Below are 113,679 nucleotides of genomic sequence, written 5' to 3'. Positions count from 1 at the left end.
ATGAGCGATCTCGATGAGGCGCGCCGGCTGGGCTATGCCTTCGACCGGGAGGAGCATGAGGCGGAAATCCGCTGCGTCGCCGCTGCGATCCACGCCGAGGGACTGAGCTTCACCGGTGGCATTTCCGTCACCGGCCCGGCCTATCGCGTGACGATGGAGCAGCTCGAAGGCTGGGCGCCATCTGTCCGGCGCATCGCCGCGGTCATCAGCGAGGAGGCGGCGCTGAAGCTCGGTCCTGGCCGTTAATCAGCCCCGCCAATTCGGTTTACCGTAAATTAGGAAATTCGGGTGGACGGACTGGAACCGGGAAGATAGCGTCCCATATATCGTGGGCGTGGCGACCGATCCCCCAGGCCGGTTTGCAGCCCGGATTGTATCGCTGACAGGGCGCGAAACGTGTAAAAATCCTTCCCGGTTCGAACAGGCGTGGATTCGCGAAACCAATGTTATAGGGTCGGGTGCAACGTTACAGATTCGCGGGCACGCCGGCGCCGATCAGCCGGATGCAAGCGCAAGGATCAGGCTCCGCCGCATACCAGCGACGGGCGGCAAGAGCGGAAACTGGAAAAATGGGTGATCTCAGTCGCGACATGACATCTCTGGCATTGCCGACCGGGGCACAGCTCCCGTCGGAACTGACGCGCGAGGACGATCTGCGCGAGGCCTTCTGCCAGGTCATGGATGCCTATGGTTTCGACGGCTATGTGGTGATGAACGTGCCGGGCAAGGAGACCCGCGCGCTCTCAGAAGTCATAGTCATGACCAACTGGTCGAAACGCTTCCTGCGTGCTTACGATTCCGCCTGCATCATGCAGGGCAGCCCGGTGATCGAGCGGTTGCGCCGTTCGACCGTGCCCTTCACCTACGACGCGCGCATCGACAATTGCAGCCGCGACGACGGCAAGACGACGGCCGCCACCGAACTCTTCGAGCGGGAAGGGTTGAGCCGCGGCCTCTATATCCCGGTCCACGACGTTAACGGTCACCGCGGCGCTATCGGCTTCGGCGGCAGCCGTGCGCCGGTCACGGCGCAGGAGATGAGCGAACTGACCTTCCTTGCCGGCTATCTTTTCGGCCGCCTCTGCGAGATCGGCAGCCGGCGCGGCCGCAAGGCAGGGCTTCTGTCGCGCCGGGAGATCGAATGCCTCAACTGGGCCGCCGCCGGCAAGACGACGACCGAGATGGCCCGCATCCTCGATCTTTCCGAATATACGGTGAACCACTATCTGAGCCGCGCGACGCGCAAGCTCGATTCCGTCAATCGCGTGCAGACCATCGCCAAGGCGTTGCGTGCCGGGTTGATCAATTGAACGGCGTGGCCGGCTCCGGGCTGTACGGCATGGGTGGGTTTCGGCCCGCGCCGGGGTGGATGTTTTCCACGGGGATATCCCCCATGTGGATGTCTGCGTGAAGCGATGGCCTTTTGTTCGCAACAAGATTATAGCAGTGTCCCGACGCAGGACGCATGGGCCTGCGAGCCACTGTCGGACGGCAGTGTTGGAGTCTGTGAATGCCTGAGACGATAATGGGCGAAACGATCGAGAGAGACGGACCGCGTGGAGGCGACTTCGCCGCGGAGATCGCCGGTTTGCAAACGCAATTCGACCTGTTGCGCTACATGCGCCGCGTCAGCCAGGCCTTCGGCTTCAAGAGCTTCATGATCTGCCATGTTCGCGGTTTCGATGGTGATAAGCTGTCCGCCAGTGCGCTTCTGTCGAATATGCCGGCGGAGCTTGTCAGCAAATACGACAGCCTGGCGATGGCGCATTACAGCGTCGGCGTGCGCCGGCTCAAGGAAACCACCACCCCCTTCTGCATCACCGTCGAGGATTGGGAACGCGAGAACGAAAGTTCCGCCGACATGGTGAGCTATCTCGCCATGCTGCGCGAGTACGGCATCACCCAGGCGAATTATTTCCCCGTCCATGACGCCGACGGCCGGCGGGCGACGGTGATCTGGATGGGCGGCGAGAGCGACCTCACGATGGCGACGATGATGGAATTGCAGATGATCGCAATCCACGTGTTCAACCGCCTGATGGAAATCGCGTCCCTGCTCAAGGAGAACGCGGTGACGCTCTCCGAACGCGAGATCCAGTGTCTGAACTGGACCGCGGCCGGCAAGACCAGTGCCGAGATCGCCGGTATCCTCGGCCTCTCCGAACATACGGTCAATCACTACCTCAACCACGTGACCAAGAAGCTCGATGCCGTCAACCGCACGCAGGCGGTCGTCAAGGCGATCAAGAAGGGCTACATCAGCTGAAGCGCGTCGCGATCTTTCAGATCAGCTCCTTGCGGTACTGCTCGCACACTTTTGCGCGACATGCTTTAGCTCTTATGCCGGCATCCCTTGTTTTTCAGGGGTTCGCGCGGCATGCATCCGGTATTTTAGACAAACTTTAATACTTGCGATGCACTCTTTCGCCGATGAAATGACTTCATCGGGAAGACGCCGATCCGGCGCGCCCTCTTTTTCTCCCGCAGTTACATCGTGACGAGCCGAGGCGTATTTCGTTGGTCTCCGGCGCCGCGCCATCGAGGACCCGAGATGCTGTTCAAGACTGCCACATCCCGCAATATCTTCTCCATCGTCGCGACCGGGCTTCTTGCGACCGTCGTGACGGCGGGCACGCTGTTTTCCATCTCCTATTCCGAAGTGGAGCGCCGCAGCATCGCCGAGATGAACGACGCCGCGCAACTGACCGCAGCCGATATTCAGTCGGATATCGCCGAAGGCCTGCAACTCGTCCATGCCCTGCAAAGCACCTTCTCCGCGATGGAACTGACCGGCGCGGCAAACCGCACGGTGGCTGATGCCATCATGAAGAAGATGCTGGAGGACAATACCTTTGCGCTCGGCGTCTGGAGCGGCTGGGAGCCGAATGCCTTCGACGGCAAGGATGCCGAATTCGCAAACAAGCCCAATCACGATGCGACCGGCCGTTACGTACCCTACTGGGTCCGCTCCGGCGGCCAGATCATCGTCACGCCGCTGGTCGATTACGACAAGGCCGGCGTTGGCGATTACTACCAGCTGCCCCTCAAGGCACAGAAGCCCGTCGTCATCGAGCCCTACAGCTATGCCATCGACGGCAAGGACGTTATGATGACCACGCTTTCCGCGCCGGTCACCATCGACGGCAAGCAGCTCGGCATCGTCGGCATCGATCTGGCGCTCGATACGCTGGCGGCAAAGCTGTCGGGCATGAAGCCGCTCGGCGAAGGCCACGTCGCGCTGGTTTCCCAGACCGGCGCCTTCCTCGCCCATGTCGATCCCGGCAATCTCGGCAAGACGCTGAAGGACAGCAATGTCGATGGCGCCGCCTGGCAGCGGATGATCGACAAGCCCGGTACCGCCGTGGAAACGACGGATGCGGATGGCACCACGACCCTCTCTGTTGCTGTTCCGGTGCAACTTCTGCCCGAAACCGCCTGGTATGCCATCGTCACCGTGCCGAAGGCGACGGTCTTTGCCTACCTCACCCACATGGCCTGGATCGCGGTCGCGATCATCGGTGCCGCCTCCGTGCTGCTCGTGCTGCTCGGCGTGCTGATCTCCAGCCGCTTCCGTCGCCGGCTTGAAGCTGTGATCGCGGCGACGGCCGAAATCGCCCGCGGCAACACCGCCATCACCATCGCCGATGTTGAAAGCAAGGACGAGATCGGCGGCCTTGCCCGCTCGCTTGCCGTGCTGCGCGATGCGACCATTGCCAAGCAGCGCCTCGAATCGGAGGCCGAAATCTCGCGCACCGCAGGCGAGGAGGAACGTCAGCGCCGCGCGGACGATGTCGCCCGCAACGAGCAGGACATGCGCTTTGCCGTCGAAGAACTCGGCACCGGCTTGCAGCGCCTGTCGGAGGGGGACATGACGGTGCGCCTGCTGCGCCCCTTCATCGGCTCGCTCGACGGCCTGCGCGAGGATTTCAACCGCTCTATGAACACGCTGCAGGAAGCGCTGCGCTCGGTCGGCAACAATGCCCAGGGCATCCGCGCCGGCTCCGCCGAAATCCGCGCCTCCGCCGACGATCTTGCCCGCCGCACCGAGCAGCAGGCGGCCTCCGTCGAGGAAACCGCAGCCGCGCTCGACGAGATCACCGCGTCGGTGCGCGATTCCACCACCCGCGCGGAAGAGGCCGGCCAGCTGGTCGCGACCGCCCGCTCCGGCGCGCAGGCTTCGAGCAATATCGTGCGCAACGCCATCGACGCCGTCGGCCAGATCGAAAGCTCCTCGCGCGAAATCTCCAATATCATCAGCGTGATCGACGACATCGCCTTCCAGACCAACCTGCTTGCGCTCAATGCAGGTGTGGAAGCGGCACGCGCCGGTGAAGCCGGCAAGGGTTTCGCGGTCGTGGCGCAGGAGGTGCGCGAGCTTGCCCAGCGTTCGGCGCAGGCCGCCAAGGAGATCAAGACGCTGATTTCCAAATCGGGCGAGCAGGTCCGCATCGGTGTCGAGCTTGTCGGCCAGACCGGCAGCGCGCTCGATGTCATCGTGCGTGAGGTCGATGAGATCAACCTGCGCGTTTCCTCGATCGTCGAGGCCGCCCGCGAACAGTCGATCGGCCTCAACGACATCAACCGCGCCGTCAACGTCATGGATCAGGGCACCCAGAAAAACGCCGCGATGGTCGAGGAATCAACCGCCGCCAGCCATAACCTGGCGGCCGAGGCGGCGGCTCTCGGCGAACTGCTCTCCAAGTTCAATCTCGGCGAGGTCGTGGCGCAGAAGGCCTATGGCACCGGCCAGCCGGCCGCCCGTAAGTCCGCTCCGCGTCCCGAGCCCGTGCGAGCGATGCCGGTCGCGGCCAAGATCAGGTCCGCCTCGGTGACGACCCCGGCCACCAGCTCACCGGCCCGCGCGCTCGGCCAGAAGCTCGCCGGTGCGTTTGGAGGTGCCCCGGTCGCGACATCGGATGATGGCTGGGACGAGTTCTGATTCTCTAAAGTGGAGCCACGGCAATCGCGGATCTGCTTGTTGCCTCTCGCATTTCACACTCTCTCTCTCTCGTCATCCTCGGCCTCGTGCCGAGGATCTTCCAGCCTCTCCGAGAAAATCGAGGGATCAGCAGATGCTCGGGACAGGCCCGAGCATGACGAAGGAGGGGGCGTGGCATGCCGCCGATTGCGGCACATGCCTCGGCGCTGCGTAAAAAAACATCACGACCGCTCCCGGAGAAAACGCGAAATCCCCTGCCTTTCCAAGGTTTTCGAAACTGGCACGCTTCCTGCTTGTCTTTATCTGCAAGTCCAGAGGGGACTTACAAAAAGGACAGCGCCCGCGAAGGTCGCGCCCCGTTCCCCGCCTGCGGTGATCCCGGATGGACGGACACCGCAGGCGGGGAACGGCTTTTTACCGCACCCCCCGCGACTTTTCCGCGCCGGTCATTGGCGAAACGCCGCTCGTCGATTATCTAGGATGAACCGCACAGGACTGTGCGGCCGATGGTGCATGACAGGAAAGCGTTTAGACGATGGCAGACGTGACCAAGGAACAGGTTCTGGAAAAGCTGAGAAGCGTTCGCGGACCGGATATGGATGGCAATATCGTCGATATGGGCCTCGTCTCCGATGTCTTCATCTCCGATTCCAAGGTCTATTTTTCGATCACCGTGCCGGCCGAGCGCGCCAAGGAGCTTGATCCGCTGCGCGCCGCTGCCGAGCGCGTCGTCAAGGAAATGCCGGGCGTCAAGGGTGCCATGGTGGCGCTGACGGCCGACAAGAAAGCTTCGCCCGGCTCCGCCCCCGTGCGCCGCCCGCCGCAGCCAGGCGCCGGCGATCACGCCGGCCACGATCATGCCGGCCACAGCCATGGTCCGGCCGCCGGCCAGCGTCCGCCGCAGGCGAAGCCCGGCATTCCCGGCGTCGGCGCGATCATCGCCGTCGCCTCCGGCAAGGGCGGCGTCGGCAAGTCGACGACATCCGTCAACCTCGCTTTGGCGCTGAAGGCGAACGGCCTGCGCGTCGGCATTCTCGATGCCGATATCTACGGCCCCTCCATGCCGCGCCTGTTGAAGATTTCCGGCCGGCCGCAGCAGCTCGAAGGGCGACTGATCAAGCCGATGGAAAATTACGGCCTGAAGGTCATGTCCATGGGCTTCCTCGTCGATGAGGAAGTGGCGATGATCTGGCGCGGGCCGATGATCCAGTCGGCGCTGTTGCAGATGCTGCGCGAAGTCGCCTGGGGCGATCTCGACGTGCTGGTGGTCGATATGCCGCCGGGCACCGGTGATGCCCAGCTCACCATGGCCCAGCAGGTGCCGCTCGCCGGCGCCGTCATCGTCTCCACCCCGCAGGATCTGGCCCTGATCGATGCCCGCAAGGGGCTTGCCATGTTCCGCAAGGTCGAGGTGCCGGTGCTCGGCATCGTCGAGAACATGAGCTATTTCATCGCCCCGGATACCGGCAATCGCTACGACATCTTCGGCCATGGCGGTGCCCGCAAGGAGGCCGAGCGTATCGGCGTTCCCTTCCTCGGCGAAGTGCCGCTGACCATGGGCATCCGCGAAACCTCCGACGCCGGCACCCCGGTCGTGCAATCCGAGCCGGATGGCGATGTGGCGAAAATCTATCGCGAAATCGCCCGCCGCGTCTGGGATCAGGTTTCGGCCCGCCAGTCGGAAGGCGCCCGCGGCATGCCGAACATCGTCTTCGAATAGCCGCATTCGCGCCACAATCGGCGCCGGTGCGGGGCCGTGGACAATCCACGTTCTGTTGACATCTGCTGCGTTGCCCAATTAAGTCTTTGGGCGGAATAGCGGCGGGTTGCCACATTCCTCATTGATTTTGAGAAGGCCTTGCGCCATATGGCTGCCCGCATCGCTCCGATCGATGGTCTTGCCTCATCGCCGGTGCGATCATGTTCGTGGTGAAAGAGTGTCTATCGTCCCCGACGAAAGTTTTTTGATGAACGTGCTGCCCGCAGCTGCTTCCATCTTGCGCTCGCATCCGCGGGCTCGCCTTGCCGTCGCCTTCATAAGGGACGCGCGATGATCAAAGCCTATAGCGCCAATGGCGAGGCCGTTGCGATCAGCGCGGCAACGCCGCCAGCCGCCTTGCCCGACGGAACCGTCTGGATCGACCTGCTGCGCCCGAACAAGGAAGAGGACCAACTGATCGAGGCTTTCCTCGGCATCGAGATCCCGACCCGCGAGGACCTGAAGGACATCGAGCCGTCGAGCCGGCTCTACACCGCCGACAATGCCGTGTTCATGACCGCGTCGCTCGTCTGCCGCGCCGATAGCGACCAGCCCGAGATCACCGACGTCGCCTTCGTGTTGGCGAAGAACATGCTGGTGACGGTGCGCTATGCCGAGCCGCGCTCCTTCGATCTCTTCAGCGCCGCCATGCATCGTATTCCCGGCGGCTGCAGCAACGGCACCGTGCTGGTCTCCCGGCTGTTCGAAACCATCGTCGACCGCACCGCCGAAATCCTGGAAATGGCCGTTTCGCGGGTGGATGGCCTCTCCCTGCAGGTCTTCGACGCCCAGCGCACGGGAAAACGCCGCCCGCCGCATTATCTCGAAGCGCGCCTGATGGATGTCGCCGCCCATCACCGGCTGGTCGCCAAGACGCGTGACAGCCTCGCGTCGCTTGCGCGTGTTCTGACCTTCCTCTATGCCCTGCCGGCCGTGCAGGAGAGCAAGGAAACCAAGGAACTCTGCCGGACGATCTCGCTCGATATTCAGTCGCTGTCCGAGCACACCTCGTTCATCTCCGGCAACATCACCTTCCTGCTCGATGCCTCGCTGGGGCTGATCAATGTCGAGCAGAACGCCATCATCAAGATTTTCTCGATCGCATCCGTGGTCTTCCTGCCGCCGACGCTGGTCGCCTCGCTCTACGGCATGAATTTCAAGTTCATGCCGGAACTGGACTGGACCTTCGGCTATCCGCTCGCGCTCGGCGCGATGGTGGTTTCGGCGATCATCCCGTTCTACTTTTTCCGCTGGAAAGGCTGGCTCTGAGGAGCCTGGAGAATTCGAATGTCCCATGCCCATCACAAGAAGGATGCGCCGCAGAGTATGCGCCAGCTTTTGGCGCTGTCGCTCGGCTCCGTCGGCGTGGTCTATGGCGACATCGGCACCAGCCCGCTTTACGCCTTCCGTGAAGCGCTGCGCCCGGTCGCGGCAGACGGCGTCAGCCGCATCGAGGTGATCGGCCTGATCTCGCTGATGATCTGGACGCTGACGATCATCGTCACCCTGAAATACGTGCTGTTCCTGCTGCGCGCCGACAACAACGGCGAAGGCGGCACCCTGTCGCTGCTCGCCCTTCTCATGAAGTTCTCGACCGGCAAGACCGGTTGGCTGTTCTTCCTCGGCATCGCCGGTGCGGCGCTCTTCATCGGCGATGCGATCATTGCGCCGGCGCTTTCTGTTCTTTCGGCGGTGGAAGGTCTGAAGCTCGTCACGCCGGCCCTGTCCGATTACGTGGTGCCGATCTCGGTTGTCATTCTCTTGATGCTGTTTGCGGTCCAGTCGCGCGGCACGGCGGCGGTGTCGAAATTCTTCGGCCCGATCATGGCGATCTGGTTTCTTGTGCTGGCCGTCGTCGGTCTCAGCCATATCGCCGATGACTACGGCATTCTCGCCGCCTTCAACCCTTACTATGCCGTCTATTTCCTGCTGCATGCGGGCTTCGTCGGTTTCGTGGTCCTCGGCGCGGTGTTCCTCACGGTCACCGGCGCGGAAGCGCTTTACGCCGACCTCGGCCATTTCGGCCGCCGGCCGATCCAATGGGCCTGGATCTGTTTCGTCTTTCCGGCGCTGGCGCTGAATTATCTGGGGCAGGGCGCGCTGGTGCTGAAGCACCCGGAAGCGATGTCCGATCCCTTCTACCTGATGTTCCCGGAATGGGCGCTGCTGCCGATCGTGCTTCTGGCGACTTGCTCGACCATCATCGCCAGCCAGGCGGTGATCACCGGCGCCTTCTCACTGACCCGTCAGGCGATCCACCTCGGCTTCCTGCCGCGCATGGCGATCTTCCACACCTCGGAAACCCAGACCGGCCAGATCTATCTGCCGAACGTCAACGTGCTCCTGATGTTCGGCGTCATGCTGCTCGTCTTCCTGTTCGAATCCTCCGAATCGCTGGCGACCGCCTATGGCATCTCCGTCACCGGCGCCATGCTGGTGGACACGGTGCTGGCCTTCGTCTTCGTGCGCATGCGCTGGCGCTGGCCGCTTTATGCGGCCTGTGCGGTGATCCTGCCGCTCGCCTTCCTCGAAACCATCTTCCTCGGCGCCAACCTGCTCAAGATCCACGACGGCGGTTACGTGCCGGTGCTGATCGCCGCGGCCATCGTCCTTGTCATGTGGACCTGGCGGCGCGGCACCAAGATCCTGCACGACAAGACACGCCATACCGACATTCCGCTCGCCTCCTTCGTCAAGTCGATCGAGCGCAAGAGCGAGCATGCGCCGGTGGCGGTGCCCGGCACCGCGATTTTTCTCACCAGCGACCCGGAATCGACGCCTGCGGCGCTTCTGCACAACATCAAGCACAATCACGTGCTGCATCAGCAGAATTTCATCCTGACGATCCGCACGGCCAATACCCCGACGGTGCCGAAGGATCACCGCGTCAGCGCCTCCAGCCTGTCGGAACGCTTCAGTCTCTTGGAGATGAACTTCGGCTACATGGAAACCCAGAACGTATCCCAGGCGCTGGGCCTGTTCCGCAAGACCGGCCTGAAGTTCGACATCATGTCGACCTCCTTCTATCTCGGCCGCCGCAAGCTGGTGCCGGATGCGCAATCCGGCATGCCGCACTGGCAGGACCGGCTGTTCATCGCGCTGGCCAACGCCGCCATCGACCCCTCCGATTACTTCCGCCTGCCGACCAACCGCGTGGTCGAGTTGGGGTCGCACGTTATTATTTGAGGTCGGGAAAACGCTCCTCCCCAGCCCTCCCCCTTGTGGGCAGGGTTGGGGAGGGGGCTTTCCTTGCAAAACCGCCAATCCCCGCCTTCGCGTTAACCAAGCATCAAGGTTAATAGCTGATTATCAGCCGATCGAAGCGAGACCGCTTCATAGATTTACACCATCGCGAACCCTGGCGTTCCGGCAGCGTGCCGGGCGAACGGTCGCGTCTTGCCTGCGCGTGGAGTACGGTTGGTGCGTCAGAGTAAAAAGTTTCGTCGTCCGGGCGTAAACCGGCGTTTCGCAAGCCCGCTGCTCCTGGGTCTCGGTCTCTTCGTCGCCTTCCCGTCGTTTTCCGGCCATGCCGATCTCGCGACCTTCCTCTCCGGCATCAACCGCGGGGGCGAACGCTGGCGCATGTATATGACCCGCTCGCCCGCCGGCTCGCTGCACGATGTCGAGATGGTCTTCAACGACCCGGTCACGACCGGCGCGATCGCCGATGGCGCCGGCATCGCCCTGCCGGACGGCGAGAAGGTGGCGTTTTCCACGGCGGACAAGGGCACCGATCCGCTGACCGACGAAGAGCGCGTCAACCGCAAGGACAAGAAGGGCCGCATCGTCGCCGTCGCCCCGGTGACGCCGCCCAAGGATTTCACCGCCGGCTCGATCCTCCAGCGCACCAGCTTTCTGATGCGGCCAGAACTCGACGGCGACCGCATGATTTTCGCCAAGCCGACGATCAAGGGCAAGGAGATCGAGATCGCCACCGCCTTCTACAAGAAGAAGGCGCCGCAGGCCGACACCACCCTGTCGCCGATGATCGCCAGCCTCGTCACCAACGACAAGGCAGACGTGCTCGCCACCGCCTATGCCCCGGTAAAGCCGGATTACGCCCGCGAATCCCCGTTCGATTCCATTCTGCGCGAAGACAATGCCGGCGGCCGCTTCATCCCGGAGATCGCGCCGGAAGATCACGCCTGGGCCGCCAATCCGCTGCCGCCGGAGGTCTTCACCGAAGCCGAGCAGCGGTGCCTGACGGACGGCATCTATTTCGAATCCCGCGGAGAATCGGTAAAGGGCCAGGCTGCCGTCGCCCAGGTCATCCTCAACCGCGTCCGTAACCCCGCCTATCCGAAAACGGTCTGCGGCGTCGTCTATCAGAACAAGGGATGGTACAACCGCTGCCAGTTTTCCTTCGCCTGCGACCGTATTCCAGACATCGTCTGGTCGCCGCGCAACTGGCGCACGGCCAAGGAGGTCGCGCTCGCCGTCACCGCCGGCAAGATCTGGCTGCCGGAAGTCGGCTCCGCCACCCATTACCACGCGACCTACGTTAAGCCGGACTGGGGTCCGACGATGAAGCGGGTGGCCAAGATCGGCAAGCATATCTTCTACCGCACCTATGGCGGCGGCTGGAGCTGAACCGGCAGCAGCCTCGCTGCAGACACGACGATTCCACCGGTGCGGGCCGCGAAAGCCGCCCACCGGCTGTGACAGATTCCGCACAGGACCGGCGGAATAGCTTTAAATCATTGATTTAAAACAATAATATTGTCTCTCCACAATGCCCTTGCATGCCTTGACTAGCAGGGCACCTAAAACTATGTTGCGGCCGACTTCAGAACGGGCCGACGGTGGCTTCAAATCCGGCCTTTGTATGGCAATGCTGACGGTTTATGACTGTCACGGTCGATAAAGGAGGGTGCCACATGACGGACGACCGGAAAGAGGGTCTGGAAGAGCGGCGCAAGCGGCTTCAATCCGAACTGTCGGCAAAGCTCGGGAACGACCCGAAAGAAGCCGCCATCGAGGAGAGGGCTGCGGAAAACCGCAAGGGCTATCAGGTCGCTGTCAAGCTTTCGAGCGAATTTGTGGCGGCGATCATCGTTGGCGCGCTTCTGGGCTATCTTTTGGATCATTTTGCAGGTACAGGGCCGTGGGGGATGATCGTACTCCTCCTTCTTGGTTTCTGTGCCGGCGTGCTGAACGTTCTGCGTTCGGCGGGCATGGTGGCAGCGCCCCATCCCGCGGATCAGCCGGGCAGGGGCGGCAAGGATAAGGGCGACGGCGCTTAAGCGCTGTCGCAGTAGGAAAAAGTCCGCTTCCGAGCGGTCAAAACGAGAGAGAGCGGCTGTGGCAGGCGATAAGGTAGATCCGACCCACCAGTTTATGATCAACAAGATCGTTCCGATCGAAATCGGTGGCTACGATTTTTCGTTCACCAACGCTTCCCTGTTCATGGTCGCGACGCTCGTCGTTGCTGTCTGCTTCCTCTATTTCACGACGTCGAGCCGTGCCGTCGTTCCGGGCCGCCTGCAGTCGGTCTCCGAAATGTCCTATGAATTCATCGCCTCGATGCTGCGCGAAGGCGCCGGCTCCCACGGCATGAAGTTCTTCCCGATGGTGTTTTCGCTGTTCATGTTCATCCTGACGGCAAACATGCTCGGCATGGTTCCCTATTTCTTCACCATCACCAGCCAGATCATCGTGACCTTCGCGCTCGCGCTGTTCGTCATCGGCACGGTGCTGGTCTATGGTTTCTACAAGCATGGCTTCGGCTTCCTGAACGTTTTCGTTCCGAGCGGCGTTCCCGGCATCCTCTTGCCGCTGGTCGTCTCCATCGAAATCATTTCCTTCCTGTCGCGCCCCATCAGCCTTTCGGTTCGTCTCTTTGCGAACATGCTGGCCGGCCACATCACCCTGAAAGTGTTCGCGGGCTTCGTTGCCTCGCTTGGAACGCTGGGTGCGCTCGGCATCGGCGGCGCCGTCCTGCCCCTGATCATGACCGTCGCCCTGACGGGTCTCGAATTCCTCGTCGCCTTCCTCCAGGCCTACGTCTTCGCGGTACTGACCTGCATGTACCTCAACGACGCGGTCCATCCGGGTGGCCACTAAGGAATAAAGTCACGGAGCCCGGCCGGCATTGCCCGGCCAGGGTGCCAAATCCAGCCGCAACACCATTCGAAGGAGTTTAACATGGAAGCGGAAGCAGCAAAGTTCATCGGTGCAGGTCTCGCTTGCCTCGGTATGGCCGGCACGGCTCTCGGCCTCGGCAACATCTTCGGCAGCTACCTGTCGGGCGCTCTGCGCAACCCTTCGGCCGCTGACAGCCAGTTCGGCCGCCTCGTATTCGGCTTCGCCGTTACGGAAGCTCTGGGCATCTTCTCGCTGCTCGTAGCCCTGCTGCTCCTTTTCGCCGTCTAATATCGGCTTTAAGGCTGGGCCGCGGACAAAATCCGCGGCCCGCAATTCATTTGAGTGCACCTGGAGGTGAGCATGTTTGTGACGGCGGCCTATGCCCAGTCAACCACCACCGAAGGCGCAGAAACCACCCATGACGCCGCTGCCGGCGAGGTGCACACCGAAACGGGTGTGGCGCATGAAGGCGGTCACGGCTCTGGCGTGTTCCCGCCCTTCGACCAATCGACATTCGCATCGCAGCTGCTCTGGCTCGCGATTACCTTCGGTCTTTTCTATGTCCTGATGTCGAAGGTCATCCTTCCGCGCATCGGTGCCATTCTGGAAGCCCGCTCCGGCACGATCGCTCGCGATCTTGACGATGCGTCGCGCGCCAAGGCCGAAGCCGACGCGGCCATCGCCGCCTACGAACAGGATCTGGCCGTCGCCCGTTCCAAGGGCAATGCCATCGCCGGCGAAGCCCGCGAAGCTGCCAAGGCTAAGGCCAATGCAGACCGCGCCGCTGTCGAAGCAGACCTCAACGGCAAGATTGCCGCCGCCGAAGTCCGAATCGCCGACATCAAGGCGAAGGCTCTGGCCGATGTTGGCTCCATCGCCGAAGAAACCGCCGCCGCCGTCGTCGATCAGCTGATCGGTGGCAAGGCAACCAAGGCCGAGATCGCTGCTGCGGTCAAGGCAACGGCAAAGTAAGGAGCGCCATCATGGATATGACGTCACTGGCGACATTCTGGGCCACCGTTGGCCTGGTGCTCTTCCTCGTGCTGATCGCCTACCTCAAGGTTCCGGCGATGCTCGGTAAGTCGCTCGACGCGCGCGCCGGCCGCATCACCAACGAACTGGCCGAAGCCAAGCGTCTGCGTGAAGAAGCCCAGGCGCTGCTGGTCGAATACCAGCAGAAGCGCAAGGAAGCCGAAGCGGAAGCCGCCAATATCGTTGCTGCTGCCGAGCGCGAAGCCGCTGCCCTGACCGCGGAAGCCAAGGTGAAGACGGAAGAATTCGTCGCCCGCCGCACCAGCCTTTCGGAGCAGAAAATCCGCCAGGCCGAGACCGACGCGATCAACGCAGTTCGTGCAACCGCCGTCGATATCGCCATTGCTGCAGCCGAGCAGGTCATCTCGTCCAAGTCGGATGCGACGATCCAGAGCACGCTGTTTGCCAAGGCGGTCAGCGACGTGAAGACGCGCCTCAACTAAGCGCCTTCGCAATCGAAATTCGAAAGCCGGCCCTAGGCCGGCTTTTTTGCGTTCCGGGGGAATTCACCCTGAGTGCCAAAGCCGAAGCGGCACTCTTCCCTTTTCCCCAGCGGGGGGAAGGTGGCGCAAAGGGTCGGATGAGGGGGAATTCTCCGTTCATTGGACATTGGCTGTGGATCGCGACATTTCCTGAAGATTGCCGGCGCGAGCACCGTGAAAAACCCGCTCTCCCCGCAAGGAGGAGGGGCGGGTAGGAGGCTTTCGGCGAGAGACGGAAATACACCCGCGCGAAGCGCGCACGAACCATACGCCCCGCACTCTTCAGAAAACTTGGGAGTCGTGCTCTTGGGGAAAATCGGGAAACCCGTCAGTTCTCGTTGGTTGCCTGCGCCGGTGCCATGGTAACGCAGGCCTGCTCGAATTCCTTCATCGTCTCCGGGGAGTTGTCACCCGGCAAGACGGCATCGGTGGCGATGTCGGCTGCAGTTTGCGAAGACTGGCCGTCATAAATGTAGGATTCGATGTAATAGGCGAGGCCGCCCTTCCAGACCTTGCGGCCGTCGATATCCTGGCAGGGGTAGGCGGTCTGCAGGTCGGATTGCAGCGCATCGGCCGTCGGTTCCGTCGGCGGCGTTTCCGCCGTTGCCATCAATGCCGTCAGCAGCACTGTGAAGATCACGAGCTTGGTCCTTCCTGCGAATCGCTCTTCTGCGATCCCGCCGCCACTCTATAATCGATCGCCGCGCGTCCTTGTTACCGGGGTGACGCCCATCCCGAAGAAAATCTCCCCGGCGTCACCCGCCGGCCACAGGAACAGGCATCCCACGGCCGATGAAGGGCAATGCACGCAGCTTTGTTTCGTTCCTCTTCGGGTCAATAACAAAATGGTGAGGGAGAAAGCAGCGCGCAAGCGCGCATTCGGTGACGGGGAAACCGGCAGTCTCAGGCAGCCCGAACCATCCTCACCGCTCAAAAGCCGTCGAATCCAGCGATGTCCTGCTCGACCGTAGCGGTGTCATCGTCCTTCCGCAGCGGACGAAAACTCATGCGGTGCAGGGCGCAAGGACCATCCTGCGTGATCGCCTTGCGGTGACGCGCGGTGGCATAGCCGGCATGGACGGCAAAGCCGTAGGCCGGAAAGACGAGATCGGCCCGCGCCATCATCCGGTCGCGCGTGACCTTTGCGACGATCGAGGCGGCGGCAATCGAGACGGAGCGCGCATCGCCCTTGACGACGGCCTTGCTGGCGCAGGAGAGACTTGGCGGAACGTCGCGCCCATCGGCCAGCACGCAAGCCGGTTTTAGCGCCAGGCCGGCAACCGCGCGCCGCATCGCATCGAGGCTCGCCTTGCGGATATCCGTGCGGTCGATCCGCCCGGCGCCGGACGAGGCGACGGAGACGATCGCATTGGCAAGGATGACCTCGTACAGCTCTTCCCGCCTGATGGCGGAGAGCTGCTTGCTGTCGTTCAGACCCTCCGGGATATTGTCGGGATCAAGGATCACGGCAGCAGCAACGACCGGGCCCGCCAGCGGCCCGCGGCCAGCCTCGTCCGTGCCCGCCACCGGCCAGAACCCCTCGCGCCGAGCGCTGAGTTCGATCGAAAAATCAGGCCCCCCGGCACCATCGAAAAGAAAAGGGGAATCGGGCAATGCGCTTCGTGACATGGGCGGACCGTCGCACAGAAGCCCGATTCCCTGCAAGTCCCCCGGCCGGATGCGGATACGGCCGGGGGAGCGCCATTCCCGTCACAGGGACAACGGGAACGGCATGAACAGCCGCCGGCGACCGAGGCCGGCGCATTTGCAACCGCAGGCAGGTGCGGCGCTTGCCTGCCCTTGGCCTATGCTCCGGCCCGGATGCGAACGCAGAACCGGTCGCATCCTTGCGGGGGTCACAGCAGCGACAGCTGGACCCCCGTGCCGAGCGGCGGCACGAAGAGATCGCAGTTGAGCGGCCGCCGCGTCAGGTTCAGTTCCAGCCGCTTGACGGCCATTTCGAAGCGACGGCCAATCTGCCAGGCATAGGGACCGGCGCCCTTCATGCGCTTGCCGAACTCCGCGTCATAGTCCTTGCCGCCGCGCATGGAGCGCACCAGCGCCATGACATGGCGATAGCGGTCCGGGTAGTTGCGCAGCAGCCAGTCGCGAAACAGCGGGCTTACCTCCAGCGGCAGCCGTAGCAGCACATAGCTGGCTGCCGCAGCGCCAGCCGTCTTGCCTGAATCGAGCACCCGCTCGATCTCGTGGTCGTTGAGGGCGGGGATGACCGGCGCCATCATGATCGTCGTAGGGATGCCGGCTTCCGACAGCGTCTTGATCGCCTCCAGCCGCTTGCCCGGCGTCGAGGCACGCGGCTCCATCAGCCGGGCCAGCTTGCGGTCAAGCGTCGTCACCGAAAGCCCGACCTTGGCGAGGCCCTTTTCGGCCATGGGCGCGAGGATATCGATATCGCGCGTCACCATCGCCGACTTGGTGACGATCATGACCGGATGATTGCAGGCCTGAAGCACCTCCAGCACCTGGCGCATGATGCGCCATTCCTTCTCGATCGGCTGGTAGGGGTCGGTATTGGTGCCGATGGCGATCGGCCGCACCTTGTAGCCGGGCTTGGCAAGTTCGCGCTCCAGAAGTCGCGCCGCGTCGGGCTTGGCAAACAGCTTGGCTTCGAAATCGAGCCCAGGCGAGAGGCCCATATAGGCATGGGTCGGGCGGGCGAAGCAGTAGATGCAGCCGTGCTCGCAGCCGCGGTAGGGGTTCACCGAGCGGTCGAAGGGAATGTCCGGGCTGTCGTTGCGGCTGATGACCGAGCGCGGCTTTTCGATCTGCACTTCCGTCTTGAAAGGCGGCAGGTCCTCCAGCGAGTTCCAGCCATCGTCCTCCGCTTCCCGCGATACCGGCTCGAAGCGGCCGCCGATGTTCAGCCCCGCGCCACGACCGCGCCGACGATCGACATCGATGCGCAGGGTCGTATCGGCGAGTAATGCTTCGGCCATGTCAGCCGAATGGGCGGGCGCAAACGCACCCTGCCTGAGGTCAGACAGATCGGTCATTGGGTAACTCCGCGAAACCAAAAGGTGCCATTTCCTGCGGCGGTTTCTGATTATTTTCCTAACGCACAAATGAGAACAATGCAAGAACAAAAACCTGTGCGACCTTTTCAGATGCGACCGGACAAGCTTGAAATTCGTGATTAATGGAAAGTAAACAGGGACTTGGCTGCCGTCCTGTAGCAATTGCTGCTGCGATGCGGTAGGAGGAACGATGCTGTCGATCGTCATCGAAACCCGCAACAACGAGGCAGAGCTTGCCCAAAGCCTGTCGGCGCTCGTTTCCGGCGCCGTAGAGGGACTGGTGCGCGATGTAACCGTGCTGGATCACGGCTCAACGGACGGTTCTTCGCGCGTGGCGGATGCGGCCGGCTGCCGTTTCTTGACCGTGTGGAATCTGGCCGAGGTCATTGGCGCGGCGCGCAGCGAGTGGCTGTTGTTTCTGGAGCCCGGCGCGCGGCCGGCGGGACGGTGGATCGACGATGTCGCGGAGTATATCGCTTTCAATAACGCGCCCGCCCGTTTCTCGACAGCGCGAGCCTATCGCAAGCCGTTGCTGAAGCGGCTTTTCAGCCGGCCATCGGTGTTGGAAAACGGCTTTCTCGTGCCGCGGCAGCAAGCGGCGGCGGCTGGAAAGCGGGGCGGCACGGCGGAGATTGCCGGAGCGCTTTCGGCCCGCCGGCTTTCAGCGGAGATCATTCCCGCCTGGGTGGTTTCCGCCGCGCGCGAGCGGCGCTGACGGCCAAGAAAAGAGCGGGTTCTTGCGAGCCCGCTCCAACTTAATAAAAATTGCTGCCTGAAAATGGCTTGTCGCGTCGTCCGCGTCGTATGGCCACCGTTGCCGCGGAGGGTGTCTCATCCGCTGCCGTTTCTGTGTCTTTTATAGGGCTAAACAGGACGCTCCGCTGTTCCAAAGGGAACAGGGCAATCACAAGGTTTTGATGAGGTCAGCCACGCTTCAGGTGTTCGTCCAGCCGCGGCATAATCTCGATGAAATTGCAGGGCATATGGCGATAATCGAGCTGCTGTTTCAGGATGCCATCCCAGGCATCGCGGCAGGCGCCGGGCGAGCCGGGCAGCACGAAAACGAAGGTGGCATTGATCAGCCCGCCCGTCGCCCGCGACTGGATGGTCGAGGTGCCGATCTTGTCGTAGGAGATGCGGTGGAAGACTTCTGAGAAGCCGTCCATGCGCTTTTCGAACAGCGGCTCCAATGCTTCCGGCGTGACATCGCGTCCGGTAAAACCCGTGCCGCCGGTTGTGATGACGACATCGACGGCAGCGTCTTTCGACCAAGCGAGAACGGTCTTTGCGATTGCCGCCTTGTCGTCGGCCACGATGGCGCGGTCGGCGAGCCGGTGGCCGGCCTCCGTGATCCGGGCCACAAGCGTATCGCCGGAGCGGTCGTCCGCCAGCGTGCGCGTATCGGAAACGGTAAGCACGGCGATGCCCACCGGGATGAATGGCCGCTGTTCGTCAAGCCGCGCCATCGGCGTCTCCTTGAATGCTGAAGCAGGAAAGAACGTACCAGTCGGGATGCTGTTTCGAAAGGGCGGCTGCGGCCCGGTCGCGCGCGGCCATGTCGGCAAACAGGCCGAAACAGGTGGCGCCTGACCCTGACATGCGGGCGAAAAGTGCGCCGCTGTCGGAAAGCGCCTGCGAGACGGTGGCGATCACCGGCTCCAGTTGGCGGGCCGGGGGTTCCAGGTCGTTGCGCATGGCGGAAAGGGCGACCAGCCATTGCTGGGCCGGGGGATTTCCTCCGGGTAGTGCGAGAGGCGGATTGGTCTTGGTCGTCAGCGCCCTGAAGATCGCCGGCGTCGAGACGGGCACGCGCGGATTGACGAGCAGCATCGGGAACGCGGGGAAATTGGCAAGCGTCTCGGTGTCCTCGCCGATGCCGCGCGCGACGAGCGGCTTGCCGCGCAGGCATATCGGCACATCCGCCCCCAGTTCGACGGCAAGGACGGCGAGTGCCGCTTCGAAGGCGGGATCGGAGAGGGGAGCATCCCACAGCGCCATCAGCCCGTGCAGGGTGGCAGCCGCATCCGCCGAGCCGCCGCCGATGCCGGAGGTGACCGGCAGGTTCTTTTCGAGATGAAGATGCACCGGTGCGGCGGCAAGGCCCCGTTGCGCGAGCAGGCGGCGCAGGCCGTCACGTGCCTTGATGACGAGGTTGCCGGCTGCAACTGCACCATCCGCCGGGATATCGGCGGCGAAGGGGCCGGAAACGGTGAAGCGATCGATCTCTGCGCGGGAAAATCCGATCCGGTCTCCCCGGTCGGCGAAGGTGACGATGCTTTCGAGCAGATGATAGCCATCCGGTTTCTGGCCGATGACATGCAGCGCCAGATTGATCTTGGCCGGCGCTATCAGCACCCGTTCGAAGCTGTCTTTCATGGAGGTCATGCAAAAGCCTGCAGAGAAACCGGAGTTGGGGTCTGAAAACCCGGCTATTCGGGGCAGTTAAGGAGGTTGCGGCGGCTCCCCTTCTCCCCCGCGGGAAGAAGGGAAAACCCAGTCGCTCTTTCCATATGCGATAGCCCTTCCCGCAAGGGGGGGAGGGGGAGCGGCGAAACCACCACCCCGCCATGGCGGAAACCCTCCGCCGGTCAACTCTTCTTGCCGGCCGTATCCACCGGGTCGGGTTTCTTCGGCTGGGTTTCCTCGGCATCGGCCGCATTCGGCACCGGCAAGGGCGGCAGGCCCTTTTCGATCTTGGCTTTGATCTTCGGAATTTCCGCCTCTTCCGGCTTCAGCTCCAGCGCCTGGTTCCACTGGAACACGGCTTCGAGCTTGCGGCCGACGCGCCAGTAGGCATCGCCGAGATGGTCGTTGATCGTCGGATCGCCGGCCAGCAGTTCGGCCGCCCGGTCAAGCTCCACAACGGCGTCGTCGAAGCGGTTCATGCGGAAATAGGCCCAGCCGAGCGAATCGATGATGTAGCCGTCGTCCGGCTTCAGCTCGACGGCCTTGCGGATCATCTCCAAGCCCTTGTCGAGATTGATGTTCATGTCGATCCACGAATAGCCGAGATAGTTCAGCACCTGCGGCTGGTCCGGGTTTAGTTCCAGCGCCTTGGTGAAGTTCGGCTCGGCCTTGGCCCATTCCTTCAGCCGCTCATAGGCGATGCCGCGCTGGAAGAAGATCGACCAGCTGTTCTTCTGCGGCAAGGGACCGAGCACATCGACGGCGCGGTCGTAAATCTCGGCCATCGTGCGGTAATCCTTGGCATCCGAAAGCACGCTGCCAAGAGCGACATAGCTGCGGATGTCCTTGGGATCGAGGTCGATCAGGCCACGCAGATGCTTCTCGGCGTCGTCGATCTTGCCGATGGAGGCAAGCGCTAAGCCCAGCTGCATCTCCGAGAGACGGCGCATCGGCGAGCCTTCCGGCACGCTCTTGTAGAAGGCGATCGCCTGCTCGGGCTTCTTCAGGTTTTCGGCTACGCCGCCGAGCATCACCAGGATATCGGCGCTATCGGGATCGAGCGCGCGGGCCGATTGCAGGTAAAGCGAGACGATGTCTTCTGCGCCGTCACGGTTCAGCGCAGCACCGATGGTGAAGAGCACGGAGGCCGCCCCTTGCGCGGCATTGCGCACCTGCTGCTCTTGCGGCTGGCCATTTTCGATGCTGGTGCGCAGGGCGCTGAGCGGCGCATAGTTGTTGAGGAAGTTTTCGCCGACGGAGACCGCGTCGAGCGCCTTCTGCTTGTTGCCGTCGCGGGCTTCGAGACGGGCAAGCGCGGTCACGGCGCGCAGGAAGGTGTCGGGAGCGGCACCGCCGCCATTGCGGTCGAGGATCGCGTCGTTGAACTTGGCGCGGGCCGTTGCCTTGTCGCCGGCCGCAAGCGCAATCGCGCCCTGATGATAGTTCTTGAAGATCGCGAACCATTCCGGGCCTTTCATGGCCTGGATGGAGGCAATCGCATCCTTCGGGTTGCCGGAACCGGCCTTGGCCCAGCCGACCAGCAGGCCGTTCAGCAGACGGTCGAGATCGTTCGGCCCCTTGTAATTCAGGAGCTTTTCGGACTTGCGATATTCTTTCTTGCGGATGGCCTCGACGGCGCGGGCAACGGTGGTGATGCGCTCGACCGAGCTGTCGCCCTTCAGTTCCTCGGCGATCTTCACGCCGTCCTGAAATTGGCCGTTCATCAGGAGCGTGATCATCAGCCGCTGCTTGACATCGACATTGTCCGGCTGGAATTCGAGCGCGGTGCGATAGAGCCTGGTCGCGACATCGAGGTCGCGGTCGACATCGGCGGTGCGGGCGGCGAGGAATGCGCCGGAGAAGCTGTTGATGGAGTTGATGTCGAAGGGCTTCGTCTCGCTGGCGGCGGCAGCCGGCTTATCCTCGGCAAAGCTCAGGGGCGCGCTGACAAGGGAGGCAAGCGCCAGAAGCGCAGCGCCGCTGAGGAGGCGAAGAATATGTGTCTGCCGCATGACAAGCCTTTCGTTGCGGAGCGTCCCGATGGTCGCTGCCGGTAAGCGCGGAATCAATTCCCAAAATAGTAGCGCATAACTTGTGCGACCGGAATCGGCCTCACGCAGTTCCTGCGGCCATCATCAAGCCATGCCTGACGGCGCCGCCTGCGATGTGGGGACGTGTCGATTCACGTCCTCCCGTATTCGATCCTGCGGGAACAGCATGGCTTTTTTGGCGCAACGCAGCAACATTCTCGTTGGCAGCGTGGCATGCGGCTGCCCGGTCAGCTCACCCGCTCGATGCAGAAATCGATGACTTCCAGCAACGCGGCCTTCCACGGCGATTGCGGCAGCGGCGCCAGCGCATCGCGGGCGATGGTGCCGTAATGCTGAGCGCGCGCGATGGTATCGGTCAGGCCGTTGTAGCGGGTGATCAGGCCCATCGCCTTTTCGAGGTTGCGGTCGTCGCTCTCACCGTTCTCGATCGCATCGCGCCAGAAGCTGCGCTCCTCTGGCGTGCCGCGCCGATAGGAGAGGATGACCGGCAGCGTGATCTTGCCTTCACGGAAATCGTCGCCGACATTCTTGCCGAGATCGGCGGCCTTGCCGCCATAGTCGAGCACGTCGTCCACCAGCTGGAAGGCGAGGCCGAGGTTCATGCCGTAGGATTTCAGCGCATTGCGGGTCGCCTTGTCCGTGCCGGCGACAATCGGGCCGACTTCGGCGGCGGCGGCAAACAGGGCTGCCGTCTTGGCGCGGATGACCGAGAGATAATCGTCTTCCGTCGTTTCCATGTTCTTGGCGACGGACAGCTGCAGCACTTCGCCCTCGGCGATGACCGAGGCTGCGGTCGAGAGCACGTCGAGCGCTTCGAGCGACCCGACATCGACCATCATGCGGAAGGCCTGTCCGAGCAGGAAATCGCCGACGAGCACGCTCGCTTGGTTGCCCCAGATGGTGCGGGCGGTGGATTTACCGCGGCGCAGATCGCTTTCATCGACGACGTCGTCATGCAGCAGCGTCGCCGTGTGCATGAATTCGACTGATGTCGCGAGCTTCACATGGGCATCGCCGGTAAAGCCGAACATGGCGGCGGAGGCGAGCGTCAGCATCGGCCGCAACCGCTTGCCGCCGGAGGAGATCAAGTGGTTGGCCACTTCCGGGATCATCTGCACGTCGGACCCGGCCTTGGAAAGAATGAGTTGGTTCACCCGCTCCATATCGGCTTTGGTCAGGTCGACGAGCGGCTTGACCGATGCCTGTTTGTTTTTGCCGTCTTCCAGCGGTATCACTACGCCCAACGCGAGGCACTCCTGTTCAATTTCAGTTCCGGACAATAGAAAGGGGGGCTTGCGGCGGCAAGTGGGGAATCAGCCATCCCAAGCAAAATTCGCCGCGAATTTCAGGCATTCCATTCGTAAGGCAGCCATCCCGCATGAAAGAACTGATCCGCACCAACGACGCCGTCCTTCTCTCCTTTGCCGAAAGCCTGATGAAGGACGCCGGCATCGCCTGCCTGATCGCCGATCAGGGCATGAGCATTCTGGAGGGTTCGCTCGGCCTTTTGCCGCGGCGCTTTCTGGTGGCGGAGGATGACGCGGACAAGGCGCGGCGGATTCTGATCGATGCCGGGCTGGAAGCGGAATTGCGGGGGTAGGGCAGGTGCGGTTTTCTCTTCTTCCGAGCGCACCGCGTCACCTCGCCGCAAACACCGAAGCATGCGGTTCCACCCCATGACAACGTCCCAATCCATCGACAGCTTCCATCGCGGCCGTTTCCATGTGGTGCAACCCTTGGGGCACGGCCATCGCTCCGGCATGGATGCGATGCTACTCGCCTCTCTCGTTGCGGATGAACGCCCGATCCGTGTCGTCGACCTCGGCGCCGGTGCCGGTGCCGCTGGCATGGCCGTCGCCTCTCGCCTCGACAATGCAACGGTAACGCTGGTCGAGCGCTCGCCGACCATGGCGGATTTCGCCCGTCAGAGCCTCGCGCTCCCCGAAAATGCCCGTTTCGCCTCCCGCGTCGCCGTCATCGAGGCCGATGTCGCCTGGAAGGGCCGTGAGCGCGCCGCCGCCGGCCTCACGGACGACAGCTTCGACCACGTCATCATGAACCCGCCCTTCAACGACGCTTCCGACCGGCGCACGCCCGATCCGCTGAAGGCCGAAGCCCATGCCATGAACGAGGGCCTGTTCGAAACCTGGCTCCGCACGGCCGGCGCGATCATGCGCCCCGGCGGCCAGCTTTCCCTCATCGCCCGGCCCGAATCGATCGCCGAGATCATCGCCGCCTGCGGCCGCCGCTTCGGCGGGCTGGAGATCACGCCGCTGCATCCGCGGCCGGGCGAAAATGCCGTCCGCATCCTCGTGACCGCGATCAAGCAGAGCCGGGCGCGGCTCGTGTTCCGGGCACCGCTGATCATGCACGAGGACGATGCCCATCGTTTCACGTCATACGTCGATGACCTCAACAACGGCCGCGCGGCCTATGCCCGCAAAACCGTTTCCGCCCGGCGGTAGCGGAATTTTGATGAGGGGCCATTGCGTTCGCCCCGCCAGTGCATACATCCACGATACATTTATGAACGCAGTGGAGTTTACATGGCCGGATTTTTCAGAAAGCTGATGCCGAAGCGGTTTCGCAGACACGGTGTCACCATCCCTGTGGTCCGCCTGCACGGAACGATCATGGCCGGCGGCGGCCAGTTCCGCCCGCCACTCAATCTCGCCTCCGCAGCCCCGGTTCTGGAAAGGGCCTTCGCCGTCAAGGACGCGCCGGCCGTCGCCATCTCCGTCAATTCTCCTGGCGGCTCGCCGGTACAGTCGCGGCTGATCTTCCAGCGCATCCGCGATCTGGCGGAAGAGAAGAAGAAGCGCGTGATCATCTTCGTCGAGGATGTCGCGGCCTCCGGCGGTTATATGATCGCCCTTGCCGGCGACGAGATCATCGCCGATCCGACCTCGATCGTGGGTTCCATCGGTGTCGTCTCCGGTGGCTTCGGCTTCCCCGAACTTCTGAAGAAGATCGGCGTCGAGCGCCGCGTCTATACGGCCGGCGAAAACAAGGTGATGCTCGATCCTTTCCAGCCGGAGAAGGAAAAGGACATCGACTATTTGAAGACCCTGCAGCAGCAGATCCACGCCGTCTTCATCGATATGGTCAAGGCCCGTCGCGGCCATCTGCTCGCCGATCACGCCGAGATTTTCTCCGGCCTGTTCTGGACGGGTGGCAGGGCGCAGGAACTCGGCCTGATCGACAGTCTGGGCGACATGCGCGGCGAACTGAAGAAGCGCTACGGCGAAAAGACCGAACTGCAACTGATCTCGCCGGCCCGCGGCCTCTTCGGCCGCCGCCAGCCCGGTGCTGCCATCGCCGGCGCCGTTGCCGAGCGTTTCGCAGCCTCGACGGTGTCGGGCCTTGCCGAGATTGCCGAGGAAAAGGCATTATGGGGCCGGTACGGACTTTGATAGAAAAAGGGAAAGGCTCCGGGGGACACGCATGCCGCAACTTATCCTGCTTCTGATCGTCGTCGGCATCGCGTGGTTCGGCTACCGCAAGTTCGTCAAAGACGCCGAAAAGCTCGCCCGCCAGCGCGAACAGGTACGCCGCGAAAAGGAAACTGGCACGCAAGGCACGCTGGTCAAGGACCCGGTGACGGGGGAGTATAGGCTGAAGAAGCCGGAGTAGGTTTCAGTTTCAGGAAGCCCTTGGCTGCCATTGCCTGCCCGAAAGCAAGCCACTCGTCTCTTGACCCCTCCGGCCCGTCGTGGCACCAGACAGCCAGAAAATTCCAAGCTGGACATCCGATCATGACTGCTGCCGCCCTGCCGGACCATATGAACCCGAAGCGCTCTTTTCAGGCGCTGATCCTGACGCTGCATGCGTATTGGGCGGACAAGGGTTGCGCCGTGCTGCAGCCCTACGACATGGAAGTCGGCGCCGGCACCTTCCACCCGGCAACGACGTTGCGCGCGCTCGGCCCCAAGCCCTGGCGCGCAGCCTACGTCCAGCCCTCGCGCCGCCCGACGGACGGTCGCTATGGCGAGAACCCGAACCGCCTGCAGCACTACTACCAGTATCAGGTCATCCTGAAGCCGAACCCGTCGAACCTGCAGGAGCTTTATCTCGGTTCGCTGGAAGCGATCGGCCTCGACCCGTTGCTGCACGATATCCGCTTCGTCGAGGACGACTGGGAAAGCCCGACGCTCGGCGCCTGGGGTCTTGGCTGGGAATGCTGGTGCGATGGTATGGAAGTGTCGCAGTTCACCTATTTCCAGCAGGTCTGCGGCATCGAATGCTCGCCGGTTTCTGGTGAATTGACCTATGGTCTGGAACGCCTCGCCATGTATGTGCAGGGCGTCGACAATGTCTATGATCTGAACTTCAACGGCCGTGAAGGCGACGAGAAGATCAGCTATGGCGATGTTTTCCTGCAGGCCGAGCAGGAATATTCACGCCACAATTTTGAATATGCCAACACGGCGATGCTGCACCAGCATTTCATCGATGCGGAGAAGGAGTGCATCGCGCTGCTCGCGGCCGGTGCGCCCGGCGACAAGGCCAACCAGCGACTGCACAAGTGCGTGTTCCCGGCCTACGACCAGTGCATCAAGGCCAGCCACGTCTTCAATCTTCTCGATGCCCGTGGTGTGATTTCGGTAACGGAGCGGCAGAGCTATATCCTGCGCGTGCGCACGCTCGCCAAGGCCTGCGGCGAAGCCTTCCTGCTGACGGATGCCGGCGGCGCGAACCTTGTGCGCGACGCCGCGTAATCATGTCCTGAAATGACGCCTCGCCCGCAAAGGGCGAGCGCGTTCACGCATCCCTGTCGCGAACGGGCCGGTTGGCGTGGGCCGCCATCGGCCGCGCCCGCTGCCGGCGCTCGACGCGCAGCGCGATGAAATGGGTTGCCGCCATCAGCGCCAGAGCGCCCGTCGTCATCAACGTCAGAATGGTCATTTCAGCCTCGCTTATATCGGCCTCTTAGGGGCCGTGAACCCGCTTTCATGGCAGGAACAGGCGGTCGTCATCGACCGCAAACGCAAGTTACCAACACGGTTAGGATAGAGATTTCTAGCGTTTCCGCTATCGCTGGAATTCGCTAGTGTCAGAGCGTGTCGCTCATGCTGCCGCCGATTTCCCAGACCGGCTTCAGGGTGGGGTAGGTGCCTGTCGGCATCTGGCCAGCATAGGTCTGCAGCGCGCGGCGAACGCCGGCCGGGCGTTCCGGGGTGGCCATGTTCGCATAGGCGACGAAAAGGGCCGAAAAAGCGATGACGTTGATGAGGGTGGTAAGCGGTTTCATGGTCGTTGGCTTCGTTTGAAAGGACCGGATCATCCGGTTCGTTGAAGCCAATCTCGGTCAGGACGCGGTTTTTCGCGGTTCCCCATGAAACAGGAAAATCAACATCTTGCGCCGCTGCGATCATGCTGTTCCCGCAGGAACAAGAAAGCCGCCGCCCCCATGGAAAAACGGCTCACGGCGATGGTCGCCGAATACCCTTTTGCCGCTTTATGCTCTAAGGTCGCGCAAAACCTGAACGAGAGGATGTTTCGATGATTGGGCTGGTGATCGGCGCTGTGGTGATCCTGTATCTGATTTTCATCTATAACGGGCTGGTCAAGGCCCGGCAGGTGAAGGAAGAGGCATGGTCCGGCATCGATGTGCAGTTGAAGCGCCGCGCCGACCTGATCCCCAACCTGATCGAAACGGTCAAAGGCTATGCAGCCCATGAAAAGGGCACGCTGGAGCAGATCGTCGAGCTGAGGAACAAGGCGCAGGCCGTGCCGCAAGGCGATGTCGCCGGCCGCGCCCAGGCGGAAGGTCTGCTGAGCCAGGCGCTCGGCAAGATATTCGCGCTTGCCGAAGCCTATCCCGATCTCAAGGCCAACCAGAATTTCTCCGAATTGCAGCAGTCGCTCGAAACCATCGAGGAAGAAATCCAGATGTCGCGCCGCTATTACAACGGCGCCGCCCGCGATCTGAACGTCAAGGTCGAGAGTTTCCCCTCGAACCTGATCGCCGGCCCCTTCGGTTTTGCCAAGGCGCCGTTCTTCGAAATCACCAACGAGGCCGACCGCGCGGTTCCCTCCGTAAAGTTTTGAGCCGTTCTTAAAGCGCCGATGGCTTGCAATCGAGGCGTTGCCTGCCGATAAGAACGGCGCGACCTTGCACCCAAGAGATTTCAGCATGAGCAAAGACCAGAAACTGACCGTCGTCCCGCCGTCCCATCCGCTGAAGGGACGCGTCAGCCCGCCCGGCTCCAAGTCGATCACCAACCGCGCTTTGCTGCTCGCCGGCCTTGCCAAGGGCACGAGCCGCCTCACCGGCGCGCTGAAAAGCGACGACACCCGCTATATGGCCGAAGCCCTGCGCGCCATGGGCGTCGAGATATCGGAGCCCGACGACACCACCTTCGTCGTCACCAGCACCGGCAAGCTTCTGCCCCCGGCAAAGTCGCTCTTCCTCGGCAATGCCGGCACCGCGACCCGCTTCCTGACGGCGGCTGCAGCACTTGTCGAAGGCGAAGTCATCGTCGATGGCGACGAGCACATGCGCAAGCGCCCGATCGCGCCGCTGGTCAAGGCGCTGACGGCGCTCGGCGTCGATATCCGCTCCGAAACCGGCTGCCCGCCGGTGGTCGTTCGTGGCACTGGCGATTTCGGGGCCGACCGGGTCGAGATCGACGCCGGCCTTTCCAGCCAATATGTCTCGGCGCTGCTGATGGCCGCCGCCGGCGCCAGCCGCCCGATCGATATCGTGCTGGCCGGCGACGATATCGGCGCCCGCGGCTATATCGATCTGACGGTCGCCGCCATCCGGGCCTTCGGTGCCGAAGTCACCCAGCCGAGCCCGTCGGTCTGGCAGGTGCAGCCGACCGGCTACACCGCGACCGACTACCTGATCGAGCCCGATGCCTCGGCCGCCACCTATCTCTGGGCGGCGGAAGTGCTGACCGGTGGCGAGATCGATCTCGGCGTCAAGGCGACCGCCTTCTCCCAGCCGGATGCCAAGGCTTACGACGTCATCGCCAGCTTCCCGCATATGCCTGATGTCATCGACGGCTCGCAGATGCAGGATGCGATTCCGACGCTTGCCGTGCTCGCCGCCTTCAACGAAACGCCGGTGCGCTTCGTCGGCATCGCCAATCTGCGCGTCAAGGAATGCGACCGTATCCGGGCGCTGTCGACCGGCCTCACAAACATCCGCGCCGGCCTCGCCACAGAGGAGGGCGACGACCTGATCGTCGCCGCCGATCCGAGCCTTGCCGGGCAGCTTCTGCCGGCCGATATCGATACCTTCGCCGATCACCGCATCGCCATGAGCTTTGCGCTGGCGGGGCTGAAGATCCGGGGCATCACCATCCTCGACCCGGCCTGTGTCGCCAAGACCTATCCGCGCTACTGGGATGAGCTTTCGTCCCTCGGTGTGGCGCTGGAAGGCGACCGCCCGGATATCTGAGTAAAAAATCGCCGCCGGAGGGAAAGGCTTGATGAACCGACTGATCGAGGCATTCGGCATGATGCTTTTCCTGCTGGCCGCGCTCATCGCGTCCAGCGCCTTGGCCGAGGAGGTGATCACCTCCTACCTCTCGGCGATCACTCTGGAAAAGAGCGGCAGCCTCGCCGTCGTCGAGACGATCAAGGCGAATGTCGAGGGCAGCCGCATCAAGCGCGGCATCTATCGCGATTTCCCGCTGACCTTCGTTGACGAGGATGGCCGCAGCCACAAGGTCGGTTTCAAGCTCCTGACCGTCACCCGCGACGGCCAGAGCGAGCCCTACCGCACGGAATCCATTCCGAACGGCATCCGCATCTATACCGGCGATGCCGACGTGCTGCTCCCGCCCGGCGAGCACGTCTTCGAGATCGGCTACGAGACCGACCGGCAGATCCGCTATTTCCCTGACCATGAGGAGCTTTACTGGAACGTCACCGGCACCCAGTGGGCTTTCCCCATTGAAGAAGCGGCGGCGACCGTGACCCTGCCCGATGGCGTGCGGGCTGAGGCGCTTGATGTCTTCACCGGCGGTTACGGCTCCCGCGACAAGAATGCGACGGCGGTGGAGGAAGGCCCCGAGGTGGTGTTCACCACCAACCGCCGCCTGCAGCCTGAGGAAGGCCTGACCATCGCCATCAAGCTGCCTAAGGGCAGCATTGATCCACCCTCGGCTTCTGCGGAAAAGCTCTGGTGGCTGAAGGACAACATCGCCCCGGTGCTGGCGATCTCCGGCCTCGTTATCGTCGTGCTCTATTATGCCCGCATGTGGCTGAAGGTCGGGCGCGATCCCGCCCGCGGCGTCATCGTGCCGCGTTGGGATGCGCCGGACGATATCTCGCCGGCCCTGGTCAATTACATCGACAACAAGGGCTTTTCCGGCCATGGCTGGACGGCGCTCTCGGCCGCCGCCCTCAATCTTGCCGTTCAGGGCTATGTGGTGCTCGACGACCTGAAATCGTCCCTGACCATCGGCGCCACGGGAAAAACGCCGCCGGCAAAGCTGCCGACCGGTGAGGCCGTGCTGATGCAGGCGGTGACGGCCAAGGGCGGCAAACTCACCATCGACAAGGCCAACGGCAAGACCGTGCAGAAGGTCGGCGCCGATTTCCGCAGCGCCATGGAGAAGGAACATCGCAACCGCTACTACCTCGCTAACACGCTCTATGTGGTCGGCGGCATCGCCCTTTCCGTGCTTTTCCTCGGGGCGATCTTCATCCTCGGCGATCTCGACGAGAGCAATATCGCCGTCGTCCTGGTGCCGGCCATCGGCTCCGTCGTCGTGTCGATCGTCGCCATCGGCTTCGTACAGAATTTCCGCCAAGTGCGCGGCCTGTTTGCCCGCGCCCGCACCATCCTGTTCTTTGCCTTCTTCGGCTTTGTGCTCTGCTCCAGCGCCATTGGCCTTGCTCCGATCGTTTTCGATGCGGCGGTCGGGAGCCACCAACTGCCGCTGTTGATCGCCGTCTGCGGCATCATCATCGCCAATCTCCTGTTCTATTATCTGATGGGCGCCCCGACCCCGCTCGGCGCCCGGATGATGGACGGCATCGATGGCCTGCGCCAATATCTGACGCTCGCCGAAAAAGAGCGGATGAACATGGCCGGCGCCCCGGAAATGTCGCCGCGCCATTTCGAAAAGCTTCTGCCTTACGCCGTGGCGCTCGGCGTCGAAAAGCCCTGGGCGGAAACCTTTGACCGCTGGCTGCTCGCCGCCGCCGCCGGTGCCGCCGCTTACCAGCCCGCCTGGTATCACGGCGACATCTTCTCGGCCGGCTCCTTCGGCGATCGCATGGGCGGCTTTGCGGGCTCGATGGCCAGCACCATGACCGCCTCCTTGCCCCCGCCGCCGAAGAGCAGTTCGTCCGGCTTTTCCTCGGGCGGCGGCTTCTCCGGCGGTGGGGGCGGCGGTGGCGGCGGTGGCGGCTGGTAACGCCGCTTAACCGCGTGACTTTTCATCCACGGCTTGCTAAGTCCGCCGCACAATCCGAACAATCGCAAAGTGCCCGCCATGCCCGATCTTCTGCTTGAACTCCGCTCTGAGGAAATCCCGGCTCGTCTGCAGCGCAAGGCTGCCGGCGACCTGAAGAAGCTGCTCACCGATGCGCTGGTCGAAGCGGGCCTCACCTATGAGGGCGCACGCGAATACTGGACGCCGCGCCGGCTGACACTCGATATTCGCGGCCTCAACACCCGCTCCAGCGATGTGCGCGAGGACATCAAGGGGCCGGCAACGTCGGCGCCCGAACAGGCGATCCAGGGTTTCCTGCGCAAGGCGGGTCTTGCCTCGATTTCCGAGGCGCATGTTCACTCCGATCCGAAGAAGGGCGATTTCTACGTCGCCCATGTTGTCAAACCCGGCCGCCCGACCGAAGAGATCGTCGCCGAGGTGATGCCAGGCATCATCAGAAATTTCCCCTGGCCGAAGCCGATGCGCTCGGGTGCCGCTTCGGCAAAACCCGGCTCGCTGCGCTGGGTGCGCCCGCTGCAATCGATCGTCTGCCTGTTCGGGCCGGAGCATGAGGAAACCCAGGTCATCCCCTTCGAGGTCGATGGCATTGTTGCCGGCAACGTCACTTATGGCCACCGCTTCCACGCACCGGAAGCCTTCACCGTGCGCCGTTTTGCCGATTACATCGAGAAGCTGGAAAAGGCCAAGGTCGTGCTCGATGCCGAGCGGCGTAAGCAGATCATCGCATCCGATGCTGCCAATATCGCCTTTGCCAGCGGCCTTGAACTGGTCGAGGACGAAGGCCTGCTGGAAGAAGTCTCCGGCCTGGTCGAATGGCCGCAAGTGCTGATGGGCACCTTCGAGGAGGATTATCTGGCGATCCCTTCGGAAATCATCCGTCTGACGATCAAGACCAACCAGAAGTGCTTCGTCACCCGCATTCAGGGCGAGGAAGGCCTGTCGAACAAGTTTATCCTCGTTTCCAATATCGAGGCGAAGGACGGCGGCGCCGAGATCATCCACGGCAACGGCAAGGTCGTGCGCGCCCGCCTGTCGGATGCCAAGCATTTCTGGACCCGCGACCAGGGCAACCTGCCGGACCTCCAGACGCTGGAAGCCTCCGCCGCGAAATTCGATCTCGACCTCACGAAGCCGCTCGACCAGCGCATGGCCAAGCTCGACGCGCTGAACGTGACGTTCCATGCCAAGCTCGGCACGCAGGGCGAGCGCGTCGCCCGCATCCAAAAGCTGGCTGCCGAACTCGCCAAGGTCACCGGCGCCGATCCGGCATTGGTCGATCGCGCTGTCGTGCTCGCCAAGGCCGACTTGCGCACCGAAGCCGTCGGCGAATTCCCCGAGTTGCAGGGCGTCATGGGCCGCAAATACGCTACCCTGCAGGGCGAAAACCCCTCCGTCGCCACGGCCATCGAAGATCACTGGAAGCCGAACGGCCCCTCCGACCGTGTGCCGGACGACAAGGTCGCCATCACCGTCGCGCTCGCCGACAAGCTCGATACGCTCGTCGGCTTCTGGGCCATCGACGAAAAGCCGACCGGCTCCAAGGACCCCTATGCGCTCCGCCGCGCTGCGCTTGGCGTCATCCGCATGATGCTGGAGCGGAAGGTGCGTCTGCCGCTCGCGACCGTCGTCTCCGATCCCGATCTCCTCGCCTTCTTCCATGATCGCCTCAAAGTCTACCTCCGCGATCTCGGCGCTCGCCATGATCTGATCGACGCCGTGCTGACGCCGGATGCCGATGACCTTTTGATGGTCGCCCGCCGCGTCGAGGCGCTGACGGCGTTCATCACCTCGGAAGACGGCCTGAACCTGCTCGCCGGCACCAAGCGCGCCACGCAGCTTCTCGCCGCCGAGGAGAAGAAGGGCACGGCGGTTGCCGAGACGGTCGATCCGTCGCTGTTCAAGCTCGATGCCGAAAAGGCGCTCTATGTGGCCGTGACCGAAGCGGCAAGCGAAGCCCGTCAGGCGATCGCCGGCGAGGATTTCCGTGTCGCCATGGAAGCGCTGTCGAAGCTCCGCGGCCCGGTCGATCAGTTCTTCGCCGACGTGCTCGTCAATGACGAGGACCCGGCCGTGCGTGCAAACCGTCTGGCCCTGCTCGGCCAGATCCGCGCCGCCACCGGCACCGTTGCCGATTTCTCCAAGATCGCCGGCTGACCGCGATGACGGGGGCGAAAATCCTCGTCAGCGCCTGCCTGATGGGCCATGCCGTCCGCTATGACGGCAAGGCCAAGCCACTGATCCACCCCGCGCTCGACCGCTGGCGCGAGGAGGGACGGCTCGTCACCATCTGCCCGGAAATGTCCGCCGGCATGCCGGTGCCGCGCCCACCCGCCGAAATCGCCGGGGCATGCAATGGCGTCGATGTTCTGCAAGGCCGCGCCGCGGTTGTGGAAATCACCGGCGGCGATGTCACGCAGGCGTTTATCGATGCTGCGCAGAATGCGCTGGAGTTGGCCCTGCGGCAGGATTGCCGCTACGCGCTACTGATCGATGGCAGCCCGTCCTGCGGCTCCGGTTTCATCTATGATGGCAGCTTTTCCGGCAACAGGCGGACGGGCGAGGGCGTCACCGCCGCCCTTCTCAGGCAAAACGGTATCGAAGTCTTTTCCGACAGGGATATCGGTCAGCTCGTCCAGCGTCTTGGTGAGTGACGTCTGTCTTCAGTCGATGCCCTTGTAGCGCAGCGCAATGTTCGTGACCGTCAGGAACACGCCCCAGGCCAGAACGAAGCTTCCGAACGAAAGCCCGGCGGATTTCAATCGCGATTGCTGGCCCTGGCTGCGGAAGAAGAAGTAATTCGACAGCAGCAGCCAGCATTGCGCTGCGAAAAGCAGCGCTACCACGGTCAGGTTTTCCGTATGCGATATCATCACCATCGTCAGCGATGTGATCATCGCGAAGGGCGCGGAGATATAGCATTGCTGGTTGAAGGGGATCTGTAACGACAGCCGCGTCACCGGGCCGGGCGTGATCAGGTCGTAGATCAGCGCCGAGGTGATCGGGAAGATCGAATAGATGACGACGCGGAAGAAGATCAGGTTCAGCCATGAGGCAGAGATATATTGGCCGGTTGCGGTCTGCCCGGCGCTGGCGAGTTCCGCCTGCGAAACCGGGGCGATGAAAGCCGCGATCACGATCGACAGGAACAGGAAGATCGACGGCTTCATGCCGCTGTCGAACGAGACGTTCTCGTCGCGCAACGTCTCCGCGCGGGCATAGGCCATCATGTGATTGGGCTGGAAGATCACGCGAAGCAGCGTGTAAGGATAAAAGATCAGCCACATCAGAAGCTCGAAAATCAACTTCTCGATGGACTTGCCAATATTGAAGACGTCCATGAATGATCCTGCCGGCGAGGGAAGAGTATCGCGGGGCTATGTTGCATCGCTTGCGAGGCGCAGCAAGATCGGCTGGAAGGCAGAGGAGGGGAAGACTTGGGTGAACCGGTCAAAAAATTGCGCCCCTGCTTCTCTTCAGGGGCGCAATTTCCGCCTTGGAGGCGATGCCCGTACTGCTCATTCGCAGGCGAGGGCAGGGACCACTTGATAGTGCGTCATTTTAAACGAAGTTGGTAATTTTCGAGATCAATTTCGTGTGATCGGGCTTCTTCGACCGTTGCAGCGGCAAGATCGGCTGCCGAATCAGCACTTAACGACGCGGTCTTGGCGACAGGATCGACGCCGGGCGTCAGCGAGATCGAGGCGGACGCTTCGGCGGCTGCCGGGATCGGATCGATCACCACGGCGGCGGCTTCGCCCTTGGCGAGCTTGGCGGCTTCCGCTGCCTTGATCACATCCTCGGATGCCTTGGTCACGAACAGCACCGGCGAGCCGCCGAGCCAGGCTTCCGTGCGCAAAAGCCGCATTTCGCCGTCGATTTCCTTCATTTCCACCCGCTCGGTGCCGTCGCCGATATCGGGCACGACGTAACTTGTCGATTTCTTCACGACCGGAGGTGGGCAATGTCCGCAGGGCATCTCGGTGACGCTGACGACATGGGCATCGCCTGTCGCGATCGCCTCGATGGACGAGGCATGGGTCGAGGCAGCGGCAAGGCCGATCAGGCTGAACAAAAGAACGCGCATGGACGGTCTCCCTACAAGATAGGGGACCATAGGCCGCTTACCGTTACCGTCCCGTCAGGAGAACTGGTAAAGATTCAATGAACGCTCATTGGCCCTGTTCGCGGGCGACGGCCCGCCAACCGATATCGCGGCGGCAAAAGCCGTTTTCCCAGCGTACCTTGTCGACGGCGTCATAAGCCGCCGTCTGCGCTGCACCGGTGCTCTCGCCCATGGCGGTGACGTTCAGCACCCGGCCGCCGGTCGCGACCAGCGTGCCGTCCTTCAAGGCTGTGCCGGCATGGAAGACTTTGGCGCTTGCGGTGTCTGCCGGCAGCGCCTCGATCGGCGTGTTCTTGTCATAGCTGCCCGGATAGCCCTTCGATGCCATCACAACGGTCAGTGCCACCACGTCGCGCCACACGGCATCGAGCCTGTCGAGGCCTCCGGTCGCGGTGGCGTAGAGCAGCGGCAGGAGATCGCTTTCCAGCCGCATCATCAGCACCTGGCATTCCGGATCGCCGAAACGGACATTGTATTCGATCAGTTCCGGCCCCTTGGCGGTGATCATCAGGCCGGCAAAGAGCACGCCCTGGAAGGGATGGCCGCTATCGGCCATGCCGCGGATCGTCGGCTCGATGATCTCCTTCATCGTGCGCGCCACCATCTCATCGGTCATGACCGGGGCAGGGGAGTAGGCGCCCATGCCGCCGGTGTTCGGTCCAGTATCGCCGTCGCCGACGCGCTTGTGGTCCTGCGCCGAGGCGAGCGGCAGCGCATTCACACCGTCGCAGAGGCAGAAGAAGCTCGCCTCCTCGCCATCGAGATAGGCCTCGACCACGACTTCCGCCCCGGCCGCGCCAAACGTACCGGAAAAGCAGGCGTCGATGGCGTCCAGCGCTTCGTCGAGCGTCATGGCAACGGTCACGCCCTTGCCGGCGGCAAGGCCGTCGGCCTTGATGACGATCGGCGCACCCTGTTCGCGCACATAGGCCTTGGCCGGCTCGGCAGCGGAAAAGCGCTGATAGGCGCCGGTCGGGATGTCGTACTTGGCGCAGATATCCTTGGTGAAACCCTTGGAGCCTTCGAGCTGGGCGGCCGCAGCCGAAGGGCCGAAGACGGCGATGCCTGCGGCCCGCAACTTGTCGGCCAGACCGGCGACGAGCGGCGCTTCCGGGCCGACGACGACGAAATCGATGCTCTCATCCTTGCAGAAGGCGAGGACGGCATCGTGATCGTCGGTATCGACCGGAACGATGGTCGCTTCTTCGGCTATGCCGGGGTTGCCGGGTGCGGCGTAAAGCTTCGTCATCAGCGGCGATTGGGCGAGTTTCCAGGCCAGCGCATGCTCGCGTCCGCCAGAACCGATCAACAGAACCTTCATCGCCATCTCCCGCGCTATCGATGTCCGTGCGGTTAAGGCGAGGGGTGCGGAAGGTCAAGGGGAAAGCGGCCGAATGAGGCCAAAGCGGGCGGCCGCAAAGGGTTTTACAGGGGTTGATGCCGACTCAGAGCAGGCTGTCCACGCCGATATGCCGGTCGCGGCCGCTCACCAGCTGGCGTTGGCCGCTCTTGCCGGCAAGCGCCGCCGTGCGCTTCAGCGACCAGATGCCGAGGTCTTCCAGCGTCAGCGGCTTGGAGATCAGGTAGCCCTGGTAGTTGTCGCAGCCGGCGGCGGAGAGAATGGCCATCTTCGCGTCCGTATCGACGCCTTCACCGATCACCTGCATGTTCTGCGCGTGGCAGAGGGCGATGACGGCCTTGAGGGCCGGCAGCATTTCCTCGCGGGCGAGGTTTTCCACCAGCGCCCGGTCGAGCTTGATGGTGTCGGCGGTATATTCGATGATCTGCTGCATCGAGGTGTAGCCAGCGCCGAAATCGTCGATCGAGATGCGGAAGCCGCGGGCGCGCAACGCCTCGATGTTCTGCCGCAACTGGTCTCCCAGCGTCACGGCATAGGTTTCCGTCAGCTCGATCTCGATAGCGCCGGCCCGTACACCGTGGCGCTCCAGACATTCGTTGAAATGCCCTGCAATGGATTTCGAGTGCAGCTCGGCCGAGGAGATGTTGATGGCGAGCGTGGTGCCGGTGCCGAACAGCCCCTGCAGCGCCGCGTAGTCGCCCATGGCGCGATCGATGACCCAGCAGTCGATCTTGGTGAACTGGCCGGAGCTTTCGGCGATCGGCACGAATTCGTCGGGCCGGACATTGCCGAGCGTCGGCGAAACCCAGCGCAAAAGCGCCTCGCAGCCCACCACCTTGCCGTGCCCGTCAACGATAGGCATGTAGACGAGATGGAACTGCTCGTCCGGGTCCACCACCCGCAACTCTTCCTGGATGAGGCGCACCCGGTCGCGCTTGACCTGTAGCGCACGGGAAAAGCGGGAAGAGCGGTTCTTGCCGGTGGTTTTGGCCTGATACATGGCGGCATCGGCATTGGAAATGAGTTCGGCGAGATTGGCGGCGTCATCGGGGCAGATCGCGACGCCGATGCTGGCCGTCACCGGATATTGCTTGCCGCGCACCTTAAAGCCGCCGTCGAAGAGGCGCAGGATGGCGTCGCAGGTCTCGCGTACCGTGCCGTCGCCGGGCGCAGATTGCAGCAGCACCGCGAATTCGTCGCCCGAAAGCCGCGCGAGCACGCCCGGCGGCAGGCCGCGGCGGTCAACGATGTCATCGACGCTTTCGCGCAGCTGTGCCGCCAGCTTGCGCAGCAGCTCGTCGCCCACGTCGTGACCGTGCTTGTCGTTGACGAACTTGAAGTGGTCGATATCGATGAACAGCAGGCTGCAATGACGGCCGCCTTCGACCGTCTCCTGCACGATGGTCGCCGCCAGGCTGTTGAAATGGGCGCGATTGCTGATGCCCGTCAGCGCATCGGTCCAGGAGGCATGCTGCACCAGCTTCAGCGCGCGCGACGACTGGTCGTGCAACTGCTTGATATTGCCGGTGAGGCGGCCGATTTCGCCGGCCGAACCCGTGTCGAGGATGCCTTCGCTGCGGCCGGTCATCACGGCGGTCACCTGCCGGTCGAGCGCGGAGATCGGATTGGTGATGAAGCGGGTGATCAGCCAGGCCATGAGGCTCACGCAGATCACGCTCATCGCCAGCGCGCCGAGGCCAAGCAGCAACTTCAGCCGGTCGAGCCCGGCGCCGCCGTGGAAAGCGACATCGTCGAGGGTGAGAAACAGCGAAGGCGCCAGCCGCACCCCGGCCGCCAGCCTGTCGTGCCAGACCGAAGACGTCATCGTTACGAGTTCGGTGCGGGCGCCATATTCGAGTTCGAGGTTACGCTTCATCGCCAGGAACTGGGCGGGCTCGACGGCGACCTGGATCAGCAGCGCATTGTCCCGGCCTGTCGGCAGCGGCCGCGCCAGCGTCGTGCGATCGACGAATTCCGAATAGACGATCAGCGGCCGCATGTCCGGTCCCTGCAGGAACGCCCAGTCGCGCAGCTTGGCGTTGCGGATCAGTTGCTTGGCGAGGTTCAGCTGCGCCTTGCCGAGTTCGGCGAAGGGATCGTCGCTGTTTTCAAAATAATAGAGCGGCGTCAGGTTCGGGTCGATAATGGTGAAGGAGGTGAATTTCTTCTGGTCGTCGGAGAGCGAGCGCACCGTCTGCTGAAGACGAAGGCCGAGCGCGTTGTTGCGGTAGCTCTCATCCGTTTCCTCCAGGAAAAGGCGGATCGCGTTGCCTTCGAGGATCGAATAAAGCAAGCTGCGGCTCTGGCTCATGTCGTTGCGATAGAGCGCCGCGAGATGATCGAGCTGCTGGGAAAGCCGGGCCTGTTCCAGGTTTTTGATCGAATGGCTTTCGGTGAGATAGACCGCGACGGCCGCGAGCAGATAGCCGGCAAGCACGACCGGGAAAATCAACAGAAATGCGCGTTTGCCGAGGGTCACTGGAAATTCGCCATGGAACTGATGATGCGGCGGCGGGTCTGGATCGACTGGATGCTCAGTTCCTCCTGATACTGGCTCTTTGCCAGGATATCGGCCGGCGTATAGATTTCGGGATTGTCGCGGGTTTCCTGCGGAATGAGCTTCAGCGCCTCCGTGCTTGCGGTCGGCATGGCAAGGCTCTCGGCATTTTCTGCAGCACTTGCGGGCGAGCCAAGATAGTCGAGGAATTTCAGCGCCAGCGCCTTGCGCGGCGAATGGGCGGTCACCGACATGCAGTCGAGCCAGGACAGCGTGCCTTCCTTCGGCACGGCATAGCGCCACACGCCGGGCGTTCCCGCCTTGGTGTTCAGCACATGCTGATCTCCGCTATAGGCGAGCGCCATGTAGATGTTGCGGCCGATCTCCGGGTTCTGGATGGCGGTGATGATGTAGTCGTAGGTCAGCACGAAGGGGGCCTGTTTCTTCATCACCTCGAAGGCGGCTTTCAGCGTGTCGTTGTCATTGGCGTTGATCGATTTGCCGAGCAGCGCCAGCGGCGCGACGAAGGCCTCGTTGTGATCGTCATACATGGCGATGTGCTTGCGAAGCTCAGGCTTCGGCGCCATCAGGTCTTTCCACGAGGTAGGCGTTTCCTTCACCATGTCGGAGCGGTAGACGATGCCCATCGTGCCCCAGAGATAGGGAAGCCCGTAACCGGCGCAGCGCAGCCGCCATTGCGGCCCATAGTCCTTGAGAACGGGGAGATTGGTTTCCTTCAGCGGCTCCAGCACGCCGCGATTGCCGAAGAGCAGTGCCGCGTTTTCGCCGACGACGGCAAGGTCGATGTTGCTGGCGGGGTCGGAGAGGATTTCATCGCGCGCATCGCCGCTGTCGTAATAGGTCTGGCGGACCTCGATGCCGGTTTCCTGTTTGAACCTGTCGAGAATGTCCTGATCAATATAGGATTCCCAGATCAGCAGGTTGACGGTATCGGCTTTCGCCGCCGTCCCGCCGAAGGCGGTGCAGATCAAAATCGAGGCGGCAATCGTTCTGTTCGTCATGGCCCGTCCCTGGCAGCCTTGTCATCGACTTTAGGGAGTAAAGTTTGATGAATGCTTACGGCTGGGTGCATTTTTGCCGTCGCGGTTGTAGTGCGAATTTCAGGTAAGGCTTGAATATGTTGTCTTTTTCAGCGAGGGCTCGCCTTGGCGCGCGGCCGGTGCCACATATAGGCGAAGCTTGGGAGGATGCCGTGACCTATCTGCTTTTGAAAGCCCTTCATATCATCGCCGTCATCACCTGGATGGGTGGCATGGTGCTGTTGTCCGTGGCCTCGCTTTGGCTCGCCAAGGCGCCTCTTCCGCGCGGGGAGCGGGAAAATTCGGTGATATCCGCAGTGCGCAGTTGGGATAGGAAGGTGACCAACCCGGCGCTCGGCTTCGTCTGGCTGTTCGGGCTCACCATCGCCTGGCTTGGCGACTGGTATTCGGATGCCTGGCTGCATGCAAAGTTCGTGGTGGTGATCGTTCTTTCCGCCTTGCACGGAAATCTGACGGCATCCTTCCGCCGGATGGAAAAAGACCCGGCACGTCCGGTGCCGGGTCATCTGCCCTATGCGGCGGCGATCACGTTCGCGGGCCTGCTGATTATCGTGCTGCTGGTGGTGGTGAAGCCGTTTTGAGGGCTTCGTCGCCCCCTCTCGCCGCCCCTCATCCGCCCTGTCGGGCACCTTCTCCCCGTAAACGGGGAGAAGGGATATGCTGCACTTCCGCAGTCCTCTAACGCCTCACCGATGCCGCGGGATTTTCGGCAGGAAGACCGTGAGAATGCCGAGCAGCGGCAGATACGAGCAGGCCGAATAGACGAAATCGATGCCCCTGCTGTCGGCGAAGACGCCGAGCACTGCCGCCCCGATGCCGCCGGCGCCGAAGGCGAAGCCGAAGAACATGCCGGCGATCAACCCGACCCGACCCGGCACCAGTTCCTGCGCGAAGACGACGATCGCCGAAAAGGCCGAGGAGAAGACCAGGCCGATGATGACGACGAGAACGCTCGTCCAGAACAGGTTGGCATAGGGCAGCATCAACGCGAAGGGGATGACGCCGAGGATCGAGAACCAGATGACGAAGCGCGCGCCGTAGCGATCGCCGAACGGTCCACCGAGCAACACGCCGGCAGCGCTCGAGCCGAGGAACAGGAACAGCAGCAACTGCGCGCTCTGCAGGTCGAGCCCGAACTTCTCCATGGTGTAGAAGGTGAAGTAGCTGGAAACGCTCGACATATAGATGTTCTTGGTTGCGGTCAGCAGGATCAGAACGACAAGCGTCATCATCACCTTGCCGCGCGGCAAGGGCAGGGTGCGGCTCACGGCCGGGCGATGGCTGTTGGCGCGACGATGGCGGGTATACCAGCTGCTGACGAAGGACAGGATGACGAAGCCGGCAAGCGCGATCAGCGAGAACCAGCCGAGGCTGCCCTGTCCGCGCGGCACGACGATGAAGGCGGCGAGCAGTGGCCCGATCGCCGTGCCGGCATTGCCGCCCACCTGAAACAGCGACTGGGCCAGGCCGTGACGTCCACCCGAGGCCAAGCGGGCGATGCGCGAGGATTCCGGGTGGAAGATCGCCGAGCCGAGACCGATCAGGCTGGCCGCGACCAGCAGCAGCGGGAAGGAATGGGCGTTTGCCAGCAACAGCAGCCCGGCGCAGGTGCTGAGCATGCCGGCCGGCAGCGAAAACGGCATCGGCGAGCGGTCGGTGACGACGCCCACGGCCGGCTGCAGCAGCGAGGCCGTCACCTGGAAGGTGAAGGTCAGAAGACCGATCTGCATGAAATCGAGCGCATAGTTCGCTTTCAGGAGGGGATAGAGCGAGGTCAGCAGCGACTGCATGATGTCGTTGAGCATGTGGCAGACGCTGACGGCCACGATGACGGAAAATGCCGTGCGCTCCGCGCTGATGCTGTTGCCGGCCGATATGCTTGCCATCTCGATATCCTTGGTCTTGGTCAGGCTTGATCGCGCCTCTCTACAGCGATTGCGAATGGCCTGCTTTTGTGCTCTGGTCTTCTTTTTACGCGAGTGGGCCAAATGCGTGTCATCACCCTGCCTCACAAGGATGCAAAGGACGAACTTCAGCACCAGCAAAGCCTCTCCTGGATTGAAGAGAGTGGCGAGGCTGTGCTGGCGCTCGGGCGGAATTATCCGGCCGGGTTTCGCGTGCCGCTGCACAGCCACACCAAGACGCAGCTCTGGTGTGCGCGCGAAGGTGTGGTGTTGGTAGGCACGGCGCGCGGCAGCTGGATGCTGCCGCCGGGCCACGGTCTCGTCATTCCCGCCGGGCTGGAACATTCCACCGAAATGGTCAGCGACGTGCGCATGCAGTCGCTCTACGTCGAAACCACCGTGGTTGCGGCCGACGATCCGCGTGTGGTCGAGGTCACGCCGCTTGCCGGCAACCTGATGGAAGAACTGGTGCAATCGGACGCGCATCCGATCGCCGAGCGGCGCAAGCGGCTGATCATGGAGCTGCTGCTGGACGAGGTCGGCCGGTTGCCGGAGCGTCCATTGGGCCTGCCGTTTCCCGCCGATGCCAGGCTCGCGCGCCTCTGCCATCATTTCCTGAAACGGCCGGCGGCCAATGCAAGCATCGACGACTGGGCGGTCGAACTCGGCATGAGCCGTCGCTCTTTCACCCGCTTCTTCCGCGCGGAAACCGGCCTGAGCTTCGTCACCTGGCGCCAGCAGGCCTGCCTCTTCGCCTCGCTGCCGCGGCTTGCCGAGGGGCAATCGGTGACGACGGTAGCGCTCGATGCCGGCTACGAGAACATCGCCGCCTTCACCACCATGTTCCGCCGCATGCTCGGCAGTTCACCCAGCAACTATCTGAAGGCGCGGGTAGGGTAGGCGGGAAAATAAGACCCCTCCCCACAGGGAAGGGCGATCGCATATGAAAAGCGCGGCTTGCACTTCCCTTCTCCCCAGCGGGGAGAAGGTGGCCCGCAGGGTCGGATGAGGGGGCGGCTGGCACGGAATTTGTGGTGAAAGCCCCCTCATCTGCCCTCCGGGCATCTTCTCCCGCTGGGGAGAAGGGGACACGCGGGGATGCTCGCCAAGCCATATTCGATAGCCCAGCCCTTGTGGGGTGGGACCTATCCTTACCGCCCACCGGCCCGCAGCTGCGTCAGGCTCAAGAGCGTATCGGCGCTGATGCCGCCGCCGCTGTTGCCGGACAGCACGAGCGCGGCTGGGGAAACGTCGGTGTTGTTTTCGAGATCGTAGAGCGAGGTGAATCGCGCCAGGAGCTTTTCCAACTTTTCCGGGTCGTGCAGGTCCTTGATGTCGATCACGCGGTTTATGTAGTCGTATTGCACGTCCACATCCGCGCTCGCCATTTCCTTGGGAATGCTGAAGGTCGTCTGGATCACCTGCAGCAGCGCGCTGTCGGCCAGCAGGTCATAGGCACTGCCGACGCCGGAGGCCATGCGGCGGAAATAGAGCGCCAGACGCACGCCGGCATTCTCCTCGCCCTCCTGCTCCTCCAGGGTCTGGTTGTAGTAGAGGTCTTCGGTTTCCAGCAGGCCGCGGCGGGTCTGGATGCTGCTCTCGGGCTTCGTCACATTGCCTTCGGTGTCGAAGTTGAACGAGGCGACCAGTTCGCGGTAGCGGGTGTCCGGCTCGGTGTTGATGGCGCTCTTCGGGTCGTTCAGATCCGATTCGAACATCTTGCGCAGGTAGCCCGGTTCCACCGTTTCCGGGTCGATGCCGGCGGCCACGAGCACGAAATCCGTCAGCCGCTTGTTCGAGAGGAAATCATCGAGATTGTCGATTTTCTCGATGGTCGAGCTGTAATATTTGGATTCCTCCGTCGCCTTCTTCTTGTCGTCCTCGGTGCCGAACTGGCTCTTGGCGACGACATAGGCCTTGGCCGTCAGCAGGATTTCCGATTCCGATTGGGCGAGCGTCGGCGAGCCGAGCGAACCGTCGGCATTGAAATTGAACGCCTTGGCGAGATCGGTATAGCGGCTGTCCTTCAGCGAGTTGGCGTAGCTCTTGGGGTCGGTGAGATCGCTGGTCAGCACCTTCTTCAGCTTTCGCGCGGTATCGCCCTCGTCTTCCAGCCCGAAGGCCTTCAGCACCAGCGTCATGATCTTGCTGTCGCCGAGGAAGTCGTCGACATTACCCACCGTCGACATCAGCGTCTTGAAGGAGGAGATCAGTGTCTCGTCGGCCTCGTCCTGCTTGTCGTTGTAGCGGGACATCCAGCCCTGCGACGTCTTGGCCATCTGAGCCGCCGTCTGCGCGGTGTTGCCGCCCGCAACGGTGCCGTCTGCCTGGAAATTGAAATCGGCGGCGATCTGCTTGTAGACGGCATTGTACTGGCCGCCCTGGGTATTGGCATAGCTGGCAGGGTCGGAAAGATCGCTGGTGACGATGTTCTCGAAGGTGCTCGTCAACGTGCCTGCCGGCAGGCCATAGGCAGTGACGATATAGGAGAACAACCGGCTGTTGGACTTGATGTCGTTGACGGAAGTGACCGTCGCCATCGTCTGCTCGTAATAGGTCTTGTTGAGCAGGGCCGCGGACGACGAGGTGCGCGGCTGGCGGAAGACATAGGCCTCGCTCACCAGCGATTTGTTGGCTTCCGACATCGGCAGGTCGCCGGAAGCCAGCGTGCCGTCCGTCTGGAAATTGAACATGGCGGCCAGCGGCGTGTAATCCGGCGCATTGGCGATTGCCTGCTGATACTGGGCGATCTGCACGCGGGCCGAGCTCTTCGGGTTTGCAAGGTCCGCAGCCGAGGCATTGGCGGTGATGAGGTCGATCTTGGTCTGCAGATTGTTCTTGTAGGCGGCGGCCTGCGTGTTCACGTAGCTGTTCGCATCGTTCGGATCGCTGGTGACGATGCCCTTGAAGTGCGAATAGGACATGTATTTTTCGTCGAGGCCGAAGGCGGTCAGCACGTAATCCTTAAGCCGGCCGTTCTGCCAGAGCTGATCGACGGTCGTCACCTTGTCGAGGGCTGCCTTGAAATAGGCCGTATCGGCTTTGACCGCATCTTCCTGGTTCACCATGCTCTGCTTGTAGAGACCGATGACGTCCTCTTCCTGTGCGTTACTTTGGGCCACACTGGTCGATTTCGAGAAACTGAAGGCCATGGCGAAATTGCGGTAGCGATCGTCGCTCAGCTTGTTGGCATAGCTGTTCTCGTCGTTGAGGTCGCTTTCCAGCACCTTCTTCATGAAGGCCTTGGCATAGGTCATCTCTTCCAGGCCATGGGCTTTCATGGCGTAGGAGTAGAGACGGTAGTCATCCATGAACGCCTCGATGGATGTGACCTTGCCGATGTTTTCCTTGTAGTATTCGGTATCGCGCGCCACCTGCTTCTGGTCGGCCGTGCGCTCAAGGCTGCGCTTCATGTCGCGGGTGATGAGATTGTAGTCGATATAGGTGGAAACCATCTGCCGCCCGCCTGAACCTGCCGGAAGCGCTTGAGAAGCGCACGATAATGCCGCGCGCCTGAGGGCGTGCACAATGAGATTGCCACCTTCGCGCGCGAGCCTTGCGCGTGGCTTTTGACGGGGCAAACCGGCGCAATTTTCACGATCCCGTTCACCGCTTCTAAACCCTGCCGGGTCGGCTTTTGCTAACCATCGGGAAATGCAAAGTTTTTTAACTGCGATTTTTAAGCGGTCCCAAACGGCCGCCGCTTATCGTCCAGACCACAGAGGACGCGAAGTCCCGGAAAGAGAAGACCGGAAACCGGCTCTCAAGGAAAACAAGGGCGATAAGAAAATGGCAAAGACACTCTCTCAACCGGCATGGGTTGAAAACACCTTGCGGCTCGATCCGATGCGCTTTCCGCAGCAGGCAACGTATCGCTTGCCTGGACAGCCGAGCGATGTCACGATAAGCCTCGACGAGCGGGGTGCCGTTTTGCGCAAGATTCTGCCGACCAGCGGCCTGCCGCTGTCGATCGCCTTGCCCTCCCGCGCTTTCAAAGGGGTCGCCGCCCGTGCGATCGACCATGGCGATGGAGAAGTGACCGTGACGCTCGAATTGCATCATGACGATCCAGATCTGTGCATTCCGCTGCTGGTCGCCCACGACCTGTCCGACATCGCCGCCGACTGGCGCGCCTGGGCGGAAGCCTACCGGACGCCGATGCTGATGGTCGAGGCGGACGGCGTTGCCCGCCCGCTCGAAGAGCATCTCGGCGAGGTCCGCACGAGCGATATCAAGCCGCGCCGCCGCCATTCGATGTTCAAAGGCCGCCGCCCGCGCTTCCTGATGCGCCGCACCACCGGCAGCCTCGGCGTCAACATGAAGATCGCCGGCCGCGAGATCATCGCCCGCAGCTGATTCGTTTCCATGACTCCAGCGGAAAAACCGGCCGTTCCCTGCGGCCGGTTTTTCCGTTTTGGTTTCAGCGCTTTGTCCGGCCGAGGCCGGAAAATCCGGCAATTGCCTTGTTCACGCCACATGCCGTTTCCACACTGGCCGCGCCTGAAGGAGGAAGACTCATGCTGAGATTCTTTATCGCGCTGTTCAGAGGCATCCGTATCGGCAAAAAGAAGGACCCGCGGCAGGAGCCGAGCTGGGCCTGACCTGATCAACACCGTTTCCGCTTCCCGCACGGCGAAACGGCATGAGCTTAATGCGGTGGACCTTGAAGCCCCTGTCCGATGATCTCGGCAGGGGCTTTCTTTGTGTCAGAGCAGACGAACGGGAAGGGCGGCGACGAGACCCGCGAAGATGATCAGCCCGACGATGTTGTTGAACTTGAACAGCGCCAGGCACTGGCCGGCATCGTGGATGTCGAGCACGAGGATCTGGTAAAACAGCAGGATCGCCGCGGCAAACAGCGCGACATAGGCGAGGAAGCCTGCGCCGGCCGCCATGAAGGAAAACAGGATCAACAGCGTCGTGATGCCGTAAAGCCCGACCAGCCATGGCCGCGGCCGGTCGCCGAAACGGCGGGCCGTCGACCGCACGCCGATCAGTTCGTCGTCTTCCCGGTCCTGATAGGCGTAGATGGTGTCGTAGCCGATCGTCCAGGCGACGGCGCCGGCGTAGAGCAGGAATGCCGCGCAGCTCAGCGTGCCGAACTCCGCCGACCAGCCCATCAGCGCGCCCCAGGAAAAGGCAAGCCCGAGGAAGAATTGCGGCCAGTCGGTAAAACGCTTTGCGAAGGGATAGATCGCGACGACGGCGAGCGACAGGATGCCGAGGACGATCGAGAAACCGTTGAACTGCAGCAGCACGACGAGGCCGACAAGCGCCTGCAGCACAAGGAAGATTTTTGCGTGAAGCCGCGAAATCCGGCCCGATGGCAGCGGCCGCGAGCGGGTGCGCAGCACTTCCATGTCGATATCGTGATCGACGAGATCGTTATAGGTGCAGCCGGCGCCGCGCATGGCGACCGCGCCGACGAAGAACAGCAAGAGATGGCAGACGAAGCGGCCAAACGAAAATGTGCCGAGACTTGCCGCCGCATTCGCCGCCAGCCCGGCTGACCAGAAACAGGGCCACAGCAGCAGCTGCCAGCCGATCGGCCGGTCCCAGCGGGCAAGCTGCGCATGGGGCCACAGCGCCCGCGGCAGGACGCGGTAGACCCAGTTGTTGGAAGGCGCGTCGTAGACGCGGCCGGAATCGAGGCTGGACGTGTTCATGCCCCTGTTTGCCGCCGATGGCAGACAGGGTCAAGCGCCTCAATCCAGCGAGAAATCGAAACGATAGGTGGCGGACAGGCCGACCATGAACTGGTTGCGGCTGCCGCGTTCCTTGACGAGGCTGGAATCGGCCGCCGGTCCCTTCAGCCGCTTATATTCGGCAAAGGCGCTGGTATCGAGCTTGTCGGTCGCCTGCCAGGTGATGGCGGTGCCGACGCCGACCGAATTCAGGCCGCCGGAGGGCTTGTATTCGGAAAGGCCCGAGGCGGCGGCTTCCGCGCCGTTGACGCCGTAATAGGCCTCGAAATAGTCGCTGGTCGCGGCCGAAAGGCGCGGGCCGGCGGATACGCGGATATTGTCGGTGACGTCGACGAAACCATCGGCCGCGACATCGGCGACGACGCCGTGATGGCTGCGGATGCCCTGGCGTACTTCGGCGCGCAGGCGCAGCCAGTCGGTCGGATAGACTTCGGCGAAACCGCCAAGCTCGCCGCCGAACTTGACCGGCGAAAGACCCTTCAGGTCGCTGGAGGTATCCCCGTCGCGGTCGAAGATCAGCTTGCCGGCAACGCCGGCCCGGAAGGCACCGGTATCGACGAAGGCGAAGGACGGATTGTCGTTGCGCGAGGAGAAGCGCACGCTGCTGCCGGATTTGCCGAGCGAGATCAGTGGCGCCGCCTGGAACAGGCGCTTGGAGGAGCCGTCATATTTCGGGCCGAGAAAGCCGGTCGCGCCGACTTTGAGATACCAGTCGCCGGACCAGAAATGACCGGCCTCCTGCGCCATCGCGGCGGGAGCGGAAATGAGGAATGCTGAAAGGGCAAACTTGAAAAAATGCTGGCGGGACAAAAGCATACTCCGGACATGACCGCTTTCCCGACCGCCGGGGAAAACCCGGCGGCCGGAGCACGGCAACGCAAAACTGAACCGATCGCCTCCTATAGGGCAGGTTTTCCTAGCATCCCGTTAACCAGCCGCGTTCAGTCTTTCTTTTCCACGATGGCTGGCGGTTGGGGAGGGGCCTTCGCCACACCTCCTACCTTTCGATCTTGAGCACCTTGTCCGGGTTCATGATGCCTGCGGGATCGAAGGCGTGCTTGATGCGCTGCATCAGGTCGATCTCGATCGGCGTGCGCACCTCGGCCAGTTCATCCCGCTTCAACTGGCCGATGCCGTGCTCGGCGGAAATCGAGCCGTTGTATCTGAGCACGATGCCGTGAACTATGGCGTTCATCTCGCGCCAGCGGCCCAGGAAAGCCTCCTTGTCGGCCCCGACCGGCTGGGAGATGTTGTAGTGGATGTTGCCGTCGCCCATATGGCCGAAGGAGCAGATGCGGGCGCCGGGAATGGCCTTCATCACGGCGGCATCAGCCTCGGCCATGAAGGCCGGAATGCTGGAAACCGGCACGGAAACATCATGCTTGATCGAGCCGCCCTCCGGCTTCTGCGCCGGCGACATACTTTCACGCATATGCCAGAGCGCCTTGGCCTGCGTCTCGTTCGCGGCGATCACGGCATTTTCGACCAGCCCATCGGCAAGCGCGCCTTCCAGCAGCGCCTCCATCATGCGCGTGGCGCTTTCGGCGGAATCCGACGTCGAGATATCGATCAGCGCGTACCAGGCATGAGGGGTCGGCAGAGGATCGCGCACGCCCGGAATATGTTTTGACGTAAACTCGACGCCGAGCCGCGGCATCAGTTCGAAACCGGTCAGCGCCTGACCCGCGAGGCTCGATGCCCGGTCGAACAGCGTAAGCGCATCGGCAACGCTCTTCAGCCCGGCAAAGGCCACCTGATGGCCGCGCGGTCGCGGGAAAAGCTTCAGCACTGCGCCGGTGATCACGCCCAGCGTGCCTTCCGCGCCGATAAAAAGGTCGCGCAGGTCGTAGCCGGTATTGTCCTTTTTCAGCCGACGCAGCCCGTCCCAGACCTCGCCGGTCGGCAGCACCACTTCAAGGCCAAGGCAGAGCTGGCGCATGTTGCCATAGGCAAGCACCGCCGTTCCCCCGGCATTGGTGGAAAGATTGCCGCCGATCCGGCAGGAACCTTCCGAGCCGAGCGACAGCGGAAAAAGCCGGTCATGCGCTTCCGCCGCCTTCTGGATATCGGCAAGGACGCAGCCGGCATCGGCAACGATGACATTGCCGACCGGATCGATATCGCGGATGCGGTTCAACCGTTGCAGCGAGAGCACGACATCGTTTTGCCCGGTGCGCGGGATTTGTCCCGCCACATGCCCGGTATTGCCCCCCTGTGGCACGATCGGCGTGCCGGTCGCGCTGGCAAGCTTCATGATTGCGGACACTTCTGCGACGCTGCCGGGCTTCAGCACCAGCGGCGTCGTTCCCTTGTAGAGCCCGCGCGATTCCACAAGATAGGGCGCGATATCCGCGGGTGCGGTCAGGGCATTGGCCGGGCCAACGATATCGGCGAAGCTGGCGATGAGTTCTGGGGACGGCATGGTCATGGGAGGACGCTCCTTTGGCGGGGCCGCTTCTTCACGTGCTGCGGCTTACCCCCCTCTGTCACTGCGTGACATCTCCCCCTCAAGGGGGGAGATTGGGGGCATATCGCGTCGAAGAGTATAAGGGAAAAGAATGATCTCCCCCCTTGAGGGGGAGATGTCAGCATCGCTGACAGAGGGGGGTAAGCCGCGGCGCGTTCGGACCAAGCTTTTCCTGCGGCCGGTTCCATTAGGTCATTTCCCCATCCCGCGGCGCAGCAGCGCGCTCGATCCGGTCGCGAATAGCCTCGCCCAAACCCTCGTTCGGAATAACCCCGAACGCAATCGTCGCAGCGCCCGAGGCATCCGCCTGCTTCATGTAATCAAACAGATGCGCCGCCGCCTCGCGCAGATTTCCGTCAGGGCTGAGATCGAGCACGACAACCGCCTCTTCCTCGCCCGCAATCTTTTCCCCGCCAAACCGGATCAATGCCTCGCCGGCTTCCACGCGCGTCGCCCCGAGCCGCACCCGCGCCCCCGGCGCATAATGCGACGCCATCATGCCCGGCGCCTCGATCGCGGCTCCAGCCGTCGTCGGCCGCTCCACGTAAATCCCCGTCAGTCTCTCGACGTCAGCGACATCGAGCCCGCCGGGCCGCAGCAGCCGTATCCGCTCGCCTTCCACTTTCAGAATGGTCGATTCCAGCCCAATTTCCGCCGGCCCGGCGTCGAGAATGAGTCGAAGTTTCCCGCCGAGATCAGCCTCCACGTGATCGGCCGTCGTCGGGCTGATCTTGCCGGAGGTGTTGGCGCTCGGCGCCGCCAGCGGCCGGCCGAAGCGAGCAATGACCTTTCGCGAAAACCCTTCGGGCATCCGTACCCCAAGCGTGTCGAGCCCGGCGGATGCCAGCGCATGCACCTTGGCATTTTCTTTCAGCGGGAGGATCAGCGTCAGCGGCCCCGGCCAGAAGGCCTCCGCCAGCCGCTGCGACAGCGGATCGAAGGTAACGTATTCCTCCGCCATGGCGATATCGCTGACATGGCAGATCAGCGGATTGAACCGCGGCCGCCCCTTCATCTCGTAAATGCGGCTGATGGCGTCGGGATTGGTGGCGTCGGCGGCGAGCCCATAGACGGTTTCGGTCGGAATGGCGACCGGAAAACCCTGCGACAGAACCTCCGCGGCGCGCAAAAGCGCCGCTTCCGGGTCGGTTCGGGTGTCGATGATCTCAGCCATGTCCTTGCCTTCAGTGCGTCTGCTGACGGCTTCTTAGAACAACAGGCGGCATCCGCAAAGGATGAAAAAATCAGAGGCTGCGGATGATTTTGCGCAGTGGCTCGTTGACGGCGCCGAGCATCAGCACGTTCTTCAGCGCCGCCTTCGGGTCGCGGGTGCGGAACAGCAGCCCGTCTTCGCGGATCTTGCGATCGACGATCAGCTTGCCTTCGTCCGCATCCTTTTCCATGGCGACGGCGAAATACATGCGCGAATAGCCGAGGCTGATGTTCTTGAAGAGCAGGTCCTTCTCGTCGACGTCGGCGAAGAAATTGGCGATGTAGAACGACCAGCGCACATCGTCGAATTCGGCGAACTTGGTCTTTGCCGAAGTCACGTGGCAATAGCCGAGATGCGGGCGGCCAGCGAGCGTCTTGTGGAAGATGATCTTCGGAAACCGGATCGAGGCGTGGAAATTGTTGATGCGCTCATGCGCCTGGGTGCCGGCGGCTTCGAGCTTGCGGCCGGTGCGCGCGGCCACGTCCTTGTGGGTGAGGTAGCGCTTTTCGGCGGGATGACCGGTGTCGTCGCGGCGCTTGATGCGGCCGGTCCGCAGGAATTCGGTATGCACGGCCAGCTTGCCGGCAGGAGCTTCCGGCTGGACGATGGATTTATCGAAATAACGCAGATCTGGCATGACCCGTACCCGTTTGCCTGCTGCGACAGCCGTCGCTGCCGGTCTTCCATGAGAAAAATCTACTATGGCGCGGTTAACGCCTCCTTCCTTCTAGCCGCCGACGGTGTTGCGAAGCTTGCGCGATGGCGGTTTCCGGAAGACTTCGCGATGTCGCAATGAGACATCGGCGCCGCGCGTTCCGGCCAGCGCGCCCGAAAAATCATCGCCTGCCGAAAATTTCATCATCACATTGTTTCCAATGGATAAATTTCATCGTCACGAATTCCGTTCCGTGTCGTCATTCTGGAACCGGCTGTCGCGGATTGACAGATGCGACACGCTGCTCTCCGCTTAAATGAAGACACTCAAGGTGCCGCCTTTATAGGGAGGGTGGAGAATTGGGAAGCCGGTCGAAATCCGGCGCTGCCCCCGCAACGGTGGTGGAGCGAACCCTCGGCAAAAGGCCACTGGAGCAATCCGGGAAGGCGTCGAGGCAGTCCGAAAAGACAGCTCCTGAGCCCGGAAACCAGCCCTGGGATGAAATTGATGTCTTGGTTGCGGCGGGCAACCGGAATGCGAAACCTGACACCGCGTGCTCTCCCGGCGCGACGACGGTTCCTTTCCTTTCCGCCAAAACTGCAAACGATGTGGCGAACAAGGAAAGACCCATGGATATCAGCAGCGAAGTCCTCCGCAAGCTCAAGACCCGGCGCGACGGCCACAGCCTCGAGCAGGCCTTCTACACCGACCCGGACCTCTACAAGCTCGATCTGGAGCAGATCTGGTACAAGGACTGGCTGTTCATCGGCCATGATTGCGAAGTGCCGAAGGCCGGCAATTATTTCACCGTGCAGGTCGGCGATTATCCGGTCGTCATCACCCGCGACCGGAAAGGCACGGTCCGCGCGCTGCACAATTCCTGCCGCCACCGCGGCTCGCGCGTCTGCGCCGGCCAGAAGGGATCGTCCGCCAAGCTTGTCTGTCCCTATCACCAATGGACCTATGAACTGGACGGCTCGCTGCTGTTTGCCCGCCAGATGGGAGAGGATTTCGACAAGGCAGCCCACAGCCTGAAGCCCATCGCCTGCGAAACCGTCGGTGGCTACATCTTCATCTGCCTCGCCGACGAGCCGATGGATTTCCAGCCGATGCGCGATCTGGTGACGGGTTACCTCGCGCCCCATAACCTGAAGGACACCAAGGTCGCCTTCGAGAGCACCATTATCGAGAAAGGCAACTGGAAGCTCGTCTGGGAAAACAACCGCGAGTGCTATCACTGCGCCGCCAACCATCCCGAACTGTGCCGTACTTATCCGGAAGCGCCGACCGCGACCGGCGTGCAGGGCGCCAAGGACGATCCGGTGATTGCTGAGCACTGGGCGCAATGCGAGGCTCAGGGCCTGCCGAGCGAGTTCAAGATGGACCGTTCCGGCCAGTTCCGCATCGCCCGCATGCCGCTGGTTGACGATGCCGAAAGCTACACCATGTCCGGCAAGCGCGCGGTCAAGCGCCAGCTCTCCGACGATGTCAATCAGGCGAATATCGGCACGCTCCTGATGTTCCACTATCCCTCGACCTGGAACCACGTGCTGGCCGATCACGCCATCACCTTCCGCGTCCTGCCGCTCGGGCCGGAGTTGACGCAGGTCACGACCAAGTGGCTGGTGCACAAGGATGCGGTCGAAGGCGTCGACTACACCCTCGACGAACTTACCCACGTCTGGACCGAAACCAACGATCAGGACCGCCAGATCGTCGAGGAAAATGCCTTCGGCATCCGCTCGCCCGCTTATCAGCCCGGCCCCTATTCGCCGGAACACGAGGGCGGCGTCATGCAGTTCGTCGAATGGTACGTCAACTTCATGACCGACCGCCTGAACGGCCGGACTGCCCCTCTGTTCAAGGTCGCATAAGATGACGATCGCCTCCTCCTTCCGCCATTTCGACGAGTTGCAGCCCTTCAACGACCGCCAGCAACTGCTGGAGTGCATCGCCGCGACCGTCGAGGCGCCCGATGTCATGACTTTCACCTTCAAGTCCGAGAAGGATGCCTGGTTCCGCTACCTGCCGGGCCAGTTCGTCACGCTGGAATTGCCGGTGACGGCGGAAGACCCGGTCATGCGCACCTACACCCTGTCCTCGACCCCATCGCGGCCCTTTTCGGTCGCGGTGACGGTGAAGGCGCAGGCAAACAGCATCGGCACCCGCTGGATGTTCGAAAACCTCAAGCCCGGCATGAAGCTCCGGGCTTTCGGCCCGCTCGGCGATTTCTCCTTCGTCCGTCATCCGGGCGAGAAATACCTGTTCATCTCCGCCGGCTCCGGCATCACCCCGATGATGTCGATGACCCGCTGGATGGCCGATTGCGCGCCGCAGACGAACGTGACCTTCCTCTCCTGCGCCCGCCAGCCGGATGATCTCCTGTTCCGTGACGAGCTTGAAACCATCTCGCGCAACATGCCGAACCTCAATCTCGGCTTCATCGTCGAGACCCACGCGCCGCGGCATGGCTGGCATGGCCTGCGCGGCCGCATCGAGACCTCGAAGCTCGCTCTTCTGGCCCCCGATTTCCGCGACCGCACGGTCTTCTGCTGCGGGCCGGAACCCTTCATGAAGGGCGTGAAATCCATGCTCGAAAGCATCGGCTTCGACATGGCGCGCCATCACGAGGAAAGCTTCCAGCCTGCTGCGGCCCCCGCCGAGGAGGAACTTGCCATCCGGGCCGGGGCGGGCGAAGCGGATGCCAACGCCGTCTCCACCATCACCTTCACCATGGCCGGCAAGGAAGCGAAATGCCAGCCGGGCAAGACCATCCTGCAGACGGCCCGCGCCAACGGTGTGCGTATCGGTGCGGCCTGCGAAGGCGGCATCTGCGGCACCTGCCGGGTGATGAAGATTTCCGGCGAAGTCGAGATGAACCACAATGGCGGCATCCTCGATGACGAGATCGAGGAAGGCTACATCCTCGCCTGCTGTTCCCGCCCGATCGGCGATGTGCAGATCGAGGCTTGAGCCGTCCCGATCAGGAAAAGCCACTGCTTTCAAGGGAAGGCGGTGGCTTTGAATACCCGCTGATGTTTGCTATCCTGTATTACAAACGGAGGTAAAAGCGATGTCAGGACGGGAATTATCAGACCCCATCACGCTGCGGCTGCCGCTGGATGTGCTGGCGGAAATCGAGGAGGTTGCCGGCATCTGCGACCGCAGCCGAAGCTGGGTCATCGTCCGTGCGCTCAAATCCTATCTGGCGGCGGAAGGTCGCGAGATCATCGAGATTGCCGAGGCGCGCAAAGCGCTGGATGCTGGCGAGGGGCATAACTTCGACGATGTCATTGCCGAAGTGGACGCGATCATCAAGGGTGCTGCCGCTTGAAGGTTACCCTGTCTCCGTCCGCGCGAGACTATGTGAAAACCGAAGCTGCCTATCTTCGCGCCCGCAATCCGCGAGCCGCGCAGCAGTTCGCAAACGACCTGAAGCGGCTGCGCGACATGCTTGGGCGGTTTCCATTGGCAGGTCATGTGACCGAAGAACTACCCGTGCGGGGCGTGCTGCGTCTGGTCATGGGCGCTTACCTCGTTGACTACGAGATGCTCGACAGCAGCATTCGCATCTTTGCCATTCGTCACGGCCGCGAACGACCGCCATCAATACCTGTTGATGACGATTTCGACTACGAAAGCGACTGAGCCTCAGAACAGAAAATCGCCCGCGTCGAGATGGCCGATCTTGACGTTCTCCAGAACGATCACGTCCCCGTTCAGGCCGTTGATCTGCACGTGGCTTCCGACCTGCTTCATGTGGTTCTTCACGAGGTCGTTGAAGTCGGTGATGCTGGCAAGGCCGGTCAGGTCGAGGATGTCGTGGCTTGCGCCGGTCGCAGCGAAATCCTTGATCGTGTCCTTGCCGTCGCCTTTGGCGAAGACGAAGGTGTCGGCGCCTGCGCCGCCGATCAGGGTATCGGCGCCGCCATGGCCCCAAAGCGTGTCGTTGCCGGCGGCGCCATTGATAATGTTCTTGCCGCTGTTGCCGTGGATCTGGTTGGCGAGGCTGTTGCCGGTGGCGTTGCTGTTGCCGCTGCCGGTCAGCGTCAAGTTCTCGAAATTGTCCTGCAGCGTATAGGTTGCGCTGGACTTGACGAGATCGGTGCCTTCGCCGGCCTTTTCGACCAGCTTGGTCGCGGTGCTGCTGATGACGTAGGTGTCGTTGCCCTTGCCGCCATGGATGCTGCCGGTCACCTTGCCGATGAGACCCTCGAAATAGTCGTTGCCGCCGCCGAGGTAGACAGAGCCCTTGATCGTGCCGGAATTGATGACCTTCTGCACCCCGTCGCCGCCGAGGAAGGCGATGCCGGTGCTTTCGACCAATCCGCCATTCTTGAACTGCGACGATGCCGTGCCGGAAAAATCGATGGCGGCGATGCCGGCCTTGGTGGCGGTTATCGTGCCGGTATTGGTCAGCGCCGCATTGCTGCCGTCGATGGTGACGCCGCCGGCCGCCTTGATCGTTTTGTTGTTGGTGATGATGGCATTGTCGGCATCGACGGAAATGCCATAGGCCGCCGAGGTGATGAGGCCGTTGTTGGTGACCTTGCCGCCGTCACCGGTCAGCACCACCGCATCTTTCACTGCATTGATCGTGCCGCCATTGTTGGTGACGATTGCCGACGCGCCCTTGGCGATGATGGCCGAACCCTTGGATGAGGTGATCAGCCCGTTGTCGGTGATTGTGGCCTTGGCGCCGGACGAAACGATCGTATCGGTCACGGATTTCAGCGTGCCGTTGTTGGTCAGGATCGCCGAGAGGCCGGAAGACACGAGGGCGCTCGCCTTGCTGGAACTGGTTTCGCCATTGTTAGTGAAATTGGCGGAGGCACCGGAAAGCACGACGGCATTGGCCGCCGCCTTGGTGGTACCGTTGTTGATGACCATCTCGCTCTTGCCGCTGGCAATGATGGCCGTGCCGGTCGAGGAGACGAGCAGGCCGTTATTGACGACCTTGGTCGCGGCACCGCTGACGGAAAGCGCCGTCTTCACCGCCTGGATGGTGCCGTGATTGACGAGTTCCAGGCCGCCGCTGAGGATATTCATGCCATAGGCCTGGCCGTCGATCTTGCCGGTCTTGCCGACCACGAACAGGCTGTTGCTGTCGGCGACGGAGGTCGCGCCGAACTGAACGGCATAATCGGAAGCCGAGAGAAGATTGCCGTTGATGTAGAAATTGCGGTTCGTCGCCGTGCCGGTCGCGATCAGCGCGGTGCCGGGCGTGGAGACGGAAACGTTCTGATTGACGATCAGCTCGCTGTTCGACAATGGCACGGATACGGGCGTCGTGCGGTTGCTGGTGATTACAATCTTGGTCGTCATCTGCTCATCATGTGCAGTGGTCTTTCAGGGAAATCCTTAGACCATCCTGCGGGAAAGCGGCGAAAAACCCGTCCGCCGGCCGCGGCATTCGCGCACCGTGGTAAACATATGCTTGCGTCGCGGCGGAAAGACAAGCACCGGCGCCGCACGGCAGTATCCCTAAAACTGGGGATGCGGGCGTCATTCGTTGCGGCGGCGAGAGCTATCCAGGATATTATCGGCGATCCTGATCGATGCCGTCAGCATCAGATCGACCCCGATGCCGCCTCCCGAGGACGAACTGGCCTTGCCGGATGCGACCAGCAGGAGCTTGGGCAGCGGCTTTTCCGGCAGAAGCTCCCCCTTCGCCCATACCTGCTTCAGCGCGGCGGGAGACATGGCCGCGACATTGACGTCGATATCGTCGAGCGTGCCGGCGACACGGTAAGGGCAGCGCCGCTTGCCGCAGTTGACGGCCGCGGAAAATTGCCAGAGCGCATAACTGTCCCAGTTTCCCATCGGAAAGACATCGCGGATGCCCGGTTTGTAGCGCGCATACCACAGCGGCAGCCGCGAGAGGATGGGATATTGGCCACGATGCTCGGCGATGAATTTTGCAGTCGAATGGTTGGTGTAGAGCATCGGATAGCGGCCGGTGCGCGTCTTGATATGGCCGGCAAAGATGCCGGCATCCTCCAGCGACATGAAATTGTCCGGGTCGATGCCCTCGATGTCGAGCACCATCAGCTCGTCGTCGCGGGGCGTGGCATAGTCGAGGAAGTGGTTGGCCTGATCGATGGGGTTGCCGGGCCGGGCGAGGTGATAGGCCCCCCACAGCAGCCCGCGGGACCGGGCCAGCATCCGCCGCGTCTGGTAAAGCTCGCGGCTGACGGCATATTTGCGCCACATGGTCCGGCAGTGGTTAACGGTATCGCCATTGTGGTCGCCGCTGCAGGAAAAGCTTTCAGGCAAGCCGTCGGAGGCCTTGGAGATGAAGCCGGCGATGCGCTTGTCGGTCGCCATCGCATCCCAGTCGATGATGTTCATCTCATAGGCATCGATCACGATCGCATTTGTGACCGATTTCCAGGGCGCGATATCCCGTGCCTCGACGTTGCTCGCGCCAAAACCGGCCGCGAAGGCGACAAGGCCGAAAAGCCCGGAAACAATCGGTTTGCTGCGCTTTCCCATGTCGCCCAGCCTGCGCGGATCATAGTTAACGAAGCGTAAATTAGCGCATCACGATTTTTCGCGAGGCGAGCGGCCGGCGAGGAAATGGAACAAAAACAAAGCCCGGTCGTTTTTACAGGCAATAAGATCAACGATTGAACCCGTGGAGACCCGACCATGCTTCGCCTGAACAAGATCATCCCCGCCGCGCTGTCGGCCGTATTTCTGATATCCTCGGTCGTGCCCTCGCAGGCGCTGACCAATATCCCGATCCCGACGAGGGCGGAGCGGCCGGCGGATGTGCAGGACGTCCAGTATCGCCGCGATTATGAGAGGCGCGACTATCAACGGCGCGGCTACTATCGCGACGGCAGCCGTTATTATTACAACGGCCATCGCGGCTACAATTACTACCGTCCGGGCTACCGCGAATATAACGGCTACTGGTTCCCGCTTGCAGCCTTTGCGACCGGCGCCATCATCGGCGGCGCGATCGCCCAGCCGCGCCCGGTTCCGAGCTACGGCAACTCCCACGTCCAGTGGTGCGCAAACCGCTATCGGTCGTACCGCGCCTACGACGACACGTTCCAGCCGAACTACGGCCCGCGTCGCCGCTGCGTATCGCCCTACTGATAACAGTCTCTCAGCACGAACTGGGCCGGAGTTTCTCCGGCCCTTTTTTATGCCTTAGAGAATGCCGATCCGCTTCAGGATCATCCAGGCAAAGGCCATCGACATGACGATGAACAGGCCCGCCACCAGCGTTCCATGAAGGCCTTCCGCCAGCGGCAGCCCGCCGGTGTTCATGCCGAAGAAGCCGGTGACGAGCGTAGGCGGCAGGAGGAAGGCGGTCATCAGCGACAGGATGTAGAGATGCCGGTTGGTCTCCGAGGAGAGCTTGCTGTCGATCTCTTCATGCAGCAGCCGCGCCCGTTCCTGCAGCGCAAACACGTCGCGATCGACCGCTTCCAGCCGGTCCGAAAGCCGCTCCGCCGCATCGAGAAAGCCGGGCGGCACCTCGTCTTCCTCGGATGTGCCGACGCGCCGGAGCAGCGCCAGTAGGGTGCGCAGATGCCGGTGCAGCCGTACTGCCGTCCGCCGCAAGGGTGCAAGCCGCGGCTGGCTGTTGTGCCCTCCCTCGCCATAAACATCGTCCTCGATGATGTTCAGCTCTTCCGTCAGTTCCAGCACGAGACTGATCAGGGTGCGCTGGAATTCGACGACCATCATCTCGAAAAGATCGATCGGCCGGGCGCAGCGCACGCTCTTTTCCACGCTCGCCTTCACCCGGTCGATGCTGCGCAGCGGATGCAGGCGCGTGGTGATGACGAAGCGGTCGCTGACGGCGAAATGCAGCCAGCCGATGGTCTTGGTCTCGGCATCGAAGGTGCGCTCGAAATCGACCAGCGTGCCATGCACGATATCGTCGGTGACGGCGACGGCCGCCTGCGTATCGTGGCTGGTCAGCGTGGCGATGACTTCGGGCGGCAGGTCGAAGAGGGTTTCGATCAGCCCCGGCGTGCGGGCGTCGCTCAGCGCCAGATGCACCCACACCCAGCCTTCGCCGTTTCCCTTCAGGCTTTCCAGCGAAGAATCGATGGCGATGCGGCTGCAGCGCGGTTCGCCGGGGACGAAACGATAGGCCCAGACAAGCCCCGGAATCTCACGCGACAGCAGGTTCATGCGGTTCTTTCCCTGACGGATGGCGGCACGCAAGCGCGCCCCCGCAGAGGCTTATGCGGCTTTCATGACAGTTTTGTTACGGAAGGCCGATGGGACGGCCATCGTCTGGCTCGGTTTCCCTTCTCCCCGCCTGCGGGGAGAAGGTGCCCGAAGGGCGGATGAGGGGCAGCAGCCTCAACGTTCTCCGGGATGAGGGTCTAGCCCCTCACCCTAACCCTCTCCCCGCAGACGGGGAGAGGGAACGATACGGGGCAGGACCCACGCCCTGTATTGACGTTTACGTAAAAATCAATAATTTCCCCGCACGGAGACATCGCCTGTTGCCACGGGCGAGGCTATCATGGACGAGGGCAGGAGGAGACGACAATGTACAAGGCGCCGGTCGAGGATATTCTTTTCACGCTGAAGCATGTCGCCGGCCTCGACGCCGGGCTGGCGGAAGGTGACTTGGGCGATCTCAGCGACGATATCGTCGATGCCGTCGTCACCGAGGCCGGCCGCTTCGCCAGCGATGAAGTCGCCCCGCTCGCCGCCATCGGCGATAGCCAGGGCTCGAAGCTCGTCGATGGCGAGGTGAAGACCCCGGACGGCTGGCGCGACCTCTATCGCAACTGGGCGGCCGGCGGCTGGAACAGCCTGACGGCGGATGCCGAATATGGCGGACAGGGGCTTCCCCACATGCTGCACATCGCCGCCATGGAAATGTGGAATGCCGGCGCCATGGCCTTCGCGCTCGGCCCGATGCTGACCATGGGCGCCATCGAAGCTCTGGAAAAGCACGGCTCGTCCGATCTCAAGGCCACCTATCTCGAAAAGATGATCTCCGGCGAGTGGACCGGCACGATGAACCTGACGGAGCCCCATGCCGGCTCCGATCTCGGCGTGCTGAAGGCCCGCGCCGAACGCCGCGACGACGGCAGCTACCGCATCTTCGGCCAGAAAATCTTCATCACCTGGGGCGATCACGATTTCACCGACAATATCGTCCATCTCGTGCTCGCCCGTCTCAACGACGCGCCGGAAGGTACGCGCGGGATCTCGCTCTTCCTCGTGCCGAAATTCCTCGTCAATGAGGACGGTTCGCTCGGCGAACGCAACGATCTCTTCTGCCACGCGCTGGAACACAAGCTCGGCATCCATGCCTCCCCCACCTGCACCATGATCTATGGCGACGGCCGTTTCGGCGCGGAGAAGGGCGCCATCGGCTACCTGATCGGCGAGGAAAACCGTGGCCTCAACTGCATGTTCACGATGATGAACAATGCCCGGCTTGCCGTCGGTGTGCAGGGTGTCGCCATGGCCGAAGCCGCCACCCAGAAGGCGATTGCCTATGCCCGTGAGCGCACGCAAGGCAAAGCGCCGGGCTATCAGGGCAAGGGCATGAGCCCGATCATCGATCATCCCGATATCGCCCGCACGCTGCTCACCATGAAGGCGCTGACCCAAGGCGCCCGCGCCATCGCCTATAGCTGCGCCCACGCTGTCGACAAGGCGCATCATCTGGAGGGCGACGCTGCGCGTTTCTGGGCCGACCGCTCCAGCCTGCTCACTCCGATTGCAAAATCCTTCGGCACCGATGCCGGCGTCGATGTCGCCTCCATGGGCGTGCAGGTGCATGGCGGCATGGGCTTCATCGAGGAAACCGGCGCCGCCCGCCTGCTGCGCGACGCCCGCATTGCACCGATCTACGAGGGCACCAACGGCATTCAGGCCATCGACCTCGTGACCCGCAAGCTGCCGATCGGCAATGGCGACCATGTGCGCGGCTTCATCGTCGAGTTGGCCAAGATCGCCGGCAGTGTCGGCGCCTCCAATCTCGATGGCTTCGGCGAGACCAAGGACCGGCTGAACGCCTCGCTGCGCGATCTCGAAACCGCCACCGTCTGGTTGCTCGAACGCCTCGCCGCCGGCGAAACCGCGGCCGCGCTTGCCGGCGCCACCGCCTACCAGCGCCTGTTCGGCCTGACGCTCACCGGTATCTATCTTGCCAAGGGCGCGCTTGCCGATGCCGGCGACGGTCAGCAGCCGGCCCGCATCGCGCTCTGCCGATTCGCCGCCGAAAACCTGATCGGCGAGACGGCGGCGCTGAAGCAGAGCATCGTCTACGGCGCCGAAAGTCTCGCCGCCGCCCGCATCGCCCTTGGCTAAGGACCTATCATGACCGACGACGTGCTTATCGAACGCCCCGAAGCCTTTCCCGGCGTCGAGGTCATCCGCTTCAACCGCCCGGCCAAGAAGAACGCCATCACCAGCGCCATGTATCGCAAGATGGCCGATGCCCTGAAGGCGGCATCAGTCGATCCGGCGGTAAAGGTGGTCGCCTTCCTCGGCACCGAAGGCTGCTTCTCCGCCGGTAACGACATGAACGATTTCATCGCCGTTGCCATGGGCGGTGCGATGGGCCGCGACGTCGTCGATTTCCTGAAGGCGCTGGCTGGCATCGACAAGCCCGTCGTTTCCGGCGTGGATGGCCTTGCGATCGGCGTCGGCACGACCATCCACCTGCATTGCGACCAGACCATTGCCTCCGCTCGTAGCATGTTCCGCACGCCCTTCGTCGATCTGGCGCTGGTTCCGGAAGCCGCCTCCAGCCTGCTCGCACCCCGCATCATGGGGCACCAGCGGGCTTTCGCACTGCTGGCGCTGGGTGATGCGTTTTCCGCCGAGGAAGCGCTCGCCGCCGGCCTCATCCGCAAGATCGTCGCGCCCGAATCCGTTGAAAGCGAGACACTGGCGCTCGCCGCCCGGCTCGCCTCTAAGCCGCCGGAAGCACTCGCCATCGCAAGACGCCTGCTCAGGGGCGACCGCGCCGATGTGCTTGCCCGCATCGACGAAGAGGCGGTGCATTTCGCCAGTCAGCTGAAGAGCGCCGAGGCAAAGGCCGCCTTTGAGGCCTTTTTGCGGCGGTGATGGTGTTCTGAAAAAGACACCTCCCCACAAGCGGGAGGGAGCCTGCGGAGCGGGTTTTGGCCTCGGCGTTTAAACTTCCGCCCCTTGTGCGGAGAGTTGGGGAGGGACCTTTCCCACCACCCGCGCACGCCCTCGATCCGCCCTGCCGCCTCGCGCTCCGGTCGTGTGAGCCGGATCAAATTTAACGCGACCTTAAGTACGTTCGCTTACCCTGCGGCCATTGATGCCGTCCGCATGATGCGGGCGTTTGCGCCCTTTGCGGCATGTCCCGCCATTCCCCGGAAAATTTCCGCCCACCCTCAAGCTCCGAGCCCACTCGCTCGTAACGCATAAGGAAGGCCCGCCTTGCTCCGCAGTTCCAATCTCATGACGCGCATCCTGATCGCCGCGTCGCTCGTCGTCGTCGCCGCCTTTGCCGGTTTCTCGACCTATATCGACAGTCTCCAGCGCGCCGTCGCCACCAAGGCCGTCGAGGACAACCTTTCCTCCTCCGGCAAACAGGCCGCCGAGAGCATTGCCAACTGGCTGAATGCCCGCGTGATGCTGACCGAATTCGCCGCCGACGTGGCGGGCAAGTCGGCCACTCCGGAAGATATCCTGAAGGGCTTCAATACGCCGCTGATGACGCGCGAATTCGCGATGGTCTATTTCGGCGACGAGAACAACGGCAGCTTCACACGCCTGCCGCCCGGCGAAATGCCGGCAGGCTTCGATCCGCGCAAGCGCGGTTGGTACAAGGATGCCGTCAAGCTCGACGGCCCGTTGCTGACCGACCCCTATAACGACGCCTCCACCAACGAACTGGTGATCAGCGCCGCCGTTCCGGTCAAGCGCGACGGCAAGCTGGTCGGCGTCACCGGCACGGACTTCCCGCTGCAGGGCCTGCTCGGCATGATCGGCGACGTCGATCTCGGCGGCATCGGCTCAGCCTTCCTCGTCAACAGCGCCGGCACGGTTCTGGTTCATCCCGATGGCAAGCTGGTTTCCAAGTCGCTCGCCGACGTGTTCCCGGCCGAGACCCCGGCCGTCGACGGCAAGGGCCTCCTCGAAACCCAGCTCAACGGCAAGCCGGTTCTCGTCAGCTTCCTGCCGGTAAAAGGCCTGCCGGTCGGCAACTGGATGCTCTGCCTCGTCGTCGATCGCGATCTCGCCTATGCCAGCATCGGCGAATTCCGCGTCGCCGCCTCCATCGGCACCATCGTCGGCGTCATCGTCATGGTCGGCGTGCTCGGGATGCTTCTGTCCAGTCTCGTCGTCCGCCCCGTCGTGCGTATGACGGACGTGATGACCAGACTCGCCCGCGGCGACGTTTCCGAGCAGATCCCGGATGCGGACCGCAAGGACGAGATCGGCCACATGGCGGCCGCCGTCGCCGTCTTCCGCGACAACGCCATCGAGCGCACCCGCCTCGAAGGAGAAGCCGAACAGGGCCGCACCCTGTCGGAGAAGGAGCGCCGCGAGCGCGAAGCCCAGAAGGCACGTGAAACGGCCGATATCCAGCACGCCGTCGATGCGCTCGCTGCCGGCCTTGGCCGTCTGGCGGAAGGCGATCTCGGCTACCGGATCAACACCCCGTTCGTCGCCCATCTCGACCGCCTGCGCGCAGATTTCAACGGCTCGGTCGCCAAGCTGCACGATGCCATGGCGACCGTTGGCGACAATGCCCGTGCTATCGATGCCGGCGCCCACGAAATCCGCCAGGCTGCCGACGATCTCGCCCGCCGCACCGAACAGCAGGCAGCCTCCGTCGAGGAAACCGCCGCTGCGCTGGAAGAGATCACCACGACGGTCAAGGATTCGGCCCACCGCGCCGAGGAAGTCGGCGCGCTCGTCTCCCGCACCCGCACCGGTGCGGAAAAGTCCGGCATGGTCGTCCGCGATGCGGTCAACGCCATGCAGGGTATCGAAAAATCGTCCGGCGAAATCTCCAACATCATCGGCGTGATCGACGACATCGCCTTCCAGACTAACCTGCTTGCGCTCAACGCCGGTGTCGAAGCCGCGCGGGCCGGGGAAGCCGGCAAGGGCTTTGCCGTCGTGGCACAGGAAGTCCGTGAACTCGCCCAGCGTTCTGCCAATGCCGCCAAGGAGATCAAGACGCTGATCACCGCTTCCGGCGAGCAGGTCCGCTCCGGCGTCGCTTTGGTCGGCGAAACCGGCAAGGCGCTCGAAGTGATCGTCGCGGAGGTGCAGGAGATCAACACCCACATCAACGCGATCGTCACCGCCACCCGCGAACAGTCGACCGGCCTGCAGGAGATCAACACGGCGGTCAACACCATGGACCAGGGCACCCAGCAGAACGCCGCCATGGTCGAGGAACAAACCGCCGCCAGCCACGGCCTCGCCCAGGAAGCAGCCGCCCTCAACGCGCTGCTCTCCCAGTTCAAGCTCGGCGACACGGGGCAGGTTGCGCAGCGCCAGCCGGGCCATGCCCGCCGGGCTGCATAAGCGGAAGCGACATGCCCAAATACGAAAGGCCCGGTTCGTCCGGGCCTTTTTGCGTTTGGGGCTGGAATGAAACCCCTCCCCAACCCTCCCCACAAGTGGGAGGGGGCTTACCGAGGTTGGCGGGACTCTGAAGCCAAAGCTTGCTCCATAGACTCCCTCCCCCTTGTGGGGAGGGTTGGGGAGGGGTTTCCATCTCCGCACAATTATTGTTGCGTTTCACTTCTCCAGCGTCGCCACCACTTCCACATGGCTCGACCACAGAAACTGGTCGATCGGCGTCACCGATGTAATCCTATAACCAGCATCGACAAGGATGCGCAGGTCGCGCACCAGCGTCTGCGGATTGCAGGAAACGGCGGCGATCTTCTTCACGCCCGAGCGCGCGATTTCGCGGCACTGCGCTTCCGCCCCCGCCCGCGGCGGGTCGAAGACGATGGCGTCATAGACCTTGAGTTCCGAGGCCATCAGCGGCCGGCGGAAGAGGTCGCGCTTCTCGATCGTCACCGGCTTCAGCCCCTGCGTGTTGCGGGCGGCGAAATCCAGTGCCTTCAGGGCCTTGTCCTCGCCTTCCACCGCATGAACGCGGGCCAGGCGGGCAAGCCGTAGCGAAAACGTGCCGGAGCCGGAAAACAGATCGGCCACCCGCTTTGCCTTGCCGACATGGCGGATGACGAGATCGGCCATGGCATCTTCGCCCGGCTTCGTTGCCTGGGTAAAACCGCCCGGTGGCGGCGAGACCTGCACGCCGCCGAAATCGATCAGCGGCTTGATCGGCTCGACGAGGATTTCGCCATCGACGGACACCCGCGCTACGCCGCGCACCGAAAGCACGGTTTCCACCACCTTGCGGCGTCTGGCATCATCGAACTTCTTGATGCCTTCGGCCGCAAGATCGAGCCCGGTCTGCGTCTCCAGAACGGTGAGCCGGAACGGCTCGGCATTAGTGGCCAGCGCTTCGGCAACCGTCCGGATGATGGCAAGCCGCGACACGATGCCGGGGCTTGCGATGGGACATTCTGAAATCGAAACGATGTGATGGCTTTCCGGCGTGTTGAAGCCGAGCAGCAGCTCCTTTTCCGTGCGCCGCGCGGTGAACACGACGCGGCGGCGTTCGCCGGGATGGGCAAGTACCAGCGGCGCGACCTCGGCGGCAAGCGCCTTGGATTTCAGCGCATCGATGACGATCTGCCGCTTGAAATCGTGATAGAGCGCGTCGCTCGCATGCTGCAGCGAACAGCCGCCGCAGGTGCCGTTGACGCCGTCCGGCCCGAAATGCCGACACTTCGGCGCAACCCGCTCCGGCGAAATCTCGCTCATCGACATGACGGTGCCATGGGTCTTGTTGACGGCAAGCGCCGCCGTCTCGCCCGGCAGCGTGAAGGAGACATAGACGGGACCGAAGGGTCCGCGCGCCACGCCGTCGCCGGAAAGGCCGAGCTTTTCGATGGTCAGGGTTTCCGAACTCATGCCTCGTCCTCGCCGTCTTCTTCGTCCAGCGGCTTGCGCCCGGCGAGCAGAAATTCCTCGTTGCCGTCGCCGCCGGCGATCGGCGAGGGGATGAGGCCGAGGCTTTCCCAGCCCATATCCTCGACAAGCCAGCGTTCAAGCTCCGCTGCAACGGCCGGCGCGGTGGAGGGGTCCTTCAGAAGCCCCGCCTTGCTGATCGCCTCGCGTCCCGCCTCGAATTGCGGCTTGACCAAGAGCACGCAATGCGCGCCCGTCTCGGCGAGATCGAGCGCCGGTGGCAGGGCGAGCTTCAGCGAGATGAACGAGACATCCGAAACCACGAAGGAAATCGCGCGGTCTTCCAGATAATCCTCGTCCAGAACGCGCGCATTCAGTCCCTCGATATTGGTGACGCGCTCGTCGCCCTCAAGGCGCGGATGCAACTGGCCATGGCCGACATCGACGGCGATCACATGGTTTGCGCCATTGTGAAGAAGGATTTCGGTAAAGCCGCCGGTGGAAGCGCCGATATCGAGACAGTCGCAGCCTTCGGGCGAAAGCTTGAAATGCTCAAGCCCCGCCTTCAGCTTCAGCGCCGCGCGCGAGACATAGGCCTGCACCGGATCGTCGATTTCGATTTTGGCGTCTTCGGCGATATTGGCGCTTGCCTTGGTGACGAGCTTGCCGTCGACGGTCACGGTGCCGCGCTGGATGGCGTCGCGGGCGCGCGAGCGGCTGGCGACGAGGCCCCGATTGAGCAGCAGCTGATCGAGGCGAAGGGAGATTTTGGAGCTGTTCGACATGGCCCGTCATGACCTGTCGGCCCAAGGATGGCAAGGCTTTTGGCCCAGCGGGGCAAAATATTGGCGCGAGAACATGAGCCATGCCGGGAAAAATGCCGATTGCTAAAATTCTACCGACCGGATCGGCGGGAAGAGTAACGATTTTGCCTTAAGCACTTAGGCGTGACTGCGTGGTGGGACAACAACAGCAAGCTCGGGGACGGGAATGAGCAAACAGCGGGAAAACAGGATCGACCTTTTGCGAGGTCTATCGCTGCTGTTGATTTTTATCGGCCATGCGGAATTCACCTTCTCGCTCGCCTTCCAGCATTCGCGCGGCTTCTGCGATGCCTCCGAGATGTTCGTACTCTTGTCCGGCATGTCGGCGGCGCTCGCCTACTACCGGCCCGGCGCCACGCTCATGGTCGAGCGGCCGTGGAAGCGGGCCTGGCGGCTGTACCTTGTCCATCTGCTGCTCTTCGCCGTCATGGCGGCGGTTGCCGCGGTCGCGCTCGGTTATTTCCGGGCTGCGGCAAAGGCCATCGACATGGTGGATTTCTGGAAGGACCCGTTGTGGCATGGTCTTGAGGCGCTAGCGCTCAGCTTCATGCCCGGCAATCTCGATATTCTGCCGCTTTATGTCGTGCTGCTGCTGCTTGCGCCCTTCATCTTCGTGCTTCACGATCGCTCGATCGCCTTGCTTCTGGCGCTTTCCGGCGCCGTCTGGCTTGTTGCCGGCATGGGCCACATCAATTTCGTGAACCTCGCGCTCGAGGGGCACATCTGGTATTTCGATCCGCTGTCGTGGCAGTTCATCTTCGTGATGGGCATATGCCTTGGCATCCGCATGAAGCGCGGCCAGCCTGTTCTACCCTATAACGGCCCACTGTTTGCGGCCGCGGCAGTCTTTGCCCTTGTGGCCATCCCCGCCAACATGGCCATTTACTTCGACGCCATCGATTCCCCGTTCGGCAACCTCCATCACGAACTCGTCTCCAAGACGAATGGCGGGCCTTTGCGGATCATCAATGTGCTGGCGATCCTTTATCTGGCCTGGAATATCCCGGCTGTGAAGAAGATGGCCGATCACCCCTCCATGCAGCTTCTCTGCACGGCGGGCCGGCATAGCCTGCCTATCTTCTCGGTCGGCGTGCTCCTGTCGTTCTGCGCTTTGGTGATGATGCGGGTATACCCGCAAACGCCGCTCTCCGTGCAATTGCTGGTAATGACCGCCGGCTGCATGATGCAATTGGCGCTCGCCTATTGTCTGGAGCGGCGAAAGACTGCACGCGCCGTTTCCGGTGGAGCGCGCGATGCGGCCCCCGCCATGGCGAAACTCTCGCCCGCCGAATGAAGCGCTGAAAGCGGCGGCGATCAGCCGGCGGCGCCCAGACCGATGCCCTGTTTCTGGCCGAGCGCCTTGAAGACGGTCGAAACGATGCCGGCGCGGTCGAGGCCCGCCCTGGCATACATGGCTTCCGGCTTGGCCTGTTCCATCCAGATATCCGGAAGCACCATCGGGCGTACCTTGAGCCCGTTGTCGAGCAGGCCTTCCATCGCCAGGAACTGCAGCACATGGCTGCCGAAGCCGCCGACGGCACCTTCCTCGATGGTGATCAGCACCTCGTGATGGCGGGCAAGCTGGCGGATCAGGTCATGATCGAGCGGCTTGGCGAAGCGGGCATCGGCAACCGTTGTGGAAAGCCCGGCGGCATCGAGATCCTCGGCCGCCGCCAGACATTCGGCGAGGCGCGTGCCGAAGGAAAGCAGCGCCACCTTCGATCCCTGCTTCATCAAGCGGCCCTTGCCGATCTGAAGAATTTCCCCGCGTTCCGGCATATCGACGCCGACACCTTCGCCACGTGGGTAGCGGAAGGAGATCGGGCCGTCGTCATACGCCGCCGCCGTGCGCACCATATGCTTCAGTTCCGCCTCGTCGGCCGCGGCCATCACCACGAAGCCGGGCAGGGTGGCGAGATAAGTCGTATCAAAGGAGCCGGCATGGGTCGGGCCATCGGCGCCGACGAAACCGGCGCGATCGATCGGAAACCGCACCGGCAGCCCCTGGATCGCCACGTCATGCACGACCTGGTCGTAGCCGCGCTGCAGGAAGGTGGAATAGAGCGCGCAGAAAGGCTTGTAGCCTTCGGAGGCAAGGCCGGCGGCAAAGGTCACGGCATGCTGCTCGGCAATACCGACATCGAAAATGCGGCTCGGATGCGCCAGCGCAAACTTGTCGAGGCCGGTGCCGGAGGGCATGGCGGCGGTGATCGCGACGATCTTGTCGTCAAAGCCGGCCTCCTGCGTCAGCGCCTCGGCAAAGACGGAGGTGTAGGCCGGCGCATTCGGCTTGGCCTTCGCCTGCGCGCCGGTGATGACGTCGAAGGTGTTGACGCCGTGATACTTGTCGGCAGCGGCCTCGGCCGGCGGATAGCCCTTGCCCTTCTGGGTCACGACATGGATCAGAACCGGGCCGGAGGCATTGTCGCGCACATTGCGCAGCACCGGCAGCAGGTGATCGAAGGAGTGCCCGTCGATCGGGCCGATGTGATAAAAGCCCATCTCCTCGAACAGCGTGCCGCCCGTCATATAGCCGCGGGCATGCTCGACGGCGCGGGTGATGGCGCGGTCGACCTTCTTGCCGAGATAGGCCGTCAGTTTCTTGCCGAGATCGCGGAAGCCCATATAGGTGCGGCCGGAAGCCAGCCGTGCGAGATAGGCGCTCATCGCGCCGGTCGGCGGCGCAATCGACATGTCGTTGTCGTTGAGGATGACGATGAGGCGCGCATCGAGCGCGCCGGCATTGTTCAGCGCCTCATAGGCCATGCCGGCCGACATCGCGCCATCGCCGATCACGGCGATTACATTGCGCGGCTCGCCGGAAAGCTGCGAGGCCACGGCCATGCCGAGACCGGCGGAGATGGAGGTGGACGAATGGGCGGCGCCGAAGGGGTCGTATTCGCTCTCGGCCCGGCGGGTGAAGCCGGAGAGGCCGTCTTCCTGGCGCAGCGTGCGGATGCGGTCGCGCCGCCCGGTCAGGATCTTGTGCGGATAACACTGGTGGCCGACATCGAAGATCAGCCTGTCATGCGGGGTGTTGAACACCTTGTGGATGGCGATGGTCAGTTCGACCACGCCGAGGCCGGCGCCCAGATGCCCGCCGGTCCGCGACACGGCATCGATCATTTCGGCGCGCAGTTCCGTTGCCAGCTGCGGCAGATCCTTGTCGTCGATCTTCTTCAGGTCGTCAGGGTATGTCACCTTGTCGAGAAGGGGTGTCGCCGGCAGGGGCTGGGCTGGCAGTTGTGTCACGCTGAATGCCTCTTCTCGCGCCGCACCGCTGCGCCGCGATTCTGGAAAGATGTGTCCGCAAATGTGGGTCTTTAAACGCAAACCACAAGGATTGCAAAAGCGGGTTTTTCTGCGACACGGGGCCGGAGTTTAACGAATATCAGCTTTCCGGCAAAGGAATAAACTCTTCCTCGTCGCCCGGCACGATATCGAAACGGCCTGTTCTCCACTCTTCCTTGGCCTGTTCGATGCGTTCCTTGGAGGAAGAAACGAAATTCCACCAGATATACCGCTGCGAACCCATGGGCGCACCGCCGAAAAGCATGACATGACAGCCCGCCGGTCCGCCGGTGATGGTGATCGGATCGCCGGGGCGAAAAACCAAGAGCTGGTTATCGGTAAAATGGTCGCCGGCGATGATCGCTTCGCCCGACAGGATATAGAGCGCGCGCTCCTCCCAGCTCGCGGCAAAGGGCGCGCTTTTGCCGGCTTCGATCGAAAGATCGACATAGATCGTATCGGAGAAAACCTTCACCGGCGACGTCATGCTCTCGAAGGAGCCGATGACGACGCGGCCCTCCAGCCCGTCCTGCCGGAAGGCCGGCATATCGCGCTTTTCCGTATGGGCGAAGATCGGGTCGATTTCCTCGTATTGGTTGGGCAGCGCCAGCCACGTCTGCAGCCCGGAGATTGAATGATCCCGCCCGCGCAGGTTTTCCGGCGAACGCTCCGAATGCACGATGCCGCGCCCGGCGGTCATCAGGTTCAGGTCGCCCGGCCGGATGACCATCTCGGTGCCGAGGCTATCGCGATGCTTGATCTCCCCGTCGAACAGATAGGTGACGGTGGAAAGCCCGATATGCGGATGCGGCCGCACATCCATCGCCTGTCCCGCCTTAAGCAGCGCCGGTCCCATGCGATCGAAGAACACGAACGGCCCGACCAGCCGCCGCTTGGCCGTCGGCAACGCCCGTCGCACCTGGAAATTGCCGATATCGCTGGTGCGCGGAATGATCATCAACTCGATGGCATCGCACGCCGGCGCATCCCCCGCATCAGGGTCTTTTCCGGGAAAGAAGGACATGGGGCTTCTCCTTTGAGCGGCTATGGGTGGCCGGCTAAACTCGATCTGTACCAGTTGCGATATCCGGCGAAATGACAGCTACGCCGAAGGCTTGAAAATCTTTCAGATTGCGGGTTACCACCGTCAAATCGTAAGCCTTGGCCGTTCCTGCAATCATCGCATCCATGGCACCGGAATTGATACCGGCAGAGGCGGCCTTAGCTTCCAGCTCTCCTGAAAACCGCGCAACCATCGTGTCGAGCGAAAGAATCCGATCCCGATAGGCGGCCGTCAAGCCCGTAAGCCATGCCGCAAACATTTCCGCCTTGGCGTTTGCGCCGCGTGATCGCAAAAGATGGATGCCTTTGTCTATCTCGTGGACGGTTACGGCCGAAAGATAGATGCCGTTTTCCTGCTCGCGCTCTTCCAGCCACGTGACGAATGCCGCCGAAGCTTCGTTCCGGGCAGGCGCCAGAAGCGATATGATATTCGTATCCAGAAGAAAGCCGCTCACAGTTCAATATCCCGCGACGGCGCGGGATTACGGGCGAAGACATCCCCTTCAGACATATCGGGAAAGGTTTTCAGATAGTCGACGAGGCTTTGGCTGTGCGGTGCCATCGCCTTTCTGGCGGCCTCGGCTGCATCGACGCTCACGATCACGGCTGCGGCGCGGCCATGACGGGTGATCGTTACAAATTCGCCGGCTGCGGCTTTGTCGATGACATGGGAAAAGGTCGCCTTGGCGTCCTTCAGACTGATCTGTGTCATCTCACCATCCTAAAAGGGTCACTTGTGGCCATTTTAGGGTTTTAGAGGTGCGAAATCAAGCTTCCCCATCCAGCGGCTCGACACCCTGCGGCTTGCCGGCGCGGTCGAGGCGGATTTTTTCGATGCGGTTTTCGGCGGCGTTGAGCAGGGCTTCGCAATGCTTCTTCAGTGCTTCGCCGCGCTCGTAGATCTCGATCGACCGGTCGAGCGCGACGTCGCCGCGCTCCAGCGCCGAAACGATGGATTCGAGTTCTTCCACGGCCTTTTCGAAGGAGAGGGCGGAAACGTCGGTATTCGGTGTCGTGGTCATGTCAGCCCCTCATCAGGCGGTAGATATGGGTGCCGGCGGATTCCGCCAGGCCTTGCAGGTCGTAGCCGCCTTCCAGCAGGCTGACGACGCGGTTGTTGGCGCTTTTGCCGGCAACGTCGAGAAGCCGGCCGGTCGCCCAGTCGAAATCGTCGGCGACGAGATTGATCTGCGCCAGCGGGTCGCGGTAGTGGGCATCGAAGCCGGCGGAGATGATGACGAAATCCGGCCGGAAATTATCGAGCGCGGTCAGGACGCGCGACTTGAAGGCCTCGCGAAAATGGTCGCTGCCGGTGTCGGGCGAAAGCGGGGCGTTGACGATGTTGCCCGCCCCCGTCTCGTCCTTGGCGCCGGTGCCGGGATAAAGCGGCATCTGGTGCGTAGAGCAGAACAGCACGGAAGGGTCGTCCCAGAAGATGTCCTGCGTGCCGTTGCCATGGTGCACGTCCCAGTCGACGATGGCAACGCGCTCGGCACCGTAGGTTTGCTGGGCGTAACGTGCGGCAATCGCGGCATTGTTGAAGAAGCAGAAGCCCATGGCCTTGTTCTTCTCGGCATGATGGCCGGGCGGGCGGGAGGCGACGAAGACGTTGTCGGCCTTGCCGGTGAAGACGGCATCGACGGCCGCCGTCGCGCCGCCGATACCGGTCAGCGCCGCCTGCAGGCTGGCGGGACTTGCATGGGTGTCGGCCTCGAAGGAATTGATGCCCTCTTCGGGTATGACGGACATGACCGTGCGCAGATGCTCTTCCGGATGGGCGAGCAGCACCAGATATTCATTGCCCTGCGGCGCCTTCTCGCGCTTCAGCTCGGCGAAGCGGTCGTGCTCCAGCGCCAGATTGAGCGCGCGCAGGCGATCGGGCCGCTCCGGGTGGCCTTCCGGCACCTGATGCTCCAGAAAGATCGGATTTTCGAAAAGGATGGTGGTCATGGCCTGAAACTAGGGCGAGATGCCGTCGAGGTCCATGGCACGTGCGCCGTTTTCAACAGTGTGGCGATGGCGGCGCAGGGCCGCCATCGCGCGGATGCGGATATCAGGCGCGCTGCGGCAAGAGCGGATAGCCGACGATGACGGCACGGGCGGCAAGCGAGGCGATGGCGGCCTTCAGGATGTCGCCGGGAATGAAGACGAGCGAGCCCATGACGGCCTTTTCGATGCCGAGACCGGTGACGAAGGCAAGCCACGCAATACCGAGCAGATAGACCACGCCGATGCCGCCGATGACGGAGGCGAGGAAGAAGCCGGCGATCTGGCGTCCGCCCGTCTGGCTTTCACGCACCAGTTTTTCAGCGATCAGGCCGGTGACGAAGGTGCCGACGACCCAGCCGATGATGAAGCCTGCCGTCGGGCCGGCGAGGATGGCAAGGCCCCCGCGGCCGCCGGAGAGCACCGGCAGGCCGATGGCGACCATCAGCACCACGAGCAGATAGGCAAGGGAACCGCGCTTGGCGCCGATGATGCAGCCGGCGAGCATCACGCCCATGGATTGGGCGGTGATCGGAACCGGGATGAAGCCCAGCGTGATCGGCGGGACGATGCCGAGAAACACGATGATCGCGGCAAAGAGGGCGATGAGGACGAGGTCTCTGGTGGTCATTTCAGTTCTCCGGTGGCGGGGGTATGAGAGACGGCTTGACTACTGACGCCGGAAGCCGCGGGCGTCAATGGCCATGGCGATGGTATCGGCATCCTTCAGCGTCAGGATGATGAGCGGCGCAAACAGCGTCAGCGGCCGCATCGGCAGGCCGCGGGCGCGATGCGCCTCGCGAATATGGCCGTAACGTTCAAGGATTTCGGGCACGAAGCGGATCACCAGTGCCAGCGCCAGCCCGACATCGGCGGCGCGCACGAGGCCCACTCGCTCCAGCGGCTGCAGCAGAATGGTGATTTCGTCCATGAAGGCACTAACCGCCGTCGTTGCGGTGATCGCGGCGGCGAGAAAGACGACCGCGCCGATCCTGAGCGCCATCGCCGCCGCCTGCCGCGCGCCATCGAAATAAAGCGTGGCCAGCGCCAGGATCAGGATAGCGAACAGCACCCAGCCGACCCGCCCGAAAGCCTCGCGCAGCGGCAGGCCGAGCGTAAAATAAGTGGCGGCGCAGAGGAGGAAGATGGGCAACAGCACGAGCGGCGAGGTGACGAAGAACAGCACGACGCTGGCCGCAAGCAGCATCACAAGCTTGGTGCGCACCGTGATGCGATGCAGTGGCGTCCCGCCTTCGACATAGAGGCTCTTCATCAAGCCGCAAGCTCCCGGTAGCGGGCGATGATCTCGCCCGGCGCGCCATCGCCGGCGAGCCGCCCGCCGTGAAACAGCAGCACCCGCTCGAAATCCTCGACGAGAGACAGGTCATGGCTGATCACCAGCACCTGCTGTTCAAGGCCGTCGATGGTGCGCGCCACCAGCGCCCGGTTTTTCAGGTCGAGCTGGTTGGTCGGCTCGTCGAGGATCAGGATATCCGGCTCGGTCACCAGCACGCTCGCCATGGCGACAAGCTGGGTTTCGCCGCCGGAAAGCTCGTGCACGCGCCGGCGGGCAAGATGCGATATGCCGAAGCGGGCAAGGATAGCCGCCGTCCGTTCGGTGATCTCGGCACCCTTCAGCCCGCGGTTCTTGAGGCCGAAAGCGATGTCTTCTTCCACGATCGGCATGATCAGCTGATGCTGCGGGTTCTGGAAGATGAAGCCGGCCTTGCCGAAAACCTGTTTCTCGTCCGTCACCGTATCGAGCCCGCCGAGAAGCACCTTGCCGCCGCTCGGCTTCACCAGCCCGTTGATCAGCCGCGCAAAGGTGGTCTTGCCAGAGCCGTTGAGGCCGATAATGCCGATGCGCCGCTCGGTGAGCGTGAGGTTCAAGGGAAACAGCGCGGTCTTGTCGCCGAAGCGGACCGCGCAATCGGCAAATCGGATGTCCAAAACCGTCCCCTCGCTGCGTTGCAGCATCTATAAGCGAGTCTGCGGCAAAGGCAAATCGATGTGGGTTTGACTGTTGGGAATAAAAGCCTATCTTTTCCCCATGACGATTCTGGTTTCGAACCGCGATGCGCGGCTGATCTTCCTCAACAAGCAGGGTCTTGCGGCCCCGCCGCACCGTGCGCTCGGGAAAGACGGGTTGCTGCAGCTCATCCACGATATCGGCTTCGTGCAGGTCGACAGCATCTCGACGGTGGAGCGCGCTCATCACCAGATCTTGTTTTCCCGCAACCAGACCTATCGCCGCGAGCACCTGACGGAGCTTCTGGAAAAGGACGGCGAGCTTTTCGAGCACTGGACCCACGACGCCTCGATCATTCCGAGCACCTTCTTCGTCTATTGGAAACATCGGTTCCGCCGCAAGAAGGCGTCGATCCTCGACCGGTGGCGCAAATGGCAGGGCGAAGGGTTCGACCAGGCCTTCGAGGAGACCTATGCGCGCATCGTCGCCGATGGCGCCGTGATGTCGCGGGATTTGAAGGCCGGAGAGCACAAATCCGGCGGCTGGTGGAACTGGCATCCCTCGAAGACGGCGCTGGAATTTCTCTGGCACACCGGCAAGCTGGCGATCGCGAGGCGGGAGAATTTCCAGAAAGTCTACGATCTCGTCGAGCGGGTGATCCCGCCGCACCATACCGAAAGTGAGGTCGAGCACGAGGCCTTCGTCGATTGGTGCTGCCGTGCCGCACTCGAAAGGCTGGGTTTTGCCACCCATGGCGAGCTTGCCGCCTTCTTCGATCTCGTCTCGCCGGACGAGGCCAAGGCCTGGGTCACCGCCCATCGCGACGAACTGGTTGAGGTGTTGATCGAGCCCGCCAACGGCGAAAAGCCGCGGTCCTCCTACGCCTTCCTCGGCTTCCCCGATACACTCGGGGCGCTGACGGAGCCGCCGGCAAGGCTTAGGGTGCTGAGCCCTTTCGATCCGCTGCTGCGCAACCGCGACCGCATGGAGCGCCTGTTCGGTTTCTACTACCGTATCGAGATTTTCGTGCCCGAGCCCAAGCGCGAATATGGCTATTACGTCTTTCCACTTCTGGAAGGCGACCGCCTCGTCGGCCGCATCGACATGAAAGCGGATCGCAAGGCCGGCACGCTCGACGTCAAGCGCCTGTGGTGGGAAAAGGGCGTGCGCACCACTTCCGGCCGTCTGGAGCGGCTGGAAGCCGAACTTGCCCGCATCGCCCGTTTTGCCGGGGTGGAGCGGGTGAACTATCTGGAAGGGTGGCAGGGATAGCCAAGCGCTCCGCCGTTTCCTCCCCCGCGGGCGGGGAGAGGGGGGCCGCAACCCTATAATCCTGTGAGTGCCCGCCACGGCGGTACGCCAGCACAGACCCCGTCAAATAATATCCGTCGCCGTGATGTTGATCCCGAACCCTTCGAGGCCGACATAGTGGCGCTCGCGGGTGGACAGCAGGCGGATCGAAGTGATGCCGAGGTCCTTCAATATCTGGGCGCCGAGGCCGATTTCCAGCCATTCGCTTTCGCGGGCCTGGGCCTCGCCATGGTCCTCGCGGTCGTGCTTGCCCTTGCGTGCCGTCTGCGACAGCCCGACGCCGACGGAGCCTTCGCGCAGGTAGACGATGACGCCGCGGCCCTCTTCGGCCATGCGCTTCATGATCGTGTCGAGCTGGCAGGTCTTGCCGAACACGTCGTCGGCGACGTTTTCCAGATGCAGGCGCACCGGAATGTCAACGCCGTCGCGGATATCGCCGAAGACGACGGCGAGGTGCTGCATCGGGTCCCAGGGCAGGGAGTAGGTATGGCCGGTTGCCTTGCCGTAGGGGGTGTCGACGTCGAAGGTGCCGCCAAGCTCGATCAGGGTTTCCTTGCGCTGGCGGTAGGCGATGAGATCGGCGACGGACACCTGCTTCAGGCCGTTTGCCTCGGCAAAGCTCGCCACCTGCGGCCCGCGCATGACGGTGCCGTCGTCATTGACCAGTTCGCAGATCACGCCAACCGGCGGCAGGCTTGCGAGCTTGCAGAGATCGACGGCGGCTTCCGTATGGCCTGAACGCATCAGCACGCCGCCTTCGCGGGCAATCAGCGGGAAGATATGGCCGGGGCGCACGAAATCGGCCGGGCCGACATTCGGGTTGGCAAGGTTGCGCGCCGTCAGCGTACGGTCCTCGGCGGAGATGCCGGTCGTGGTGCCGTGCTTGAAGTCGACGGAAACGGTGAAAGCGGTCGTGTGCGCCGAATCGTTTTCGGCGACCATGGCGTTGAGGTTCAGGCGCTTGGCCTCCTCGCGCGGCATCGGGGTGCAGACGATGCCTGAGGTGTGGCGCACGATGAAGGCCATCTTGTCGGGCGTGCAGTGCACGGCGGCGACGATCAGGTCGCCTTCGTTCTCGCGGCCGTCGTCATCGGTGACGACAACGATCTCGCCGGCCTCGAAGGCGCGGATGGCGTCGACGACGCGCTTCTGGTCATAGGCCATGGTTTTCTCCCTTCGAGCATTTCCAGCAAAAGTGCGAAGCGGTTTTGCGTCCGGAAATGCGTAAATGCTCAAGTCTTACTTCAGGCGGCCTGTCTGGCCACGGTCGCGCAGGTAGTGGTCGGCAATGGTGCAGGCGACCATGGCCTCACCGATCGGCACGGCGCGGATGCCGACGCAGGGGTCGTGACGGCCCTTGGTGCGCACATCGACATTGTTACCGTCGCTGTCGATCGAGCGGCGCTCCGTGAGGATCGAGGAGGTCGGCTTGATAGCAAAGCGGGCGATCACCGGCTGCCCGGTGGAAATGCCGCCCAGAATGCCGCCGGCATGGTTGGAGAGGAAGATCGGGTTGCCGTCATTGCCCATGCGCATCTCGTCGGCATTTTCCTCGCCGGTGATTTCGGCGGCACCGAAACCGTTGCCGATCTCCACGCCCTTGACGGCATTGATCGACATCAGCCCCGCGGCGATATCCTGATCGAGCTTGGCATAGATGGGGGCACCGATGCCGGCCGGCACGCCTTCCGCTACCACTTCGACGACGGCGCCGATGGAGGAGCCGGCCTTGCGGATGCCGTCGAGATATTCTTCCCAGACGGGCACGATCGCGGCATCCGGCGCAAAGAACGGGTTCTCGTTGACCTGCGCCCAGTCCCAGTTGGCGCGGTTGATCTTGTGCTTGCCGATCTGCACAAGTGCTGCGCGGATGGTGAGGCCCGGCACCACCTTGCGGGCAAGGCCGCCGGCTGCCACGCGAGCCGCCGTCTCGCGGGCGGAGGAGCGGCCGCCGCCGCGATAGTCGCGAATGCCGTATTTCACGTCATAGGTATAGTCGGCATGGCCGGGACGGTAACGCTTGGCGATCTCGCCGTAGTCCTTGGAGCGCTGGTCGGTGTTTTCGATCATCATCGAAACCGGCGTGCCGGTGGTGATCATCGTCTCGCCGTCCTCGTCCAGCATCACGCCGGAGAGTACCTTGACGAGATCGTCCTCACGCCGCTGGGTGACGAAACGCGACTGGCCGGGCTTGCGCTTGTCGAGCCAGGCCTGCAGTTCGGCAAGCGTGAAGCGGATGCCGGGCGGGCAGCCGTCGATGACGCAGCCGAGCGCCGGCCCGTGGCTTTCGCCCCAGGTGGTGACGCGGAAGAGATGACCGAACGTATTGTGTGACATGGCACCGGAGACCGTAAAATGACGGGGGAGGGGCACGTTTCGTACCCCGGACTTCGGCCGAGACTATTAGTGGAAAAAGGCGAAAAGGGAAAAGCCTTTCTGCCTAAAAAGCCGCGGCTTGGGAAATGCTGTTCTCAGGAAGCCAGCGCCAGCGCCGCGCGCCGCGCGAAGACGAGGAAATCCTCCGCGCTCTTGGCCCTGGAGAAGGCATAACCCTGCAGCAGGTCGCAGCCGAGAACGCTCAACATTTCCGCATGCTCCATGGTCTCGACGCCTTCTGCCACGGTCTCGATGCCGAGCGAACGGCCGATCTCGATGATCGAGCGTACCAGCGCCTGCTCCTTGTGCGCGCCGAGGATCGGAGCGACGAGCTGGCGGTCGATCTTCAGCCGCTTCGGCTTGATCTTGAGCAGGCTGACGATCGAGGTGTGGCCGGTGCCGAAATCGTCGATCTCGATATCGATGCCGAGCTTCTTGATGCCCTCGATGTTGGCGGTGACGATATCGTCGCTCTCGTCGAGGAAGATCGATTCCACCAGCTCGAAGGAGAGCTGGCCGGGCGGGAAGCTCAGGTCTTTCAGCGAATTGAGCAACGTGTCGTCGGAAAGACGCTTGGCCGAGACGTTGACCGAAATTTTCGGCACATGCACGCCCTTCGATGCCCAGAGCATGGCATCGAGCATCGCGCGGTCGAGCACGATCCGGTCGAGGGTGGCGACGACGTTCAGCTCCTCGGCGATGTCGAGGAACTTGTCGGGTGTCAAAAGCCCCTCGCGCGGGTGGTTCCAGCGGATCAGCGCCTCGACGCCGGCCAGCTTCAGCGAACCGGCCTCGAACTGCGGCTGGTACCAGGGAACGAACTGGTTGTTCTCGATGCCTTCGAGGATTTCGTCGGCGATGCGCTTGGTCTTGACGACTTCGGCCTGTAGCGTCTCGGTGAAGAATTCGTAGCGGTTGCGGCCGTTTTCCTTGGCGCGGTAAAGCGCGATGTCGGCATTGATCAGGAGCTTGCGCTCGTCCATCGCCAGATCGCCGGTGGCGATGCCGATGCTGACACCGAAGCGGCAAGGGAAGCCATTGTAGTCCACCGGCTGGCGCATTTCCTGAATGATGCGTTGGGACAGCGCCTCCAGATGCGCGACACCCGGACAATCGGTGATGACGACGACGAATTCGTCGCCGCCGATGCGGGCCACCATGTCGCCGGCGCGGATGTTGGAGCGCAGGATCTTCGAGGCATGCACCAGCATGGCGTCACCGGCTGCGTGGCCCAGCGTGTCGTTGATCTGCTTGAAGCGGTCGAGGTCGATATGCAGCAGCGCCACGTCATGCAGCCCGCCGTTGCGGCCGGCCGAAAGCGCCTCCAGCGTGGTGTCGAGCATGCGGCGATTGCCAAGGCTGGTCAGCGGATCGTGCAACGCGTTGTGCTCGATGCGGTGGTTGGCCTGCGCCAGCTCGTCGTTCCTGGTGTCGGCGACGGCCTTGGCGGCGCGTAGCTGTTCCGTCATCAGCACGTCGTCGGTGATATCCCAGCTGATGCCGGTAATCTTGGCATTGCCGTCGGCGCCGACATGGGTGGAGCCGACATGCCGCAGATAGCGAACGCCGCCGTCGGGCAACACGATGCGGTATTGCGAGCGGTATTCCTCGCCCTCGTCCAGCGCCTTGAAAAGATTGAGCGACGCCGCCTCCGAATCATCGGGATGAACGGTGATCTGCCAGTCCTTGTAGGCCGGGTTGCCGTCTCCCGGCGGCAGGCCGTGCAGATGGTACATGCGCTCGTCCCAGGAGCGGGCCTGGCTGTTGAGGTCGATTTCCCAGATGCCGATATTGGAGGAATCGAGCGCGAGGTTGAGCCGGTGGGACAGCGTCAGCAACTCGCGGTCGCGCGAGCGCAGGGTCGCGATGGTGCGCTGGCGCTCGCCGACGAGGCCGAAGGTCACGACGATCGGGATGATGATGATGGCAGCGGCGGCGAGGATGGCGATCAGCAGGCCCTTGCCGTTTTCCGGCTCCTGCTCCCAGCCGCCGGCCGGAATGGCGGCCAGCTCCCAGGTGCCGCCGGGCAGGTGCATCTGGCGGATGACCGGCGTTTCATCGAAAACCGCGTCCTCGCCGAAGAAGGCATCCTGGACGTTGTCGGCGACGGAGATGTCGCGGATCGCGAGCTTGACCGCGAAATGACGCTCGCCGACGTTCTGTTCTTCCGTCTCGTCGGTGCCGATCAGGTGCGCGGCGCGGTACAGTGCGTCCTCGTCGATGATCGCTTCCATGAAGCCCCAGAAGCGCATATGGGCGAGCTTCCTGGCAAAGACCGGCGAAAACAGGTTGAAGCCGGTGCGGCCGGTGGCGAGATGGATCGGCCCGGCGATGATCGGCCGCGCCTTGGATTGCGCCCGGTCGGTCGCGACGCGCGACGAGCCGAATCGCTTGAGATCGACGCCGAGCAGCCGCTGGTTGCCTTCCTCCGGCACGACCATGCGGATCACGGCTTCCGGCGCGGCGCTGATGCGCACCATTTGCGGGTTCTGCAACAGCACGCGGGAGGAAAGCTGCTTGAACAGCGCTGGCGACATATCGGGGTTGGCTGCGACGCTGTTGGCGATGCCGCGCAGCGCCGTGATGCTGGTGGTGATTTCGCCCTGCAGCCGGGTCGAGATCAGGTTCAGCTCGTTCTGCACCTTGATCTTCAGTTCGTTGCGGAAATTCAGGCGATTTTGCTGGTCGAAGAAATAGCCGCCGGCAAACACCACGGCGCCTGCGATGAAGGCAGGAACGAGCGAGGGTTTCGCCAATCTTGCAAGAGTTTCGGCGTGCTGTCGAAGACGGGCGCGGATGGTCAAGCCTGGTATTCCCCTGTTTTGGAATGGAACGGTAGTGGGGGAACCTTAAAATTGGCTTTAGACCCTGTTCCTGCTATGAAAACGCGGCCGGAAGGGGAACGGGAGCGAAGCGATTAAGGCTTCGTTCACCATAAAACACACAATCCGGGAAACTTCGAAAAGCCACAACACTGGGCAATTTTCGCCACAATCGGGAGGCATCCATGCGGTCAACAAAATTTCGAGAATCAATTACGAGGGTAACCCGCATGAAGTTCGTCGTAGCGGCACTCATGGCCACGGCCAGTCTTTTTTCACCACTCAGCGCCTTTGCGGAAAGCGCCGACGTCGAAGCGACGATCACCTCGGTCGATACGCAGGGCCTCATGCTCTCGCTGGACGACGGCAAGAGCTACCAGGCGCCGGAAGAGTTCAATTTCGACGGCCTGAAGGCGGGCGTGAAGGTTCTGGTGTTCTACACCGAAGTCGACGGTAAGCGCGTCATCAACGATCTCGAGATCGTGCAGTAAGGTCAGCCAAGCGGCTGGTTTTCCCTTCTCCCCATCGGGGAGAAGGTGGCCCGAAGGGTCGGATGAGGGGGATTTCTCCCGCTGTCCAGAGTATGCCGCACCACCCCCTCATTGCCGCGCATTCGCGCGGTACTTCTCCCCACGGGGAGAAGGGGAAACCCTAAAGCGGGCTTCCTTCCTGATCGTCACAGCCACCCTATCTTCCCGTTTTCCATTTTCAAAATCCGGTCCTGCGGTATCGCCCCCAGCGCCGCCTCTTCGGCATCCATCGCGCCCATCAGCTTGAACAGCGTGCGGATCACCCCGCCATGGGCGACGCAGACGGTCGGCCGGTCGACATCGGCAAGCCACGCGCCGACCCGCCACGACAGGATCTCGTAGCTTTCCGCGTCCTTGCCCGGCGGAATGAAATCCCATTTGAAAAGCTCGCGCTCGGCGACCCGGTCCGGCGCCAGCGCGTCGAGTTCCTGCAGCGTATAGCCCTCCCAGTCGCCGAAGGAGAGTTCCTTCAGCCTGTTATCGGTGCGATAGGCGAGGGGATCAAGGCCCATGGCGGTGCGCAGCCGCTCCATCGTTTCGCGGGTGCGCCCGAGCGGGCTTGCGACGTAATCGAAACCATCGGCCTCAGGCCCGAGCAGGGCGGCCAGCGCCTGGCCATTGCCCGTCGCCTGGCGGCGGCCGGTATCGTTCAGGGGAATATCCTTCTGGCCCTGCAGCCGGATCTGGGCGTTCCAGTCGGTCTGGCCATGGCGGATGACATAGATGAGCAAGATATCGCTCCGGCATGATCATGAAAAAACAAAGGCCCCGCGGAGCGCGGAGCCTTTGAGTCCTAAACCTTCCATCAATCCTTGATGACGGAGATATCGGGGGCATCCACCGCCTTCATGCCGACCACATGGTAGCCGCTGTCGGCGTGGTGGGTCTCGCCGGTCACGGAGCGCGACAGGTCCGACAGCATATAGAGGCCGACATCGCCGACTTCCTCGATGGTGACGGTGCGGCGCAGCGGCGCGTTGTATTCGTTCCACTTGAGGATATAGCGGAAATCGCCGATGCCGGAGGCGGCAAGCGTCTTGATCGGGCCGGCCGAGATTGCGTTGACGCGGATGTTCTTCGGGCCGAGATCGACGGCAAGATACTTGACGCTGGCTTCAAGCGCCGCCTTGGCAACACCCATGACGTTATAGTTCGGCATGACCTTCTCGGCGCCGTAATAGGTGAGCGTCAGCATCGAGCCGCCATCGGTCATCAGCTTTTCGGCGCGGCGCGCGACCGAGGTGAAGGAATAGACCGAAATCTGCATCGTCTTGGTAAAATTGTCCGGCGTCGTATCGACGTAGCGGCCGGTCAGCTCGTCCTTATCGGAAAAGCCGATGGCGTGGACGAGGAAGTCGATCTTGCCCCACTTCTTTTCGAGGTTGTCGAAGACTTCGTCGATGGTCGCTTCATCGCTGACATCGCAGTGGCCGGCGAGAAAACCATCGACTTCGGCGACCAGCGGCTCGACGCGCTTCTTCAGGGCATCGCCCTGATAGGTGAAGGCGATCTCGCCACCCTGCGCATGAATGGCCTTGGCGATGCCCCATGCGATCGAGCGGTTGTTGGCGACGCCCATGATGAGCCCGCGCTTACCCTTCATCAGACCTTGCGACATATCGTGCCCCTATATGCTATGCTTCCCTCGACCGGAGCGAGCGGAACGGCGAATTTTTCCAAAAGAAAGCCGTCGCGGCATTTCGACGCGCGGTCCCTGAATTCGAAGAAACCGCTATGGCATAGCCGACCCGGTGGTTCAAGCGCGCGACCCATCAGGAACTGTTAGTCCCCGTAATAATGGGTCAGCATCCCCTGCCAATGTCATGGAAGTGTTAAAGCACGAGGCCATCTCGCCGCGAGCGCATCAGGTCGGTCATCACCTCGTCGGGCTTTTCCCAGAGCAGCAGCCGGAGTTCGACGACGAGCGCGCCGCGCCCGCCCTCCGCATCCGGCAGGCCCTGGCCTTCGAGACGGATCGTCTGGTCCGAGCCCGACCAGGCGGGCACGGTGACGGCGATGGTGCCGGTCGGCGTCTCGACCCTCGTCTCGCAGCCGAGCACCGCATCCTGGATGTTGATCGGCAGCGTCGTGTGAAGATCGACGCCGTTCGGACGGAATTTTTCGTCCGGGGCGATGCGCACATGCACGACGAGGTCGCCGCGCAGCATGCCGTTCAGCCGGTATCCCTGCTCCTTCAGGCGAACGATGCTGCCGTCGACCGTGCCGGGCGGCAGGGCGACTTTCAGCGTCTGCCCGTCGGGCAGGGTGGCGGTCGGCTTTTCGCGGCGGAAGATGTCGGCGATGGTGACGGTCACCTCGCTGAAAATATCCGGCACCTTGTCCGGCTGCGGTTTCTGCGCGCCGCGAATGCGCCGCACGATCGCCGAAACCAGCTCGGCAGCCGGCGCGGCGGCGCGCGGCAGAATGCTGAAGGGGCTTACCCGTTCTTCCGTTTCGCTCCGTGTTTCGGCCTTCGGCTCTTCGCTCGCGGCAGCCGGTTCGGGGCTGGCCTCCGGCTTCGGCTCGACCCTGGCTTCCGCAGCCGGTCTCGGGGCCGGCTTCGGCTGCGGACTACGGGCCTCGGCGCCGAAAATGCGGGAAATCATTTCGTCGGCCGTTTCGGGATCGATGGTTTCGCGCGGCTCCTGCGTCTTGCGCTTCATCTCTTCCATGCGGCGCAGGTCCGCCTCGCGGCGGGCGGCGTCGTAGCGGTTGCGCAGCTTGGGGTCCTTCAGCAGCTCATAGGCGCGGCCGGCCTCGGCAAAGCGCTGGGCGGCATTGGGATCGTCGCGGTTGTGGTCGGGATGCACGGCTTTTGCGACCGTGCGCCATGCGGCCTTGATCTCGGCCGGTTCGGCATTTCGCCGCACGCCCAGAACTGCATAGGGATCACGCATCTCATCACCGCCCGTTTTGGCCGCCCCGTCTTCGCGGATGTCGGCGCCGTTTGTCGCCGGACGGTCTGCACGCCGTCCCTTTGACGCCGATGATGGGAAGGGGCTGCTTAAATAAGCGTTATCCGCCGGTGGCTTGGGGCAAATGGCGGCGGCTTTCGAGCGGGGTGGTTAACGCCGCGTCAGCTGCGCGGACCAAAACTGGTCAGCATCCACTCGCCGTTCTGCATCATGCAGGTATTGCCGTCGAACTTGGCAATACCCTCATAGGAATGGCGCGTCGTCGTGAAGCGGCGGCAGGTGACGCCGTTCACCTGTTGCTCGTCGATGCTGCTGATGACGCCGGCGCTGCCCGAGCTGGAATTCGCCCAGGGAATGGGATTGCCCGCCATCTTGCTGACATCGGCTGACGAAACGGCGTTGCGCACCGTCATGGCATCGGAAAGGTTCTCGGTGTTGCGGATCGGGACGGAACCGGTCGCCACGCTGTGATCGACGTCGCGCGAGGCGAGATCGAGCCCGGCCCCCATGCATCCCGAAAGGAGAAGTCCCGCCAGACAAACCGCGACAAGGCCGCCTTGCCGGGATAAAGCCTTGGTGTCATTGATGCTCTTTGCTATGTCTTGCAACGGCCTACCTGTCGAACTCGGGAGAGCTTTTGCGGGTGTCGGCGGACACGGGAACCGCAATGGCTCTGACATATTCACTGGCGGGCGGACATCCGGGGTTCTCTCCGCACCACAAATTTCGGCATTGGAAGACGACTATGAGCGAGACTGGGTTAACAACTGGTGACTTCACCGAGGAAAACGAGCCGTTTACGCTTTTCGGCAAGTGGCTGAAGGAAGCTACAGCCAGCGAGATCAACGATCCCAACGGTGTAGCGCTGGCGACGGTGGATGAGAATGGACTGCCGAATGTGCGAATGGTGCTGCTCAAGGACTTCGATACCAGAGGATTCGTCTTCTACACGAATTTTGAGAGCCAGAAAGGGCGCGAAATCCTTGGCAGCATGAAGGCGGCCATGTGCTTTCATTGGAAGACGCTGCGCCGCCAGGTGCGCATCCGCGGCCCGGTGGAGATCGTCAGCGATCAGGAAGCGGATGAATATTACAAGACCCGCGCCCGCGGCAGCCGCATCGGCGCCTGGGCGTCGAAGCAGTCGCGGCCGCTCGAAAGCCGCTTTGCGCTGGAAAAGGCCGTTGCGGAATATACGGCGCGCTACGCCATCGGCGAAATCCCGCGGCCGAAACACTGGTCCGGCTTCCGCATCCGCCCGACGTCGATCGAGTTCTGGAAAGACGGCGCCTTCCGCCTGCACGACCGCATCGAATTCCGCCGCGCCGACCCGGACGGCGGCTGGGACAAGGTGCGGATGTATCCGTGAGGGGCCTTTTAAACCTCACCCCGTCCGCATCATCCGAAACGGAATGCCCGACGCCAGCGCGCCGACATAGGCCGCCTTCTGGAAATGCCCGTTCAGCGAAATGCGGGGCAGCGCGGTCAGTTCCTGTCCCGCGAAGAGTGTGCCCGGCTGGGTCGTGACGGCGATGGTCAGCCCGAGTTCACGGGCAAGCAGGCGATCCCGTTCTGAAACCGCCCAGGAGAAGCCGTAGGGATAGGCCAGCGTCTTCGGCTGGCGGCCGGTGATCGCCTCTATGGCGGCGCTGGAGTTTTCGAGTTCCGACCTTGCTGCATCGTCGGAAAGCCGGGCAAGCATGCGATGGCTCACCGTATGCGCCCCGAGGCTCGCCAGCGGATTGGCAATGAGCGTCTTCAGGCCATCGGCATCGAGCGTCAGCTTTTCGGTGATCGTCAGCGGTTCGATGCCGGCAGCGCGTGCGGCGGCATCGATTGCCGCAACGGCCTCGGCCTCGTCGCGGCCGTTGACGTAGTCGGCGAAGCGGTCGAAAGCCGCCTGCTTTCGCGCGCCGGTGTCGGTCGGTACCGTTTCGGGGGCGTTGCCGAAATCGAAGGCGATCCTGTCGTTCGCTTCGAGAAAATCCGCGAGCGTTTCCCACCACAAGCCATGGCTGCGCTCGATGAAGCCGCGGGTGGCAAAAACCGTGAAGGGCACACCGTGGCGCGTGAACACCGGCGCGGCATGTTCCAGATTGTTGCGATAGCCGTCATCCAGCGTGAAGACAGCAAGCGGTGCAGGGTCGTCCGAGCCCAGCGCCTCGGCCAGGTCTTCGAGCGCGATGAAGCGATAGCCTTCTCGTTTCAAGGTCGCGATGGCGGTATCGAGAAACTGCGGTGTCACTTCGAGGTGGGCATTGGGATCGAAGGCGCGGTCCTGTTTCGGTCGCACGTGATGCAGTGTGAAGATGGCGCCCCGCCCGCGCGCCGCTTTCATCAGCCCGGCCATCTTCACGATCCGCGCGGTTTCCAGTCCGCCGGTGATCAAAGTGCTTTTCACGAAACGCTTGAGCATGCCCTGATGACCTCGATTTGGCGCGCCCTCGCAGGGCTGTTTCAAAGGCCGCAGGATAAGGTCTCGGCGTTAAACCAAGTTGAATCGAAAGCAGAAAAGGCGGGCCACTTCGCAGAAGCCCGCCTTTCACCTTTTCACGCGTGATCAACTGACGAGATAGATCGCTTCGTCATCCCGCTGGCGGCCGCCAAGAGCCGCACCGACACCGGCGACAAAGGCGCCGATGAGAAGCGAGAGCGCGCCGATCATGGCGACGGTGGCGCTGGTCTTGCGCGCCGTATCGGCCGCCTCCTTGGCCGCAACCTTCGCATCGTTGATGCTCTTCAGCACACTATCGACGCGCGCCTTGGCATCGGTATCCGAAAGGCCGGTGCGTGCTGCGACGAGCTGGCCGAGATAGGTCTTGTCGGCTTCCGACATCTCGCCCTTGGCCGTGCTGTTGACGAGGATGCGCGAGACCTCGGCCGTCGCATCGCCCGTCGATGCCGTTGTCGGCGGCGTGCGCGGATCGGCAGGGCGCAGCAGGCTATCGACGAAATAACCGGTGCCGGTGTCGCCTGCATCGGGTGTACCGTCCGAGGCTGCGGCGACTGTTGCGGCGGTTGCGCCGGCCGTCAGGGTTGCGGTCGCCTGCACGCCTGCACTGATTGTCGAGGAAACGGCGGAGCCCAGCGCACCGGCGATGATCAGCGTCGCCACCGCCCAGGCCATCACGCCGTGGGCCGTATCGCGGAAGAACACCTCATCCGTATGCACGCCGACCCATTTGGTGCGCAGCCGTCCGGTGACATAGCCGCCGAAAGCCGAGGACAGCCATTGCACGATCACCAGCCAGACCGCCGTCGAGACGGCGAAGGTGGCCAGCGACGCACCCTCGTTCGACCAGGGCGAGATCATGGTAAGCCCGAGACCGGAGCCAAGCAGCATCAGAACGAGGGTGAGGGCCGAAGCCGCGACCGCCCCGGCGAAGATCGCGCCCCAGCTCACGGCCGAGCGGGAGGATTCTTCCGTCGGGATAACGGCCGCCGATGAAACGGGTATCGTCATCGCGGCACCTATCGCCAGAAGAGCATAATGAGGATGATGAGGGGGATCGGAATCCCCAGCAGCCAAAGCAGAATTCCGCGTCCCATGATATCTCTCCTTGTGATCGTTCAAAACGGCCCGATTGCGTCGGGATTTGCTCTGAACTCTGAAGGAGAGCTTTTGGTTCCGGCCCGGCCGTCGCTAAGTGCCGATTTTATAACGCGTCTTTCCGACCCTTAGGCCTTGGTGCCACCCACCGTCATGTCGTTCATGCGCAGATGAGGCTGACCGACGCCGACCGGCACCCATTGACCGGCCTTGCCGCAATTGCCCATGCCGCTGTCGAGCTTCATGTCGTTGCCGATCATGGTGATGCGCTTCATCGCATCCGGGCCGTTGCCGATCAGCATCGCGCCCTTGACCGGCGCACCGACCTTGCCGTTGTCGATCAGATAGGCCTCGGTGCAGCCGAAGACGAATTTGCCGGACGTGATATCCACCTGTCCGCCGCCGAAGGAGACGGCGTAGATGCCCTTCTTCACCGAGGAGATGATCTCCTCCGGCGTCTTGTCGCCGGAGAGCATGTAGGTGTTGGTCATGCGCGGCATCGGCACATGGGCGTAACCTTCGCGCCGGCCGTTGCCGGTCGGCTTCATGCCCATCAGTCGGGCATTCTGGCGGTCCTGCATGTAGCCGACGAGCTTGCCGTCATCGATCAGCACATTATAGCCGGAAGGCGTGCCTTCGTCATCGATGGTCAGCGAGCCGCGGCGGGCCTCGATCGTGCCGTCATCGACGACGGTCACGCCCTTGGCCGCGACCTGCTCGCCCATCAACCCGGCGAAGGCAGAGGTCTTCTTGCGGTTGAAATCGCCTTCCAGCCCGTGGCCGACGGCTTCGTGCAGCATCACGCCCGGCCAGCCGGAGGAGAGCACCACATCCATGGTGCCAGCCGGCGCCTCGATCGCTTCGAGATTGACCAGCGCCTGCCGCAGCGCCTCGTCGGCGCCACGCTGCCAGCTTTCGGTCACGATGAAATCGCCGAAACCGCGACGGCCGCCGACGCCATAGGAGCCGGATTCCTGCCGGTCGCCATCGCCGACGACGACGGAGATATTGAGCCGCGTCATCGGGCGGATGTCGTGCATGCGCTCGCCATCGGCGCGCAGGATATCGACCACCTGCCAGGCGGCGGCGATGGAAGCCGTCACCTGCCGCACCTTCGGGTCCTTGGCGCGCAGATAGGCGTCGATCTCGGAAAGCAGGGCGACTTTGGCTTCGAAACTCGGCTCGCCGATCGGATTGCCGTCGCCATAGAGCTTGACGTTGGTGCGCTGGGGGGCTGCGGCATAGGTGCCCGAATAACCGCGCGTCACCGCGCCCACGGCATCCGCCGCGCGCTTCAGCGCCGCCAGCGAAAGATCGCCGGCATGGGCATAGCCGACGGCTTCCCCCGCCACCGCGCGCAGGCCAAAACCCTGATCGGTGTTGAAGCTGCCGCCCTTGAGGCGGCCGTTGTCGAAGGACAGCGCCTCCGACTGGATATGTTCGATGAAGAGTTCGCCATCATCGGCGCCGGCGAGCGTATCGGCCAGCACCTTGCGCACCGCCGCCTCGTCGCTGTCGAACAGTTTGATGAGATCGGTGTTCATGGCGGTGCTCCTGCATGTGTTGGTGCAGGCTTATGTAGAGATTAGGCGTTTCGAGGGCAAGCGGAGCGGCGGCATCGGGGAGCGATCAACCGGTGACACGACGGCGCACGCTTTCCAGGATTTCATCCGAAAGCACTGTGTCGTTGACGGCGCGAGCCATGACGAGCGCACCGACGAAGCTTGCGACATCGGCAATCGCGCGGGCCCGGTCGGGTGCCCGGCCATCGCCCTCCTGCAATTTTTCCATCAGCCCGATCAGCGCGCGCACATGATCCGTTACCGGACCTCGCTCCGCATCGGGCAGGCGGGCGAGTTCGGCCCCGAGCGCCGCCACCGTGCAACCCGCTCCGGCGGCAGCACGGTGGTCGGGCGAAAGATATGATTGTGCGAAATCGTCCAGCGAGCCATTCAGCGCATCGGCTTTCATCATGTCATCCATGGCATGGGCGAGTGCCTGCCCGGCAAGGTCGGTCTTGGATTTGAAGTGTCCATAGAAGCCGCCATGGGTCAGTCCGGCTCCTTTCATGATCGCATCGACCCCCACCGCGTGGATGCCGTTTTCGCGAAACAGCCTGGCGGCCGTATCGAGGATACGCTGCCGGTTTTCCTTCGCCTGTTCCTTGCTGGGACGCATCCCGCTCTCCTTCGAGAAATTCTGCTTGACAAAATATATGACGCTCGTCATTTAAAGGCAATACATGACGATCGTCATTTAAATTTCCAGCCGGCGGCAACGCCTTTGACAGGGATGAAGGACATGAGCATGCGTTACAGGGTTTTCGGCCGCACCGGCCTTCGCGTTTCGTCGCTTTCGCTGGGCACCGGCAATTTCGGCACCGGCTGGGGCTATGGTGCCGACCGCGAGACGGCAAAGCAGATTTTCGACGGTTACCGCGCTGCCGGCGGCAATTTCATCGATACGGCCGACCAGTATCAGTTCGGTCAGTCCGAAACGCTGACGGGAGAGTTCATCGCCAGCGAGCGTGATGACATCGTGCTTGCCACCAAATTCTCCCTGGGCGATGCGCCGGCAAGCGGCCTGCAGCGCACCGGCAACAGCCGCAAGGCGATGATCCAGTCTGTCGAAGCCAGCCTGAAACGGCTGAAGACCGACCGTATCGATCTGCTCTGGGTGCACATGCCCGATGATGTCACCCCGATCGACGAGATCGTCCGCGGCCTGGACGATCTCGCCCGCTCCGGCAAGATCCTATATGCCGGCCTTTCGGATTTCCCGGCCTGGCGTGTCGCCACCGCCGCGACCCTTGCCGACCTGCGCGGCTGGTCGCCGATCTCGGCCTTGCAGATCGAATACAGCCTTGTCGAACGCACGGTGGAGCGGGAACTGATCCCCATGGCCAATGCCTTCGGCCTCGGCACGGTGAGCTGGTCGCCGCTCGGCGGCGGTCTCTTGACGGGCAAGTATCGCAAGGGCGAGACGGGCAGGGCGCAAGGCCTCGGTGTTGTCATCCACGGCGAAAGCGATGCCCGCAAAACGGCGACGGTGGATGAGGTTCTCGCGATATCGGAGGAGACGGGCGTTCCCGCCGGCCAGATCGCCATCGCCTGGGTACTCGCTAAGGGCACGACCCTGCCGATCATCGGCCCGCGCACCACGGCGCAGCTGGACGACAACCTTGCGGCCCTCGATGTCCGCCTGACCGAAGACCAGATCGCCCGCCTCGATGCGGCCAGCGCCATCCCGCTCGGTTTCCCCTACGACGTCGTTTCCGGCAGCCGCGGCCGGCTTGCCGGCGGCAAGGCGGATGTGATGGATTGGCCGGTCGTTGCGGTTAAGTAAGGTTGTCGCCTCGCGCCCAACCCTCCTACGTCATGGTCGGCCTCGCGCCGACCATCCATGCGTCACGGCATAGATCCTCGGCTCTGCGGCCGAGGATGACGGCGTGTGGAGCGGGCGAAACGCCACAAACAAAAAAGCGCGTCTTACGGCGCGCTTTTACGTATCTCTTTCTAAACCCGCCTCACGGCAGCGCATCATAGCCTTCGCCGAACCCCTTCAGGTCCACCGGAATGCCGATGCCTTCTTCCGGCGACTGGAACACGATGAAGGTTGCCGTCGCGCCCGAGCGGAAGGTTTTCAGCAGTTCGTCTTCCAGCACGACTTCGGCATAGCAGCCGTCATTGAAGCAGCGCACGAAATAGGCGCGGCCGATGTCCTTGCCGTCGACATTGAGCCCGAGCCCGTTCGGCAGCAGAACGCCGAGCGGCGCCAGCACGCGCAGGATCTTCGCCTTGCGGTCGGCGGTCTTCAGCACCACCACCGAAAGCCCGACCTCCGGCCGGTCCTCGGCGATGACGTTCTGCATCAGCGCGCATTGCTCGGTGGTCGCGCCCGCCGGCTGGTCGCAGACGATCGACCAGGCGCCGTGGTTGGATTTCACCGTGCCGGGCGTGTTGGGCTGCTGGGTCTGGGCGAAGGCCGAAAAGGGAAGTGCGGCTGCGGCAAGTCCGATGGCTGCGAGCCGCGAAAGGAGGGACAGGCCCATGGAAACCTCGAAGTACGAATCAACAGGGCTATTCTTGAAGTGCGCCCGCGCAAATGAAAAGCCCTTGCCCCTACATTCACCAGGGATACGGCAGAAAAGCGGCGTCAAACAAGGCCTTTATGCGCCTTCTTTTCGGCGATGGCGCTGCTCTATCCGCGCTTTCCATGATATAGAGTCCCGGCCTGCCGGTCGCGCCGGCGGCGAGAGGCCGCATCGACAAGATGCGCCCGCAGGCGCGATGCTGGCAAGTCCCTGTGCGAAAAGCAAGGTTTTGCGCAAAAATGCCGCATGGGGTTGAATGGACAGATGTTGCGGCGTTGGTCAAACTGTGGTTTGAAGCGCTTCAGTACCGCAGGATTCTGCGTTTTGGTTTGATCCAGATCAAACGCCCAGGGGAGACACATTGTGAAAAACAAGGCTTTTGCAGCTCTGGCATCCACTGCCTGTCTGCTTTTTGCTTCCAGCGCCTTGGCTGACAAGCCGGTCGCGTGGCAGACTAACTTTCAGACCGCCGCCACCGGCATTATGGAAGAAATTACGTGGTTCGAGCATTATACGCTCTGGTTCATCGTGCCGATTACGCTTTTCGTCCTGGCGCTCCTGGTCGCCGTGGTCGTCAAGTTCCGCGAGAAGGCCAATCCGGTTCCGTCCAAGACCAGCCACAATACGGCCATCGAGATCGTCTGGACCCTCGGCCCGGTCGTCGTGCTTCTCTTCCTGGCAATTCCTTCGTTCCAGCTTCTGACGGCGCAGCTCACCCCGCCGGAAAATCCCGACATCACGCTGAAGGCGACCGGCAACCAGTGGTACTGGTCCTATGAATACGAAGTCGGCGAAAACCCGCTGTCCTTCGATAGCCTGCTGATGAAGGAAGAAGACCGCGCTTCCCTCGGCAAGGAGGACAAGACCGAATATCCGCGCCTGCTCGCCGTCGACAACGAAGTCGTCGTGCCGGTCGGCAAGATGGTTCGCGTGCTCGTCACCGCCGCCGATGTCATCCACGCTTTCGCCATGCCGGCCTTTGGCGTGAAGATCGACGCCGTTCCGGGCCGTCTCAACGAAACCTTCTTCAAGGCAGAGCGCGAAGGGCTCTATTACGGCCAGTGTTCCGAGCTTTGCGGCAAGGACCACGCCTATATGCCGATCGCCATCCGCGTCGTCAGCCAGGAGAAGTATGACACCTGGTTCGCAGCCGCCGCCACCAATGTTGGCGCAGCGAACAAGGCCCTCATGGCATCGATCGACGCGGACAAGTCCGTCGATGTTGCCGTGAACGCCGCACAGTAATTTGAAGGGGAGCTAGAGACCCATGGCCGGAACATCCGCCCACCACGATCACGATCATGCAGGTCATGATCACCACGACGACCACGCCCACAAGCCGCTGACCTTCTTTCAGCGCTGGTTCCTGTCCACCAACCACAAGGACATCGGCACGCTCTACCTGATCTTCGCGATCTTCGCGGGTATCGTCGGCGGCACGCTGTCGGTGTTCATGCGCGCCGAGCTGCAGGAGCCGGGCATCCAGATTTTCCACGGTCTGGCTTCCATGGTTTACGGCTTCGAGGGCGATGCTGCCATCGACGGCGGCAAGCACATGTTCAACGTCTTCACGACCGCACACGCGCTCATCATGATCTTCTTCATGGTCATGCCGGCGCTGATCGGCGGTTTCGCCAACTGGATGGTGCCGATCATGATCGGTGCGCCGGACATGGCCTTCCCGCGCATGAACAACATCTCCTTCTGGCTGATCATCCCGGCCTTCCTGCTCGTGCTGCTTTCGATGTTCGTCGAAGGCCCGGCAGGTGCTTACGGCGCGGGCGGCGGCTGGACGATCTATCCGCCGTTCTCGACCTCGGGACAGCCCGGACCGGCCATGGATTTCGTGATCCTCGGCCTGCATATCGCCGGCGCATCCTCGATCCTCGGCGCGATCAACTTCATCACCACCATTCTCAACATGCGCGCTCCGGGCATGACGCTGCATAAGATGCCGCTGTTTGCCTGGTCGGTGCTGATCACCGCCTTCCTGCTGCTGCTCTCGCTGCCGGTTCTGGCAGGCGGCATCACCATGCTGCTGACCGACCGCAACTTCGGCACGTCGTTCTTCGCGCCGGAAGGCGGCGGCGACCCGATCCTGTTCCAGCACCTGTTCTGGTTCTTCGGTCACCCGGAAGTGTACATCCTGATCCTGCCCGGCTTCGGCATCGTCAGCCACATCGTCTCGACCTTCTCGCGCAAGCCGATCTTCGGCTATCTCGGCATGGCCTACGCCATGGTCGCGATCGGCGCCGTCGGCTTCATCGTGTGGGCGCACCACATGTATACGGTCGGCATGTCGCTCGACACGCAGCGCTACTTTGTCTTCGCCACGATGGTCATCGCCGTTCCGACGGGTGTGAAGATCTTCTCGTGGATCGCGACGATGTGGGGTGGTTCGATCCGCTTCACGACCCCGATGGTCTGGGCGATCGGCTTCATCTTCCTGTTCACCGTCGGTGGCGTCACGGGCGTTCAGCTCGCCAACGCCGGCCTCGACCGCTCGCTGCACGACACCTACTACGTGGTTGCCCACTTCCACTACGTTCTGTCGCTCGGTGCCGTCTTTGCGATCTTCGCGGCCTGGTACTACTGGTTCCCGAAGATGACCGGCTACATGTACTCGGAATTCCTCGGCAAGCTGCACTTCTGGGTGATGTTCGTCGGCGTGAACCTTGTGTTCTTCCCGCAGCACTTCCTCGGCCTCGCCGGCATGCCGCGCCGTTACATCGACTACCCGGATGCCTTTGCCGGCTGGAACTACGTGTCCTCGATCGGCTCCTACATCTCGGCCGTCGGCGTGCTGATCTTCCTCTTCGGTGTCTTCGAAGCCTTCTCCAAGAAGCGCGTCGCCGGCGACAATCCGTGGGGCGAGGGCGCAACCACGCTGGAATGGACGCTGTCTTCGCCGCCGCCGTTCCACCAGTGGGAACAGCTGCCGCGCATCAAGTAAGCTCAGAATGGTCAAGCCGCCGATCAGGGCGGCTTGACCAGTGCTGCGAGGCGCGGGGTTAAAACCGCGCCGTCATCCTCGGGCTCGTCCCGAGGATCTGCGGTCCAACCGCAGACGCAGGGGTGAAGCAGATCCTCGGGACAAGCCCGAGGATGACGGAACAAGGGGCGTGAAAATGAAAACGCCTCGAAATAAAGAGTACGGAAACGACATGGCTCTTCTCGACAATCACGAAGCAATCGCAGCCGATGGGCAACCGCGCCTGTCGGAAGCCTCTGCGCGCGATTTCTTTGAGCTTCTGAAGCCGCGGGTGATGTCGCTGGTGGTCTTTACGGCGCTGGCCGGCATGGTACTGGCGCCGGGGCATATCCACCCCGTCATCGGCTTCATCGCCATTCTCTGTATTGCCGTGGGCGCCGGAGCCTCCGGTGCCCTGAACATGTGGTACGACGCCGATATCGACGCCGTCATGAGCCGCACCGCCAAGCGCCCCATTCCCGCCGGCAAGATCCTGCCGCAGGAGGCGCTCGCCTTCGGCCTGACGCTCTCGGGCTTTTCCGTCTGTATCCTCGGCCTGGTAGTCAACTGGCTGTCGGCCGGCCTGCTCGCCTTCACCATCTTCTTCTATGCCGTCATCTATACGATGTGGCTCAAGCGCTCGACCCCGCAGAACATCGTCATCGGCGGTGCGGCCGGCGCTTTCCCGCCGATGATCGGCTGGGCCTGCGTCACCGGCGGCGTCTCGATCGAAAGCATCGTTCTCTTCCTCATCACCTTCCTCTGGACGCCGGCCCATTTCTGGGCGCTCGCGCTGTTCAAGATGCGCGAATACGGCGCAGTGAAGGTTCCGATGATGCCGAATGTCTGCGGTGAAGCCACCACCAAGAAGCAGATCGTCATCTATGCCGTGCTGACCGCCGTGATCGGCGTTGTGCCGGCCATCCTCGGCTTCGCCAGCATCGGCTACGGCGCCCTTGCCGCCGCGCTCGGCCTTGCCTTCATCTGGTATTCGCTGCTGGTGCTGCGCATGCCCGACGGCGACGAGAAGATGGTGCCGGCCAAGAAGCTGTTCGCCTATTCGATCCTTTATCTGTTCGTGATCTTCTCTGCTCTGATGGTCGATCACCTGGTCACGACCCTGTGGCCGATTACCGGAGGTGCCCTCTGATGGAACTCGTCAAACTCAGCGACGCCCAGAAGAAATCCCGCCGCGGCCGCAACATCGCGCTCGGCATCGTGCTCTTCTGTCTCGTGGTGTTGTTCTACGTCGTGACGCTGATCAAGGTCGGCAACGGCATGGCCAACTGATCGGGTGAGCGCATGAACAACGTTTCGAACCAGGGCGGCAGCAAGAACAGGGCAAACGGCGTCATCGTCGGTTCCTGTCTCGCCTTCGTCGTCGGCATGGTCGGCATGGCCTATGCCGCCGTGCCGCTCTATGACATGTTCTGTCGCGTGACCGGCTATAACGGCACGGTCAAGCGCGTCGAGCAGGCCTCCGACACCATCCTCGACAAGACGATCGAGGTGACCTTCGACAGCAACACGGCCTCCGATCTTCCCTGGGAGTTCAAGCCGGTGCAGCGCTCGGTCAATCCGAAGATCGGCGAGACGATCCAGGTCGAGTTCACGGCAAAGAACCTTTCGTCGAAGCCGACGACAGGCCAGGCGGTGTTCAACGTCACGCCGATGGCCGCCGGCGCCTATTTCAACAAGGTGCAGTGTTTTTGCTTCACGGAGACGACGCTGCAGCCGGGCGAAGAAATGACCATGCCGGTCGTGTTCTTCGTCGATCCCGAGATTACCACGGCCGTCGAGACCAAGGGGCTTCGCACCCTGACGCTGTCCTACACCTTCTATGCCCGCGAGCCGTCGAAGCCGGTCGCCGCGGTCACGACGAAACCATTAGACGCTGACAAAAAGCTTTGATTGACATGGGTTTCCGGCTAAGCCGGAAACGGAGAGAGAAAGACTTATCGGGGATTATCACATGGCCGATGCGCATCAGAAAAACCACGACTACCACATCATCGACCCCAGCCCATGGCCGCTTCTGGCATCCATCGGTGCTTTCGTCATGGCTTTCGGCGGCATTGCCTATATGCGCTATCTCTCGGGCGGCTCGTTCAAGCTGTTCGGCATGGAGCTGGCCAATCCGTGGGTCCTGTTCATCGGTCTCGCCATCGTGCTCTACACCATGTTCGGCTGGTGGTCGGATACGGTGAAGGAAGCCCATGAGGGCCACCACACCCGCGTCGTCTCGCTGCATCTGCGCTACGGCATGATCATGTTCATCGCTTCGGAAGTGATGTTCTTTGTCGCCTGGTTCTGGGCCTTCTTCGATGCCAGCCTGTTTCCGGGCGAAGCCATCCAGGCAACCCGCACGGCCTTTACCGGCGGTGTCTGGCCGCCGAAGGGCATCGAGGTTCTCGATCCCTGGCACCTGCCGCTCTACAACACCGTGATCCTGCTGCTCTCGGGCACCTGCGTCACCTGGGCGCACCACGCTCTGCTGCACGGCGACCGCAAGGGCCTCATCAACGGCCTGACGCTGACGGTGCTGCTCGGCATGCTGTTTTCCTTCGTACAGGGCTACGAATACGCGCACGCTCCGTTCGCCTTCAAGGAATCGATCTACGGCGCCACCTTCTTCATGGCGACCGGTTTCCACGGCTTCCACGTTCTAGTCGGCACGATCTTCCTGATCGTCTGCCTGATCCGCGCGGTTCGCGGCGATTTCACCCCGAAGCAGCATTTCGGCTTCGAGGCCGCCGCCTGGTACTGGCACTTCGTCGACGTCGTCTGGCTGTTCCTGTTCTTCGCCGTCTACATCTGGGGCGGCTGGGGCGCCCCGATCGCCCACGGCTGATCCGAGGCGAGCGATTTTCGAAAGGGCGGGTGCTGCGGCATCCGCCCTTTCTCTTTGGGGCTATCGCGCGGGTGCCGCGAATGCGCTATGGGACGGAGGTGAGATACCCCCCTCTGTCAGCTACGCTGACATCTCCCCCTCAAGGGGGGAGATTGGGCCGAGGGGCTGCCTCCCGCCGATCTCCCCCCTTGAGGGGGAGATGCCCGACAGGGCAGAGGGGGGTAACCGCGGCTCGGAAAGGAAAACGACAATGAACGAAGACAGCGCACATTTCCCGCCGGTCGATCCGGTCAAGACCGGTCTATCAGGCCATTGCCCGCGCTGCGGTCAGGGTAAGCTGTTCGATGGTTTCCTGAAGTTGAAGCCGGCCTGCTCTGCCTGCGGGCTCGATTACCGCTTCGCCGATTCGGGCGATGGCCCGGTGGTCTTCGTCATCCTGATCGTCGGCTTCATCGTCGTCGGCGCGGCGCTGTGGACCGAGGTCAACATCAACCCGCCGCTCTGGCTGCATTTCCTCCTGTGGATACCGCTTGCCTGCATTCTGAGCCTTGCCCTCATGCGCATGCTGAAGGGCCTGCTCGTCAATCTTCAATATCGGAACAACGCGAAGCAGGGCGAGATCGACCGTGGCTGAGGTGGCGGCAAAGGGCAGGGCGCGCACCGTCGCGGCTATCGTAACGGTTCTGGTGGCGCTGGCGATCCTGCTGTCGCTCGGCACTTGGCAGATGCAGCGTCTCGCCTGGAAGGAAGGCCTGCTTGCCGCCATCGCCGAGCGCCGGGCCGCGCCCCCCGTCGATATCGCCGAAATCGACCGCATGGCCAAGGCCGGCGAGGATGTCGACTACCGCGCGATGACCGCGACCGGCATCTATGCCAACAGCAAGGAACGGCATTTCTTCGCGACCTATGAGGGCCGCACCGGCTATTACATCTATACCCCGCTGCAGCTTGCCGATGGCCGCTTCCTGCTCGTCAACCGCGGCTTCGTGCCCTTCGACAGCAAGGAGCCGGAAACCCGGAAAGAAGGACAACTGACCGGCGAGCAGACGGTGCGCGGCCTTGCCCGTTCGGAACTTCTGGAAAAACCCTCCTGGGTTGTCCCGGATAACGATATCGCGAAGAATATCTTCTACTGGAAGGATCACCACGCCATGGCGGAAAGCGTCGGGCTCGATTCGGCACAGGTGGTTCCGTTCTTCCTGGATGCGGATGCGACGCCGAACCCCGGCGGTTGGCCGATCGGCGGCGTCACCCAGTTCGACCTGCCGAACAATCATCTGCAATATGCCATGACGTGGTACGGTCTGGCGCTGGCGCTCGTCGTCATCAGCGTCGTCTTCGTGATCAAGCGGCGCAAAAACTAAATCCGGGCCGGGGGCGGCCCATCCATCGCGAGGGGGCAAAACCATGCTTGCCAATATGTTCGTCGCCCTGACGGCGCTTCTGCATATCGGCTTTCTCGTGCTGGAGATGTTGCTGTGGAGCGGCCCGATCGGCCGCGGCGTCTTCCGGATGGGGGAGGCGCAGGCCGAAACGACAAAAGTGCTCGCCGCTAATCAGGGCCTCTATAACGGTTTCCTCGCGGCCGGCCTGATCTGGTCGCTGCTGCATCCGGTGCCCGAATTTGCCTTTGAGCTGAAGCTCTTCTTCCTTGTGTGCGTGATCGTTGCCGCTATATATGGCGCATGGTCGGTCTCCCTCCGCATCCTCCTCGTGCAGGGCGGCCCGGCGATCATCGCCCTTGTTCTTACGTTTCTGGCATTGTGATCCATGGCATCATCCTTAGCGGCAAAGAAAGAGATCACCATCCGGCTGTGCGGGCCGCGCGGCTTCTGCGCCGGTGTCGATCGCGCCATCCAGATCGTCGTGCTGGCGCTGAAGGAATACGGCGCCCCGGTCTATGTCCGCCACGAGATCGTGCACAATCGCTATGTGGTCGAAGGCCTCGAAGCCAAGGGCGCGATCTTCGTCGAGGAACTGGACGAAATCCCGGAAGAGCATCGCAAGCAACCGGTGGTCTTCTCGGCCCACGGCGTGCCGAAATCCGTACCCGCCGATGCCGAAAGCCGTAATCTCTTCTATCTCGACGCGACCTGCCCCTTGGTCTCCAAGGTCCACAAGCAGGCGATGCGCCACCAGCGCATGGGTCGCCACGTCGTGCTGATCGGCCATGCCGGCCACCCGGAGGTGATCGGCACCATGGGCCAGTTGCCGGAAGGCGCTGTGTCGCTGGTCGAGACCATCGAGGATGCCGACAACTACGTGCCCCAGGACCCCGACAATCTCGGCTTCGTCACCCAGACAACCCTTTCGGTCGATGACACCGCCGGCGTCATCAAGCGCCTGCACGAGCGCTTCCCGAACCTCACTGCCCCTGCCGCCGATTCCATCTGCTACGCCACCACAAACCGGCAGGAAGCGGTAAAACAGGCCGCCCCCGGCTGCGATCTCTTCCTGATTGTCGGCGCCCCGAATTCCTCGAACTCCAAGCGCCTCGTCGAGGTCGCGCTCCGATCCGGCGCCAGGCACGCGGTGCTCGTCCAGCGCGCCTCCGAGATCGACTGGGATACGCTCGGCGATATCGCCACCGTCGGCCTCTCCGCCGGCGCTTCCGCTCCGGAAGTCATCGTCAACGAGATCATCGAGGCTTTTCGCGCCCGTTATGACACATCTGTCGAACTTGCCGATACGGTGGAGGAAACGGAAAACTTCCTCGTTAACCGCGAGCTTCGCCATGTACCTTTGACCGTGGAGGATATGGTGTGGGTGAATGGCAGGGAGTGATTTCGCAGCTTTCCTGGTGGGAGATTGTTCTTTTCGTCCTGATCGGCGTGGTTGAAGTGTCGTTCCTCGCCATCATGATCGGTGCTTTCCTCCTTAGTTTCGTTTCCGTGATCCAGATACTGGGGAAGAGCGGCTATCCATATGTCGAGCCGGACGATGATAAATTGAGCTGGGTGCAACGGATGGGGCGGCGTCAGACACGAGCAGGACTGGCTTTTGTTTCTACTTCAGAATTTACGAAGGAATGGAAGCGGTTCGCTCTCAGTGCCACGATCTTCCTCTCCTGTCTGACTGTAATCCTGATATTTTCTTTGTTCACAAAACACTGAAAGCTTCCCGACAACATTTTTACGAACTTTGAGGCGCTTTCCTTGGCCGTTTACACCGACATCACCGAAGACGATCTGAAGCAGTTTCTCTCTGCCTATGGCGTCGGTGAACTCACCTCCTACAAGGGCATCGCCGAGGGCGTGGAAAACAGCAATTTCCTGCTGCACACCACCAGCGGCGCCTACATCCTGACACTCTACGAAAAGCGCGTCGATCGGGGCGACCTGCCGTTCTTCCTCGGCCTCATGCATCATCTGGCGGCGCGCGGCCTTTCCTGCCCGCTGCCCTTGCCGCGTGCCGATGGCGCATTGCTGGGCGAGCTTTCCGGCCGCCCCGCCGCCATGATCTCCTTCCTGGAGGGCATGTGGCTGCGCAAACCCGCCGCCCGTCATTGCCGCGAAGTCGGCCGGGCGCTGGCCGAAATGCACGTCGCCGGCGAGGGGTTCGCGCTGACGCGCCGCAACGCGCTTTCCGTCGATGGCTGGCGGCCGCTGTGGAACAACTCCCGCGACCGCGCCGACGAAGTGCTGGCAGGCCTGCGCGAGGAAATCACCGGCGAACTCGACGTGCTGGAAGCCGCATGGCCGAAAGACCTGCCGGCCGGCGTCATCCATGCCGATCTCTTCCCCGACAACGTCTTTTTCCTCGGCGACGACCTGTCCGGCCTGATTGACTTCTATTTCGCTTGCAACGACTTCCTGGCCTACGACGTCTCCGTCTGCTTGAACGCCTGGTGCTTCGAGAAGGACGGCGCGTTCAACATCACCAAGGGCACGGCGCTTCTGGCCGGCTACAACGCCGTGCGGCCGCTGAGCCCGGCCGAAATCGAGGCCCTGCCGCTTCTCTGCCGCGGCTCGGCGCTGCGCTTCTTCCTGACGCGCCTCTACGACTGGCTGATGACGCCGCCGGGCGCATTGGTGGTCAAGAAGGACCCGCTCGAATATCTGCGCAAGCTGCAGTTCCACCGCACAGTGAAATCGGCCGCCGAATACGGCCTGGGTGAAATCCAATGAAACACGTCGATATCTTCACCGATGGCGCCTGCTCGGGCAATCCGGGGCCGGGCGGATGGGGCGCGGTGATGCGCTATGGCGAAAAGGAAAAGGAACTTTGCGGCGGCGAGGCTGAGACCACCAACAACCGCATGGAGTTGCTTGCAGCAATCACGGCGCTTTCGGCGCTGAAGGAAACCTGCGAGATCGACCTCTACACCGACAGCAAATACGTCATGGACGGCATCGGCAAGTGGATTCATGGCTGGAAGAAAAACGGCTGGAAAACCGCCGACAAGAAGCCGGTAAAGAACGGCGAACTCTGGCAGGCGCTCGACGAAGCCAACCGCCGCCACAAGGTCACCTGGCACTGGGTCAAGGGCCACGCCGGTCACCCGGAAAACGAACGCGCCGACGAACTGGCCCGCAAGGGCATGGAGCCGTTCAAAAAGCCGCGGGCGTAAGGTTTTCGTTCGCGGTCGAAGGGGCGTCTTCCTCCGTCGTCCCCTCTCCCCGTTTGCGGGGAGAGGGTTAGGGTGAGGGGCAAATCCTCATCCTCGAAGATGCCGAACGTCCGCCCCTCATCCGGCCTGTCGGCCACCTTCTCCCCGCAGGCGGGGAGAAGGGACCAGCGGCAAACCCACGGGAAATGCCGACCCTCAATAACTGTGCGGCGGCACATAGAGGCAGATCGTCGGACTATCGTCCCGGCCATCGACCGTGCACCAATGGATGAAGCCATCCGGGCTGTTGCGGATGCGCTTGTCGCCATAGGGAACGACCTCGTTGCCGATGATGATGAAATAGCCGTCGGCGCGCTCCAGCACGCTCTTTGACGGGATTTGCCGACAGTCGATCCCGGCGCAACAACTGGCGTCGTAACGCCATCCCGATGGCGCGTCGTGGGCCGCGGCGCCGTGTGGAATGAAGGCAAGCAGCGCACCGCAGATAAGATTGCGCAAAGTCATCGGCGTGTCTCCGCGTCGTTCGTTCGACAGTCAACGATGGGACGCGGACGGGTCTTCTGCGGTCAGAGCTTTCCCCGGTGCAACAGCATAACCGCAGGAGCCGATTTCAGGCCGCGCCCGAAATCCTAAAAGGAGAGTTTATACCCGATATGGCTAGCGACAAAGCCGAGCTGTTCGTAAAACCGGTGCGCATCCGGCCGTGCCTTGTCCGTCGTAAGCTGCACCAGCGCGCAGCCGCGGCTGCGGCACTCCGCAATCGCCCATTCGATCATGCGCCGCCCCAGCCCCTCGCTGCGGCAATCGCGGGCGACGCGCACGGCTTCGATCTGGCCGCGCCAGGCGCCCTTGCGGGAAAGACCGGGAATGAAGCTCAGTTGCAGCGTTCCGATGACCCCGCGGTCGTCCTCGGCGACGGCCAGCAACTGGTTGGGATCGGCATCGATGGCGGAAAAGGCGGCGCTATAGGCGGTGTCCAGCGCATCGTCCATCGCCTCGCGCCCCTGACCGATGGGGTCATCGGCCAGCATGCGCACGATCGCGGGCAAATCGGCGGCGACGGCCCGGCGGAAATGAAGATCGGTCATGATAGGTCCAGAAGGGGTGCCGCCGGCTTCAAGGAAAGCGCGGCGGCATCCGGTATCAGAGCTGTTCCAGCATGGCGGCGGCGCCGGAGACGGTCGCCTGGCCGGGGCTCTCCTCGACGTTCAGCGCCTTGACCACGCCGTCCTCGACGATCATCGAGTAGCGCTTGGAACGGGTGCCGAGCGTGCCGGCGGAAAGATCGATATCCATGCCGAGCGCCTTGGTGAAGGCGGCGTTCCAGTCCGAAAGGAAGTGGATCTTGCCCATGCCGCCCGAGGCCGTCGCCCAGGCGCCCATGACGTGGATGTCATTGACGGCAACGACGGCGATGTCATCGACGCCGCGGGCGAGGATGGCGTCGCGGTTTTCGAGATAGCCGGGCAGGTGGTTCAGCGAGCAGGTCGGCGTAAAGGCGCCGGGCACGGCAAAGAGTACGACCTTCCTGCCGGCGAAAATCTGGTCCGTGGTGATCTCCACCGGGCCATCGGCGGTCTTTTCCTTGAAAGTGGCGGCAGGCAGCTTGTCTCCGACGGAAATGGTCACGGGGTCTCTCCCTTTGAGAATGTGTAGATGGCGGGCGTCGGCGAATGCGACGGGTCGGGCGAAATATAGATTTGCCTCAGTCAAAGGCAAGCGGGGTTTCCATGCTGCGCGCGCCGGCGCGAACGGTGAGCAGCACCGAGCCGCTTTTCAGCGCGCCACCCGCCTTGGGCGCCCGCACCGGAATGTCGGCGCGCGTCGTGCCATCGGTTTGCACCGCCAGCGCCGGCTTGCCGAAACCGTAGCCCGGCGGCCCGGCGAGGAAGAGTTCCGGTGCTGCCCCGCCTTGGGGCAGCACAAGGTTCACACGCAATTGCCCGGCCTGCGGATCATAGCCGGCGGACACCGCCTTGAACGTATCGTCCGGCGCCTGCGGCAAGGCCGCAGCGGCGGCATCGATGCGCGCCTTTTCCAGCGGGTTTTCGACGAGCGCATCGGGCATCGCAACGTCGAGTTCGGTCTGCACGGGGATGCAGATATCTTTGCAGATACCGAGGAAAACCGCAGCCTTGAGCGCAAGATCGCCCGGCCGGTTGCGCTTCAGGTCGAGCGGCAGCGCCACGGAGCGGTCATAGCCGACATAGCGCACGATGCCGTCGTCGAACGTCTTCGGTGCGGGAAAGCGGATACCGGAAAAATCGATGCCGCCGGTTGGGTCCACGGTGATCTGGGGCGGGATGCCGCTGGCGCCCGGCTCACGCCAATAGGTCTTCCAGCCGGGTTCGAGCTTGATGTCGAGGATCGCCGGAATGCTGCCGTCGGCCTGCGGTTTGGCGGTGACGATCCTGACCTCGCCCCCCTGCACGGCGGTCCACGGACTGCTGGCGGCAGCGGCCGACCCAGCAAAAAAATATCCGGCAAGGCTTGCCACGGCCAGCAAATGCGTCACATTCTGTAGGGGAGGACGACGTTTCATGACGGTGAGGATTATCGGTTTTGCACCGCGGATGAAAGAGGCCGCCGGCACGATATGTCCTGATTTGGCTCTGACCGGATAGGCTGGCACCATGATGACGACTTTGCACCCCAAGCGCGAACGCGGACAGCTCGACGGCCAGTTCCTGATCGCCATGCCCGGCATGGTCGACAGCAATTTCGCCCGCACGGTCATCTATGTCTGCGCCCATTCCAGCGATGGCGCCATGGGCTTCATCCTCAACCGGCCGCAGCAGCTGACTTTTCCGGAAGTGTTGCAGCATCTTGATATCGTCGGTTCCGAAGAGGCGATCCGTCTGCCGGAACGCGCCCGCAGCTTCCAGATCCAGACCGGCGGGCCGGTCGAAACCGGGCGCGGCTTCGTGCTGCATTCGGATGACTACATCAGCACGTCGAGCATTCCGATCAGCGACGAGATCTGCCTGACGGCGACGCTCGATATCATCCGGGCGATTTCGCGCGGGGAGGGGCCGAGCCGGGCGACGATGATGCTCGGCTATGCCGGCTGGGGCGCCGGCCAGCTGGAGGCGGAAATCGCTGGCAATGGCTGGCTGAACTGCCCGGCCAGCGAAGAACTGATCTTCGACCGCGATTTCGGCGAGAAATACGATCGGGCGCTGGCGCTGATGGGCGTCGCGCCGGCCATGCTCTCCATGGATGCCGGCCACGCTTAGGATCTATACCGGCCTGCAAATGGCGCTTCCCCGCGCTGCCGGTGCTCACGTACTTGAGTACCTCCGCTCCAGGTCGCGGAAAATCACAATTTCGGCTCGGCCTGGGCTGAATGCCGATTGATCCTCGCTCCATCACGCTTCGTTTCTTTCGATAAATTCCCGGAACCTTTTCCACTCCATCCCGTTTTCAAGGCGCAAGGCATGACGAACACGTCATGTCGAACGATCTAGGAGAATGAGACATGGGCAGCACGAGTGACAAGATTTCCGGAGCCGCAAATCAGGCTGCCGGCAAGGCGAAGCAGGCGGCCGGCAAGCTGACCGGCAACGACAAGATGCAGGCTGAAGGTAAGGGTCAGGAAGTCAAGGGCAAGGTCCAGACGGCGACCGGCAAGGCGAAGGACGCCGTGAAAAATACCGTCGATCGCATGTAGTCCATTTATGGCCGCAGCTTGGCCGCTTGAGGCGGCCTGCGGCCTTGAGGTGCGCAACCAGCTTCTGTCCTGACGGGTTCAACTGGATGGAAGTTTCTGCGCCGATGCCCGCTGTGCCTTGTGCCAGCGGGCATTCTCACGTTTGATAACCTTTTGATTGCCCTTCGAGGATGTCCCTTCATGAGACTTTATGCCTGCGGGAAATGCGGCAATCCAATCCATTTTGACAATCGCAGTTGCATCGCTTGCGGCTCGCAGCTCGGCTTTTCGACGGATACGCTGACGATGCACGCGCTCGAACCGTCCGAGACGGGATGGAGGACCATCGCACCCCACGCGCAGGAGGTCGCCTTCTGCGCCAATGCGGGTGATGACATCTGCAACTGGCTCGTCCCCTCCGGCGACAACAACGCCTATTGCGTCGCCTGCCGCTACAATCGCATCGTTCCGGTCACCGACAATCCCGAGGGGCTGGCGCGCTGGCAGCGCATCGGACAGGCGCAACGCCATCTGTTCTATTCTCTCTTGCGCTGGAAGCTTCCCATTCCGGGCCGCGATGTCGATCCGCAGGGCGGTTTGGTCTTCGATTTCCTCGCCGACGAAGTCGATGCAAACGGCAACGTCATTCCCGCAATGACGGGGCATGAGGACGGCCTGATCAGCCTGCGCGCCGCCGAAGCCAATGATGAGGTGCGCGAAAGCGTGCGGGTTTCCATGGGTGAGCCTTACCGCACCCTGCTCGGCCATCTCCGCCATGAGATCGGCCATTTCTATTGGGCGCAGCTGGTGCGCGACGAGGCGACGCTGGCCCGTGCCCGCGCGCTTTTCGGCGACGAACGCGAGGACTACGCCGCCGCTCTCCAGCGCAATTACGAGCAAGGCCCGCCCGCCGACTGGCAGAGCCGTTTCATCAGCACCTATGCCAGCTGCCATCCGGCGGAGGATTTTGCCGAGTGCTGGGCGCATTTCTTCCACATCGTCGATACGCTGGAAACGGCCCGCGCCTTCGGCCTCTCCACCGATCCGCGCAGGCATGGGGACATGGCGACCGAGGTGGATTTCGATCCCTATCGGGCGAGCGATGCGCAAACCCTGATCGATGCCTGGATACCGCTCAGCGTGGCGCTGAACAGCCTGCAGCGCAGCATGGGGCAGGCGGATAGTTACCCCTTCGTGCTCTCGCCACCGGTGGTGGAGAAGCTGGATTTTATCAACGGTTTGATCAGGCAATCGGCAGTAGGCAATCGGCAGTAGTAGAGAGGTTTGCGAGCAGAAGACGCCGCGACAAAATCTTTGCCTACTGCCTAAACCTACGCCCTCTTCATCAACGGAAACCGTTCCTTCAGCAGCCGCTGAATGGAATCCGCGCCGATGGGTGGGCCGAAGAGGAAACTCTGTCCGAAATCGCAGCCCATCTGGGCGAGTTGCACGGCATCCTCTTCCGATTCGATGCCCTCGGCGACCACTTGCATATCCAGCTCACGCGCCATCGAGATAACGGAGCGCAACAGGATCGCGCGCTTGTCGCTTGGGTCTTTCACCAGCGCCTTGTCGATCTTGATCGTATCGAAGGGGAAGCGGGTGAGATAGGCGAGCGAGGAATGGCCGGTGCCGAAATCGTCGAGCGCGAGCTTCAGGCCGGCATCCTTCAGCTTTTCCAAAACAAGCCGTGCCTGTTCCGGATTTTCCATGACCAGCGACTCGGTCAACTCGATCCTGATCTTGTTCGGGTCGCAGCGGTTCTTGTTCAAGACCGAGCGGATATCGTCATAAAGCTCGTTGTTGAGCAGTTGCGCGCTGGAGAGGTTGACTGAGACGAAGATGGGCAGGTCCCCGGTCTGCAGCTGCCAGTCTGTCAGGTCGCTGGTGGCGCGGTCGAAGGCGAAGAGGCCGAGTTCGCCGATCAGGTCGCAGCTTTCCGCGACGGGGATGAATTCGGACGGCGAGATATTGCCGCGCTTGGGATGATCCCAGCGCATCAAGGCCTCGAAACCGGCGATCTCGGCATCGTTGAGCCGCACGATCGGCTGGTAGACGAGGCTCAGTTCCTTGCGCTCGATGGCGCGCTTCAGGTCGTGTTCCAGCTGCAGCCGGTCGGTGCCGGAGGTGCGGAAGGCGGGACGGAACGGCTCGACGCGGTTGCCGCCGGCCTTCTTGGCGCGGAACATGGCAAGCTCGGCATCGTCGAGCAGGATGGCGGCATTTTCCTGCTGATCGACCCAGGAGACGAGGCCGATGGAAGCGGTGAGATTGACCTCGCGATTGCCGAAGGACAGCGGCACCATGATCGCCTTGGAAACGGCGTCGGCAAAATCCGCGACCTTGGCCGGATCACGCTCCGACATCAGGATCAGGCCGAACGCATCGCCGCCGAGACGCGCAAGCGTATCCTGTGGCTTCAGGAGACGGCGCAGGCGGCGCGTGAGCGCGATCAGGATGTTGTCACCGGCAGCGATGCCGAGCGTATCGTTGACATGCTTGTAGCGGTCGATGTCGATGGTGATGATCGTCGGCCGCACGGAATTGGTGCCCGAAGCCAGCGACAAGATCGATTGCAGCCGGTCGAGGAACACCTGACGGTTCGGCAGGCCGGTGAGGTTGTCCTGCATGGCGTTGTGCAGCAGCCGGTCGATCGAGTTCTTCTGCTCCGTCACATCAACGATGGTGCCGACGCAGCGGATGATTTCGCCGTTAGCACCGAGCACCGGCCGGGCGCGGATCGAAAGCCAGTGATAGTGGCCATCCTCGGCGCGGATGCGGAATTCGTGGTTCAGCCGGCCGCGGCGGTGCTCGAGCAAAACGTCGAGCGTGGCGCGGAAGCGGTCGCGGTCATCCGGGTGCAGGCGCGGCAGCCAGTTGCGGGCAGGGCCGTGCATGGTGCCGGGGGAGAGGCCGAGCTGGGCGGAAATATCGGGAATGGTCACCACCCGGTCGCGCGCCACGTCCCAGTCCCAGACGGTATCGCCCGAACCGGTCAGCGCCAGCGACTGGCGCTCCAGATCGGAAAACAGCCCCTGGCTATAGGCGCCGCCGGCAAAGGCGTGCTGCATCACGGTAAAGCCGATCAGAAGAACGATCAGCACGAGACCGCCGCCGAGCGCCGGCTGCACGATATCGTTGGAAAGCCGGCCGGTGACCGTCAGCCACGCCCCGAACAGCCAGACGAGGATCAGGAGCCACGCCGGCACGAGCAGGATGGCGCGGTCGTAACGGTTGAAGCCGAGATAGGCGATCAGGATGATGCCGGCCGTGCCGGTGAGGGCGAAGGAGAGGCGGGCAATGCCGGCGGCAATCGCCGGATCGTAGATCGCAACGCCGAACAGCAGGCCGAGACCCAGAACCCAGGCGAGCGTCGCATAGGACAGGTGCTGGTGCCAGCGATTGAGGTTGAGATAGGTGAAGAGGAAGATCACCAGCCCCGCCGCAAGGAACACCTCGGTTCCCGCGCGCCATATTCGATCATCGCCGGCCGTGATGCTGATGAGCTTGGACAGAAAGCCGAAATCGACGCAGATATACGCGAGCACCGCCCAGGCGAGCGCCGCGGTCGCCGGCAGCATCGAGGTGCCCTTGACGACGAAAAGAATGGTCAGGAACACCGCCAGCAGGCCGGCAATGCCGAGCACGATGCCGCGATAGAGAGTGAAGGCGTTGACGGTATCCTTGTAGGCATCCGGCTCCCAGAGATAGATCTGCGGCAGCTCCGGCGAGGCAAGCTCGGCGACGAAGGTGATGACCGAGCCGGGGTTGAGCGTGATGCGGAAGACGTCGGCCTCGTCGCTCGGCTGGCGATCGAGCGCGAAACCTTCGCTCGGCGTGATCGACAGGATGCGCTGCGAGCCGAGGTCCGGCCAGAACAGTTTTGAATTCACGAGCCGGAAATGCGGGGCGACGATGACGCGGTCGATCTGCTCTTCCGAAACGTTGGCGAGCGCGAAGACCGCCCAGTCGCCCTGATGGTTTTCGGCGCTGGAGCGCACCTCGATGCGGCGCACGATGCCGTCTGTGCCGGGGGCTGTGGAAACCTGGAAGGCCTCGCCACGGCCGGTATAGATTTCGGTGGTCGCCGTCAGGTCGAGCGCGGTGTCCTCGCGCGAAATCTTCACGGGCTCGATCGCCCAGGCCTGGCTTGCCGTTATCCACAAAAGCGCAAGCATGGTAACTGCGAGCGCCAAAATCCTGCGGACCGGCGAGAGCTGGGTGGGGCGGGTGAACGTCATCAACTGCTTAAATTCCTGGCTGGCGAGCTTTCCTGCGAGAGAAGGGAAAACATCAGATGATCCCGCCATTGTCCATTGATCTTCAGATATTCCCGCAGGTAGCCTTCGCGCTGAAAACCGACCTTTTCAAGGAGCCGGATGCTTCTCTGGTTCTCGGGAATACAGGCTGCCTCGACCCGGTGCAACTGAAGGGTCGAAAAGATGTAGGGGAGGGCGAGCCGCAAAGCCTGTTCCATATGCCCCTTGCCTGCATACCGTTCGCCCATCCAGTAGCCGATCATGCAGCATTGCGCGACGCCGCGGCGGATATAGCCGATCGTCAGTCCACCCATGAGTTGATTGTCTGGCCGTGAGATGAGGAACAGCGGCACGGCCTGACCCGAGGAAAATTCCTGTTCGTTGCGAATGACGCGGGCGCGAAAAGCGGCCTCGGTCATCTCGTCGGCCCGCCAGGTCGGCTCCCAGGGTTCGAGGAAGGCGCGGCTTTCATTGCGCAGCACATACCATTGCCGGTAGTCGGAAACCTTGGGCAGCCGCAGCAGATGGGTGGCATTGGCAATCTCGACCGGGTCCGGCTGCCGTGACAGAAACCGAAAGACCGATCGTGTCATATATGCCTCCGCGGGCGCGCCCGGATGTGATGCGTGCCGCTCTCAGCCCGCGACGGCGCGCGGGCTCGGGCGGTTGGACAGCGCTCCCAGAATGTCGTTCATCGGCGCGAGCTTGTCTACAGGCCCGATGGCCGAAAGTGTGGGAACCGTATCGAAGAACAGCCGTCCGGCAAGGTCGGTCAGCCGCTCGATGGTGATGCCCTGCAGTCGCTCCATCAGCTCTTCGTTGGGGATCGGGCGGCCGTAAAGCATCATCTGCCGGGCGATCTGGCCAGCGCGGGCGGCCGGGCTTTCCTGGCCCATCAAGAGCTGGGCGCGGATCTGGGCGCGGGCGCGGTCGATTTCCTGCTGCTCGATCTGCATCGACGACTTGCGCAGTTCCTCGATGATGACAGGCATCAGTTCCGGCAGGTTCTCGCCGCCGGTTGCGGCATGGACGCCGAAGATGCCGGTATCGGAAAAGCCCCAGTGGAAGGCATAAACCGAATAGCAGAGACCGCGATGCTCGCGCACTTCCTGGAACAGGCGGGATGACATGCCGCCGCCGAGGATATTGGCAAGGATCTGCGAGCAATAGAAATCGCGGGCATGATAGGCCTTGCCCTCGAAGCCGAGCAGCACCTGCGCATCCATGAGGTCGCGCTCTTCGCGCACCTCGCCGCCGATATAGCGGGCGGGCTGCGAGGCTTGGCTGCCAGTCGCGACTTCGGGAAGGCCGGCAAAACGTTCTTCAGCCTGCCGCACGAAGGCATCGTGGTCGATCGCGCCGGCGCCGACGACGAACATGCGGTCGGTCGTATAGTTACGGGCGAGGTAAGCACGGATCTGGTCCGGCGTGAAGGAGAGAACCGTTTCCGGCGTGCCGAGGATCGGGCGGCCGATGGTCTGG

The 113,679-nt window shown here is 62.7% G+C and carries 110 protein-coding genes and 1 riboswitch (2 of these 111 running past the window's edge); of the genes, 56 read left to right on the top strand and 54 right to left on the bottom strand.

From position 1 onward, the window contains the following. The 13 genes from ASC86_RS02720 to ASC86_RS02660 form a co-directional block, all read left to right on the top strand. Positions 1-246: the end of an IclR family transcriptional regulator gene (locus tag ASC86_RS02720; protein WP_056318154.1), read on the top strand. Its footprint begins 537 nt before the window's first position; the window shows 246 of its 783 coding nt (coding positions 538-783); its start codon lies beyond the left edge, outside the window; the stop codon is at positions 244-246. A 323-nt stretch (positions 247-569) separates the two neighbouring features. Beyond that, complete coding sequence (locus ASC86_RS02715; RefSeq protein WP_056315618.1) at positions 570-1,310, top strand: autoinducer binding domain-containing protein; 741 nt, start codon at positions 570-572, stop codon at positions 1,308-1,310. Between the two features lie 200 nt (positions 1,311-1,510). Next, a complete protein-coding gene (locus ASC86_RS02710; protein ID WP_056315615.1) occupies positions 1,511-2,266 on the top strand; it encodes a LuxR family transcriptional regulator in 756 nt (251 codons plus the stop codon). A 285-nt stretch (positions 2,267-2,551) separates the two neighbouring features. Next, the gene (locus ASC86_RS02705) at positions 2,552-4,939 is read left to right on the top strand and encodes a methyl-accepting chemotaxis protein (protein ID WP_056315611.1); all 2,388 of its coding nucleotides are present in this window, start codon (positions 2,552-2,554) and stop codon (positions 4,937-4,939) included. A 535-nt stretch (positions 4,940-5,474) separates the two neighbouring features. After that, positions 5,475-6,659: an iron-sulfur cluster carrier protein ApbC gene (gene apbC, locus ASC86_RS02700; protein WP_056315604.1), complete on the top strand. Its 1,185-nt coding sequence runs from the start codon at positions 5,475-5,477 to the stop codon at positions 6,657-6,659. A gap of 330 nt (positions 6,660-6,989) precedes the next feature. Further along, complete coding sequence (gene corA, locus ASC86_RS02695) at positions 6,990-7,967, top strand: magnesium/cobalt transporter CorA (protein ID WP_056315601.1); 978 nt, start codon at positions 6,990-6,992, stop codon at positions 7,965-7,967. A gap of 18 nt (positions 7,968-7,985) precedes the next feature. Beyond that, positions 7,986-9,884, top strand: coding sequence for a potassium transporter Kup (locus tag ASC86_RS02690; protein WP_056315598.1), 1,899 nt, complete (start codon positions 7,986-7,988; stop codon positions 9,882-9,884). Between the two features lie 231 nt (positions 9,885-10,115). Continuing rightward, complete coding sequence (locus tag ASC86_RS02685) at positions 10,116-11,288, top strand: cell wall hydrolase (RefSeq protein WP_162244966.1); 1,173 nt, start codon at positions 10,116-10,118, stop codon at positions 11,286-11,288. A 287-nt stretch (positions 11,289-11,575) separates the two neighbouring features. Then, positions 11,576-11,941: an AtpZ/AtpI family protein gene (locus ASC86_RS02680; protein WP_056315595.1), complete on the top strand. Its 366-nt coding sequence runs from the start codon at positions 11,576-11,578 to the stop codon at positions 11,939-11,941. Between the two features lie 58 nt (positions 11,942-11,999). Then, the gene (locus ASC86_RS02675) at positions 12,000-12,761 is read left to right on the top strand and encodes a F0F1 ATP synthase subunit A (RefSeq protein WP_280136963.1); all 762 of its coding nucleotides are present in this window, start codon (positions 12,000-12,002) and stop codon (positions 12,759-12,761) included. An 81-nt stretch (positions 12,762-12,842) separates the two neighbouring features. After that, on the top strand, positions 12,843-13,070 hold the full coding sequence (locus ASC86_RS02670; RefSeq protein ID WP_018330055.1) for a F0F1 ATP synthase subunit C: 228 nt from the start codon (positions 12,843-12,845) through the stop codon (positions 13,068-13,070). Positions 13,071-13,142: 72 nt separating this feature from the next. After that, on the top strand, positions 13,143-13,754 hold the full coding sequence (locus ASC86_RS02665) for a F0F1 ATP synthase subunit B (protein WP_056315590.1): 612 nt from the start codon (positions 13,143-13,145) through the stop codon (positions 13,752-13,754). 17 nt (positions 13,755-13,771) lie between these two features. Further along, entirely contained in the window at positions 13,772-14,257 is a 486-nt protein-coding gene (locus ASC86_RS02660; protein ID WP_056318149.1) for a F0F1 ATP synthase subunit B, read from the top strand. 367 nt (positions 14,258-14,624) lie between these two features. Here ASC86_RS02660 and ASC86_RS02655 read toward each other — a convergent pair whose 3' ends face one another. From ASC86_RS02655 to ASC86_RS02645, 3 genes are all read right to left on the bottom strand, one after another. Further along, positions 14,625-14,936 (bottom strand): hypothetical protein, encoded by a 312-nt coding sequence (locus ASC86_RS02655; protein WP_244477507.1) that lies wholly within the window; start codon positions 14,934-14,936, stop codon positions 14,625-14,627. Positions 14,937-15,226: 290 nt separating this feature from the next. Further along, positions 15,227-15,925, bottom strand: a complete 699-nt coding sequence (locus ASC86_RS02650) for a ribonuclease HII (RefSeq protein WP_056315587.1) — start codon at positions 15,923-15,925, stop codon at positions 15,227-15,229. A 227-nt stretch (positions 15,926-16,152) separates the two neighbouring features. Continuing rightward, positions 16,153-17,310: a PA0069 family radical SAM protein gene (locus tag ASC86_RS02645; protein WP_056315581.1), complete on the bottom strand. Its 1,158-nt coding sequence runs from the start codon at positions 17,308-17,310 to the stop codon at positions 16,153-16,155. 211 nt (positions 17,311-17,521) lie between these two features. Between ASC86_RS02645 and ASC86_RS02640 the strand changes: the two genes are divergently transcribed. Continuing rightward, positions 17,522-18,046 (top strand): hypothetical protein, encoded by a 525-nt coding sequence (locus tag ASC86_RS02640; protein WP_056315577.1) that lies wholly within the window; start codon positions 17,522-17,524, stop codon positions 18,044-18,046. A 208-nt stretch (positions 18,047-18,254) separates the two neighbouring features. Here the strand turns inward: ASC86_RS02640 and moaB are convergent, their stop codons facing one another. The 4 genes from moaB to ASC86_RS02620 form a co-directional block, all read right to left on the bottom strand. Continuing rightward, the gene (moaB, locus tag ASC86_RS02635) at positions 18,255-18,797 is read right to left on the bottom strand and encodes a molybdenum cofactor biosynthesis protein B (RefSeq protein ID WP_056315573.1); all 543 of its coding nucleotides are present in this window, start codon (positions 18,795-18,797) and stop codon (positions 18,255-18,257) included. Beyond that, positions 18,784-19,716, bottom strand: coding sequence for a 4-(cytidine 5'-diphospho)-2-C-methyl-D-erythritol kinase (locus ASC86_RS02630; RefSeq protein ID WP_056315570.1), 933 nt, complete (start codon positions 19,714-19,716; stop codon positions 18,784-18,786). The genes moaB and ASC86_RS02630 overlap by 14 nt, the downstream gene beginning before the upstream one ends. Positions 19,717-19,919: 203 nt before the next feature. Beyond that, positions 19,920-21,749 (bottom strand): tetratricopeptide repeat protein, encoded by a 1,830-nt coding sequence (locus ASC86_RS02625; RefSeq protein ID WP_056315568.1) that lies wholly within the window; start codon positions 21,747-21,749, stop codon positions 19,920-19,922. A gap of 266 nt (positions 21,750-22,015) precedes the next feature. Further along, on the bottom strand, positions 22,016-23,032 hold the full coding sequence (locus tag ASC86_RS02620) for a polyprenyl synthetase family protein (protein ID WP_056315566.1): 1,017 nt from the start codon (positions 23,030-23,032) through the stop codon (positions 22,016-22,018). Between the two features lie 134 nt (positions 23,033-23,166). Between ASC86_RS02620 and ASC86_RS02615 the strand changes: the two genes are divergently transcribed. The 5 genes from ASC86_RS02615 (at position 23,167) to ASC86_RS02595 (ending at position 26,506) form a co-directional block, all read left to right on the top strand. Beyond that, complete coding sequence (locus ASC86_RS02615; protein WP_056315564.1) at positions 23,167-23,388, top strand: DUF2007 domain-containing protein; 222 nt, start codon at positions 23,167-23,169, stop codon at positions 23,386-23,388. Between the two features lie 76 nt (positions 23,389-23,464). Further along, positions 23,465-24,253, top strand: coding sequence for a tRNA1(Val) (adenine(37)-N6)-methyltransferase (locus ASC86_RS02610; protein ID WP_056315562.1), 789 nt, complete (start codon positions 23,465-23,467; stop codon positions 24,251-24,253). A gap of 81 nt (positions 24,254-24,334) precedes the next feature. After that, on the top strand, positions 24,335-25,201 hold the full coding sequence (locus tag ASC86_RS02605; protein WP_056315561.1) for a S49 family peptidase: 867 nt from the start codon (positions 24,335-24,337) through the stop codon (positions 25,199-25,201). A 31-nt stretch (positions 25,202-25,232) separates the two neighbouring features. Next, entirely contained in the window at positions 25,233-25,421 is a 189-nt protein-coding gene (locus ASC86_RS02600; RefSeq protein ID WP_056315558.1) for a hypothetical protein, read from the top strand. Positions 25,422-25,543: 122 nt separating this feature from the next. Next, a complete protein-coding gene (locus ASC86_RS02595; protein WP_056315556.1) occupies positions 25,544-26,506 on the top strand; it encodes a glycine--tRNA ligase subunit alpha in 963 nt (320 codons plus the stop codon). Positions 26,507-26,549: 43 nt separating this feature from the next. On the opposite strand, the gene ASC86_RS25530 is transcribed toward ASC86_RS02595, so the two are convergent. Both ASC86_RS25530 and ASC86_RS02590 read right to left on the bottom strand, forming a co-directional pair. Further along, a complete protein-coding gene (locus tag ASC86_RS25530; RefSeq protein ID WP_156386875.1) occupies positions 26,550-26,693 on the bottom strand; it encodes a hypothetical protein in 144 nt (47 codons plus the stop codon). 148 nt (positions 26,694-26,841) lie between these two features. Next, positions 26,842-27,039 carry a hypothetical protein gene (locus ASC86_RS02590; RefSeq protein WP_056318144.1) on the bottom strand — a complete coding sequence of 66 codons (198 nt, stop codon included), beginning with the start codon at positions 27,037-27,039 and terminating at the stop codon, positions 26,842-26,844. A 251-nt stretch (positions 27,040-27,290) separates the two neighbouring features. Between ASC86_RS02590 and ASC86_RS02585 the strand changes: the two genes are divergently transcribed. The 5 genes from ASC86_RS02585 (at position 27,291) to ASC86_RS02565 (ending at position 33,855) form a co-directional block, all read left to right on the top strand. Beyond that, positions 27,291-27,839 carry a LemA family protein gene (locus ASC86_RS02585; protein ID WP_056315554.1) on the top strand — a complete coding sequence of 183 codons (549 nt, stop codon included), beginning with the start codon at positions 27,291-27,293 and terminating at the stop codon, positions 27,837-27,839. Positions 27,840-27,924: 85 nt separating this feature from the next. Then, positions 27,925-29,196, top strand: coding sequence for a 3-phosphoshikimate 1-carboxyvinyltransferase (locus ASC86_RS02580; RefSeq protein WP_056315552.1), 1,272 nt, complete (start codon positions 27,925-27,927; stop codon positions 29,194-29,196). A gap of 31 nt (positions 29,197-29,227) precedes the next feature. After that, positions 29,228-31,165 (top strand): DUF2207 domain-containing protein, encoded by a 1,938-nt coding sequence (locus tag ASC86_RS02575; RefSeq protein WP_056315550.1) that lies wholly within the window; start codon positions 29,228-29,230, stop codon positions 31,163-31,165. Between the two features lie 78 nt (positions 31,166-31,243). After that, positions 31,244-33,358: a glycine--tRNA ligase subunit beta gene (gene glyS, locus ASC86_RS02570; protein WP_056315548.1), complete on the top strand. Its 2,115-nt coding sequence runs from the start codon at positions 31,244-31,246 to the stop codon at positions 33,356-33,358. A 5-nt stretch (positions 33,359-33,363) separates the two neighbouring features. Next, on the top strand, positions 33,364-33,855 hold the full coding sequence (locus ASC86_RS02565; RefSeq protein ID WP_056315545.1) for a DUF523 domain-containing protein: 492 nt from the start codon (positions 33,364-33,366) through the stop codon (positions 33,853-33,855). A 9-nt stretch (positions 33,856-33,864) separates the two neighbouring features. On the opposite strand, the gene ASC86_RS02560 is transcribed toward ASC86_RS02565, so the two are convergent. The 5 genes from ASC86_RS02560 to ASC86_RS02540 form a co-directional block, all read right to left on the bottom strand. Then, positions 33,865-34,542, bottom strand: a complete 678-nt coding sequence (locus ASC86_RS02560; RefSeq protein ID WP_056315543.1) for a hypothetical protein — start codon at positions 34,540-34,542, stop codon at positions 33,865-33,867. Between the two features lie 215 nt (positions 34,543-34,757). Continuing rightward, positions 34,758-35,288, bottom strand: a complete 531-nt coding sequence (locus ASC86_RS02555) for a plant virulence effector HPE1-like domain-containing protein (protein ID WP_056315541.1) — start codon at positions 35,286-35,288, stop codon at positions 34,758-34,760. Positions 35,289-35,373: 85 nt separating this feature from the next. After that, positions 35,374-36,648: a phosphoribosylamine--glycine ligase gene (gene purD / locus ASC86_RS02550; RefSeq protein WP_056315539.1), complete on the bottom strand. Its 1,275-nt coding sequence runs from the start codon at positions 36,646-36,648 to the stop codon at positions 35,374-35,376. Between the two features lie 124 nt (positions 36,649-36,772). Continuing rightward, positions 36,773-39,166 (bottom strand): bifunctional diguanylate cyclase/phosphodiesterase, encoded by a 2,394-nt coding sequence (locus ASC86_RS02545; protein ID WP_056315537.1) that lies wholly within the window; start codon positions 39,164-39,166, stop codon positions 36,773-36,775. Next, entirely contained in the window at positions 39,163-40,206 is a 1,044-nt protein-coding gene (locus tag ASC86_RS02540; RefSeq protein ID WP_056315535.1) for a spermidine/putrescine ABC transporter substrate-binding protein, read from the bottom strand. The genes ASC86_RS02545 and ASC86_RS02540 overlap by 4 nt, the downstream gene beginning before the upstream one ends. A gap of 191 nt (positions 40,207-40,397) precedes the next feature. Between ASC86_RS02540 and ASC86_RS02535 the strand changes: the two genes are divergently transcribed. Further along, complete coding sequence (locus ASC86_RS02535; protein ID WP_056315533.1) at positions 40,398-40,826, top strand: CopD family protein; 429 nt, start codon at positions 40,398-40,400, stop codon at positions 40,824-40,826. A 105-nt stretch (positions 40,827-40,931) separates the two neighbouring features. Here the strand turns inward: ASC86_RS02535 and ASC86_RS02530 are convergent, their stop codons facing one another. Then, entirely contained in the window at positions 40,932-42,131 is a 1,200-nt protein-coding gene (locus tag ASC86_RS02530; protein WP_056315531.1) for an MFS transporter, read from the bottom strand. Positions 42,132-42,233: 102 nt separating this feature from the next. On the opposite strand from ASC86_RS02530, the gene ASC86_RS02525 reads away from it, so the two are divergent. After that, on the top strand, positions 42,234-43,049 hold the full coding sequence (locus ASC86_RS02525; protein WP_056315529.1) for a helix-turn-helix transcriptional regulator: 816 nt from the start codon (positions 42,234-42,236) through the stop codon (positions 43,047-43,049). Positions 43,050-43,300: 251 nt separating this feature from the next. Here ASC86_RS02525 and ASC86_RS02520 read toward each other — a convergent pair whose 3' ends face one another. Continuing rightward, positions 43,301-45,604: a DUF1217 domain-containing protein gene (locus tag ASC86_RS02520; RefSeq protein WP_056315528.1), complete on the bottom strand. Its 2,304-nt coding sequence runs from the start codon at positions 45,602-45,604 to the stop codon at positions 43,301-43,303. Positions 45,605-45,938: 334 nt separating this feature from the next. On the opposite strand from ASC86_RS02520, the gene ASC86_RS02515 reads away from it, so the two are divergent. Beyond that, entirely contained in the window at positions 45,939-46,505 is a 567-nt protein-coding gene (locus ASC86_RS02515; RefSeq protein ID WP_056315526.1) for a DUF6101 family protein, read from the top strand. 350 nt (positions 46,506-46,855) lie between these two features. Here the strand turns inward: ASC86_RS02515 and ubiA are convergent, their stop codons facing one another. The 5 genes from ubiA to ASC86_RS02490 form a co-directional block, all read right to left on the bottom strand. After that, the gene (gene ubiA, locus ASC86_RS02510) at positions 46,856-47,815 is read right to left on the bottom strand and encodes a 4-hydroxybenzoate octaprenyltransferase (RefSeq protein ID WP_056315524.1); all 960 of its coding nucleotides are present in this window, start codon (positions 47,813-47,815) and stop codon (positions 46,856-46,858) included. A gap of 39 nt (positions 47,816-47,854) precedes the next feature. After that, positions 47,855-48,670, bottom strand: coding sequence for a MipA/OmpV family protein (locus ASC86_RS02505; RefSeq protein WP_056315522.1), 816 nt, complete (start codon positions 48,668-48,670; stop codon positions 47,855-47,857). A gap of 181 nt (positions 48,671-48,851) precedes the next feature. After that, entirely contained in the window at positions 48,852-50,282 is a 1,431-nt protein-coding gene (locus ASC86_RS02500; RefSeq protein ID WP_056315519.1) for an FAD-binding oxidoreductase, read from the bottom strand. Positions 50,283-50,508: 226 nt separating this feature from the next. Then, complete coding sequence (locus tag ASC86_RS02495; RefSeq protein WP_056315517.1) at positions 50,509-51,495, bottom strand: L-threonylcarbamoyladenylate synthase; 987 nt, start codon at positions 51,493-51,495, stop codon at positions 50,509-50,511. 70 nt (positions 51,496-51,565) lie between these two features. After that, complete coding sequence (locus ASC86_RS02490) at positions 51,566-52,171, bottom strand: DUF6656 family protein (protein ID WP_056315515.1); 606 nt, start codon at positions 52,169-52,171, stop codon at positions 51,566-51,568. 330 nt (positions 52,172-52,501) lie between these two features. After that, positions 52,502-52,700: riboswitch (cobalamin riboswitch) on the top strand. A 118-nt stretch (positions 52,701-52,818) separates the two neighbouring features. On the opposite strand from ASC86_RS02490, the gene ASC86_RS02485 reads away from it, so the two are divergent. From ASC86_RS02485 to ASC86_RS02470, 4 genes are all read left to right on the top strand, one after another. Further along, positions 52,819-54,063: an aromatic ring-hydroxylating dioxygenase subunit alpha gene (locus tag ASC86_RS02485; protein WP_056315514.1), complete on the top strand. Its 1,245-nt coding sequence runs from the start codon at positions 52,819-52,821 to the stop codon at positions 54,061-54,063. A 1-nt stretch (position 54,064) separates the two neighbouring features. Then, positions 54,065-55,162, top strand: a complete 1,098-nt coding sequence (locus tag ASC86_RS02480; RefSeq protein ID WP_056315512.1) for a hybrid-cluster NAD(P)-dependent oxidoreductase — start codon at positions 54,065-54,067, stop codon at positions 55,160-55,162. 100 nt (positions 55,163-55,262) lie between these two features. After that, a complete protein-coding gene (locus tag ASC86_RS02475) occupies positions 55,263-55,523 on the top strand; it encodes a ribbon-helix-helix protein, CopG family (protein ID WP_056315510.1) in 261 nt (86 codons plus the stop codon). Next, complete coding sequence (locus ASC86_RS02470; protein WP_056315508.1) at positions 55,520-55,837, top strand: type II toxin-antitoxin system RelE/ParE family toxin; 318 nt, start codon at positions 55,520-55,522, stop codon at positions 55,835-55,837. Before ASC86_RS02475 ends, ASC86_RS02470 begins: the two co-directional genes overlap by 4 nt. Positions 55,838-55,840: 3 nt before the next feature. Here the strand turns inward: ASC86_RS02470 and ASC86_RS25525 are convergent, their stop codons facing one another. Together ASC86_RS25525 and ASC86_RS02460 are read right to left on the bottom strand one after the other, a co-directional pair. Beyond that, positions 55,841-57,514 (bottom strand): calcium-binding protein, encoded by a 1,674-nt coding sequence (locus ASC86_RS25525; RefSeq protein ID WP_056315506.1) that lies wholly within the window; start codon positions 57,512-57,514, stop codon positions 55,841-55,843. Positions 57,515-57,694: 180 nt separating this feature from the next. Next, complete coding sequence (locus ASC86_RS02460) at positions 57,695-58,684, bottom strand: GH25 family lysozyme (protein ID WP_056315503.1); 990 nt, start codon at positions 58,682-58,684, stop codon at positions 57,695-57,697. 156 nt (positions 58,685-58,840) lie between these two features. On the opposite strand from ASC86_RS02460, the gene ASC86_RS02455 reads away from it, so the two are divergent. Further along, positions 58,841-59,296, top strand: a complete 456-nt coding sequence (locus ASC86_RS02455; RefSeq protein WP_056315502.1) for a BA14K family protein — start codon at positions 58,841-58,843, stop codon at positions 59,294-59,296. A gap of 54 nt (positions 59,297-59,350) precedes the next feature. On the opposite strand, the gene ASC86_RS02450 is transcribed toward ASC86_RS02455, so the two are convergent. Then, positions 59,351-60,346 carry a transporter gene (locus ASC86_RS02450; RefSeq protein ID WP_056315500.1) on the bottom strand — a complete coding sequence of 332 codons (996 nt, stop codon included), beginning with the start codon at positions 60,344-60,346 and terminating at the stop codon, positions 59,351-59,353. Between the two features lie 366 nt (positions 60,347-60,712). On the opposite strand from ASC86_RS02450, the gene ASC86_RS02445 reads away from it, so the two are divergent. The 3 genes from ASC86_RS02445 (at position 60,713) to ASC86_RS02435 (ending at position 65,707) form a co-directional block, all read left to right on the top strand. Beyond that, complete coding sequence (locus ASC86_RS02445; RefSeq protein ID WP_056315498.1) at positions 60,713-62,494, top strand: acyl-CoA dehydrogenase; 1,782 nt, start codon at positions 60,713-60,715, stop codon at positions 62,492-62,494. A gap of 9 nt (positions 62,495-62,503) precedes the next feature. Next, a complete protein-coding gene (locus ASC86_RS02440) occupies positions 62,504-63,256 on the top strand; it encodes a crotonase/enoyl-CoA hydratase family protein (protein ID WP_056315496.1) in 753 nt (250 codons plus the stop codon). Positions 63,257-63,601: 345 nt separating this feature from the next. Next, the gene (locus ASC86_RS02435) at positions 63,602-65,707 is read left to right on the top strand and encodes a methyl-accepting chemotaxis protein (protein WP_056315493.1); all 2,106 of its coding nucleotides are present in this window, start codon (positions 63,602-63,604) and stop codon (positions 65,705-65,707) included. Positions 65,708-65,923: 216 nt separating this feature from the next. On the opposite strand, the gene ASC86_RS02430 is transcribed toward ASC86_RS02435, so the two are convergent. Both ASC86_RS02430 and ASC86_RS02425 read right to left on the bottom strand, forming a co-directional pair. After that, on the bottom strand, positions 65,924-67,174 hold the full coding sequence (locus ASC86_RS02430) for a class I SAM-dependent RNA methyltransferase (protein ID WP_056315491.1): 1,251 nt from the start codon (positions 67,172-67,174) through the stop codon (positions 65,924-65,926). After that, a complete protein-coding gene (locus tag ASC86_RS02425; protein ID WP_056315489.1) occupies positions 67,171-67,956 on the bottom strand; it encodes a TlyA family RNA methyltransferase in 786 nt (261 codons plus the stop codon). Before ASC86_RS02425 ends, ASC86_RS02430 begins: the two co-directional genes overlap by 4 nt. Positions 67,957-68,161: 205 nt before the next feature. Between ASC86_RS02425 and opgC the strand changes: the two genes are divergently transcribed. Then, a complete protein-coding gene (gene opgC, locus ASC86_RS02420) occupies positions 68,162-69,289 on the top strand; it encodes an OpgC domain-containing protein (protein ID WP_056315487.1) in 1,128 nt (375 codons plus the stop codon). Between the two features lie 20 nt (positions 69,290-69,309). Here opgC and dxs read toward each other — a convergent pair whose 3' ends face one another. The 9 genes from dxs to ASC86_RS02375 all read right to left on the bottom strand — a co-directional run bounded on the left by dxs (position 69,310) and on the right by ASC86_RS02375 (position 76,284). After that, positions 69,310-71,247, bottom strand: coding sequence for a 1-deoxy-D-xylulose-5-phosphate synthase (dxs, locus tag ASC86_RS02415; RefSeq protein ID WP_056315485.1), 1,938 nt, complete (start codon positions 71,245-71,247; stop codon positions 69,310-69,312). A 139-nt stretch (positions 71,248-71,386) separates the two neighbouring features. Then, complete coding sequence (locus ASC86_RS02410) at positions 71,387-72,310, bottom strand: pirin family protein (protein WP_056315483.1); 924 nt, start codon at positions 72,308-72,310, stop codon at positions 71,387-71,389. A gap of 34 nt (positions 72,311-72,344) precedes the next feature. Continuing rightward, the gene (locus ASC86_RS02405; RefSeq protein ID WP_056315481.1) at positions 72,345-72,803 is read right to left on the bottom strand and encodes a type II toxin-antitoxin system VapC family toxin; all 459 of its coding nucleotides are present in this window, start codon (positions 72,801-72,803) and stop codon (positions 72,345-72,347) included. Further along, a complete protein-coding gene (locus ASC86_RS02400; RefSeq protein WP_056315479.1) occupies positions 72,800-73,060 on the bottom strand; it encodes a type II toxin-antitoxin system Phd/YefM family antitoxin in 261 nt (86 codons plus the stop codon). The genes ASC86_RS02405 and ASC86_RS02400 overlap by 4 nt, the downstream gene beginning before the upstream one ends. Before the next feature lie 55 nt (positions 73,061-73,115). Then, a complete protein-coding gene (locus tag ASC86_RS02395; protein ID WP_056315478.1) occupies positions 73,116-73,370 on the bottom strand; it encodes an exodeoxyribonuclease VII small subunit in 255 nt (84 codons plus the stop codon). A gap of 1 nt (position 73,371) precedes the next feature. Continuing rightward, positions 73,372-74,298, bottom strand: coding sequence for a histone deacetylase family protein (locus ASC86_RS02390; RefSeq protein WP_056315476.1), 927 nt, complete (start codon positions 74,296-74,298; stop codon positions 73,372-73,374). A gap of 103 nt (positions 74,299-74,401) precedes the next feature. Beyond that, positions 74,402-74,965: a biotin transporter BioY gene (locus tag ASC86_RS02385; RefSeq protein ID WP_056315474.1), complete on the bottom strand. Its 564-nt coding sequence runs from the start codon at positions 74,963-74,965 to the stop codon at positions 74,402-74,404. Between the two features lie 39 nt (positions 74,966-75,004). Then, complete coding sequence (locus ASC86_RS02380; RefSeq protein WP_156386873.1) at positions 75,005-75,610, bottom strand: energy-coupling factor transporter transmembrane protein EcfT; 606 nt, start codon at positions 75,608-75,610, stop codon at positions 75,005-75,007. Next, positions 75,607-76,284: an energy-coupling factor ABC transporter ATP-binding protein gene (locus ASC86_RS02375; RefSeq protein ID WP_056318141.1), complete on the bottom strand. Its 678-nt coding sequence runs from the start codon at positions 76,282-76,284 to the stop codon at positions 75,607-75,609. The genes ASC86_RS02380 and ASC86_RS02375 overlap by 4 nt, the downstream gene beginning before the upstream one ends. 100 nt (positions 76,285-76,384) lie before the next feature. On the opposite strand from ASC86_RS02375, the gene ASC86_RS02370 reads away from it, so the two are divergent. Continuing rightward, positions 76,385-77,575, top strand: coding sequence for a winged helix-turn-helix domain-containing protein (locus ASC86_RS02370; protein ID WP_156386872.1), 1,191 nt, complete (start codon positions 76,385-76,387; stop codon positions 77,573-77,575). Between the two features lie 102 nt (positions 77,576-77,677). Here ASC86_RS02370 and ribB read toward each other — a convergent pair whose 3' ends face one another. From ribB to ASC86_RS02355, 3 genes are all read right to left on the bottom strand, one after another. Beyond that, positions 77,678-78,778, bottom strand: coding sequence for a 3,4-dihydroxy-2-butanone-4-phosphate synthase (gene ribB / locus ASC86_RS02365; RefSeq protein WP_056315467.1), 1,101 nt, complete (start codon positions 78,776-78,778; stop codon positions 77,678-77,680). A 75-nt stretch (positions 78,779-78,853) separates the two neighbouring features. Beyond that, complete coding sequence (aroC, locus tag ASC86_RS02360) at positions 78,854-79,951, bottom strand: chorismate synthase (protein ID WP_056315465.1); 1,098 nt, start codon at positions 79,949-79,951, stop codon at positions 78,854-78,856. 134 nt (positions 79,952-80,085) lie between these two features. Next, on the bottom strand, positions 80,086-82,746 hold the full coding sequence (locus ASC86_RS02355; protein ID WP_056315464.1) for an EAL domain-containing protein: 2,661 nt from the start codon (positions 82,744-82,746) through the stop codon (positions 80,086-80,088). A gap of 296 nt (positions 82,747-83,042) precedes the next feature. Here ASC86_RS02355 and ASC86_RS02350 point away from each other — a divergent pair, with 296 nt between their 5' ends. Continuing rightward, on the top strand, positions 83,043-83,303 hold the full coding sequence (locus tag ASC86_RS02350; protein WP_056315462.1) for a DUF1344 domain-containing protein: 261 nt from the start codon (positions 83,043-83,045) through the stop codon (positions 83,301-83,303). A 185-nt stretch (positions 83,304-83,488) separates the two neighbouring features. Here ASC86_RS02350 and ASC86_RS02345 read toward each other — a convergent pair whose 3' ends face one another. The 4 genes from ASC86_RS02345 to ASC86_RS02330 form a co-directional block, all read right to left on the bottom strand. Further along, positions 83,489-84,073 (bottom strand): histidine phosphatase family protein, encoded by a 585-nt coding sequence (locus tag ASC86_RS02345; RefSeq protein WP_056315460.1) that lies wholly within the window; start codon positions 84,071-84,073, stop codon positions 83,489-83,491. A gap of 74 nt (positions 84,074-84,147) precedes the next feature. Next, positions 84,148-84,960 carry an enoyl-ACP reductase FabI gene (fabI, locus tag ASC86_RS02340; RefSeq protein WP_056315458.1) on the bottom strand — a complete coding sequence of 271 codons (813 nt, stop codon included), beginning with the start codon at positions 84,958-84,960 and terminating at the stop codon, positions 84,148-84,150. A gap of 214 nt (positions 84,961-85,174) precedes the next feature. Beyond that, positions 85,175-86,239 (bottom strand): DnaJ C-terminal domain-containing protein, encoded by a 1,065-nt coding sequence (locus ASC86_RS02335; RefSeq protein WP_056315456.1) that lies wholly within the window; start codon positions 86,237-86,239, stop codon positions 85,175-85,177. Between the two features lie 179 nt (positions 86,240-86,418). Then, the gene (locus ASC86_RS02330) at positions 86,419-86,865 is read right to left on the bottom strand and encodes an RT0821/Lpp0805 family surface protein (protein WP_056315455.1); all 447 of its coding nucleotides are present in this window, start codon (positions 86,863-86,865) and stop codon (positions 86,419-86,421) included. 137 nt (positions 86,866-87,002) lie between these two features. On the opposite strand from ASC86_RS02330, the gene pdxH reads away from it, so the two are divergent. Beyond that, a complete protein-coding gene (gene pdxH / locus ASC86_RS02325; RefSeq protein ID WP_056315454.1) occupies positions 87,003-87,623 on the top strand; it encodes a pyridoxamine 5'-phosphate oxidase in 621 nt (206 codons plus the stop codon). 15 nt (positions 87,624-87,638) lie between these two features. Here the strand turns inward: pdxH and ASC86_RS02320 are convergent, their stop codons facing one another. The 4 genes from ASC86_RS02320 to ASC86_RS02305 form a co-directional block, all read right to left on the bottom strand. Further along, positions 87,639-88,670 (bottom strand): polysaccharide deacetylase family protein, encoded by a 1,032-nt coding sequence (locus ASC86_RS02320; protein WP_056315452.1) that lies wholly within the window; start codon positions 88,668-88,670, stop codon positions 87,639-87,641. Between the two features lie 144 nt (positions 88,671-88,814). After that, on the bottom strand, positions 88,815-89,717 hold the full coding sequence (locus ASC86_RS02315) for a hypothetical protein (RefSeq protein WP_056315450.1): 903 nt from the start codon (positions 89,715-89,717) through the stop codon (positions 88,815-88,817). 215 nt (positions 89,718-89,932) lie between these two features. Next, the gene (gene tldD / locus ASC86_RS02310; protein WP_056315448.1) at positions 89,933-91,348 is read right to left on the bottom strand and encodes a metalloprotease TldD; all 1,416 of its coding nucleotides are present in this window, start codon (positions 91,346-91,348) and stop codon (positions 89,933-89,935) included. Positions 91,349-91,433: 85 nt separating this feature from the next. Further along, positions 91,434-91,982, bottom strand: coding sequence for a TetR family transcriptional regulator (locus ASC86_RS02305; RefSeq protein WP_056318139.1), 549 nt, complete (start codon positions 91,980-91,982; stop codon positions 91,434-91,436). A 129-nt stretch (positions 91,983-92,111) separates the two neighbouring features. Between ASC86_RS02305 and ASC86_RS02300 the strand changes: the two genes are divergently transcribed. Continuing rightward, a complete protein-coding gene (locus ASC86_RS02300; RefSeq protein WP_056318136.1) occupies positions 92,112-93,149 on the top strand; it encodes an aldo/keto reductase in 1,038 nt (345 codons plus the stop codon). A 181-nt stretch (positions 93,150-93,330) separates the two neighbouring features. On the opposite strand, the gene ASC86_RS02295 is transcribed toward ASC86_RS02300, so the two are convergent. Continuing rightward, positions 93,331-93,855, bottom strand: a complete 525-nt coding sequence (locus ASC86_RS02295; RefSeq protein ID WP_056315446.1) for an invasion associated locus B family protein — start codon at positions 93,853-93,855, stop codon at positions 93,331-93,333. A 405-nt stretch (positions 93,856-94,260) separates the two neighbouring features. Here ASC86_RS02295 and coxB point away from each other — a divergent pair, with 405 nt between their 5' ends. The 13 genes from coxB to rnhA all read left to right on the top strand — a co-directional run bounded on the left by coxB (position 94,261) and on the right by rnhA (position 104,289). Beyond that, the gene (gene coxB / locus ASC86_RS02290; protein ID WP_056315444.1) at positions 94,261-95,142 is read left to right on the top strand and encodes a cytochrome c oxidase subunit II; all 882 of its coding nucleotides are present in this window, start codon (positions 94,261-94,263) and stop codon (positions 95,140-95,142) included. Between the two features lie 22 nt (positions 95,143-95,164). After that, positions 95,165-96,850: a cytochrome c oxidase subunit I gene (ctaD, locus tag ASC86_RS02285; RefSeq protein WP_056315442.1), complete on the top strand. Its 1,686-nt coding sequence runs from the start codon at positions 95,165-95,167 to the stop codon at positions 96,848-96,850. Between the two features lie 211 nt (positions 96,851-97,061). Further along, complete coding sequence (locus ASC86_RS02280) at positions 97,062-98,018, top strand: heme o synthase (protein WP_056315440.1); 957 nt, start codon at positions 97,062-97,064, stop codon at positions 98,016-98,018. Further along, positions 98,018-98,158: a hypothetical protein gene (locus ASC86_RS25520; protein ID WP_056315439.1), complete on the top strand. Its 141-nt coding sequence runs from the start codon at positions 98,018-98,020 to the stop codon at positions 98,156-98,158. Before ASC86_RS02280 ends, ASC86_RS25520 begins: the two co-directional genes overlap by 1 nt. 12 nt (positions 98,159-98,170) lie before the next feature. After that, the gene (locus tag ASC86_RS02270) at positions 98,171-98,779 is read left to right on the top strand and encodes a cytochrome c oxidase assembly protein (RefSeq protein WP_056315437.1); all 609 of its coding nucleotides are present in this window, start codon (positions 98,171-98,173) and stop codon (positions 98,777-98,779) included. Between the two features lie 61 nt (positions 98,780-98,840). Further along, positions 98,841-99,719 carry a cytochrome c oxidase subunit 3 gene (locus ASC86_RS02265; protein WP_056315436.1) on the top strand — a complete coding sequence of 293 codons (879 nt, stop codon included), beginning with the start codon at positions 98,841-98,843 and terminating at the stop codon, positions 99,717-99,719. A gap of 250 nt (positions 99,720-99,969) precedes the next feature. Continuing rightward, positions 99,970-100,353, top strand: a complete 384-nt coding sequence (locus ASC86_RS02260; RefSeq protein WP_056315434.1) for a DUF983 domain-containing protein — start codon at positions 99,970-99,972, stop codon at positions 100,351-100,353. Then, a complete protein-coding gene (locus tag ASC86_RS02255; protein ID WP_056315432.1) occupies positions 100,346-101,083 on the top strand; it encodes an SURF1 family protein in 738 nt (245 codons plus the stop codon). Before ASC86_RS02260 ends, ASC86_RS02255 begins: the two co-directional genes overlap by 8 nt. Positions 101,084-101,138: 55 nt before the next feature. Then, positions 101,139-101,486: a DUF1304 domain-containing protein gene (locus tag ASC86_RS02250; RefSeq protein WP_244477506.1), complete on the top strand. Its 348-nt coding sequence runs from the start codon at positions 101,139-101,141 to the stop codon at positions 101,484-101,486. Between the two features lie 3 nt (positions 101,487-101,489). Continuing rightward, positions 101,490-102,503, top strand: coding sequence for a 4-hydroxy-3-methylbut-2-enyl diphosphate reductase (gene ispH / locus ASC86_RS02245; RefSeq protein WP_056315429.1), 1,014 nt, complete (start codon positions 101,490-101,492; stop codon positions 102,501-102,503). Next, positions 102,482-102,832: a hypothetical protein gene (locus tag ASC86_RS02240; protein WP_056393099.1), complete on the top strand. Its 351-nt coding sequence runs from the start codon at positions 102,482-102,484 to the stop codon at positions 102,830-102,832. The genes ispH and ASC86_RS02240 overlap by 22 nt, the downstream gene beginning before the upstream one ends. Before the next feature lie 42 nt (positions 102,833-102,874). Beyond that, the gene (locus tag ASC86_RS02235; protein ID WP_056315425.1) at positions 102,875-103,846 is read left to right on the top strand and encodes a homoserine kinase; all 972 of its coding nucleotides are present in this window, start codon (positions 102,875-102,877) and stop codon (positions 103,844-103,846) included. Continuing rightward, positions 103,843-104,289: a ribonuclease HI gene (rnhA, locus tag ASC86_RS02230; RefSeq protein WP_056315423.1), complete on the top strand. Its 447-nt coding sequence runs from the start codon at positions 103,843-103,845 to the stop codon at positions 104,287-104,289. Before ASC86_RS02235 ends, rnhA begins: the two co-directional genes overlap by 4 nt. 195 nt (positions 104,290-104,484) lie before the next feature. Here the strand turns inward: rnhA and ASC86_RS02225 are convergent, their stop codons facing one another. The 4 genes from ASC86_RS02225 to ASC86_RS02210 form a co-directional block, all read right to left on the bottom strand. Next, complete coding sequence (locus ASC86_RS02225) at positions 104,485-104,793, bottom strand: hypothetical protein (protein WP_056315421.1); 309 nt, start codon at positions 104,791-104,793, stop codon at positions 104,485-104,487. 125 nt (positions 104,794-104,918) lie between these two features. Then, a complete protein-coding gene (locus ASC86_RS02220; RefSeq protein ID WP_056315419.1) occupies positions 104,919-105,377 on the bottom strand; it encodes a GNAT family N-acetyltransferase in 459 nt (152 codons plus the stop codon). Between the two features lie 55 nt (positions 105,378-105,432). Then, on the bottom strand, positions 105,433-105,918 hold the full coding sequence (locus ASC86_RS02215; protein WP_056315417.1) for a peroxiredoxin: 486 nt from the start codon (positions 105,916-105,918) through the stop codon (positions 105,433-105,435). Between the two features lie 76 nt (positions 105,919-105,994). After that, the gene (locus ASC86_RS02210; RefSeq protein ID WP_244477505.1) at positions 105,995-106,882 is read right to left on the bottom strand and encodes a protein-disulfide reductase DsbD domain-containing protein; all 888 of its coding nucleotides are present in this window, start codon (positions 106,880-106,882) and stop codon (positions 105,995-105,997) included. A 40-nt stretch (positions 106,883-106,922) separates the two neighbouring features. On the opposite strand from ASC86_RS02210, the gene ASC86_RS02205 reads away from it, so the two are divergent. The 3 genes from ASC86_RS02205 (at position 106,923) to ASC86_RS02195 (ending at position 109,213) form a co-directional block, all read left to right on the top strand. After that, positions 106,923-107,525, top strand: a complete 603-nt coding sequence (locus tag ASC86_RS02205; protein WP_056315415.1) for a YqgE/AlgH family protein — start codon at positions 106,923-106,925, stop codon at positions 107,523-107,525. Positions 107,526-107,767: 242 nt separating this feature from the next. Further along, positions 107,768-107,959, top strand: a complete 192-nt coding sequence (locus ASC86_RS02200; protein ID WP_056315413.1) for a CsbD family protein — start codon at positions 107,768-107,770, stop codon at positions 107,957-107,959. Between the two features lie 180 nt (positions 107,960-108,139). Further along, positions 108,140-109,213, top strand: coding sequence for a putative zinc-binding peptidase (locus ASC86_RS02195; protein WP_056315411.1), 1,074 nt, complete (start codon positions 108,140-108,142; stop codon positions 109,211-109,213). A gap of 56 nt (positions 109,214-109,269) precedes the next feature. On the opposite strand, the gene ASC86_RS02190 is transcribed toward ASC86_RS02195, so the two are convergent. The 3 genes from ASC86_RS02190 to ASC86_RS02180 all read right to left on the bottom strand — a co-directional run. Continuing rightward, positions 109,270-112,116, bottom strand: coding sequence for an EAL domain-containing protein (locus tag ASC86_RS02190; RefSeq protein WP_244477538.1), 2,847 nt, complete (start codon positions 112,114-112,116; stop codon positions 109,270-109,272). Between the two features lie 62 nt (positions 112,117-112,178). After that, positions 112,179-112,790 carry a GNAT family protein gene (locus tag ASC86_RS02185; RefSeq protein WP_056315407.1) on the bottom strand — a complete coding sequence of 204 codons (612 nt, stop codon included), beginning with the start codon at positions 112,788-112,790 and terminating at the stop codon, positions 112,179-112,181. A gap of 42 nt (positions 112,791-112,832) precedes the next feature. Beyond that, on the bottom strand, positions 112,833-113,679 hold the 3' portion of the coding sequence (locus ASC86_RS02180; protein ID WP_056315404.1) for a pitrilysin family protein. Its footprint extends 449 nt past the window's final position; 847 of the gene's 1,296 nt are visible here — the last part of the coding sequence; its start codon lies beyond the right edge, outside the window — the gene reads right to left on this strand; the stop codon is at positions 112,833-112,835.

This window comes from Rhizobium sp. Root1212, assembly GCF_001424985.1.
Lineage (GTDB): Bacteria > Pseudomonadota > Alphaproteobacteria > Rhizobiales > Rhizobiaceae > Pararhizobium.
This window is presented reverse-complemented; position numbering and strand designations above follow the sequence as displayed.

Coding starts and splice junctions, on each gene's coding strand:
- ASC86_RS02715 (WP_056315618.1), top strand. CDS start 570: ATGGGTGATCTCAGTCGCGACATGACATCTCTGGCATTGCCGACCGGG.
- ASC86_RS02710 (WP_056315615.1), top strand. CDS start 1,511: ATGCCTGAGACGATAATGGGCGAAACGATCGAGAGAGACGGACCGCGT.
- ASC86_RS02705 (WP_056315611.1), top strand. CDS start 2,552: ATGCTGTTCAAGACTGCCACATCCCGCAATATCTTCTCCATCGTCGCG.
- apbC (WP_056315604.1), top strand. CDS start 5,475: ATGGCAGACGTGACCAAGGAACAGGTTCTGGAAAAGCTGAGAAGCGTT.
- corA (WP_056315601.1), top strand. CDS start 6,990: ATGATCAAAGCCTATAGCGCCAATGGCGAGGCCGTTGCGATCAGCGCG.
- ASC86_RS02690 (WP_056315598.1), top strand. CDS start 7,986: ATGTCCCATGCCCATCACAAGAAGGATGCGCCGCAGAGTATGCGCCAG.
- ASC86_RS02680 (WP_056315595.1), top strand. CDS start 11,576: ATGACGGACGACCGGAAAGAGGGTCTGGAAGAGCGGCGCAAGCGGCTT.
- ASC86_RS02670 (WP_018330055.1), top strand. CDS start 12,843: ATGGAAGCGGAAGCAGCAAAGTTCATCGGTGCAGGTCTCGCTTGCCTC.
- ASC86_RS02665 (WP_056315590.1), top strand. CDS start 13,143: ATGTTTGTGACGGCGGCCTATGCCCAGTCAACCACCACCGAAGGCGCA.
- ASC86_RS02660 (WP_056318149.1), top strand. CDS start 13,772: ATGACGTCACTGGCGACATTCTGGGCCACCGTTGGCCTGGTGCTCTTC.
- ASC86_RS02650 (WP_056315587.1), bottom strand. CDS start 15,925: ATGTCACGAAGCGCATTGCCCGATTCCCCTTTTCTTTTCGATGGTGCC.
- ASC86_RS02645 (WP_056315581.1), bottom strand. CDS start 17,310: ATGACCGATCTGTCTGACCTCAGGCAGGGTGCGTTTGCGCCCGCCCAT.
- ASC86_RS02640 (WP_056315577.1), top strand. CDS start 17,522: ATGCTGTCGATCGTCATCGAAACCCGCAACAACGAGGCAGAGCTTGCC.
- moaB (WP_056315573.1), bottom strand. CDS start 18,797: ATGGCGCGGCTTGACGAACAGCGGCCATTCATCCCGGTGGGCATCGCC.
- ASC86_RS02630 (WP_056315570.1), bottom strand. CDS start 19,716: ATGACCTCCATGAAAGACAGCTTCGAACGGGTGCTGATAGCGCCGGCC.
- ASC86_RS02625 (WP_056315568.1), bottom strand. CDS start 21,749: ATGCGGCAGACACATATTCTTCGCCTCCTCAGCGGCGCTGCGCTTCTG.
- ASC86_RS02615 (WP_056315564.1), top strand. CDS start 23,167: ATGAAAGAACTGATCCGCACCAACGACGCCGTCCTTCTCTCCTTTGCC.
- ASC86_RS02610 (WP_056315562.1), top strand. CDS start 23,465: ATGACAACGTCCCAATCCATCGACAGCTTCCATCGCGGCCGTTTCCAT.
- ASC86_RS02605 (WP_056315561.1), top strand. CDS start 24,335: ATGGCCGGATTTTTCAGAAAGCTGATGCCGAAGCGGTTTCGCAGACAC.
- ASC86_RS02600 (WP_056315558.1), top strand. CDS start 25,233: ATGCCGCAACTTATCCTGCTTCTGATCGTCGTCGGCATCGCGTGGTTC.
- ASC86_RS02595 (WP_056315556.1), top strand. CDS start 25,544: ATGACTGCTGCCGCCCTGCCGGACCATATGAACCCGAAGCGCTCTTTT.
- ASC86_RS25530 (WP_156386875.1), bottom strand. CDS start 26,693: ATGACCATTCTGACGTTGATGACGACGGGCGCTCTGGCGCTGATGGCG.
- ASC86_RS02590 (WP_056318144.1), bottom strand. CDS start 27,039: ATGAAACCGCTTACCACCCTCATCAACGTCATCGCTTTTTCGGCCCTT.
- ASC86_RS02585 (WP_056315554.1), top strand. CDS start 27,291: ATGATTGGGCTGGTGATCGGCGCTGTGGTGATCCTGTATCTGATTTTC.
- ASC86_RS02580 (WP_056315552.1), top strand. CDS start 27,925: ATGAGCAAAGACCAGAAACTGACCGTCGTCCCGCCGTCCCATCCGCTG.
- ASC86_RS02575 (WP_056315550.1), top strand. CDS start 29,228: ATGAACCGACTGATCGAGGCATTCGGCATGATGCTTTTCCTGCTGGCC.
- glyS (WP_056315548.1), top strand. CDS start 31,244: ATGCCCGATCTTCTGCTTGAACTCCGCTCTGAGGAAATCCCGGCTCGT.
- ASC86_RS02565 (WP_056315545.1), top strand. CDS start 33,364: ATGACGGGGGCGAAAATCCTCGTCAGCGCCTGCCTGATGGGCCATGCC.
- ASC86_RS02560 (WP_056315543.1), bottom strand. CDS start 34,542: ATGGACGTCTTCAATATTGGCAAGTCCATCGAGAAGTTGATTTTCGAG.
- ASC86_RS02555 (WP_056315541.1), bottom strand. CDS start 35,288: ATGCGCGTTCTTTTGTTCAGCCTGATCGGCCTTGCCGCTGCCTCGACC.
- purD (WP_056315539.1), bottom strand. CDS start 36,648: ATGAAGGTTCTGTTGATCGGTTCTGGCGGACGCGAGCATGCGCTGGCC.
- ASC86_RS02540 (WP_056315535.1), bottom strand. CDS start 40,206: ATGACGAACAGAACGATTGCCGCCTCGATTTTGATCTGCACCGCCTTC.
- ASC86_RS02530 (WP_056315531.1), bottom strand. CDS start 42,131: ATGGCAAGCATATCGGCCGGCAACAGCATCAGCGCGGAGCGCACGGCA.
- ASC86_RS02525 (WP_056315529.1), top strand. CDS start 42,234: ATGCGTGTCATCACCCTGCCTCACAAGGATGCAAAGGACGAACTTCAG.
- ASC86_RS02520 (WP_056315528.1), bottom strand. CDS start 45,604: ATGGTTTCCACCTATATCGACTACAATCTCATCACCCGCGACATGAAG.
- ASC86_RS02515 (WP_056315526.1), top strand. CDS start 45,939: ATGGCAAAGACACTCTCTCAACCGGCATGGGTTGAAAACACCTTGCGG.
- ubiA (WP_056315524.1), bottom strand. CDS start 47,815: ATGAACACGTCCAGCCTCGATTCCGGCCGCGTCTACGACGCGCCTTCC.
- ASC86_RS02505 (WP_056315522.1), bottom strand. CDS start 48,670: ATGCTTTTGTCCCGCCAGCATTTTTTCAAGTTTGCCCTTTCAGCATTC.
- ASC86_RS02500 (WP_056315519.1), bottom strand. CDS start 50,282: ATGACCATGCCGTCCCCAGAACTCATCGCCAGCTTCGCCGATATCGTT.
- ASC86_RS02495 (WP_056315517.1), bottom strand. CDS start 51,495: ATGGCTGAGATCATCGACACCCGAACCGACCCGGAAGCGGCGCTTTTG.
- ASC86_RS02490 (WP_056315515.1), bottom strand. CDS start 52,171: ATGCCAGATCTGCGTTATTTCGATAAATCCATCGTCCAGCCGGAAGCT.
- ASC86_RS02485 (WP_056315514.1), top strand. CDS start 52,819: ATGGATATCAGCAGCGAAGTCCTCCGCAAGCTCAAGACCCGGCGCGAC.
- ASC86_RS02480 (WP_056315512.1), top strand. CDS start 54,065: ATGACGATCGCCTCCTCCTTCCGCCATTTCGACGAGTTGCAGCCCTTC.
- ASC86_RS02475 (WP_056315510.1), top strand. CDS start 55,263: ATGTCAGGACGGGAATTATCAGACCCCATCACGCTGCGGCTGCCGCTG.
- ASC86_RS25525 (WP_056315506.1), bottom strand. CDS start 57,514: ATGACGACCAAGATTGTAATCACCAGCAACCGCACGACGCCCGTATCC.
- ASC86_RS02460 (WP_056315503.1), bottom strand. CDS start 58,684: ATGGGAAAGCGCAGCAAACCGATTGTTTCCGGGCTTTTCGGCCTTGTC.
- ASC86_RS02455 (WP_056315502.1), top strand. CDS start 58,841: ATGCTTCGCCTGAACAAGATCATCCCCGCCGCGCTGTCGGCCGTATTT.
- ASC86_RS02450 (WP_056315500.1), bottom strand. CDS start 60,346: ATGAACCTGCTGTCGCGTGAGATTCCGGGGCTTGTCTGGGCCTATCGT.
- ASC86_RS02445 (WP_056315498.1), top strand. CDS start 60,713: ATGTACAAGGCGCCGGTCGAGGATATTCTTTTCACGCTGAAGCATGTC.
- ASC86_RS02440 (WP_056315496.1), top strand. CDS start 62,504: ATGACCGACGACGTGCTTATCGAACGCCCCGAAGCCTTTCCCGGCGTC.
- ASC86_RS02430 (WP_056315491.1), bottom strand. CDS start 67,174: ATGAGTTCGGAAACCCTGACCATCGAAAAGCTCGGCCTTTCCGGCGAC.
- ASC86_RS02425 (WP_056315489.1), bottom strand. CDS start 67,956: ATGTCGAACAGCTCCAAAATCTCCCTTCGCCTCGATCAGCTGCTGCTC.
- opgC (WP_056315487.1), top strand. CDS start 68,162: ATGAGCAAACAGCGGGAAAACAGGATCGACCTTTTGCGAGGTCTATCG.
- ASC86_RS02410 (WP_056315483.1), bottom strand. CDS start 72,310: ATGTCCTTCTTTCCCGGAAAAGACCCTGATGCGGGGGATGCGCCGGCG.
- ASC86_RS02400 (WP_056315479.1), bottom strand. CDS start 73,060: ATGACACAGATCAGTCTGAAGGACGCCAAGGCGACCTTTTCCCATGTC.
- ASC86_RS02395 (WP_056315478.1), bottom strand. CDS start 73,370: ATGACCACGACACCGAATACCGACGTTTCCGCCCTCTCCTTCGAAAAG.
- ASC86_RS02390 (WP_056315476.1), bottom strand. CDS start 74,298: ATGACCACCATCCTTTTCGAAAATCCGATCTTTCTGGAGCATCAGGTG.
- ASC86_RS02385 (WP_056315474.1), bottom strand. CDS start 74,965: ATGACCACCAGAGACCTCGTCCTCATCGCCCTCTTTGCCGCGATCATC.
- ASC86_RS02370 (WP_156386872.1), top strand. CDS start 76,385: ATGACGATTCTGGTTTCGAACCGCGATGCGCGGCTGATCTTCCTCAAC.
- ribB (WP_056315467.1), bottom strand. CDS start 78,778: ATGGCCTATGACCAGAAGCGCGTCGTCGACGCCATCCGCGCCTTCGAG.
- aroC (WP_056315465.1), bottom strand. CDS start 79,951: ATGTCACACAATACGTTCGGTCATCTCTTCCGCGTCACCACCTGGGGC.
- ASC86_RS02350 (WP_056315462.1), top strand. CDS start 83,043: ATGAAGTTCGTCGTAGCGGCACTCATGGCCACGGCCAGTCTTTTTTCA.
- fabI (WP_056315458.1), bottom strand. CDS start 84,960: ATGTCGCAAGGTCTGATGAAGGGTAAGCGCGGGCTCATCATGGGCGTC.
- ASC86_RS02335 (WP_056315456.1), bottom strand. CDS start 86,239: ATGCGTGATCCCTATGCAGTTCTGGGCGTGCGGCGAAATGCCGAACCG.
- pdxH (WP_056315454.1), top strand. CDS start 87,003: ATGAGCGAGACTGGGTTAACAACTGGTGACTTCACCGAGGAAAACGAG.
- ASC86_RS02320 (WP_056315452.1), bottom strand. CDS start 88,670: ATGCTCAAGCGTTTCGTGAAAAGCACTTTGATCACCGGCGGACTGGAA.
- ASC86_RS02315 (WP_056315450.1), bottom strand. CDS start 89,717: ATGACGATACCCGTTTCATCGGCGGCCGTTATCCCGACGGAAGAATCC.
- tldD (WP_056315448.1), bottom strand. CDS start 91,348: ATGAACACCGATCTCATCAAACTGTTCGACAGCGACGAGGCGGCGGTG.
- ASC86_RS02305 (WP_056318139.1), bottom strand. CDS start 91,982: ATGCGTCCCAGCAAGGAACAGGCGAAGGAAAACCGGCAGCGTATCCTC.
- ASC86_RS02300 (WP_056318136.1), top strand. CDS start 92,112: ATGCGTTACAGGGTTTTCGGCCGCACCGGCCTTCGCGTTTCGTCGCTT.
- ASC86_RS02295 (WP_056315446.1), bottom strand. CDS start 93,855: ATGGGCCTGTCCCTCCTTTCGCGGCTCGCAGCCATCGGACTTGCCGCA.
- ctaD (WP_056315442.1), top strand. CDS start 95,165: ATGGCCGGAACATCCGCCCACCACGATCACGATCATGCAGGTCATGAT.
- ASC86_RS02280 (WP_056315440.1), top strand. CDS start 97,062: ATGGCTCTTCTCGACAATCACGAAGCAATCGCAGCCGATGGGCAACCG.
- ASC86_RS25520 (WP_056315439.1), top strand. CDS start 98,018: ATGGAACTCGTCAAACTCAGCGACGCCCAGAAGAAATCCCGCCGCGGC.
- ASC86_RS02270 (WP_056315437.1), top strand. CDS start 98,171: ATGAACAACGTTTCGAACCAGGGCGGCAGCAAGAACAGGGCAAACGGC.
- ASC86_RS02265 (WP_056315436.1), top strand. CDS start 98,841: ATGGCCGATGCGCATCAGAAAAACCACGACTACCACATCATCGACCCC.
- ASC86_RS02260 (WP_056315434.1), top strand. CDS start 99,970: ATGAACGAAGACAGCGCACATTTCCCGCCGGTCGATCCGGTCAAGACC.
- ASC86_RS02250 (WP_244477506.1), top strand. CDS start 101,139: ATGTTCGTCGCCCTGACGGCGCTTCTGCATATCGGCTTTCTCGTGCTG.
- ispH (WP_056315429.1), top strand. CDS start 101,490: ATGGCATCATCCTTAGCGGCAAAGAAAGAGATCACCATCCGGCTGTGC.
- rnhA (WP_056315423.1), top strand. CDS start 103,843: ATGAAACACGTCGATATCTTCACCGATGGCGCCTGCTCGGGCAATCCG.
- ASC86_RS02225 (WP_056315421.1), bottom strand. CDS start 104,793: ATGACTTTGCGCAATCTTATCTGCGGTGCGCTGCTTGCCTTCATTCCA.
- ASC86_RS02220 (WP_056315419.1), bottom strand. CDS start 105,377: ATGACCGATCTTCATTTCCGCCGGGCCGTCGCCGCCGATTTGCCCGCG.
- ASC86_RS02205 (WP_056315415.1), top strand. CDS start 106,923: ATGATGACGACTTTGCACCCCAAGCGCGAACGCGGACAGCTCGACGGC.
- ASC86_RS02200 (WP_056315413.1), top strand. CDS start 107,768: ATGGGCAGCACGAGTGACAAGATTTCCGGAGCCGCAAATCAGGCTGCC.
- ASC86_RS02195 (WP_056315411.1), top strand. CDS start 108,140: ATGAGACTTTATGCCTGCGGGAAATGCGGCAATCCAATCCATTTTGAC.
- ASC86_RS02190 (WP_244477538.1), bottom strand. CDS start 112,116: ATGCTTGCGCTTTTGTGGATAACGGCAAGCCAGGCCTGGGCGATCGAG.
- ASC86_RS02185 (WP_056315407.1), bottom strand. CDS start 112,790: ATGACACGATCGGTCTTTCGGTTTCTGTCACGGCAGCCGGACCCGGTC.